106 protein-coding genes, 1 tRNA gene, 1 pseudogene and 1 riboswitch (2 of these 109 cut by a window edge) are annotated in these 115,343 nt (G+C 59.4%); of the genes and pseudogenes, 65 read left to right on the top strand and 43 right to left on the bottom strand.

Annotated elements, in window-relative coordinates; genetic code table 11:
* The 9 genes from K328_RS23155 to K328_RS0108735 form a co-directional block, all read right to left on the bottom strand.
* A protein-coding gene (locus K328_RS23155) for a cytochrome c family protein (protein WP_084608223.1) crosses the window boundary here: on the bottom strand, positions 1 to 201 show its beginning. It extends 819 nt beyond the left edge of the window; only the first 201 of its 1,020 coding nucleotides appear in the window; its start codon is at positions 199 to 201; its stop codon lies beyond the left edge, outside the window.
* A 41-nt stretch (positions 202 to 242) separates the two neighbouring features.
* Positions 243 to 1,505, bottom strand: a complete 1,263-nt coding sequence (locus tag K328_RS0108780; RefSeq protein WP_028465665.1) for a 2Fe-2S iron-sulfur cluster-binding protein — start codon at positions 1,503 to 1,505, stop codon at positions 243 to 245.
* Between the two features lie 4 nt (positions 1,506 to 1,509).
* A complete protein-coding gene (locus K328_RS25725; RefSeq protein ID WP_051284666.1) occupies positions 1,510 to 2,889 on the bottom strand; it encodes a hypothetical protein in 1,380 nt (459 codons plus the stop codon).
* Positions 2,886 to 4,862, bottom strand: coding sequence for a multiheme c-type cytochrome (locus K328_RS23145; RefSeq protein WP_051284665.1), 1,977 nt, complete (start codon positions 4,860 to 4,862; stop codon positions 2,886 to 2,888). Before K328_RS23145 ends, K328_RS25725 begins: the two co-directional genes overlap by 4 nt.
* A 242-nt stretch (positions 4,863 to 5,104) precedes the next feature.
* A complete protein-coding gene (locus tag K328_RS0108760) occupies positions 5,105 to 5,557 on the bottom strand; it encodes a potassium channel family protein (protein ID WP_036553259.1) in 453 nt (150 codons plus the stop codon).
* A 21-nt stretch (positions 5,558 to 5,578) separates the two neighbouring features.
* Complete coding sequence (locus K328_RS0108755) at positions 5,579 to 8,674, bottom strand: efflux RND transporter permease subunit (RefSeq protein ID WP_028465662.1); 3,096 nt, start codon at positions 8,672 to 8,674, stop codon at positions 5,579 to 5,581.
* A 12-nt stretch (positions 8,675 to 8,686) separates the two neighbouring features.
* A complete protein-coding gene (locus K328_RS0108750; RefSeq protein ID WP_084608176.1) occupies positions 8,687 to 9,787 on the bottom strand; it encodes an efflux RND transporter periplasmic adaptor subunit in 1,101 nt (366 codons plus the stop codon).
* 259 nt (positions 9,788 to 10,046) lie between these two features.
* Positions 10,047 to 10,385, bottom strand: a complete 339-nt coding sequence (locus K328_RS0108740; protein ID WP_028465660.1) for a hypothetical protein — start codon at positions 10,383 to 10,385, stop codon at positions 10,047 to 10,049.
* 78 nt (positions 10,386 to 10,463) lie between these two features.
* Complete coding sequence (locus K328_RS0108735) at positions 10,464 to 10,838, bottom strand: hypothetical protein (RefSeq protein WP_028465659.1); 375 nt, start codon at positions 10,836 to 10,838, stop codon at positions 10,464 to 10,466.
* Positions 10,839 to 11,257: 419 nt separating this feature from the next.
* On the opposite strand from K328_RS0108735, the gene K328_RS0108730 reads away from it, so the two are divergent.
* From K328_RS0108730 to K328_RS0108655, 18 genes and pseudogenes are all read left to right on the top strand, one after another.
* On the top strand, positions 11,258 to 11,818 hold the full coding sequence (locus K328_RS0108730) for a Pycsar system effector family protein (protein WP_028465658.1): 561 nt from the start codon (positions 11,258 to 11,260) through the stop codon (positions 11,816 to 11,818).
* Positions 11,815 to 12,765, top strand: a complete 951-nt coding sequence (locus K328_RS26320; RefSeq protein ID WP_169721192.1) for an adenylate/guanylate cyclase domain-containing protein — start codon at positions 11,815 to 11,817, stop codon at positions 12,763 to 12,765. Before K328_RS0108730 ends, K328_RS26320 begins: the two co-directional genes overlap by 4 nt.
* A gap of 282 nt (positions 12,766 to 13,047) precedes the next feature.
* The gene (locus K328_RS0108725) at positions 13,048 to 13,938 is read left to right on the top strand and encodes a hypothetical protein (RefSeq protein WP_028465657.1); all 891 of its coding nucleotides are present in this window, start codon (positions 13,048 to 13,050) and stop codon (positions 13,936 to 13,938) included.
* A 245-nt stretch (positions 13,939 to 14,183) separates the two neighbouring features.
* On the top strand, positions 14,184 to 14,579 hold the full coding sequence (locus K328_RS0108720; protein WP_156901208.1) for a hypothetical protein: 396 nt from the start codon (positions 14,184 to 14,186) through the stop codon (positions 14,577 to 14,579).
* A complete protein-coding gene (locus K328_RS25720) occupies positions 14,576 to 17,269 on the top strand; it encodes a relaxase/mobilization nuclease domain-containing protein (protein WP_051284664.1) in 2,694 nt (897 codons plus the stop codon). Before K328_RS0108720 ends, K328_RS25720 begins: the two co-directional genes overlap by 4 nt.
* A gap of 22 nt (positions 17,270 to 17,291) precedes the next feature.
* Positions 17,292 to 18,053, top strand: a complete 762-nt coding sequence (locus K328_RS0108710) for a hypothetical protein (RefSeq protein ID WP_028465655.1) — start codon at positions 17,292 to 17,294, stop codon at positions 18,051 to 18,053.
* An 88-nt stretch (positions 18,054 to 18,141) separates the two neighbouring features.
* Entirely contained in the window at positions 18,142 to 18,279 is a 138-nt protein-coding gene (locus tag K328_RS26855; protein ID WP_169721191.1) for a hypothetical protein, read from the top strand.
* A 538-nt stretch (positions 18,280 to 18,817) separates the two neighbouring features.
* Complete coding sequence (locus K328_RS23135) at positions 18,818 to 19,198, top strand: DUF7673 family protein (RefSeq protein WP_051284663.1); 381 nt, start codon at positions 18,818 to 18,820, stop codon at positions 19,196 to 19,198.
* A complete protein-coding gene (locus K328_RS0108695; protein ID WP_028465653.1) occupies positions 19,188 to 19,478 on the top strand; it encodes a hypothetical protein in 291 nt (96 codons plus the stop codon). The genes K328_RS23135 and K328_RS0108695 overlap by 11 nt, the downstream gene beginning before the upstream one ends.
* A 21-nt stretch (positions 19,479 to 19,499) precedes the next feature.
* The gene (locus K328_RS0108690; RefSeq protein ID WP_028465652.1) at positions 19,500 to 19,721 is read left to right on the top strand and encodes a hypothetical protein; all 222 of its coding nucleotides are present in this window, start codon (positions 19,500 to 19,502) and stop codon (positions 19,719 to 19,721) included.
* 367 nt (positions 19,722 to 20,088) lie between these two features.
* Positions 20,089 to 21,717 carry a replication initiation protein gene (locus K328_RS0108685; protein ID WP_169721190.1) on the top strand — a complete coding sequence of 543 codons (1,629 nt, stop codon included), beginning with the start codon at positions 20,089 to 20,091 and terminating at the stop codon, positions 21,715 to 21,717.
* Between the two features lie 196 nt (positions 21,718 to 21,913).
* A pseudogene (locus K328_RS26315) lies at positions 21,914 to 22,060 on the top strand (type II toxin-antitoxin system prevent-host-death family antitoxin); the annotation flags it as partial.
* A gap of 51 nt (positions 22,061 to 22,111) precedes the next feature.
* Positions 22,112 to 23,692: a DNA cytosine methyltransferase gene (locus K328_RS23130; RefSeq protein ID WP_051284662.1), complete on the top strand. Its 1,581-nt coding sequence runs from the start codon at positions 22,112 to 22,114 to the stop codon at positions 23,690 to 23,692.
* Positions 23,692 to 24,111, top strand: coding sequence for a very short patch repair endonuclease (locus tag K328_RS0108675; protein ID WP_028465650.1), 420 nt, complete (start codon positions 23,692 to 23,694; stop codon positions 24,109 to 24,111). Before K328_RS23130 ends, K328_RS0108675 begins: the two co-directional genes overlap by 1 nt.
* A complete protein-coding gene (locus tag K328_RS0108670; protein ID WP_028465649.1) occupies positions 24,111 to 25,586 on the top strand; it encodes an ATP-binding protein in 1,476 nt (491 codons plus the stop codon). Before K328_RS0108675 ends, K328_RS0108670 begins: the two co-directional genes overlap by 1 nt.
* Positions 25,583 to 28,264, top strand: coding sequence for a Z1 domain-containing protein (locus K328_RS0108665; RefSeq protein WP_028465648.1), 2,682 nt, complete (start codon positions 25,583 to 25,585; stop codon positions 28,262 to 28,264). The genes K328_RS0108670 and K328_RS0108665 overlap by 4 nt, the downstream gene beginning before the upstream one ends.
* On the top strand, positions 28,257 to 29,228 hold the full coding sequence (locus K328_RS0108660; RefSeq protein ID WP_028465647.1) for a PD-(D/E)XK motif protein: 972 nt from the start codon (positions 28,257 to 28,259) through the stop codon (positions 29,226 to 29,228). The genes K328_RS0108665 and K328_RS0108660 overlap by 8 nt, the downstream gene beginning before the upstream one ends.
* Positions 29,229 to 31,295 carry an AIPR family protein gene (locus K328_RS0108655; RefSeq protein WP_028465646.1) on the top strand — a complete coding sequence of 689 codons (2,067 nt, stop codon included), beginning with the start codon at positions 29,229 to 29,231 and terminating at the stop codon, positions 31,293 to 31,295.
* Between the two features lie 237 nt (positions 31,296 to 31,532).
* Here K328_RS0108655 and K328_RS0108650 read toward each other — a convergent pair whose 3' ends face one another.
* The 3 genes from K328_RS0108650 to K328_RS0108640 all read right to left on the bottom strand — a co-directional run bounded on the left by K328_RS0108650 (position 31,533) and on the right by K328_RS0108640 (position 33,518).
* Positions 31,533 to 31,817, bottom strand: a complete 285-nt coding sequence (locus tag K328_RS0108650; protein WP_028465645.1) for a hypothetical protein — start codon at positions 31,815 to 31,817, stop codon at positions 31,533 to 31,535.
* An 18-nt stretch (positions 31,818 to 31,835) separates the two neighbouring features.
* The gene (locus K328_RS25715; RefSeq protein ID WP_342665270.1) at positions 31,836 to 33,356 is read right to left on the bottom strand and encodes a DUF6538 domain-containing protein; all 1,521 of its coding nucleotides are present in this window, start codon (positions 33,354 to 33,356) and stop codon (positions 31,836 to 31,838) included.
* An 88-nt stretch (positions 33,357 to 33,444) separates the two neighbouring features.
* A tRNA-Gln gene (locus K328_RS0108640) sits at positions 33,445 to 33,518 on the bottom strand.
* A 257-nt stretch (positions 33,519 to 33,775) separates the two neighbouring features.
* On the opposite strand from K328_RS0108640, the gene K328_RS0108635 reads away from it, so the two are divergent.
* The 13 genes from K328_RS0108635 to K328_RS25710 all read left to right on the top strand — a co-directional run bounded on the left by K328_RS0108635 (position 33,776) and on the right by K328_RS25710 (position 47,246).
* Positions 33,776 to 34,753 (top strand): NAD-dependent epimerase/dehydratase family protein, encoded by a 978-nt coding sequence (locus K328_RS0108635; RefSeq protein WP_028465644.1) that lies wholly within the window; start codon positions 33,776 to 33,778, stop codon positions 34,751 to 34,753.
* 162 nt (positions 34,754 to 34,915) lie between these two features.
* On the top strand, positions 34,916 to 35,854 hold the full coding sequence (locus K328_RS0108630; RefSeq protein WP_205620598.1) for a siderophore ABC transporter substrate-binding protein: 939 nt from the start codon (positions 34,916 to 34,918) through the stop codon (positions 35,852 to 35,854).
* A 90-nt stretch (positions 35,855 to 35,944) separates the two neighbouring features.
* Positions 35,945 to 36,907 carry an ABC transporter permease gene (locus K328_RS0108625; RefSeq protein ID WP_036553258.1) on the top strand — a complete coding sequence of 321 codons (963 nt, stop codon included), beginning with the start codon at positions 35,945 to 35,947 and terminating at the stop codon, positions 36,905 to 36,907.
* On the top strand, positions 36,897 to 37,868 hold the full coding sequence (locus K328_RS0108620) for an iron chelate uptake ABC transporter family permease subunit (RefSeq protein WP_051284659.1): 972 nt from the start codon (positions 36,897 to 36,899) through the stop codon (positions 37,866 to 37,868). The genes K328_RS0108625 and K328_RS0108620 overlap by 11 nt, the downstream gene beginning before the upstream one ends.
* Positions 37,865 to 38,623, top strand: coding sequence for an iron ABC transporter ATP-binding protein (locus K328_RS0108615; protein ID WP_028465640.1), 759 nt, complete (start codon positions 37,865 to 37,867; stop codon positions 38,621 to 38,623). The genes K328_RS0108620 and K328_RS0108615 overlap by 4 nt, the downstream gene beginning before the upstream one ends.
* 347 nt (positions 38,624 to 38,970) lie before the next feature.
* The gene (locus K328_RS0108610) at positions 38,971 to 39,915 is read left to right on the top strand and encodes a Ppx/GppA phosphatase family protein (protein ID WP_245577427.1); all 945 of its coding nucleotides are present in this window, start codon (positions 38,971 to 38,973) and stop codon (positions 39,913 to 39,915) included.
* 110 nt (positions 39,916 to 40,025) lie between these two features.
* Entirely contained in the window at positions 40,026 to 40,742 is a 717-nt protein-coding gene (locus K328_RS23120; protein ID WP_342665269.1) for an RlmE family RNA methyltransferase, read from the top strand.
* Positions 40,720 to 41,136, top strand: a complete 417-nt coding sequence (locus K328_RS0108600; protein ID WP_051284657.1) for a GNAT family N-acetyltransferase — start codon at positions 40,720 to 40,722, stop codon at positions 41,134 to 41,136. The genes K328_RS23120 and K328_RS0108600 overlap by 23 nt, the downstream gene beginning before the upstream one ends.
* Before the next feature lie 72 nt (positions 41,137 to 41,208).
* A complete protein-coding gene (locus K328_RS0108595) occupies positions 41,209 to 41,775 on the top strand; it encodes an NADPH-dependent FMN reductase (RefSeq protein WP_028465637.1) in 567 nt (188 codons plus the stop codon).
* A gap of 123 nt (positions 41,776 to 41,898) precedes the next feature.
* Positions 41,899 to 43,359, top strand: coding sequence for an IMP dehydrogenase (gene guaB / locus K328_RS0108590; protein WP_028465636.1), 1,461 nt, complete (start codon positions 41,899 to 41,901; stop codon positions 43,357 to 43,359).
* Positions 43,360 to 43,411: 52 nt separating this feature from the next.
* Positions 43,412 to 44,761 (top strand): RsmB/NOP family class I SAM-dependent RNA methyltransferase, encoded by a 1,350-nt coding sequence (locus K328_RS0108585; RefSeq protein WP_028465635.1) that lies wholly within the window; start codon positions 43,412 to 43,414, stop codon positions 44,759 to 44,761.
* Positions 44,762 to 44,853: 92 nt separating this feature from the next.
* A complete protein-coding gene (locus tag K328_RS0108580) occupies positions 44,854 to 45,432 on the top strand; it encodes a GNAT family N-acetyltransferase (RefSeq protein WP_028465634.1) in 579 nt (192 codons plus the stop codon).
* Between the two features lie 272 nt (positions 45,433 to 45,704).
* Positions 45,705 to 47,246, top strand: a complete 1,542-nt coding sequence (locus K328_RS25710; RefSeq protein ID WP_156901206.1) for a glucosamine inositolphosphorylceramide transferase family protein — start codon at positions 45,705 to 45,707, stop codon at positions 47,244 to 47,246.
* A gap of 41 nt (positions 47,247 to 47,287) precedes the next feature.
* On the opposite strand, the gene K328_RS0108570 is transcribed toward K328_RS25710, so the two are convergent.
* Positions 47,288 to 47,911, bottom strand: a complete 624-nt coding sequence (locus K328_RS0108570) for a class I SAM-dependent methyltransferase (RefSeq protein WP_028465632.1) — start codon at positions 47,909 to 47,911, stop codon at positions 47,288 to 47,290.
* Between the two features lie 250 nt (positions 47,912 to 48,161).
* Between K328_RS0108570 and guaA the strand changes: the two genes are divergently transcribed.
* From guaA to K328_RS26625, 3 genes are all read left to right on the top strand, one after another.
* Entirely contained in the window at positions 48,162 to 49,712 is a 1,551-nt protein-coding gene (gene guaA, locus K328_RS0108565) for a glutamine-hydrolyzing GMP synthase (protein ID WP_028465631.1), read from the top strand.
* A gap of 188 nt (positions 49,713 to 49,900) precedes the next feature.
* Complete coding sequence (locus K328_RS26630; RefSeq protein ID WP_156901205.1) at positions 49,901 to 51,097, top strand: hypothetical protein; 1,197 nt, start codon at positions 49,901 to 49,903, stop codon at positions 51,095 to 51,097.
* A 311-nt stretch (positions 51,098 to 51,408) separates the two neighbouring features.
* The gene (locus K328_RS26625) at positions 51,409 to 51,570 is read left to right on the top strand and encodes a hypothetical protein (RefSeq protein WP_156901204.1); all 162 of its coding nucleotides are present in this window, start codon (positions 51,409 to 51,411) and stop codon (positions 51,568 to 51,570) included.
* Positions 51,571 to 51,833: 263 nt separating this feature from the next.
* On the opposite strand, the gene K328_RS0108555 is transcribed toward K328_RS26625, so the two are convergent.
* Positions 51,834 to 52,727 carry a helix-turn-helix domain-containing protein gene (locus tag K328_RS0108555; protein WP_028465630.1) on the bottom strand — a complete coding sequence of 298 codons (894 nt, stop codon included), beginning with the start codon at positions 52,725 to 52,727 and terminating at the stop codon, positions 51,834 to 51,836.
* Between the two features lie 146 nt (positions 52,728 to 52,873).
* Between K328_RS0108555 and K328_RS0108550 the strand changes: the two genes are divergently transcribed.
* From K328_RS0108550 to K328_RS0108530, 5 genes are all read left to right on the top strand, one after another.
* Positions 52,874 to 54,106, top strand: coding sequence for a flavin-dependent oxidoreductase (locus tag K328_RS0108550; RefSeq protein WP_028465629.1), 1,233 nt, complete (start codon positions 52,874 to 52,876; stop codon positions 54,104 to 54,106).
* Positions 54,103 to 54,945, top strand: a complete 843-nt coding sequence (locus tag K328_RS0108545; protein ID WP_028465628.1) for an intradiol ring-cleavage dioxygenase — start codon at positions 54,103 to 54,105, stop codon at positions 54,943 to 54,945. Before K328_RS0108550 ends, K328_RS0108545 begins: the two co-directional genes overlap by 4 nt.
* A 75-nt stretch (positions 54,946 to 55,020) precedes the next feature.
* Positions 55,021 to 55,968: a 1-phosphofructokinase family hexose kinase gene (locus K328_RS0108540; RefSeq protein ID WP_205620597.1), complete on the top strand. Its 948-nt coding sequence runs from the start codon at positions 55,021 to 55,023 to the stop codon at positions 55,966 to 55,968.
* A 72-nt stretch (positions 55,969 to 56,040) separates the two neighbouring features.
* Positions 56,041 to 56,147: riboswitch (SAM-I-IV-variant riboswitch) on the top strand.
* 49 nt (positions 56,148 to 56,196) lie between these two features.
* Entirely contained in the window at positions 56,197 to 57,129 is a 933-nt protein-coding gene (gene metA / locus K328_RS0108535) for a homoserine O-acetyltransferase MetA (RefSeq protein WP_028465626.1), read from the top strand.
* A gap of 142 nt (positions 57,130 to 57,271) precedes the next feature.
* Positions 57,272 to 58,045: an SDR family NAD(P)-dependent oxidoreductase gene (locus K328_RS0108530; RefSeq protein WP_028465625.1), complete on the top strand. Its 774-nt coding sequence runs from the start codon at positions 57,272 to 57,274 to the stop codon at positions 58,043 to 58,045.
* A gap of 681 nt (positions 58,046 to 58,726) precedes the next feature.
* On the opposite strand, the gene K328_RS23110 is transcribed toward K328_RS0108530, so the two are convergent.
* Complete coding sequence (locus tag K328_RS23110) at positions 58,727 to 59,482, bottom strand: IclR family transcriptional regulator (protein ID WP_051284656.1); 756 nt, start codon at positions 59,480 to 59,482, stop codon at positions 58,727 to 58,729.
* A gap of 143 nt (positions 59,483 to 59,625) precedes the next feature.
* On the opposite strand from K328_RS23110, the gene K328_RS0108520 reads away from it, so the two are divergent.
* The 5 genes from K328_RS0108520 (at position 59,626) to K328_RS0108500 (ending at position 66,040) form a co-directional block, all read left to right on the top strand.
* Complete coding sequence (locus K328_RS0108520; RefSeq protein ID WP_028465624.1) at positions 59,626 to 59,958, top strand: 2Fe-2S iron-sulfur cluster-binding protein; 333 nt, start codon at positions 59,626 to 59,628, stop codon at positions 59,956 to 59,958.
* Between the two features lie 57 nt (positions 59,959 to 60,015).
* On the top strand, positions 60,016 to 61,335 hold the full coding sequence (locus K328_RS0108515) for a Rieske 2Fe-2S domain-containing protein (RefSeq protein WP_028465623.1): 1,320 nt from the start codon (positions 60,016 to 60,018) through the stop codon (positions 61,333 to 61,335).
* Positions 61,332 to 62,744 (top strand): glutamine synthetase family protein, encoded by a 1,413-nt coding sequence (locus K328_RS0108510; protein WP_205620596.1) that lies wholly within the window; start codon positions 61,332 to 61,334, stop codon positions 62,742 to 62,744. The genes K328_RS0108515 and K328_RS0108510 overlap by 4 nt, the downstream gene beginning before the upstream one ends.
* 207 nt (positions 62,745 to 62,951) lie before the next feature.
* Positions 62,952 to 63,836: a helix-turn-helix domain-containing protein gene (locus K328_RS0108505; protein ID WP_028465621.1), complete on the top strand. Its 885-nt coding sequence runs from the start codon at positions 62,952 to 62,954 to the stop codon at positions 63,834 to 63,836.
* Positions 63,837 to 63,898: 62 nt separating this feature from the next.
* Entirely contained in the window at positions 63,899 to 66,040 is a 2,142-nt protein-coding gene (locus K328_RS0108500; RefSeq protein ID WP_051284655.1) for a TonB-dependent siderophore receptor, read from the top strand.
* A gap of 90 nt (positions 66,041 to 66,130) precedes the next feature.
* Here K328_RS0108500 and K328_RS0108495 read toward each other — a convergent pair whose 3' ends face one another.
* From K328_RS0108495 to K328_RS0108485, 3 genes are all read right to left on the bottom strand, one after another.
* Positions 66,131 to 67,243, bottom strand: a complete 1,113-nt coding sequence (locus K328_RS0108495) for a serine hydrolase (protein ID WP_051284654.1) — start codon at positions 67,241 to 67,243, stop codon at positions 66,131 to 66,133.
* A 113-nt stretch (positions 67,244 to 67,356) separates the two neighbouring features.
* Positions 67,357 to 67,548: a hypothetical protein gene (locus K328_RS0108490; RefSeq protein ID WP_028465618.1), complete on the bottom strand. Its 192-nt coding sequence runs from the start codon at positions 67,546 to 67,548 to the stop codon at positions 67,357 to 67,359.
* Between the two features lie 87 nt (positions 67,549 to 67,635).
* The gene (locus K328_RS0108485; RefSeq protein WP_028465617.1) at positions 67,636 to 67,845 is read right to left on the bottom strand and encodes a DUF3126 family protein; all 210 of its coding nucleotides are present in this window, start codon (positions 67,843 to 67,845) and stop codon (positions 67,636 to 67,638) included.
* Positions 67,846 to 67,923: 78 nt separating this feature from the next.
* Here K328_RS0108485 and K328_RS0108480 point away from each other — a divergent pair, with 78 nt between their 5' ends.
* The 7 genes from K328_RS0108480 to K328_RS0108450 all read left to right on the top strand — a co-directional run bounded on the left by K328_RS0108480 (position 67,924) and on the right by K328_RS0108450 (position 75,311).
* On the top strand, positions 67,924 to 68,871 hold the full coding sequence (locus tag K328_RS0108480) for a nucleoside hydrolase (protein WP_051284653.1): 948 nt from the start codon (positions 67,924 to 67,926) through the stop codon (positions 68,869 to 68,871).
* Entirely contained in the window at positions 68,871 to 69,551 is a 681-nt protein-coding gene (locus K328_RS0108475; protein ID WP_028465615.1) for a helix-turn-helix domain-containing protein, read from the top strand. Before K328_RS0108480 ends, K328_RS0108475 begins: the two co-directional genes overlap by 1 nt.
* A 99-nt stretch (positions 69,552 to 69,650) precedes the next feature.
* Positions 69,651 to 70,547: a class II glutamine amidotransferase gene (locus K328_RS26620; RefSeq protein WP_028465614.1), complete on the top strand. Its 897-nt coding sequence runs from the start codon at positions 69,651 to 69,653 to the stop codon at positions 70,545 to 70,547.
* A gap of 3 nt (positions 70,548 to 70,550) precedes the next feature.
* The gene (locus K328_RS26615; protein WP_028465613.1) at positions 70,551 to 71,237 is read left to right on the top strand and encodes a GltB/FmdC/FwdC-like GXGXG domain-containing protein; all 687 of its coding nucleotides are present in this window, start codon (positions 70,551 to 70,553) and stop codon (positions 71,235 to 71,237) included.
* A 10-nt stretch (positions 71,238 to 71,247) separates the two neighbouring features.
* The gene (locus K328_RS0108460; protein WP_028465612.1) at positions 71,248 to 72,576 is read left to right on the top strand and encodes an FMN-binding glutamate synthase family protein; all 1,329 of its coding nucleotides are present in this window, start codon (positions 71,248 to 71,250) and stop codon (positions 72,574 to 72,576) included.
* 54 nt (positions 72,577 to 72,630) lie between these two features.
* The gene (gene glnT, locus K328_RS0108455) at positions 72,631 to 73,938 is read left to right on the top strand and encodes a type III glutamate--ammonia ligase (protein ID WP_028465611.1); all 1,308 of its coding nucleotides are present in this window, start codon (positions 72,631 to 72,633) and stop codon (positions 73,936 to 73,938) included.
* A gap of 50 nt (positions 73,939 to 73,988) precedes the next feature.
* Complete coding sequence (locus tag K328_RS0108450; RefSeq protein ID WP_028465610.1) at positions 73,989 to 75,311, top strand: amidase; 1,323 nt, start codon at positions 73,989 to 73,991, stop codon at positions 75,309 to 75,311.
* Positions 75,312 to 75,321: 10 nt separating this feature from the next.
* Here K328_RS0108450 and K328_RS0108445 read toward each other — a convergent pair whose 3' ends face one another.
* The 7 genes from K328_RS0108445 to K328_RS0108415 form a co-directional block, all read right to left on the bottom strand.
* A complete protein-coding gene (locus tag K328_RS0108445) occupies positions 75,322 to 76,227 on the bottom strand; it encodes a DMT family transporter (protein WP_028465609.1) in 906 nt (301 codons plus the stop codon).
* Positions 76,228 to 76,230: 3 nt separating this feature from the next.
* On the bottom strand, positions 76,231 to 77,007 hold the full coding sequence (locus K328_RS0108440; RefSeq protein WP_028465608.1) for an SDR family oxidoreductase: 777 nt from the start codon (positions 77,005 to 77,007) through the stop codon (positions 76,231 to 76,233).
* A gap of 117 nt (positions 77,008 to 77,124) precedes the next feature.
* Positions 77,125 to 77,685 (bottom strand): hypothetical protein, encoded by a 561-nt coding sequence (locus K328_RS0108435; protein WP_028465607.1) that lies wholly within the window; start codon positions 77,683 to 77,685, stop codon positions 77,125 to 77,127.
* Positions 77,686 to 77,695: 10 nt separating this feature from the next.
* Entirely contained in the window at positions 77,696 to 78,058 is a 363-nt protein-coding gene (locus tag K328_RS0108430; RefSeq protein WP_156901203.1) for a hypothetical protein, read from the bottom strand.
* Between the two features lie 228 nt (positions 78,059 to 78,286).
* Positions 78,287 to 78,568 (bottom strand): hypothetical protein, encoded by a 282-nt coding sequence (locus K328_RS0108425; protein WP_028465605.1) that lies wholly within the window; start codon positions 78,566 to 78,568, stop codon positions 78,287 to 78,289.
* A 99-nt stretch (positions 78,569 to 78,667) separates the two neighbouring features.
* Positions 78,668 to 80,053: a CoA transferase gene (locus tag K328_RS0108420; protein ID WP_036553256.1), complete on the bottom strand. Its 1,386-nt coding sequence runs from the start codon at positions 80,051 to 80,053 to the stop codon at positions 78,668 to 78,670.
* A gap of 4 nt (positions 80,054 to 80,057) precedes the next feature.
* Positions 80,058 to 80,396 (bottom strand): DUF2794 domain-containing protein, encoded by a 339-nt coding sequence (locus K328_RS0108415; RefSeq protein ID WP_028465603.1) that lies wholly within the window; start codon positions 80,394 to 80,396, stop codon positions 80,058 to 80,060.
* A gap of 260 nt (positions 80,397 to 80,656) precedes the next feature.
* On the opposite strand from K328_RS0108415, the gene K328_RS23105 reads away from it, so the two are divergent.
* The 6 genes from K328_RS23105 (at position 80,657) to K328_RS0108385 (ending at position 87,418) form a co-directional block, all read left to right on the top strand.
* Positions 80,657 to 81,301: a tetratricopeptide repeat protein gene (locus tag K328_RS23105; RefSeq protein ID WP_051284652.1), complete on the top strand. Its 645-nt coding sequence runs from the start codon at positions 80,657 to 80,659 to the stop codon at positions 81,299 to 81,301.
* Positions 81,302 to 81,314: 13 nt separating this feature from the next.
* Positions 81,315 to 82,658 carry an outer membrane protein assembly factor BamB family protein gene (locus K328_RS0108405; RefSeq protein ID WP_051284651.1) on the top strand — a complete coding sequence of 448 codons (1,344 nt, stop codon included), beginning with the start codon at positions 81,315 to 81,317 and terminating at the stop codon, positions 82,656 to 82,658.
* 90 nt (positions 82,659 to 82,748) lie between these two features.
* Complete coding sequence (gene der / locus K328_RS0108400; protein ID WP_028465601.1) at positions 82,749 to 84,164, top strand: ribosome biogenesis GTPase Der; 1,416 nt, start codon at positions 82,749 to 82,751, stop codon at positions 84,162 to 84,164.
* An 83-nt stretch (positions 84,165 to 84,247) separates the two neighbouring features.
* Positions 84,248 to 85,687 (top strand): amidase, encoded by a 1,440-nt coding sequence (locus tag K328_RS0108395; RefSeq protein WP_036553255.1) that lies wholly within the window; start codon positions 84,248 to 84,250, stop codon positions 85,685 to 85,687.
* 86 nt (positions 85,688 to 85,773) lie between these two features.
* Entirely contained in the window at positions 85,774 to 86,088 is a 315-nt protein-coding gene (locus K328_RS0108390) for a hypothetical protein (protein ID WP_028465599.1), read from the top strand.
* 82 nt (positions 86,089 to 86,170) lie between these two features.
* Positions 86,171 to 87,418: an MFS transporter gene (locus K328_RS0108385; protein ID WP_028465598.1), complete on the top strand. Its 1,248-nt coding sequence runs from the start codon at positions 86,171 to 86,173 to the stop codon at positions 87,416 to 87,418.
* On the opposite strand, the gene K328_RS0108380 is transcribed toward K328_RS0108385, so the two are convergent.
* The 16 genes from K328_RS0108380 to rpsF form a co-directional block, all read right to left on the bottom strand.
* Positions 87,415 to 88,593 carry a BaiN/RdsA family NAD(P)/FAD-dependent oxidoreductase gene (locus K328_RS0108380; RefSeq protein ID WP_028465597.1) on the bottom strand — a complete coding sequence of 393 codons (1,179 nt, stop codon included), beginning with the start codon at positions 88,591 to 88,593 and terminating at the stop codon, positions 87,415 to 87,417. The genes K328_RS0108385 and K328_RS0108380 overlap by 4 nt on opposite strands.
* A 17-nt stretch (positions 88,594 to 88,610) precedes the next feature.
* A complete protein-coding gene (locus K328_RS25705; RefSeq protein ID WP_051284650.1) occupies positions 88,611 to 91,091 on the bottom strand; it encodes a mechanosensitive ion channel domain-containing protein in 2,481 nt (826 codons plus the stop codon).
* A gap of 26 nt (positions 91,092 to 91,117) precedes the next feature.
* Positions 91,118 to 92,107, bottom strand: a complete 990-nt coding sequence (locus tag K328_RS0108370) for a zinc transporter ZntB (RefSeq protein ID WP_051284649.1) — start codon at positions 92,105 to 92,107, stop codon at positions 91,118 to 91,120.
* Positions 92,108 to 92,188: 81 nt separating this feature from the next.
* Entirely contained in the window at positions 92,189 to 93,133 is a 945-nt protein-coding gene (locus K328_RS23095) for a glycerophosphodiester phosphodiesterase (protein ID WP_051284648.1), read from the bottom strand.
* Positions 93,126 to 93,830: an SDR family NAD(P)-dependent oxidoreductase gene (locus K328_RS0108360; RefSeq protein WP_028465595.1), complete on the bottom strand. Its 705-nt coding sequence runs from the start codon at positions 93,828 to 93,830 to the stop codon at positions 93,126 to 93,128. The genes K328_RS23095 and K328_RS0108360 overlap by 8 nt, the downstream gene beginning before the upstream one ends.
* Positions 93,831 to 93,855: 25 nt before the next feature.
* Positions 93,856 to 95,367 carry an amidophosphoribosyltransferase gene (gene purF / locus K328_RS0108355; protein WP_051284647.1) on the bottom strand — a complete coding sequence of 504 codons (1,512 nt, stop codon included), beginning with the start codon at positions 95,365 to 95,367 and terminating at the stop codon, positions 93,856 to 93,858.
* Between the two features lie 19 nt (positions 95,368 to 95,386).
* Positions 95,387 to 96,055 carry a CvpA family protein gene (locus tag K328_RS0108350; protein ID WP_028465593.1) on the bottom strand — a complete coding sequence of 223 codons (669 nt, stop codon included), beginning with the start codon at positions 96,053 to 96,055 and terminating at the stop codon, positions 95,387 to 95,389.
* Positions 96,056 to 96,058: 3 nt separating this feature from the next.
* Complete coding sequence (gene radA / locus K328_RS0108345; RefSeq protein ID WP_028465592.1) at positions 96,059 to 97,465, bottom strand: DNA repair protein RadA; 1,407 nt, start codon at positions 97,463 to 97,465, stop codon at positions 96,059 to 96,061.
* Positions 97,466 to 97,477: 12 nt separating this feature from the next.
* Positions 97,478 to 98,266, bottom strand: a complete 789-nt coding sequence (locus K328_RS0108340) for an ABC transporter ATP-binding protein (RefSeq protein WP_028465591.1) — start codon at positions 98,264 to 98,266, stop codon at positions 97,478 to 97,480.
* 16 nt (positions 98,267 to 98,282) lie between these two features.
* Positions 98,283 to 99,056 (bottom strand): MlaE family ABC transporter permease, encoded by a 774-nt coding sequence (locus tag K328_RS0108335; protein WP_028465590.1) that lies wholly within the window; start codon positions 99,054 to 99,056, stop codon positions 98,283 to 98,285.
* Between the two features lie 46 nt (positions 99,057 to 99,102).
* Positions 99,103 to 100,239: an alanine racemase gene (alr, locus tag K328_RS0108330; protein WP_028465589.1), complete on the bottom strand. Its 1,137-nt coding sequence runs from the start codon at positions 100,237 to 100,239 to the stop codon at positions 99,103 to 99,105.
* Positions 100,239 to 101,750, bottom strand: coding sequence for a replicative DNA helicase (locus K328_RS0108325; RefSeq protein ID WP_028465588.1), 1,512 nt, complete (start codon positions 101,748 to 101,750; stop codon positions 100,239 to 100,241). The genes alr and K328_RS0108325 overlap by 1 nt, the downstream gene beginning before the upstream one ends.
* 216 nt (positions 101,751 to 101,966) lie before the next feature.
* Entirely contained in the window at positions 101,967 to 102,566 is a 600-nt protein-coding gene (gene rplI / locus K328_RS0108320) for a 50S ribosomal protein L9 (protein ID WP_028465587.1), read from the bottom strand.
* Between the two features lie 73 nt (positions 102,567 to 102,639).
* Complete coding sequence (locus K328_RS0108315; RefSeq protein ID WP_084608165.1) at positions 102,640 to 103,614, bottom strand: DUF2232 domain-containing protein; 975 nt, start codon at positions 103,612 to 103,614, stop codon at positions 102,640 to 102,642.
* A 44-nt stretch (positions 103,615 to 103,658) separates the two neighbouring features.
* Positions 103,659 to 103,913, bottom strand: a complete 255-nt coding sequence (gene rpsR, locus K328_RS0108310; protein ID WP_028465585.1) for a 30S ribosomal protein S18 — start codon at positions 103,911 to 103,913, stop codon at positions 103,659 to 103,661.
* Between the two features lie 3 nt (positions 103,914 to 103,916).
* Positions 103,917 to 104,396, bottom strand: coding sequence for a 30S ribosomal protein S6 (gene rpsF, locus K328_RS0108305; RefSeq protein WP_028465584.1), 480 nt, complete (start codon positions 104,394 to 104,396; stop codon positions 103,917 to 103,919).
* 294 nt (positions 104,397 to 104,690) lie between these two features.
* On the opposite strand from rpsF, the gene fabD reads away from it, so the two are divergent.
* The 5 genes from fabD to mltG all read left to right on the top strand — a co-directional run bounded on the left by fabD (position 104,691) and on the right by mltG (position 109,216).
* Positions 104,691 to 105,641 carry an ACP S-malonyltransferase gene (gene fabD / locus K328_RS0108300; protein WP_028465583.1) on the top strand — a complete coding sequence of 317 codons (951 nt, stop codon included), beginning with the start codon at positions 104,691 to 104,693 and terminating at the stop codon, positions 105,639 to 105,641.
* A 38-nt stretch (positions 105,642 to 105,679) separates the two neighbouring features.
* Entirely contained in the window at positions 105,680 to 106,420 is a 741-nt protein-coding gene (fabG, locus tag K328_RS0108295; RefSeq protein WP_028465582.1) for a 3-oxoacyl-[acyl-carrier-protein] reductase, read from the top strand.
* 247 nt (positions 106,421 to 106,667) lie between these two features.
* Complete coding sequence (locus K328_RS0108290; protein WP_028465581.1) at positions 106,668 to 106,904, top strand: acyl carrier protein; 237 nt, start codon at positions 106,668 to 106,670, stop codon at positions 106,902 to 106,904.
* Positions 106,905 to 106,975: 71 nt separating this feature from the next.
* Complete coding sequence (gene fabF, locus K328_RS0108285; protein ID WP_028465580.1) at positions 106,976 to 108,241, top strand: beta-ketoacyl-ACP synthase II; 1,266 nt, start codon at positions 106,976 to 106,978, stop codon at positions 108,239 to 108,241.
* Positions 108,242 to 108,247: 6 nt separating this feature from the next.
* Positions 108,248 to 109,216: an endolytic transglycosylase MltG gene (mltG, locus tag K328_RS0108280; RefSeq protein ID WP_028465579.1), complete on the top strand. Its 969-nt coding sequence runs from the start codon at positions 108,248 to 108,250 to the stop codon at positions 109,214 to 109,216.
* Positions 109,217 to 109,300: 84 nt separating this feature from the next.
* On the opposite strand, the gene K328_RS0108275 is transcribed toward mltG, so the two are convergent.
* A complete protein-coding gene (locus K328_RS0108275) occupies positions 109,301 to 110,068 on the bottom strand; it encodes an SDR family NAD(P)-dependent oxidoreductase (protein ID WP_028465578.1) in 768 nt (255 codons plus the stop codon).
* Between the two features lie 83 nt (positions 110,069 to 110,151).
* Here K328_RS0108275 and K328_RS0108270 point away from each other — a divergent pair, with 83 nt between their 5' ends.
* From K328_RS0108270 to K328_RS0108260, 3 genes are all read left to right on the top strand, one after another.
* Positions 110,152 to 111,066, top strand: a complete 915-nt coding sequence (locus K328_RS0108270) for a YicC/YloC family endoribonuclease (protein ID WP_245577426.1) — start codon at positions 110,152 to 110,154, stop codon at positions 111,064 to 111,066.
* Between the two features lie 2 nt (positions 111,067 to 111,068).
* Entirely contained in the window at positions 111,069 to 111,716 is a 648-nt protein-coding gene (gene gmk, locus K328_RS0108265; protein ID WP_028465576.1) for a guanylate kinase, read from the top strand.
* Positions 111,717 to 112,549: 833 nt separating this feature from the next.
* On the top strand, positions 112,550 to 113,020 hold the full coding sequence (locus K328_RS0108260; protein ID WP_028465575.1) for a hypothetical protein: 471 nt from the start codon (positions 112,550 to 112,552) through the stop codon (positions 113,018 to 113,020).
* Between the two features lie 389 nt (positions 113,021 to 113,409).
* Here the strand turns inward: K328_RS0108260 and K328_RS25700 are convergent, their stop codons facing one another.
* Positions 113,410 to 115,343, bottom strand: the 3' portion of a protein-coding gene (locus K328_RS25700) for a glycosyltransferase (protein ID WP_051284646.1). 1,540 nt of this gene lie beyond the right edge of the window; only the last 1,934 of its 3,474 coding nucleotides appear in the window; its start codon lies beyond the right edge, outside the window — the gene reads right to left on this strand; it ends in the stop codon at positions 113,410 to 113,412.

Genomic DNA, 115,343 nt, shown 5'->3' with positions numbered 1-115,343 from the left:
CAATTCAGTGAAGGTGGAAAAGTGATGCGTCCCCTTCCAGATTTCGGTCTCGGTCTTGTGGCACTCGGCACACTTTGCAGGCCCGATCATCTTGAAATGCTCATCACTCGTTTGCGCGGATACGGAAGAGACGGAAAGGCCCGCTAGAATGACGAGCAATGACGCCGCCGCAGCAAGGTAGCGTGAAGCCCACTTACTCATGATGTTGTCCATGCTTGTGTATCCGTCTCGTTCCATTTTAATCATGCGTCGAGTGTCACCCTGCCGCGCGGCACCGCCATACAGGCGAGGCAGGTGCCCGGTTCAGGCGTCACGGCCGGCTCGGCAACGTAATCGACCTCTCCCGCCTTGATGGCGACCACGCAGGTGCCGCAATGTCCGGCCCTGCAGCCGCTTTCCAGCACCACACCGTTATTCTCGGCGAGTGCAAGAATCGAGCCCGCGGTTTCGTCCCAGGCCAGAACCTTGTCGGAGCGGTCGAACCGGATCTCGATACCGGGGTCGGAAGCTGTTGCGGGCCGCTCGCTCGGCTGGCGCTGCACGGTGGCAGCCCCGAATGCCTCGATCCGAATGTCGTCCGCCGGTACACCCCAGTCGCGCAGCTCGCCAGAGACAACCTCCATCATCGGTGCCGGTCCGCACAGGTAGAAGGCGTAGTTGGTCGATGGCAAACTGGCCTTGAGAATTTCAAGGCTGATCCGGCCCGCGTGGTCGTAATCCTGGCCTGGCACGCAGGCTTCGGTCGGATCGCTGTAGCAGGTCACGACATGCAGGTTTGGATACAGGTGCCGCAGGCCCGCGATATGTTCGGCAAATGCATGCTGCGGGCGGTTACGCACGCCGTAGAACAGCCAGATCTCTCGCTCTGTCGGAGTGCTGCACACACTGTTGAGCATGCTCAGCAGGGGAGTGATGCCGACACCTCCGGCGATCAGCACGATCGGCTGGTCTGAAGCCGGATCGCAGTGGAAAGTCCCGGCGGGCGCGCGTACGTCCAGAATATCGCCTTCGCGCACGACATCGTTCAGATAGCTCGACACCGCTCCGGAAGCGTGCTCCGTGCCGGGCGGCGGCTGAACCTTCTTGACGCTGATCCGGTAACGCCCGTCATTGCCGGGGGCGTCGGACAGGGAATAGCAGCGCACCAGCGGCTTGGTCTGGCCGGGGATGCGCACCTGAAAGGTCAGGTACTGGCCCGGAAGATACTGTGGCAAGGGCCGGCCATTATGGGCGACCAGCTCGAAGGAATGGATGTTGTCGGCCTCACGGATCTTGCGCGCCACCTTGAACTTGCGGAAGCCGCTCCAGGAATTGATGGTCAGATCCCGTTCGGCTTCGGCTCGGCTCAGTGACAGCGCGACCCGGCGTTCAAACAAGCTTGCCTCGGCTGCGAAGCTGCGGCGTTCCAGATATCCGCGCCGCCAGGTGCCGAAAAGGCCGAGTGCCATCTCGGCAGCGGTGCCAGCAACGATGACATACCCGATTGTCTCGATCACCCCGGCCATCGGCTCAGAACCTCACCAGAAGTTCGGAGCGTGCGCCGTATCCGGTGTCCTGGTTCTCCTGACGCGACACGAAGCCGTCGAGTTGCAGGACGACACGCGCGCCGAGTGCCTGCTGGAAACGCAGTCCGGCGGCCACCGCGTCGTTCTGATCCGCATCGGTCGCAAGGCGGGCGCCGATCTCGGCGACAACCTGTGTGCGTTCCTGATTGAAGAACATCTGATATCCGGTCGCGGCTGCGACGACATTCTCCGCCCGGTTGTTGAGCGCTGTCCCGTAGTCACCCAGGCCGGGGGAGGCGAACAGGATGCCGACCGGGCCGAGCGGGCCTCCGGCGATCGGATCGCGCGCCGCGGAGGTGAAACGGTCCACGGCCCAGGCGGCATTGACGTAGAGCACGTCGTCATTGCCCATCGGGTCGCCGGACAGCTCAGCCAGGAACAGGGTGCCTGTATCCACCGCCGGGGAAGTCTCGTCGAGGGCGAAAGACTGGGCGACACGGAAGGCGGTATTCACCTTGCCGATCCGCTGGGTGGTTCCGGCGCCGAGAAACAGTCCGTCGGTTTCGACACTGTCGTTTTCGCCGCCGGTCACCCAGATCGCATCCAGAGCGACCGTGGAGGTGTCGAAATCGGTCTCGGAGAACAGGCCGAACAGTCGCGCGTCGTGGTCCCGCTCGTTGTCGTCTCTGTCGATGTGACCCCAACCGAACAAGCCGGTGAGGCGGGTGTCGACCGAATGGTCGCGGATGGTGATGGTGTCGCGGGTCAGGGCGACGGCGTCGACCGTATCGTTGATCAGCAACCCTTCCTGAAAGAGAAGCTGCTGGCGGCCGATTGTGAAACCGAGATCGAGCCCTCCCGCATCGAAGGGATCCGCGTCGGGGAAGATCTCCCCGATTTCGCCTTCGAAGAAGAGGGCGGTGATCTCGCCGCTGAAATTACTGTCGAAGCCTTCCTCGGATTCGGGCCGCCGGTGATAGCCGGTGAACTCGCCTTCGTCGCGTAACGGCGACAGTCCGAACAGCACCCGCTCCGTGCCGCTGAGCCGCAGGTTGGCGAACAGGTCGAGCCGGTTTGCCCATTCCTGAACTTCCGGCGCATTGCCGTTCTTGTAGATGTCGACGCCGGTGCGGTATTGGCCGAAGACCCAGAGGGCGGGTTGCCACACGGCGCCCGTCGGCAGCTCGAAGCCGGGATCCAGCGGGCCGGTGCCGAGCAGGGCGGGGCCAATCTCCAGCAGGGGCTTCGTGCGTTCTGGCAGGGCGTTCCCCTTGTAGGGGATCGGCTCTTCGGAGAGCGTCTTTACCTCTGCGGATGCGGCGGACGCGACAAACAGCATGGCCGCCACCGGCAAAAACCGGCTCCAGGAAAGTGCCCGGCTCATTGGGAGGCCGCCTGTTTCGTGGCTTCGAGGGTCACGGTCGCCTGCCGCTCGGCGATTGTCAGCGTGCCGTCGACCACCGCATCGGCCACCTGACGCGGGCTCATGCCGTAATCGAAGCCGATATCCTGGATCGCAAGGATCAGGTTTACCGGCACCATCTGCGCCTGCAGGCGCACGGAGATCCCATAGGGTCCCGAACCGGTAAGCGCATCAGCCGGTATCGTGTAGTTGGCAGTCCGGGTGCCCAGCGGATCGATGGTCTGCTTGTGCTTTCGGGTATTCCGGGGGCGGCCGTAGATCGTTGTCGGCAATGCCTCGGGGCGGACGAAGGGCAGCACGCCCTGTGAGGTGTTGATCGGCAATACCTGTTCGCGCTCACCGCCGCGCAGCAGGCGGACCAGGAACTTGGACTGAAGATTGAACAGGTCCTCGTCGAGCGGCAGTTCGCCCGCATGGACATAGGCTGAATGACTGTCGCGCAGGTCACCGTTCGGATCGCGGTCACCTGAGCGGTAGATCACCGCCCCGTCGGCATTGGCGACCGTGACCTCCAGAAACATCAGGCGCTCGGCGTCGAAGCCGGTCGGCACCGAATGGCCGTCGGTGATATTGCGGACCGCCACCGAGAAGGAGAGTGCGCCGGGCTCGGCGGACTGGATCTGGATCTCATCGAGTGCAAGGCCGTTGCGCAGGACTTCGAGGCGCCGTTCGTCCGCTTTCTCCAGCCGCTGTATCTGTTCCTGAACGATCTTGCGCGCGTCGTAGCGGTCGTCGATCGAGCGCCAGGCTTCGGGGAAGGGGTGGTCGCGCGGCGCCGTGTCCTCGAATGCGTCTGTGCCCCAACCGGCAGCGTCGTCAAACGCCATCCATTCCCGCATGGTCTTGAAGCTTTGCGCCTTAACATTCATCGGGAACAGGCCTGGGTGGAGGATAGAGTGGTCGGGACCGGCAAAGAAATGACTGGCTAGTTTGCGGGGCTGCGTCGGCACGCCGCCGACAATTGCCGCCGGTCCTTCTTCGTAGCCGGAGGCCGTGCCCTGCTCCTTGCCCATATGGCAGTCCTGGCAGCTCACACCGGCCTGGGACGCTGGCGACTGATGGTATTCGGCAAAGGCTTCTTCCAGCCGGAAGCCGTTCACCAGGGTTACGTCGTGGCAGGTAGCGCAAAAACCGGAGGTCACCAACGGAAAGAACCGCTCGACCTCGGTGTGAATGGCCCGGCCTGGCGCGTCGCGGTCGGTCGTTACGCGATAGGTCTCCGGCTGATCCAGAACCCGCTTTAGTTCATCGTCGCCCTTGGGGCCGAAGACCGGCTCGAACAGGTCACCTTCGACGATGGCCAGACGGCCGCTGATCTTGCCGTAATTGCGGTTGACCCGATGGCAGGCGATGCATGTCACGCCTTCGCGCGATGTCGGATGCCGGTCGAAGTTGGAGACGTAGACTGATTCTTCCAGGTTCATGCCGACCGGCGTATGACAGCGAATGCAGAAGTCGCCGTTGGTGCCGCTGGTCTTGTTGTTGATCGCCGCCTGCATGGTCAGGAACACCGGGCTCAGCTGGGCGTAGGCATGCTGTGACGCCGACCATTCCCCATACTGCTTGGGATGGCAGGTGGCGCAGGTCGTGGCCGCGGGGAAGCGGTTCTCGGCGAACAGTTTCTCATGCTCGGCAGCTGCCGCCGGTGTGGTCCCGGTGGTATCCTCCGGTTCATCCGCCGGGGCAGGAGCGCCAATAGCAGGCGCTACAGATGGAGCGGCACCATCCTCCGCCGGTTGAAGCAGCAAGTCACCTGATTGTGAGGTTGGTTGAAGCAGCAGATCGTCTGCGGCGGCGAGGTGTTCTTCTATCTGCTGAAGCGAGGCTGGACTGACCGTAGTCTCCGATCGGGCCAGTCCGGCGGTTAGACATACCGCTATCGGAACAGCGGCGATGGCCGCGATCAGATCGCGCTTTATGCCGTTCCTGATCATAGACACTCTCCGGTCACGCTCTCGACTTTTTATGACGAGTTGACCGTCTCTATATCCGTGATCCTGCGATCGGTCAAACGCCCCTCCTTGCGTCGGCAAAGAGAGTTAATGAGCATCGGGTGGCGCTGAAAAGGTACTTAAATGGTTCAATCCTGGTAGTCGTGGCGGTATAAAAATGTAATCTTGAGTTGCTGTAACCTTGTGGTCAGCGCGGTTTGGTTATCCGCGTCCCGCAGCCAGTCTCAGCTTTCCAATGAGGGGGCTGTGCTTTGTGCATCCTGCCAGGCCCGCATGAGAACCGCGACGAGCATCGCTGTGGTCCATCCGAACAGCAGGATGCCGCTGGCCGCCTCGATCGCACCGAGCAGGCGCCAGTCCTGCGACAGGACGATGTCGCCATACCCGAGCGTGGAAATAGTGACCGTTGAGAAATAGAGCGCCGTCTCAAGGTCGGTAAATTCGCCCAAAACGATATAGAGCCCCGCCCATAACCAAATCTGCACAATGTGGCCGAGGAACAATAATGCAAAGGCTGTGAGGGCGACGCGTGCGAGAACTTTCGGCGCCGGATGGTGTTTTGTCCAGACAGGAAGAACCTGTCGTACCCGGTAAGCGAGGACGAGCGTGGCCGCAAGTTGCACAAGGATGGCAACGGCGACCGCTGCGGTGGCGACTGCCAGTTCAAGAAAGAGCATCGGTCCTCCCGCAACGAAGCATCAGGTGGCGGGTTGCCGGACCCGGTAGAAGATTGCATAGAGGACGGGGACCAGCACCATGGTCAGGAAGGTGCCGAATGTCAGACCGGCCATTATCGTAACCGACATGCCGACCCAGAATACGTCCTGCAGCAGCGGCACGACCCCGAGAACCGTAGTCGCCGCGGCCAGGACCACCGGCCTCAGCCGTGAGACACCGGCGCCCAGGACAGCGTCATATTGCGACATGCCGCCGGAGAGATTCAGATTGATCTCGTCAAGCAGAACGATCGCATTCTTGATCATCATGCCGGCGAGGCTCATGGCGCCGAGCAGCGCGACAAAGCCGAAGGGCGTGCCGGTGCCAAGCAATCCGGCGGTGATACCGATCATGACAAAGGGGATTGTCGCGAGAATGATCAGCGGTGGCCGGAAGGCGTTGAACAGAGCGACGATAATAAAAAGGACCGCCGCGACCGCCGGAACCACACCCGGTAGCAGTGAGGCTTGGGAATCGCGGGAGCTCTCGTATTCGCCGCCCCATTCCATGCTGTAGCCGGGCGGCAGCTCGATCTTGTCGAAAGCTTCCACCACGGACGCCCGCAAGGTCGGCAGGGTGACGCCTGCCACCGGGTTGGACTGCACCTTGATGGTCCGCTTCCTGTCGCGGCGCCAGATGATCGGGTCTTCCCATTCCGTGGCGATACCGTCCGTCACTTGCGCCAGCGGCACTGACCGGGTGGTAGAGGGAGACCTTATGGGAAGGACCTCAAGCCCGCCGACATTCTGTCGTTCCGTCTCTACCTTGCGCATAATGATCGGAACGAGCTCGTCCTGTTCGCGATAAAGCCCGATCGTGCGTCCGTCGAAAGCGAGCTTTGTCGCATCGGCGATGTCCTCGCGGGAGATTCCGGACCAGCCCGCGCGGACCTGGGCGTAGCGTGGGACGACCGTCTGGACCCTCTGGCGCCAATTGGTCTGCATCTCGCCAGCCAACGGGGAGGCGGCGAGGATCCGGAGGCCTTCGTCGGCGAGGCTGCGCAAGATGGCCGGGTCGGCCTCCGCTGGCCCGCTGAAACGGACGTCGAACTTCCAGGTGGTGCCCGGACCGACCCCGAACTTGCGCATCGGCACCAGCGCATCCGGGAACTGTTCCGCGAACCACGGGGTCAGGTCGCCGATGATCGCATTGATCTCCTTGGCGTCACGCACATTGACGATCAATTGTCCATATGAGGAGGAGAGCGCTTCGGGTTCGACCGGAAGATAGAAGCGCGGCGGCCCGCTGCCGGCAAAGGTCGTCACGGCCTCGATCCGGTCGTCCGTCGCCAGCTTCTCTTCGATCCGCTCAAGGTCCAGGGCAACATCCTGAATGCGGGTTCCCTCCGGGGCCCAGTAATCGACCATCAATTTGGTCATGGCGGAGTCAGGGAAGAACAGCTTGCTGACATTTCCGAAGCTGAGGACCGATAGCACCAACAGCGCGGCCATTCCGCCGAGGGTCAGCCAGCGCAGTCGGATGGAGCGTGCCAGGAAGGTCCGGAACAGGCGATAGAACCGGCTGTCGAATGGATCGGTGGAGCCGTCGCCTTTGGGCGCGGGAAGCATGTCTATGCATTGCAGTGGCGTCACGGTGACAGAGATCAGCCAGCTCGCCATCAGGGAGATCCCGACCACGGAGAACAGGCTGGCACAGTATTCACCGGCATTCTCGTCCGATGCGGCGATCGGGAAGAACGCCAGCACGGCGACGATGGTCGCGCCGAGCAGCGGCCATGCGGGCTGGTTGGCGGCCTCGATCGCGGCCTGTTTGCGCGGCATGCCCTTCTGCAGTCGCACCGCCATGCCGTCCGCGACGACGATGGCATTGTCGACCATCATGCCGAGCGCGATCACCAGGGCTCCAAGGGACATGCGCTGCAGATCGATCCCGAACAGATTCATGAAGATCAGCGTGGCCAGGATGGTCATGATCAGGGCGGTGCCGATGATGGCGCCCATCCGCCAGCCCATGGCAAGGGTCAGCACGACCAGTACGATGGCGACGGCTTGTGCCAGGCTGACGAAGAATCCGGACACCGCCTCGTCGATGACGTCCGACTGCCAGTGCACCCGCTGCAATTCGATCCCGATGGGAAGCTGCGCGACCAGCTCCGCGAGGCGGGCATCGACCCGCTCTCCCATGGTGACGACGTTGGTTCCCGGCTGGTTGGCGATCGCGATGCCGATTGCCGGGATGCCGTTGAATCGCATCAGTTGCCGCGGCGGATCGATATAGCCTTCCCGGATCGTCCCGATATCGCCGATCCGGACAATCTCCGTCGGAGATATCGCGGTGCCTCCGGTCGCGGCGCGCAGCAGGTCGGTCGTCGAGGGCCGGATTGCGACATTGCCGATATCTTCCGGTGTTGCAAACGACCCGCTGGGGGCGACCCGCAGACGGCGGTTCTGCAACTCGAGCGCGCCGGCATCGACCACGATGTTCTGCTCGTTCAGGGTCTGGACGATACTGCTGTCACTGAGCCCCAGTTCCGAGAGCTGCGACTCACGGACGTCGAGATAGACGACCCGGTCCTGCACGCCCCAGAGGTCGATCCGGGCGACACCCTCGACCAGACTGAGCTCCTTCTTGATGTGATCGACATACTCGCTGACTTCGGTGTGACTGAAGCCGTCCCCTGTCACCGCCATCAGCAATCCGTAGACATCTCCGAAATCGTCAATTACCTGGGGTGTACCGGCGCCCGGAGGGAGTTGCTGTGCGGTATCGCCGACCTTGCGACGGAGTTCGTCCCATATTTGCGGCATTTCCGCGGAGGAGAAGCTTGGTTTGATATTGACCCAGATCTGCGAATAACCGGCGCGCGAGAAGGATTTCACATAATCGATCTGCTTCAGTTCCTGGATCGCCAGTTCCAGACGGTCCGTGACTTCAAGCTCGACCTCTTCCGGGCTCGCGCCGGGATAGGTCGTCGCCACCACGGCCGTCTTGATGGTGAAATCCGGATCCTCGAGTTGACCTAGGTTGAAGAAGCTGGAGATCCCGCCGACCAGCAGCAGGAAAGCGGCGAAATAGGTGACCGTTTTCTTCTCGATGGCGATGGCTGCAAGATTCAACGTTCCGCTCCGTTACTGGTTGAGAATGCTGACCTTTTGGCCGTCGCGCAGATAATGCACGCCGGCCGTCGCGATCCATTCTCCGGCGGCGAGGCCCTCAACGATCTGGATCCCGGTATCTGTTAGCGCTCCGGTCACGACGGGCCTCTTCGTAACGGTCATCGCGGCCTCGTCGATGACCCAGACCATCGTCTGCGGGTCCTCTCCGGCGGTGAAGGTCGCGGAGATCGGGACCTGGACCGGTGAGGCGGCGGGACGGATGCCGTCGACCTTCCCGGTCGCGGTGCCGGCCATCCCGGGCAGGATCCGGATTCCCTCCGGCTGCGCCATCGAGAGAGTGACCGGGTAGGTCCGCGTCGTCTCCGAGGCTTCAGTGCCTATTTCCTTGATCTCAGCAACGATCTTGTGCTCCGGGAAGGCGTCGAAGACGACGATCGCGCTCTCGACCCGGGGGACCAGCGAAATGAGCGTCTCGGGAATATCGATGACGAACTCGATCATTGCGGAATCGAGCAGGCGAACGGCCGGCTGGGAGGCCCGCACATTCTCGAAATTCTCCATGTGCGTCTTGACGATAACCCCGCTGAATGGGGCACGGAGATAGGTGTAATTCAGATCCAGCTCGGACCGGCGGAGTGCGGCTTCGGCTGCGGCCACGTCAGCCTGAAGGCTTTTCATACTGGCGATGACGCTGTCCAGTTTTGCCTTGGCGACATGCCCGCGCTCAAAGAGCGTGCTCTGGCGTTTGTATTCCAACTCGGCATCCTCATAGCGCGCCTGCGCCCGCTCGAGATTTGCCGTGGCGGACTGTACCTCAGTTGCATAGGTCGCCGGATCGATCCGGCCCAGGATCTGGTCCTTCTCCACCTCCTGGCCGATTTCGAGATCAAACTCCACCAGCGGGCCGGCGACCTTGAAAGCCAGATCGGTTTCCTTTGACGCTTTTGCTTTTCCGGGAAAACTGCGCCGGGCAATGGCCTCTACGTCGCTGACCTTCATTGCGCGGACGGGCCGCACGGTCTCCGCCACTGGAGCTGCCTGTTCCTCGCATCCCGCAACAAGAAGGAGCCCGGCCAACACGCCAAATAGACAGAAGGATCGATACCGACGCATTTCCGGATCTCCGCTGTACCTGGAAACCCGGTGCACACACGTTAATGTGGTCGAGTTTCCATCTTGCAATGTTCTTCGCGAGTCTCAGCCCGATGGTTGCTGATATCCGGAGTTGGGGCAAGGCGTTCATCTTGGAAATCAGATGAAATCAATGAATTAATCGAATGTATAAAGTCGCAAAATATTTGGGTTTTACTTTCGTTCTCGACATTAGTTTGGGAGTTGAGCATCGAGGAGGCACAGAGATTCGTGGCGATCTTTAATCTACGCCGGAAACTTCACAGTCGCCTGTCGTGTAAATGCTTTGAACCGCTAACGTCCGGCCCAGCATGATTACCAGATTGCCTTTGCAATCCTTGAAAGAGATCCAGCCGGAGTAACTCGAGGCCGGACTCCGCCCGCCCTGGTGATCGGCGATCACGTCGACGGACCGGATACGGGCCCGATCAACACCGAGATCGTCGATGATCGATTCGACAAGCACGCGCGCTTCATCGCCTTGGCGTGCCTGGAGCGCATTGCTCCCAAGGGCGACAGTCGAAACGACGGCAGCGATGACGATGAATCGGTACAGATTTAAACGCGACCAGAAAGCCATTTCAGCCTCCGAGCTAATGACTGGTCCAAATCATACCCAAAATGAATAGCGGGCTGAGCCACAATTGCGAGAGGTACGTTAGTACAGGTACTTCCAACCCTCTCCCGGCACAGCGCAAACTCCATGCTTGTACCAGACCGTGTGACTGCTAAGCCCTTTCGGTGTGTTTTCCAGCTCGACCCTCCGGCACTTCATGCCGTTGTAGTCAAAGGCATCGCGCAGCGTGATCGTCCCGTAGCTCTTGGTCTTTGGGTTCGACCATTCCACAACATCGCCTTCTTTGCCTGATTTCAGGAGCTCGACACCGACTTTGTTTCGGATCTGGATATCCTCATTTGTCAGGAATTCCCCTGCCATATTCCGGCCGCCGAACAATGCCTGCGCTGCAGCTGGCACGGTGGCGGTTACCCCGGCGAGAAGCACGACGAGAGCGATGAGCCGGATAGCAACCATGGGCCGGATTCCTCCAAAAACTAGTAGTTCAAAACGCTTTTAAGGTCGCATTATCCATGACGCTTCGCAACTGCAAACGGAGCAGAAGACGCGGCCGGACGAGCGCAAGGGAGATCTTTCCAGATCGACGCTTGCTGCAAATTTTCAGGGAGTTGGCTGGGGGACCTGGATGCGTTCCCACCTATCTAGCCTGTCCTAGAAATCAGAACCTTAGCGACCGCGCCGATTCAGTTAGTGGAGTAGATCGATGGAGTATTTCCGTCAATCGAGAAATACCAACCGAGACTCAGCCTGGCGACAAAGGTCGGTCGCAGTGACAATCCCAAAAAAATTAATCTCACGTGCAAATAGCTTTGAATCCTACTCGTTCGCAATGATAGAGATGCATAGCGATAAATCAACGTAGGCACGAGAGCATAATGGAAGCCGTTGGCCGAGACTTGTTCGAAAAAATTGCTGTAGATAACCTCAGCCGCGCAATCGATTTTCTGAAATTCGCTGAGGCGAAGAACGGCGCTGTGGTTACTCTCTCGTCGGCGTGGGCATTCGCCTGCATCTCACTCCAAGCATCGAATCTCGAACTAACGTCATGGCTCAAGATCGCACTGCAAATTTCAATCCCATTTGCCCTTCTTGCAACATTAGTCTCGCTCTTCTCGTTCGATCCTCGACTTGCAATTAAATCTAAATCTAACTCAAAAAATATCCCTAATTTGTTGTTTTTCGGCGATATAAGCAGGGTTGGCTATAAAGAATTTAAGGAATTAATTAGAGATTACTATATGCCAGATCATTCTAGGAGCTATACCGACAAGTATATAGACGATTTACTAAATCAGGTTCATGAAAATAGTATAATTGCTATCAGAAAATTCCGTTTCTTTCAAATTTCTGTGACATTTCTGAGTGTATCAATATTAATTGTTTTCATCTTTCCTATTCTAGGTTTGACAGTAAGAGTGTTGGATTTAATCGATTGAAAATCTCAACACTTAAAGCGATATTAGACGATGAAGTAAGTACCATTCTGTCCACTGACTTTAGCATCAATGTCTCTCCAACAAGTGTAGTTCCGGGTTACAGCGATGGCGGCGTTACTTTCCCTAACCTTGATGCTAAGCAGCAGTCATCTAAGTTATTAGATAGCTGCGTGTTGTACGTGGATATCAGACGATCAACAGACCTGAATCTCGCACATAAGCCGGAAACAGTCGCAAAGCTGTATTCGGCTTTTGTCCGCGCGATGACGCAATGCGCGGAACGCAATAACGGACATGTCCGTGGTATCATCGGCGACCGCGTAATGGTTCTATTTGACTCAACCGATTGTTATGTAAACGCAGTTGAGACTGCGATCTCGATGAACTCGACCGCTATATATGTGATAAATAAGTATTTTAAGAGAAACGAATTCTCGTGCGGTATTGGAATAGATGCCGGAAAGATGCTGGCGACGAAAACAGGTTTTCGTAAACGCGGAGTTAATCGCGAAACTTATCGCAGCTTAGTTTGGTTAGGGCGTCCGGCAAATGTCGCATCCAAACTAACAGATTCTGCAAACAAGACGGGTTATAGTGCCAATGTTGATAGGTTTCGCGTTGGCCGACAAGACATATTTGGGGATTTTTATTGGTCGGACGAGTCTTCGAAGGTTTTTCTGGAGTCCTTAAAAACAGATTATGTTAACAATGCATTTTATCATACCGACCGGTCTGTTTTCAGTTTTTATTTTTATGATAGTTACGAGGAATTTACACCAAGCACGCCACCAATACTAATGACAAAAAAAGTATTTGATGGCTTCAAACTAGCTGCGCCGAAAGACAGTAGTATAGCAAAAAATCTATGGAAAACGGTTTCAGTTCACATACCTGGATACACCGGTGATGTTATTGGCGGGAACGTTGTTTGGACAGATTTTAAATAAAACGCATGCGCGCCCTCGCCCGCCGTGAATGCCCTGATTGCCGGTCGCCATTGAGAGAGCAACCTAGCCGCCTTGCCTGCAAAGTCTGCGGCTATTCGGCGATGGCCGCTTCATCTCGTGAGCCAGCCCGCGAGAACGTCAATTTATCGTAACGCGTTAAGCTTAAGCGTCTGACCACTGCCAAAATAATAACGTTGCGTGCCGTTTTATCGCCTATTTTATTGATTTTCGTTGCGTGCCACGATATTTTGTATCTAACGATATGAGATTTGGAGGTTTGCCATGTCGACGAGCGAGAAAGCCTATTCTCTTTGGCCTGCACATGACGGCAAAAAGGCTGATAATTACCTCAGTTTCATGCTGTCCGATCCGACCGACATGCGTGAGCTCGAAGGCGCAGTATGCGAGGCTGCATGGGAGCACGACGAGACCCATCCATTCGAAGAGCGTGAGTTCGATTTCAGCTTGGATTCGGTGCAGGAAATCTATCAAGAATACTACGATCCGGATGTCGACACCTCGCTCACATTGAGCGTTCACGACGGCATCGACATGGAGATTAAGTTCCTCCTGCGCGCTCATGAGGACGACAAGACCAGCGTCGAGCCAACACCGATTTATGCGCACATCTATTTCGATAGTGAACAGCGCAAACTGGATCCCGAAGAGCGACGGCGCGACACTTATATCGTCGTTCACAAGCGCCGGGAGGCAGTGCGGCTTAAAGCGGGCGGAACAGACGCGGAGAGTATTCTGGAAGCTGTCCAGACCGTTTTTCCGGAGAATCTCGTCGAGATTCACGAGCAGAAATCGGCGACCGAGGATGCTGAGATGCTCCTCGAGGCACCGGTCTTCGTGTTCGTGGGGCAGCCGGTCTGGGGTCGGAACAGTTTCAGGGACTATTATGCGCGCATCTACAAGCGCCCGGTCGGCCGTCCGCAGGAAGCTGATGAAGACGAGGTTCTGAAAGAGCTTCAGAGCGACGGCATCGAAAATCCGACAGAAGAGGACCGTAAACGCATTTTGACGCGCCTGCGTGGCCGGAAACGCGCTCAGGACGTCGTTAATGTCAGGATTGATCGTCAGCTATATGAGAAGATGAAGTCAAGATATTCTGGCGGTTCGGGCCGGGATCTCGTGGAAGATGCGATCAAATATTATCTGAAGCGATGATGGAATTGCAGGCCTTGTCAAATTTTTATTCTGTATAGTATCGCGTTATTTTTCGATAATTCATCAATACCTATGCCAAATACTTGAATGCTTCGAGTCGGCGGGCTATTATATTTGAGCAAGCCATAGTGATTACCACGCGCCCGGCGCGTCATCACTAACTTGCAAGGTGGCTCCGCCCCCGTTGACCCCCGAGAATTGGAGAATTTCATGCTCGTCAATGCAAGAAATATTGGGAACAAAACGTGAATATGCGCTCGGAGAAACGTCAAAAATCCGAAGCGATCACGTTTCGCCTTTGGCCTGATCTCTATCGCCTAATAGAGGCGACAGCGGACGAGCGCGAACTCAGCGTCGCGTCGTACATGCGCTCGATCGCTATGAATGCCGTCAATCTCGACGACGATTTCGAGCCGTCTCGTCCGAAGAAGATGCGGTCGTCGGCACCGGAGGACGTTGCGATCTTGAGCGAATGCCTGCTGAAGCTTGGTGCGCTGAAGCATCCGTTCTATCAGGCAGCGGCGGCCCGACGCGAAGCCGGACTTGCCGCCGACCACGAGGCGATCGAGGCGTGCATCGTCGAATACAAGCAGCTGGCGGCTCTCCTGATGGAAACCATCAGAAGGATCGATCCGAGATGATCGTCGGCGCCACCAGAGGTAGCGGCGGACGCGCTCTCGCTCGACATCTGACGGATGTCGATGAGAACGAACGCGTCCAGCTTCTGGAGGCGCGTGGGCTGGCATCCGATGATCTTGCGAACCAGCTGGGCGAGCTTGTTGCCGGTGCTGCACACGGTCGCTCCGCGAAGCCCGTGATGCAGGTCCATCTCGATCCCTCGACGGTCTACACCGAGCAGCAGTGGGAGCGCGTTCTCGAGCTCTACGAGGCCGAGTTCGGTCTTCAGGACCACACGCGCCTAGCTGTCGAGCACAAGAAGAAGGATCGCACTCACCGGCATTATGTCTACTCGCTAGTCAATGAGAATGGCCGTGTCATCGACCTCGCGCACAACTTCGCTCGGCACGAGAAAGTGGCTCGGATCGTCGAGTTCGAGTTCGGCGAGAAATTCACGTCAGGCCGGTTCGATAAGGAGGTCCTGAAGTTCCTGAAGGACGAGCGGCCCGACGTCTATGCTGCGATGATCGCTCAGGGGTGCGGACAGGGGCCTCGCACTGAGCGTGCCGTCATGAATTCCGACGAGCGCTTTCAGGCAGCCAGGCAGGGCGTCAACCTCGCCGACGTGCGGTCGGCCGCGCTGACGGCGTGGAAGGCCTCAGACAGCCCGCAGGCGTTCGAGGCGGCCCTTGCCGAACGCGGTTTCGCGCTGGCTCAGGGCACGAAGACGACGATGATCATCGACCAGGCCGGAAACGCGCAGAGCCTGTCCCGCGTCCTGAATGCCGCTTCCAAGGAAGCAGGCGAACCAAGGATCCCGGCCGCTGACGTGCAGGACCGCATTGCGGGACTTCAGATTCCACCGCTCGCTCAGCTGGGGCAGGCGCGTGTCGATGTGCGCGCTCCGGCGGCCGAGCAGGCACGGCCAGCCGAACCGGCTTCGAAATCGGCCGGGCCGAGCATCGGGACAGGTTCTGGAACCGGCGCCGGGTCTTCGGTGTCGTCGGACACTATCGCGCCGATCGACATGGAAAAGCCGGGCGACTTCGAGCGGTTTTTGCGCCAGTTCGCCGCCGATCTTGAGAAGAAGATGAATGCGGCACATCAGATTCAGATGGCCGCGATCAAGCGCGGCTCGCAAGGCAGCGCTGAGGCCGCTCAACGTTTAGCCACCGCGCTGCAACGCGCCACCACCCGTTGCATCAGAGAAGGAGAAAGATATGCCAGACAAGCAGAACGCCGAGCCCTCCACGAGGCTTCCAAGTTCGCCGCCGCCGGGCGATACGCCGACGCAATCGAGCGGTTCGAGGGCGCTTGGCAGTCTCTCTCCGAAGATTTGGTCGACGGGCGACTTGTCGGAGATCCGCGCGGCGACGATCAGCGACCCGATGTCGACAATCCGCACGCGGGATCGCCGGGGCCTGAGCCCGATGGACTACGCGGCGATCGAGGCGGCGCTGACCACCAACAGCCTATTGCCGCTTCTCAGCCTTCTAGATCCGCCGGAAGGACCGTCAGCGAACCAGCAGATCTTGGAAGCCTTAGAGAACATTCTGAACGCTCTGACCGGGATCAGCGACAGGCTATCCGCAATAGAGTCGAGGATGCCCGCCGCGACATCGAACTCGGCCGACATGACGCCACAGAGCGTCTAGAGCGACTTGTCGTTCAGTCCGCCGTTATCGCTCGCCAACAGCAGAATCCGGCCACCCCAGAGCCTGCTGAGGCCGCGCATCAGCGGCTCAAACGGGATTACGCCGCGTATCGCGATCAGCACAAGCAGCGGGAAAAAGGGCGCTGGACGACCGCATTCAGCCGCCAGCGGGAAATCGCCGGGGTCGCCCGCGCGTTGATACAGCGCGGCGACGTTCGGCTTGCGCCAGTCGCCGCCCGGCAGTTACGCGCGGCGACCTTGGCGTCGAACACGAAGCTGCGCGATGTCCTGCGCCAGACGAAGCCAGCCATCGACACCTATGCCGCGTTCGTTCAGCGCCGGGCTGAGCTCGACGACCCAGCCGCACAGCAGGTGCACCAGTTCATCGTGGGGCGCCAGAAGCAGAAACAGTCGCTCCTCCAGGAGGTCGACCGAGTTCGCGACGAACGCCTTGTCATTTTAGCATCCGATCCATGGCCCGACGCCAAATCACGCAATGCCAAGCTTCTCGCCGACGACGCCCGCCGCCAGCTTGAGAAGCCCCGCGCCGTCGCCGTCCAGAAAGTCGAGAAGCTGGAGCGGGTGGCGGACGAGGCGGAGGCGTTGATTGGTCGCGCTGATCGCATTGCTCAGTCGGTCGGCATCATCACCGAGCGGGTCCGCGACGCGGAACTCGCCCGCAACCAGGCCGACGCGGCACGGGTGAAGCTGGAACCCGCCGAGACCTACGAGTTCCGCGTAAAAGCCGCGCGAGCGACGGCCGAACACACCGCCCGGCAGCGCCAGGCCGAACACGAAAAGTGGCGGGCGACGGACGTGACAACGGCTGAGCGCGACCTTGAGATCGCGCACCGGATCGATGCCGCCATCCAGTCGCACGACCAGGAAATCTGCCGATGCCGGACCTATCAAGACGCCGTCCGCGTGGTCGGGGAGCGGCTGAAGAGAGAGCGGGAAGAACGCCGCCGCCAGCAGATCGAACAGCAGCGAGAGCTTGAGCGGCAGCAGGCCCTGAGCGAACCGGCCGCCGGGTTCTTGCTCGGACCTCGGATGCGATGACACCCACAACAAGGAGCAGCACATGAACGAAGACAAAATCCTACCCTTCACCGACGAGCAGATTTTCTCGATTTTGGGAGCGCTGACGCGCGGTGACCTCGACAGCCTCGACGGCCTCGATCTCGACCAGTTGACCCCTGAGCAGCGAGCCCGGCTCATCTGCCACTGGCTCGAAATCAGATCGCAGAAATACATCAAGCGACAGGCTGAACTGGCCGAGTGGGCGTTCCTAAAGCGGAAGAAGGGTGACGCCGCTGCGCCCGCCGATGTCGTGCGGGATTTCTTGATCAGTCAGGAATTCGCCGCTGCTATCACTGCGTTCGCTGCAATGATTGGGCTCGCAAATGCGACCGTTCAGATGGCGGTTGCGTACCGCGCCAGCCGAGCGTTCGAGATGGATCGCAGGCAGGCCAGTTACCTGCAATCGTACCTCTCAGCGAAGCTCGGCACGACAACAGATGCAGAGGAAATCGCTCGGTTGATGCCGGAGCTCAGAATTCTCGCGAACGCTATCACACCGGCTCGCGCGCAGCAGATTCTCGACATGTCCGACAGCCAGATTCAGCGCGCTATCCCCAGCCTGAAATCTGAAGGGCGGGCGATCCGCGATCACTACGAGAAGCCTTTGAGCCGGGTCGGCGTTGCCATTGCCGATATCTATCCGTCCCAACCGTGGGCGCTACCGTGGAACGAGGAAGATTTGCCGCCTCTGCCGACGAGGAAGCCGAAACCGGTGTCGCCGGAGCCGGGGCAGGAGGCGGGATATGGGTTTCCAACCCGCTGATGATCTCTTGATCTCAGATCAGGTTCACAAAATCCAGAGCGGGCGGGTTTCAACCGGTTCAGTCCGGTCGAAATTGCGACACCCGAGCATGATGTTCACGGAAGAGGGTCGGCAGCAGTTCTATTTGCCACCCGTCAAGAACAGCATGAACAGCGTGTTTCCCGCAATCTATAACGGCGATTTTGCCGCCGAGATCATGAGCCAGCGTGAAGATCTCGCCGCCTAATTACCCCCGCCAATCGATTCCGCCTCTGCCCCCGAGGGCTCCAGCGGTGCTCGCCCCTCGATCCTCGGCCTGCGCGTCCGCCGTCCATTCCCCGCGATGCGGGCAATAGCCGACAGAACAGATTTCACGTTGACCACACACATCATGACCGGAATCGCCCGATTGATGGCTCTCCGGTCATGCTGTGTGCTGCGGCCCGCCTAGCGGGCTGGACAACATGAAATCGGATGAATTTCTGATCTCCAAGGATTTTAGCGCTCTAAATTTGAGCGAGAATTGCAGTAAATATCAATAAAATCAATGCACTGAATGTTTTTTGATGGTTTTGTGAATACTTTTTGGTGTCTTTCTTGGGGTGACCAAGGCTGGGTTTTCCTTGGCGCCAAGGAAAACGATCCTGAAAAATCCTTCGGCTCAAGGATTTCGAAGGTCAAAATCCTTCGTTTTATCGTGTTAAATCAATGCTTTAGGGTGTCGTTCGCCTCCTGTATATTGGTTTCATCGACATCGGGTCGTGACACAAAATGGGAGTTCAAAAATGAATCGAAATACAAAAGCAGTCGCGCGCACTGCGCCAATGCCGAGCGCCATGCCACTGGTCGTTGCGTCGAATGATGTTAGGTCTGAGACCGCGCTCGACCGGCTCTTCTCGGTCGCAGTCAGTATGACCGGGCAGGGCAAGCGGGTAGCCGATTTTCTCCTTGCGGTATGGAATGCGGAATTCAATGGCGCATGGGATCCTGTCGATCTCTGGATGGTGGACCGGTCTATCTCCGACGACATGTTCGCCGTTCTTAAGGAGCTTAGAGACACACGCTCTTATCCCTGCAGCGAGAAATACGGCGAACGCTTCGCTGACCTTGTCGATCGTTGGCGCGCGGACCGAGGCGATGAAGAGGAGTCTCAGCATGCGCGTTGATAGAATGATGCGAGTTTTCTGGCTCGGAGCGGACGGTCAGCGGAGCGACATCACCAGAAGCCAGATCGGCGCCAAGGTTCTTCGCGCAGCGAAGGAGTGTTTGAAAACCAGCAACGACCCGGAACATCTCGCTGATCTCATTCTGCCAAACCCGGAGACGGGAGAGGTGGGAGCAATCGCTGGGCTCCGTTTTGCCGACAGCATTAACGTTTCGCGGAATTGGACCAAGATTGAGATCGAGGAGATGGACGATCCCAGTGGTTGGGCGTTGGTCAGCTGATTTGCCGGAAAGGAGGGCGAGATGTCATTTCACCTGTATCACTACGATGCGATTTACGATTCCTGTCAGAACTGGGGCGAGTATTACCATGGCGTCTTGGCAAAGGCGCTCGAATGCGGGGATGAAGAAGCTTACCTGCGCGGCGCCCACGTGGCGCTTCGCGACGGCTGGCTTGGTCCGGACGAGGTTCAAGCAGAGCTTTTCCAGGTCTTCCGGCGCGTCTACCCCGACGTCTCGGATTAGACATGGCCATTTCCTGTCCCGGTCTGGAAACCCAGACCGGGACAGGGTTCGTGACGAAGGCTGCGCAGCGAAGCGTCCGGCGGAGCCGGAGCAGAACCCCTTGAGGGGGTAGCGCGCTCGCCATTGGTGGGGTGTGATCAAGCGGAAAATAATTTGACGGGAATCAAGAAGGGAAAGGGAGTTTGTTAGAAAATCTCCCCATTGCTCATAAATATTCGTTGAATCAGTGCAAGATCCTTGTTTTCCGAAATCCCGATTCTACACAATGAAAAAAGCCCGGTTGTCAGCCGAGCCCTTTCCAAATTCTGGGAAGCCACCTGTGCGCAGGGATTGCAGTCTCTTCGCCAGCAGCCGAATGGGTCACGAAATGAATTCAGCCGCTACTTCTATTAATATTTTACCTAATGCTTATTCGGCGCGCAATATTCTTACGCGCGGGCGACGTTCTTCGTCGGTTGATGCGGCGAATGATGACTCTACGGACGATGTCGTCGTCGAGTTCCCGCGTCGCGACGTGCGGAAGCGCTGGCTCCCGTGTTCTTTCAGAAATGGGAAGCTGCACATCTCTCGTCCTAGAGGTGTCACCGTACGCGTCCTTCCAGGTCGTCTGACGAAGAAAGGCTTCTACCGATCGTCGTTGGACAGCGCGCTCGAAACTCTGTTCTTTGGCGTCTGCGAAAAGGAAATCGTCGAGCTTGGTGAGAAGATTCTTCCCCGTATTCCTGGCAAGCCTCTGGTTGCGAACGACATAAAGGGCGAGAAAAAGGAAAGTTGGGTAGAGGCCCTAAAGTACGCGGTTCACAGGCGCTATCTCGCCGTTAACACCGCTGATTATATGAATTTCTTCGTGGTCGATTGCGACCACGATGACCTCGACCGATGGCTCAAGCTTGGCCTGCCGTCTCCGACGTGGATCTCAGCCAGCCCCAAGAGTGGAAGATATCACATCGCATGGATGTTGAAGACGCCGGTCGATCGTCGGGCTGGCGCCTCGGCGAAGGCCCAGCGGTTCGCCCAGAACACCTACGATGCCCTTGTCACGGCCATGAATGGTGATTTCGGCTATGCCATCGGTGCTCTAACGAAGAATCCGCTGCACGACGCCTGGAAGACGTTTCCCCTCAATGGTAAGGCTGTCGATATCCGCCAGATCTGGAGCGTGGTGAAGCCGTTCTACAAGGCGGGCGCGCGTCGGGAGCGTCGCCTTAAGCTTGTCGAAGGCACTGTTGGCCGGAACGAGGATCTGTTTTGGACCGTCAGCTATTACGTCCGCCCGCTCGTCGAGTGGCACCGGCAAAACGGGGCGATGGAGACCTTCTGGCAGGTTGTCGAGGAGGCCGGGCTTCAGGCGAATGTCAACGGCCTACGCTGGAAGCAGGATGTCTTGCCTACCTTGCGTCAAATCTGGAAGTGGACGTGGAACCACTATTCCCCCGCGCGCGGCGGTGACATTGACCGAGGCGCCATGCGTCTCGATGAGACTCGCCTGACGACCCGGCAGAAGCAACAGATGGCCGGGCCGTGGAGCGGTAGGAAGAATAGGAGACGCACTGACGGCAAAATCGACGATGGCCTGCAGAAGCTCCTCGAGCAGGGTGGAAGCATCACCCAGCAGGCTCTGAGCGAAGCCTCAGGCGTGTCTCTGCGCACCGTCAAGGGGCGCTGGAAGGAGCTTTGCGAGCGGCTTGATCGCCATCCTGACGCCATGGTGCAAAACGGTGTCTATCAGGTAGTAGCCCCTCAGGGGGGGCTTTCGCCTAATTCTTCTGCACCGAGGGCAGAGCCGCAGGCGGAGGCAGGGCGCAAGCCCGGTCTGAGCGAGATCAAAGACCGGTCCCGTAGGGACACAGTTCCGGGCCAAACCGGCCTGACTGATCTATTCCCATCTCTCTCTGATAACCAGATCCAACGTACGACGACGAAGCTAGAACGTCACCCGGTTACGGGCGAGATACCTCACCCGATTCTCGGCTACATTGAGACGGTTCCCTTCTAACCACGCATCGACCACGTCCGATGCTGCTATCCGTCAATAGGCTCTAATTTTGGTGACATCATACTTTCCCTAGCTCAGCGAGAATCCGTTGAAGCACGTCCAGAGCGTCAATCATTCGGCCTCGTTGCGGGCGAGAGCAGAATTGCTAAAATCGCACGAAAATAATGTCTGCTCAGGACGCTAAAATAGTTTCGGACAGTTGATCGAGCAAGCGAGAGCGGAACCAGTTCAAGTTGAGAAGTACGGGCGACCAGTTGTAGTAGTTTTGAGTGTCGAAGAGTTTCAGAGGCTTTCCAGTGCCCCCAGTTATGGCAAGCACCTGCTGAACATCACAGGACAGTAGAGGGCTTAGATAAGCATGTACGTAGGGGAGCGAACCAGAACGGACTTATTGATGAGAGGGAGCGCATCCAAGAGCCAGGTCCAACAGCGATTCCACTCCTACCCGGTGGTCGATCTGTTTGCAGGGCCAGGTGGCCTAGGAGAAGGGTTCGCCTCAAGCGTTGACGAGAAAGGGCGTCCGCGCTTCACCAGTGCCGTATCGATCGAGCGGGACGATTTCGCGCATCAGACTCTTCTTCTGCGACACTTCATCAGGCAATTCCCGGAAGGCGAAGCGCCCGACCCTTATTATGCGTTTCTCGCCGGAGATATCTCCTGTGAGCAACTTTACCAGCGCTATCCAGACGCACACCGCGATGCAGCATCTTCCGCTCTGCGGATTTCGTTAGGCTTTGAATCTCATGCGAAAGTGCATGGGATTGTCCGAGAGCGGATTGGTGGGAATCGGCGATGGGCGCTTATCGGAGGCCCTCCATGTCAGGCATATTCTCTGGTCGGCCGATCGCGCATGAAGGGTGATCCCAAATTCGAGCATGACGAGAAGCACACTCTCTATCTCGAATACCTACGGATCATCGCCGACCACCGTCCGCCGGTGTTCGTGATGGAGAATGTCAAAGGCCTGCTTTCTGCGACCATAGAAGGCAGATCGGCGATCACGCGTATTGCCCGCGATCTCTCCCGTCCAAGCACAGCCATCCCAGGCGCTCCAAGCGATCTGGCTTATAGGTTATATTCCCTCACCGAAGAGGACATAGCGGATGAGGAAGTGGACCCTCGCCTGTTTGTTGTCCGCGCCGAAGAACACGGCATCCCGCAGGCTCGGCATCGCATGTTCATTGTCGGCATCCGGAGCGACCTGAAGGTCCGTCCCGGCCTGTTGAAAAAGATGACGGCACCGACCGTCCAAGAGACGATAGGATCACTCCCATCCATACGTAGCGGCCTATCAAAGGCGACTGACAGTGCGGTGGCATGGCTGGATGAATTGCGGGCCATTTCGAGCATGGATGTTCGCCGTCAATTGAACGGTGCCTCCCACGCTAGCGAAGTCGCCCAAGCATTTGATTTCCACAATCTGATCAAAGTGAAATCGCCCAGTGCAGTTTCGTCCACGCTCTATCGTATGCGCAGGCCAGTACATGATGTGTTGCGCAGTCTCTATGACGACCGGCTTTCGGTGCTAACAGCACATGAAGCGCGCAGCCATATGGGCTCTGATCTTAGGCGGTATCTCTTCGCTGCCACCTTTGCGCAGAAGGCAGGACGTAGCCCCAAATTGGCAGACTTCCCGGAGGGACTGCTGCCGGAGCATCGAAATGTCGAGCTTGGCCGTACAGGCAAGATGTTTTCAGATCGCTTCAGAGTGCAACTCGCTGATCAGGTTTCGAGCACCATTACGTCCCATATCTCCAAGGATGGTCACTATTTTATCCATTATGACCCTGCGCAGTGCCGCAGTCTCACCGTGCGGGAGGCGGCGCGCCTTCAGACCTTCCCCGACAACTACTTTTTTGCGGGGCCGCGCACGGCTCAGTATCATCAGGTCGGAAACGCTGTTCCGCCCCAGCTTGCAAAACAGATCGCGGAAATTGTGGCGGAAGTGCTCGATGCCGTCCGGCTTGACGACTGATGGCTGACACCATCACGCGCGAGCGAAGAAGCTGGAATATGTCCCGCATCAAGGGTCAGAATACTGGTCCGGAGTTGCAGTTGCGCTCACTCCTGCATCGTGCCGGTTTCCGGTTCAGGCTCCATGCGAGAGAGCTTCCCGGCAGGCCCGACATCATCCTACCGAAATACCGCGCTGCAATCTTTGTTCACGGTTGCTTTTGGCACCGGCATTCTGGGTGTCGTAACGCTACCATGCCTTCGACCAGACCGGAGTTCTGGCAGGCGAAATTCGATTCCAATGTGAGCAGGGATGAGCGCAACCGGGTTGCTCTACAGGTGGCAGGATGGACCGTCTTCACGGTCTGGGAGTGCGAGCTCAAAAGCGACGCGCCTAGTGTAGTGGAAAGACTCTCCCGCAATATTCGCGAGGCCACCTGATGGCACGAAACATTCCACTCCCGCCAAGCGCGGCGTGTCTGTCGGCATCGATGCGCGATCTGGGCTATTCTCTGGAGGCGGCGGTCGCCGACCTGATCGACAACAGCATCTCGGCCGATGCTGCCACGATCGACATTTTCTATGATACTTCGGCTGCGGAACCCGTCCTCGTAATTCTTGATGATGGTCGCGGAATGGACGCGGCTGAACTTCTCGCCGCCATGCGGCATGGTACGGTTAATCCACGCGAGGAGCGGACGCCTCACGATCTCGGGCGGTTTGGCCTCGGACTGAAAACAGCATCATTTTCCCAATGCCGTTCCCTGACAGTCGTCAGCGCGAAAAGCGGTATTCTCTCAGGGGCAGAGTGGAACCTGGATGTCATAGACGCCGCTGACGACTGGATATTAAGTGTTCTGGAGGATGACGATATCCAAGCACTCCCATACGTTAACCGTCTCGGCGAGCGCGGGACCGCTGTCATCTGGCGGGAGTTGGACCGCCTGCTGGAGGATGAAACCGGCAACCGCCGAGATGCGATTGTAAATGAGAAGCTGGATGTTCTGGAGAAGCATCTAGCGCTCGTCTTCCACCGTTTTCTGGCCGGTGAAATCCGAGGCCGGAGCCGCATCGCGATCACGGTGAACGGACATCCGGTCGAAGCCTTTGACCCATTCTGCCGTAAAAACACTCATACCAGACATCTGCCGGAAGAGATTGTGCGGATCGGATCGGCAGCGGTGCATCTGCAACCGTACATCCTTCCACACCATTCGAACCTGTCTGCCCGCGAATACGATTTCTATCAGACCCGCAGTGATTTCATCTCCAATCAGGGGGCCTACATCTACCGAAACGGCAGGCTGATGGCGTGGGGTGACTGGTTTCGGCTGATACCGAAGGGGGAAGCTACCAAGCTGGCCCGCGTCCAGATCGACTTTCCAAACAGCCTCGATGAAGCGTGGACCATTGATATCAAGAAGTCGCGATCCCGTCCGCCGCTGCCAGTAAGGGAACGGCTCCGGCAGATTATCGCGCAGGTCTCAGGTGCAAGCACGACCGTTCACCGGGGGCGCGGTCAGAAGCTCTTTCAAGAGGTTACTGCGCCGCTATGGGAGCGATATGCCGACAAGATCGGCATCCGGTATGCCCTGAACAGGACACATCCGCTGACACAACGCCTGCACCAGAAACTGGACAGCGAAGGCGTGCGTCACCTCGACTTTTTGCTGGAAGCAGTTTCAGCTTCACTGCCCATCGAGATGATCTACTCGGATTATTCGACGCAACCCCGTGACGTGAGCCAGATTCCGCAAGTCGATGACGTAAAGAACCGCCTTGATGACCTCAAACGTGCTCTGTGGGGTGACGGGCCGGGGAATGCGGATGCATTCAGGGATATTGTCAGATCGACGCGACTTTTTGACGATCACGGGGAGATCGTTGAGAAATACATTCAGGGGGGCTTCGCTTGAGTACGCAGGGTGATAAGGAGAAGATTGTTCTTGCTGCACTGATCGGCGCATTCGACGATCAGGACGGTCCGCCAGCACGCGACGAGATCACGGCCAAGGCTGCCGTCCTCGCGCCGCTGCTCGGTTACTCCGGCGACCTTCAAAACATCATCACTGAAGCCGAGACGGCAATACCGTCGCGCATGAACGCGGGCGTCTCATTAATTGATGTAGATGCCGCGCACGATGAAGACTGGATTCACAAGCGCGAAATCGACACGATCTATACAGATGCTTATGGTGGCTATCTGCGCAGCCAAGGCTGGAAGCCGACCGTTGTAAACACCCTTCTCAACGCTGACGGGTCAAAAATTCTCGGCCTGCTCCAAGACCCAACCAGCGAAGGGGAATGGAAGCGCCGTGGCCTTGTCATCGGTCATGTCCAGTCTGGCAAGACTGCCAACTACATGGGCGTGATCGCGAAGGCTGCGGATGCCGGATACAAGTTCATCGTCGTCATTGCGGGCATTCACAATAATCTGCGCAAGCAGACCCAGCAGCGCGTCGATGAGGGATTTGTCGGACGCTCCAGCGACCCGGAAAATCGCGTGAACATCGGTGTAGGACTGGACAGAAATTACCCGAACCCTGTCACGCTCACGAACATATACTCCGATTTCAACAAGCAGACCGCGAATGTCAGCGGCGCGCAACTGAACGATTTCAAGAATCCTGTCATTCTGGTCATCAAAAAGCATGTGAAGACTCTCGAAGCTCTACACACTTGGTTGCGGGAGTTGAACGCGAAAGGACGCGACCGCATTGCTGATATCCCTATGCTTGTCATCGACGACGAAGCTGACAACGCATCGATCAACACCAATAAGCCTGATATCAATCCGACCGCTACCAATGCTTGGATAAGGAAGATTCTGCGGTTGTTCAGCAAGAACTGCTACGTGGGATATACGGCCACTCCGTTCGCCAACATTTTTATCGACCCCGATGCTTTCGACAAGGACGCCTACGAAGAGCTGTTCCCGCGCGATTTCATTCACTCTCTGGATGCGCCAACCACATATTTCGGGCCGGACAAGGTTTTCCTGAACGACGAGAGCAGCAGTGTGGTCCTGCGGCAGGTCGTGGATTGCGAGGATTACCTGCCGTTCACTCATAAGAACGGCTTTCCGGTCACAGAACTCCCACCTAGCCTCTATCGTGCGCTGGATCAGTTCATTGTCGCCCGAGCCATCCGCAACCTCAGAGGTCAGGAGCGGAAACACTGCTCCATGCTGATCAACGTGTCCCGCTTCGTCTCCGTTCAGAAAGAAGTGCGGAGCTTCATCGGACTGCGTCTCGACCGGATGCGGGAAGCCGTGAAAGCCAATTACTTGATGCCGGAAGCAGCGTCATCGAAAAACGAACATATGGCACGTTTGCGCGCTACGTATGATGCCGAGTTCGCCGCCGACGAATTTGGCGGAAGGAATTACTCTTGGGATGAAGTTAAAGCGGCTCTCTGGGGCGTCTTCGAAACCCTGCGCACCTATGTGGTCAACAGCAAGAGCGACGAGGTTCTCGATTTCGCGAAGTACGAGAAGGATGACAAAGGCCTGACCGCCATCGCAATCGGCGGCCTCAGCCTGTCACGTGGCCTGACGATTGAAGGGCTGACAATCAGCTACATGTACCGCAACACCAAGATGTACGACACGCTGATGCAGATGGGACGCTGGTTCGGTTATCGACCGGGCTATGAGGATGTCTGCCGGGTCTGGCTCTCAAATGACTCGATCAACTGGTATAAGCACATTGCACTGGCATCGGAGGAACTGCGTCAGCAGATCACGCGGATGCGTCAGGCCGACATGAGTCCGCAGGATTTCGGCCTCTACGTGAAGTCTCACCCCGACAGCCTGATGGTGACTGCCGCTAACAAGATGCGCAGCGGCGAGAAGGTCGTTCTGAACCAGAATCTGACTGGCACACTTCAGGAAAGCTGGTTGCTCCCTCTCGATCCTACGATCAATCAGAACAACGAGGAACTGATCGCGGAATACTGGCGCGACGGTTTTGGCCGCACAGTGAAGCCGACTGAAAAGGGATGGTTTATTCCTGACGTTGATGTCGCGAAAGTCGATGAATTTCTGTTGCGGTTCAAGGCGCACAAATCCGCGAGAAAGCGGAAAGCCGATGCGGTTGAGTACCTCCTCAAGATTGCACCTAAATTCACCAAAGCGGATGTTCTGCTTATTTCGAAAGGGCCTGGCGACCCGGCAGCATATCGGCTTGGCGCACAGGACCGGACTGCTGAAAAGGATGCCACGCCTGATAAATGGCAGGTTTCAGGATATCGCGTCGCCAGTCGTGGCGATGAGAAGCTAGGCCTAACAGACGATCAGATTTCCGCCGCGGAGAAGCTGGCGTCTGAGGACGCCAAGTCCAAAAAGAAAAAGCCCTCTGATGTTCATTATCGCATGGTCCGTAAAAAGCCGCTGTTGATGATTCATGTTCTCGAACCGACCGAAAATTCTGCATTCGCAGGTTACAGGGTTCCCGCATGGGGGCTGAGCTTCCCTGACGGCCTGTACGGTGCCGACTTTGAGATCGAGGTGATTGCTAACAAGGTCTGGATGGAGGAGTTGTACGGCTCGATGGACGACGATCCGGACGCCGACGAGGACTATGACGATGAGTAGGTCCGCACCGTGGGACACAATTCCGATACCGACGGCTGATCTCAGTGTTCTCCGCGTCGCGGGAACGACGGGTGTTTCCATCTTCTGGGGACGAGATGCCGGAGCACAGTCCCTGCTGATTATCGAGTTGAATGGCGATCACACCGCACAGTTCCGCCGTGATGTGGTTTCGCTGCATGGTATCGACGTTGATCTCCGCAACAGCGATCGTGCCGGGCAGCAGCGGTTCATTCTCACGCTTGCTCGTCATATCGACAGCGACCTGTTTCTTGGCCTGTGTGAAACCCTCATCGGCAACCTCCGGGATGTCGCGGACCCGGCGACGGCACTGGCTGTCGCACTTGCCCACTTGCGGCGCTGGAAGGCTTTTCTTGCCGGACGCAATGCCCGCTTGCTCTCGCCCGAAGAGGTTCGCGGTCTGTTCGGCGAACTGCACGTTCTGCGGCTTCTCTATAGAGATACGTTGCCGCAGATCACCGCCGTCGATGCGTGGTGTGGACCGGACGATTCCCATCAGGACTTTATTTTTGGAAACCGGGCCATCGAGGTGAAATCGCTTTCCGGTCGCGAACGCAACACTGTCCGCATTTCGTCCGAAGATCAGTTGGAATCGCTCGTTGACGAGCTGTTTCTGCTGACACAGCGCCTGAGCAGTCAACCCGATGCTGACCAGGCATTGTCGCTGAACGACATTGTCGGGCTGATCGACGGTGAGCTTGCGGATGCCGATGCCATCGAGCAGTTCGCCGCCAAACTCGCGGGCATGGGGTACGTGCCGCTAGCGGAATATGATGCTCCGCGCTTCATTGTCGGCGGCCTTCAGGGATACCGCGTGATTGATGGTTTTCCCCGCCTGATCCGCTCAGAGCTGCCGCCCGGCGTCACCAAGGTTTCCTACGATATCATGCTGGAGACGATAACGCCGTTCTGCTGTGATGAATCTGATATGTTCCGGAGCCCCTGATTGGAAACGACTGCCGAAGAGTTCTTCCATGATTTCCGCCAGGATCTGCTTGCAGGTGCCGAAGCGAACGGCAGCTTCTTGCTCGCGGAGTTCATGGATGCTGTTTCACGCGAGCTGATCGAGACCGGATTCACGGAAGGCTTCGAATTTGCTCACTACCGTGCGCAACGTGGGTTGCGCGTGGATGGGTACTGGTTCAACGACGAAGGTGGTCTCGACCTGTTCGTAGCGGACTTTGACAGCCGCACCGAACTCGCCTCGCTCACTCGCACGGAAGCGGATGCAGCCTTCAGGCGTGTCGCGAATTTCTTTGAGGCCAGCCTACGGAAGAACCTTGCAAGTGATCTTGAGGTCACATCGCCGGAATACGGTCTCGCGCAACAGATCGCAGACAGAAAGGCGCTGATACGGCACCTCAATCTATTCCTCTTGTCTGAACGTACGCTAAGCGATCGCATCCAGGCGATGCCCGATTCCGAGATTGCCGGTGTCCCAACGACTTATCATATCTGGGATGTTTCACGCCTTCACCGGCAGCGCTCCTCGCGCAGTCACAAGGAAGCTCTCGACCTTGACTTCGAGGCCATGTTCGGCACTGGCATACCTTGCCTGCCAGCGCACCTCGGAACCGATACCTATCAATCTTACCTCGTCGTCATGCCCGGAGACATTCTCTCGAAGCTATACGAGAAATTCGGCGCGCGGCTGCTGGAACAGAACGTTCGCACATTTCTTCAGGCCAGAGGCAAAGTGAACAAGGGCATCCGGACGACAATCCTGACTGAACCGGGGATGTTCTTCGCCTATAACAACGGCATCACCGCGACGGCGCAGAGCGTCCAAATGCAGCAGGGTGATGACGGCCTCCAGATCACCCGGATCACGGACCTTCAGATCGTGAATGGCGGGCAGACCACGGCTTCGCTCTTCCATACGCGGCGACGGGACAAGGCGGACCTTACGCGCATATTCGTCCAGATGAAGCTTTCGGTGATCGACAGCGAGGAGAGCGAAAAGGTCGTTCCCCGCATTTCTGAATACGCGAACACTCAGAACCGTATTCAGGCGGCCGATTTCTTTTCCAACCATGCCTTCCACATCCGCATGGAGGAATTCTCCCGGCGCCTATGGGCTCCGGCTGGAAAGGGAGTGCAGCGGGAAACAAAGTGGTTCTATGAACGTGCCCGGGGCCAGTATGCGGACGCTCAGGCAAAGCTCACCCCCGGCGAGCAGCGCCGCTTCAAGGCTGAAAACCCCAAGCCGCAGATGTTCACCAAGACGGACCTCGCCAAATTTGAGAATGTCTGGGATGAACATCCGAGATTTGTGAACCTCGGTGCCGAAAAGAACTTCGCCCGCTATGCGTCCCGTATCGGCAAGGAATGGGAGAAGTCGTCGGACGACTTCAACGAGGCCTATTTCAAGCGCGTAGTAGCGCGCGCCATCATATTCCGGGCAACCGAGCGCTTGGTGTCGGCTCAGCCCTGGTACAATGGCGGCTATCGCGCCAACATAGTCGCATACACATTGGCTGTGCTCAGCGAACTCGTACGTCGGCAGGATAAGAGCCTCGACTTCCTACGGATCTGGAATGCGCAGGAAATAAGTCGACTGCTGGAAGAGTCGCTCGTCGCCATAACCTTCAATGTTAATGAAGAGCTGATTCGACCGCCTCAAGGTATCTCGAACATCTCGGAATGGGCAAAGCGAGATGCCTGCTGGACACGGATGCAAGAGCAGATGGATCGTTTCGCCGCCTTGTTACCCGACGATTTCGATGACGAACTATTGTCACGCGAAAAGCATCTGACAGAAAAGCGGGCGGCACGGAACACTCAGAAGCTTGACAACGGCATTGAAGCTCAGACCCGCATTCTAGCCATCCCGGCGGCTAGATGGACCGCCGTGCATGAGGCTCTTGTTGCCAAGCGTCTGCTTACGCCGAAAGAGATCGGCATCTTGAATATCGCAATGCAGATGCCGACGAAAATTCCATCCGAGAAACAATGCGTAATATTACTGGACACCATTGAGAAAGCACGAGCGGAGGGCATCAGTCTTGACTGAAAAATCCCCCAACAATGGGTCAGCCAAGAGGTATATCGCTTGGGTTTCGATGACAATATCTTAAGCGCGACAGCATGATCTGACTGTATGGCCCGAAGAATTTACTGAATAGTTGCGAGTTTTCTAATCACCTTCGGTTATCATTTCCTGCTGCCGTTCGAACACGACGGGCGGCAGCAGGAGATCAAGGACGGCAACCGAGAGGTCGTTGATTCGGCAATCCCGTGGTAGCAGTTTCTACATCCGATGCGCGGTGTTCATAATGTCCGGTATCTCGGGAAGTTCACGGCCTGCCGCAGTCTCCCGAAATTGCATGTACAAGCCGTAATCATCTATTCGTATTACATAGTAAAATTGACGCCCATCAATATCCATTAACTCAGACCAGAGTGCGTCGTCTATTTGTGGTATTGCTACAGCCAACTGTCCTGCTGCCAGTATTCTTGCTTGATCTTCGCTATCTGCATCTTTCTTTATGTATTTACGCCCGTCCGTCGGTGTCCATGTAACGATGGGGATCATGCGAAATCCTTTGTATAACTATATGTCGACTTTAATCACCTCAATGACTTCTTGAAGCCGTTCAACATCCACGCGCTTCGCGTAGACTTTCCCACCGACGCTGCGGCTGCCGTTTTCATGCCCAAAGGCAGCGTCAATCCATCTTTCCTGAAGATCGGAAGACTCTAAGACTGTTCGTGCGGTGTGCCGGAAGGAATGGAATACAGTCTTCTCACCGACGCCGATGGCTTTCTTTCTTCGGCTGAATTCTCGCGAAAATGCTTCGCTGAATGATTCGTTTGAACCGGGCGGCTTTAGATCGGGCCATAGGTACGGAAGATTTTTCCGCTGCTCGACAAGATCAACAAGGCCCAAAGCGATTAAGCGGCTGTGAATTGGTACGATGCGCGCACCGGCCTCGCTCTTTGGGCTCCATGGATCAGGTTCAAGGTGTTCTTGGATCTTGAAGCACCAAATTCCCGCGACCTGAACGACGTCGTGGCTGGGCCGTAGTCGTGCAATTTCTTCGAGCCGCATCCCGCTGTACAGGCCAATCAGAGGGAACCAACGTTCAGACGAGTTTGGCTCCCGCCCCAAATACCACTCGGATCCGAAGAAAAGCTTGAGATCCTCGCTGGACCAGTCGTCGCGCTTCTTCTTGCCGCCCTTGGTTCCCGGGAAGTTGAAGCCAGCGAATATGTTCTTGTCGACGTGCCCACGAGGCTCGAGCCATTTCCAGTATTGTGCCATAGCTGAAAAATGCCGCTTCGCGGTCTTCATGCTTAGGCGCGTGACAGGTCTATCAGCTTGATCGGCGCGATCAATGGCCTCTAAAGGCTCCAGGATATTGGAGCGGCTTTTCCCATGGCTCGCAGGCAATCGGAGAAGAAATTCTCTAAATCTGCCCGCATCTTCTCCTTTGATTTCACGAACGGGTCCGTTGCCGATCAATCCGGCCCACAAGCCGAAGGTCCCTCGTGTGTGCTTCACGGTCTTTGGCGAATAGCCGCGATGACCGTCATGTGTCCGCTGTCGATCGGCGAGATAATCCTCAACAAGTTCCGAGAATAGAGGAGAGGGTGCCAGAGCTTCGGCGGTGGCCTTTCCAGCAGCAGCGCTCGAGAGCGCCGCTAGTACTGCATCGCGTGCCTTCCTTGCCTCTGTTAAGGCTGCACCCTGCTCTATGGTTCCGTCTTTGATAGATTGTAGCTTCGCTGTCGCTGCTTGCAGTAGCTCGCCTTGGGCTTTGACCTCATAGGCCTCTCGCATCAGGCGCCGCGTTTCATCCAACTCGGTTTTTCGTTTGAACTTCTCGAGTTCGAGGCTGGCGACCTCTGCTGACAGTTTGGCAATCTCCAACTCCCAGCGGGCCGGATCCAAGCATGTGTCCGGATCAAAGATGTCTTCTGTCATTAGGTAAAGCCGCGCGGCCCTTGCTCTTGCAACTGATCTGTTCGCAGTGCGCAGAGAACACCATATTTCACGGCGACCGACAACGCTACGTATGCGCTCGGGAACCATCCGCCGGAAATGATAGATGCTGCCTTGTCTTTTGATCACGCGCCATCTCCATGGTTGGAGTAGCTTGGTGGAGTAATTACTCCACCAGCCGGATGGCGCGGTCGGAAAACCTAATGATTTCGGGAGTTGGCTGGGGGACCTGGATTCGAACCAGGACTGACGGAGTCAGAGTCCGTAGTTCTACCGTTAAACTATCCCCCAACGGGACCGACGTATCAAATACGCTCGCGGTAGCGGCGGGAAACTAGCGAGCTTGCCTGCGGATGGCAAGTGCCAAAATCACCGTTGGCGATATGCCTTGCCGGGGCAGCTTGAAACTAGCGGAAATGGGCCGTCAACGCTTTGCCCTGCCAGTTATCATTTGTACATTTTTGCATCATAGACTCTGCGTTTTGGATAATCTTCCGCCTGGCAGCTCGCCTGGCGCTTCAGGAGTCGATGAAAGTGGAAACCTCCGTATGAAACAGGTTCTCGTGCTCGGGGCAGGCGGCTTTATAGGCAGCCATCTGGTCCGCCGACTCAAAGTCGAGGGTTGCTGGGTCCGGGGCGTCGACCTGAAGCATCCGCGTTATGCCAGAACCGAGGCCGACGATTTCGTAGTTGCTGACCTGCGCGAGCCGAGCAATGTCCGGGCCGTGATCGATCGGAAGTTCGATGAGGTCTATCAGCTCGCGGCGGATATGGGTGGCGCCGGATACATCTTCACCGGCGATCACGATGCCGACGTCATGCATAATTCCGCGGCGATCAATCTGAATATTGTCGATATCTGCAACAGGCACGGCATCAAGCGGGTCTTCTATTCCTCCTCGGCCTGCATTTATCCGCAAGAGAATCAGCTTGATCCGGACACTCCGAACTGTCGCGAAGACAGTGCCTATCCGGCCAACCCGGACAGCGAATATGGCTGGGAGAAGCTTTTCAGCGAGCGTCTCTATCTCTCCTACCAGCGCAATCATGGCCTCGAATGCCGTATCGCCCGGTTCCATAACATCTTCGGCCCGGAAGGATCCTGGAACGATGGTCGGGAGAAGGCGCCGGCGGCGATCTGCCGGAAAGTGGCGGAGGCGCCGGATGGCGGCGAGATCGAAATCTGGGGCGACGGTGAGCAGACCCGCTCCTTTCTCTATATCGACGAATGCCTGGATGGCGTTCTGCGGCTGACTCGGTCCGGATTCGCGGGTCCGGTCAATATCGGCTCGGACGAAATGGTCAGCATCAATCGGTTGGTCGACATGGTCTGCGAGATTGCCGGAAAGTCCCTGACGAAACGCCATGTACCGGGTCCGCTCGGTGTGCGCGGCCGGAACTCCGACAACAGCCTGATCCGGGCGGAACTGGGATGGGCACCGAGTGCGGCCCTGCGCGAGGGCCTGGAACAAACCTATAGATGGGTGGCGGATAAGGTGGCGCGACAGGAGGCCGACCCGGTCTGAGAAGGGGGTGCCGAAACGTGTACATCCTTTGATAAATGTGGGTATACCGAATATGAACGCCGTGCTTGGTTGGCCATGGCAAAAACACTCCGGTTTCCAATTGCAGGGGCGGGTGTGGCAGTTCCTGTTCTCTCTATTGATCCGCCGCAAAGGAGATATTCCTTGTTCTCAACTATGCGCCGCAGTGCTCGCGCCTGCGCAACCATCCTGGCTGTGACATTCGGGGTTTCCGTCGCCTTTGCTCCCGCCGCGTTTGCCCAAGAGGTGGTCGTCGAGCATGCAAAGGGCACGACAACTCTTCCGGCGATCCCGGAAAAGGTCCTGGTCTTTAATCTGAGCGCATTGGATGTGCTGGACGCGATCGGCGTCCAGGTGACGGGCGTTCCCGGCGGGCCGAAGCCGGAGCATCTTTCCAAATATGCGTCCGGCAGCTACGTGAATGTTGGCTCCCTGTTTGAGCCGGACTACGAAGCTGTTGTTGCCGCGGAGCCGGACCTTGTCATCGTCGGTGGGCGTTCCTCCAGGAATTATGACGATCTGTCGAAAATTGCGCCGACAATCGATCTCTCCGCCAGTTGGGATAACCATATCGAGGATGCCAAGCGGAACGCCCTGACGCTTGGAAAGGTTTTTGGCAAGGAAGTCGAGGTGCAGGCTCTGGTGGACCGGCTCGAAACGTCCACGGTCGAATTGCAGGGGCTTGCCGGAGAGGCAGGAACCGCGCTCGCGATGATCACCACCGGCGGCAAGATGAGCGCGCATGGACGCGGCTCGCGCTTTTCGGTTCTGTACGACGTCTATGGCTTCAAGCCGGCAGTCGAGAGCCTGGGCACTGGGGTGCATGGTCAGCCGATCTCGTTCGAGTTCCTTCTCGAAACGGATCCGGATTGGCTGTTCGTGGTTGACCGGGATGCGGCGATTGGCCAGGAGGGACAGTCGGCGGCGGCGATGCTGGATAACGAGATCATTCACAAGACGAAGGCCTGGAAGGCCGGGCACATTGTCTATGTGAATGCGGGGAGCTGGTATCTTGCCGGTACAGGTCTTCAGGCCCTTCAGATGAATGTCGATGAGATTGCAGGCGCCTTGAAAGCCAAATAGTCTCTCCGAAATCTTGGTTAAATCGGGTACATAGGCCGTCCTGGGGCGGCCTATCTGCGTCCGGGACCTTTGTATCGGACGAAGAGTGCCTTGAAGTATTTTCTTTTAGCCTGCCTCGGCGTGTTTGCCCTGGGCGTCCTCAGTCTCTTTATCGGCGTTAGCGATGTGACGCCGATGACGCTGTTGGATCCCGCGACATCGACGCACGCCTTCGAGATGCTGATGGTCAGCCGGGTGCCACGAACGCTGGCGTTGGTGCTCGCCGGAGCGGCCCTTTCGGTTGCCGGGTTGATCATGCAGATGCTGGTGCGCAATCGCTTTGTCGAGCCGTCGACGGCGGGAACCGTCGAATCCGCCAGCCTCGGTCTTCTGGTGGTGATGCTGCTGGCGCCCGGATTGCCGGTTATTCTGAAGATGTTGGTGGCCGCCGCCTTCGCCATGGCCGGCACGGCCGTCTTTCTCGGTATCCTGCGTCGGGTGCCGCTGAGAAGTGAGTTCATTGTGCCGCTGATCGGGCTCATGCTGGGCGGTGTGATCGAGGCTGGAACGAACTTTTTTGCCTTCCGCTACGACCTGCTTCAATCGATCAACGCCTATATGATCGGCGACTTCTCGGCGATCTTGCGTGGGCGGTATGAGCTTCTGTGGATCTCGTTCGGCCTGACCTGCGTCGCCTATGTCGCGGCGGACAGGTTTACCGTTGCCGGCCTCGGGCAGGACTTCACGACCAATCTGGGGCTCGATTACCGGAAGGTCATGGCGCTCGGCATGGTGATCGTGTCGCTGGTGACGGCCACGGTCGTCGTCACCTGCGGCGTCATTCCATTTCTCGGCCTTGTCGTTCCAAACATCGTCCGGCTCGTCATCGGAGACCATCTGAGGCGCACATTGCCCTGGGTCGCACTCCTCGGTGCAGCGCTCGTCATTGCCTGCGACATCGTCGCCCGGCTCGTCATCGCGCCGTACGAGATTCCAATCGGCACGATCATGGGGGTGATCGGCAGTGGTCTCTTCCTCTATTTCCTGCTGCGGAGGCGCGGATATGGGGAGTGACGCCAAGCGGATCTGGACACCGGCCGTCGCGTTGACTCTCCTGGCGGGGTTGGCCTTGTTGTCAGTGGCGCTTTTCATGACCGTCGGCGTCAAGGGCAACTGGGGCTTTATCCTGCCGTTCCGCGGTTTGAAAATCGCGACCATGGCATTGGTCGGCTACGCGATCGCGGTCTCTACGGTGCTGTTCCACACGATTACCGGAAACCGCATCCTGACGCCCTCTATTATGGGCTTCGATGCTCTTTTCGTCCTGATCCAGACGAGTATCGCCTTTTTCTTCGGGGCGACCTTCCTGACCGGATTGACGCCGAGTCTTCTGTTTCTGGTCCAGACCGCGGCAATGACGGTCTTTGCCGGTCTGCTTTTCAGCTGGCTGTTCCGGGGAGGGGTGCGCGAGCTGCACCTGATGCTGTTGAGCGGGATCATCTTCGGCCTCCTGTTTCGAAGCCTCTCGTCTTTCTTCCGCCGGGTGATTGACCCTGACGAGTTTCTTATCCTCCAGGATACTTTGTTCGCGAGTTTCAACAGGGCTAATCCGGAGCTCTTGTCGGTTGCCGCGATCCTTGTGTTGCTGGTCTCTCTGGCCGCCTGGCGGCTGCGGAATGTTTTCGATGTGATGGCGCTCGGGCGCGAGACCGCAATCAATCTCGGTGTGAACCATCGCCGCATGGTGACGGTGACGCTCGCCATGGTCACCGTTCTGGTTTCAGTCTCGACGGCGCTGGTCGGCCCGGTCACTTTCTTCGGTTTGCTGGTTGCGAATCTCGCCTACATGCTGGTTCCAAGCCACCGTCATATTCTTGTCCTGCCAGGAGCGGCGTTTCTGGCGGTGACCTGCCTTGTCGGCGGGCAGTTGTTTCTGGAACGCGTCCTGTCCTATGGCAGCGCCTTGTCGATCGTGATCGAATTTGCCGGAGGGATCGTGTTCATCATGATGATCGTTATGCGGGGGGCACGATGATCGAAGTCAGCAACGTCACAAAATCCTACGGCGGCTCGGAAGTCGTCCGCGGGGTGACGTCCAGCCTTCCGGCCAATGGGGTAACCTCGATCATCGGGCCGAACGGCGCCGGGAAGTCGACCTTTCTGTCCATGATCAGCCGCCTGCTACCGATGTCTTCGGGACAGGTCACGGTCGACGGCATGGATATCCTGACGGCGGACGGCGACGCGATGGCGAAAAAGCTGTCCATCCTGCGCCAGGACAATCATCTGACGGCCCGGCTGACCGTGCGCGATCTTGTGGCCTTCGGGCGTTATCCGCACTCGAAGGGGAGGCCGACTTCGGAAGATCTCGCGCATGTCGAGCGGTCGATTTCCTATCTCGGTCTGGACAACCTCACGCATCGGTTTCTCGATGAGCTCTCCGGCGGCCAGCGTCAGCGGGCTTTCATTGCCATGGTGCTGTGCCAGGACACCAAATATGTGCTGCTCGATGAGCCGCTGAACAATCTCGACATGAAGCACGCCGTCGCGATGATGCAGCTGTTCCGGCGAGCCGCGGACGAGCTCTCCAAGAGTGTTGTTCTGGTGCTGCACGATATCAATTTCGCGTCCTGCTATTCCGATCTCATCATTGCCATGCGGGACGGAAAACTGGTCCGGCAGGGCGCACCCGCCGAGATTGTGACGACGGCCAATATCCAGGAGGTTTTTGATCTTGAAGCGCGGGTCGAGATCGTCGAAGGGCGCTCCATCGTTCACTTTTATCTTTGAGGACTGATGTCGCAGGGCTGCCTGATTGCGGAATAAGTAACCGGCGCTTGATCGTCAGCTCACAAAACGCGGAACTTATCAGCCCGTACTGTATGAAATTTTAGATAATCCTATTACACTATCCGTTGAAACAGCCTCCGGACGCCGGAGGCGCCATTTGAAATGAGTGATGCATGTCCACCGGCCGTTCGCTTTCGACGCGGCGGGGAGGACGTTCGACGGAGGGTGATCCGGAAAAGGGGCGCCAGGAGCGGCCGCGGCCGCCTGTGCGGCGCGAGGTTCCGAAATCGTCGAGCGCTGCCGTCCGCGCACCCAAAAAACCAGGCCAACCGCCGGTTCTGGCTGCTGTGGATTTGGGCACGAACAATTGCCGGTTGCTGATCGCCGTCCCGCACGGATCCGGTTTTCGCGTTGTTGATGCTTTTTCCCGTATCGTCCGCCTGGGGCAGGGACTTCAGAGCCGTCAGGAATTGTCTGCTGACGCCATGGACCGGACGCTTCAGGCTCTGAAAATTTGTGCCCGGAAGATGGCGAAGAAGAACGTCACCCTCTCCCGCGTGGTGGCGACGGAAGCTTGCCGCAAAGCACGAAATTGCGACGTCTTTCTGGAGCGGGTTTCTTCCGAGACGGATCTGGATATCGAGATCATCTCGACGGACGAGGAGGCCTCGCTGGCACTGGCTGGCTGCCTGCCCTTGCTCAACCCAAACATCCCGAACGCGCTGGTCTTCGATATTGGCGGCGGCAGTACCGAGTTGGTCTGGCACCGTGCGCAGAACCATGAAACCGAACGCAATGGCAGCGGCGCGCTCGACGCGATTTCCCTGCCGTTCGGTGTGGTCACCTTGTCGGAGCGTTATGGCGGGGACAGGTTCGACCGTGCCACCTACCGTAAAATGGTCGAGGAATCCCGAGCGGCGCTCGACGAGTTCGAAACCCGCTTCGGCATCGGTACCGCAATCAGCGATGGTCTGGTGCAGATGGTCGGAACTTCGGGGACGGTGACGACACTTGCCGGTTTGCACATGAATTTGCGCCGCTATGAGCGGAACCGGGTCGACGGTACCTATCTCGATTTTTCGGAGATGGAAGAGATTGCAGAGCACCTGGCGTCGGTCGGCTACCGGGAGCGGGCCGCAATGCCCTGCATCGGGTCGGACCGGGCAGATCTTGTTGTCGCCGGGTGCGCCATCCTGCAGGGAATTTGCGAGCGCTGGCCTGTAGGGCGGCTCCGGGTCGCCGACAGAGGGCTGCGCGAAGGCATTCTTGTCGATCTTTTGCAGCGTGTTTAGTCCGCGGAATAGGCGGGATGGGTTGACGAGACAGGCGCTTCCGGCGCACTTAAGCGGCCATGACAACCAATCGCGGCGGACGGCGCGGCGGGCGAGGCTCTGGGTCCCGGATGACCAGCGTCGAGCTCAAGAATGCGCGTCGACATAAACCTTCATCACAACGCTGGCTGCGCCGGCAACTTAACGACCCCTACGTGGTCGAGGCGCAGAAGCTCGGCTACCGGTCCCGTGCGGCTTTCAAGCTGCAACAGCTTGACGAGAAGTTTCACTTCCTGAAATCCGGCCAGAAAGTCGTCGATCTCGGCGCGGCGCCAGGCGGCTGGACCCAGATCGCGGTGGATATCGTCGGGGCAAGCAAAGGCAAAGGCACCGTTATTGGCATCGATCTTCTGGAAATGGAGCCGGTGCCGGGCGCGGATCTCTTCCAGGGCGACTTCATGAGTGATGAAGGTCTCGCCGCCCTGCGGGAGCGGATGCCGGAGCAGGTCGATGTCGTGTTGAGCGACATGGCGGCCTCGACGACCGGTCATTCACCGACGGACCATTTGCGGACCGCCGCTCTCTGCGAGGCGGCATTTGAGTTCGCGCTTGAGGTGCTGGTCGAGGGCGGGAGCTTCGTCGCGAAAGTCTTCAAAGGCGGTAGCGAGCAAGAAATGCTGCGGCGGATGAAGCTTGCCTTCCGGGTTGTGAGGCATGCGAAACCGGCGGCCAGCCGACCTGAATCGCCCGAAGCCTATGTGGTCTGCACCGGCTTCAGGGGACTGGTTGAGGATCGCCGGGATGATACCGTAATGGACGAAACCGATGATGCAGGACCTGACACTTAGGATCGAGGAGGGGGTGACCGAAGATCTCGAGGAGATCGACCGGCGGCTGGTTGCCTTCAACAAAGAACGATCCGACTGGGACAGCCGCTATTTCACGGTGGAGATCAAGGATTCCGAAGGAGCCCTGAAGGGCGGAGCCGGTGGTCGAGTAAATCTCGGCGTCGCAGAAATCAGCACCCTCTGGATCGACGAGGACCTGCGTGGAACTGGCTGGGGCAGGAGCATCGTCGAGGCGATCGCGGAAGAAGGGCGCCGATTGGGGGCGTCCAAAATTTTGCTCGATACCTACGATTTTCAGGCCCGGCCTTTCTATGAGTCGCTGGGCTTCAGCGTTTTCGGGACTTTGGACTATCCGACGGGCAACAGCCGCTACTATCTCAGCAAGGATCTTTAGGGCGGTACCTTGTCCGGAGCTCCGGTGACCCCAGTTTAAATCCCTCGACGCCTCCTTTACGGAAATCATCACATGAGCAATTCGAAGATCCTCGTTTTCGCGGGCAGTGCGCGCGCGGAGTCCCTGAACAAGAAACTGGCGGCGGCCGGTGCTGCTGCCATACGCAAGGCGGGCGGCGAGGCAACGCTGATCGATCTCAACGACTATCCGGCGCCGATTTATCATGGCGACGATGAAGACGCGCACGGCGTGCCGGAAAACATCCTCGCCCTGAAAAAGCTGATCTCCGAGCATGACGGGCTGATGATCGCGACACCGGAATATAACGGCTTCGTGCCGCCGCTTCTGGTCAACACTTTCAGCTGGGTGTCGCGTCCGTCAAAGAAAGGCGGTCCGGAAAATGTCCTGAAATCGAAACACGTCGCGGTGATGGCGGCGTCTCCCGGCCGACTCGGTGGCGTGCGCGTGGTGCCCCGGCTGCGGGATTGCCTGTGCGAGCTCGGCTGCGTTCCGGTTGAAGGTTTCGTGACGGTGCCTGGCGCAGGCAGCGCTTTCGCGGATGACGGAAACCTGGCGGACGGAGCTGGCCAGAAAGGGCTGGATGCGCTTGCTTCCCGGCTTGTTAAGGCCACCGGTTAGAGCTTTGTCTGCTGCCTCGCATGGCAGCTCTGCGGAAACGTAACAGAAGCGTTGGCACTTCGTGCTTGGCAGGTGGCATGCCTGGTGTTATAGCGCCGTGCCACCGCAGCAAACGGAGGCACCATGGATATCCGCGAAGCTTTGACCTTCGACGACGTCCTTCTTGAACCGGCTCTTTCGTCGGTTCTCCCGGCACAAGTCGATACATCTACCCAATTGACCCGGTCGATCAGACTCGGGATTCCGGTTATCTCCGCAGCTATGGATACTGTGACCGAAAGCGGTCTCGCGATCGGCATGGCGCAGCTCGGCGGCCTCGGTGTTATTCACAAGAACATGGACGCAGCGGCCCAGGCCGGCGAAGTCCGCACCGTGAAGAAATTCGAAGCAGGCATGGTGGTGAACCCGGTGACGATCGCGCCGGAGCAAAGCCTGGCCGACGCTATGTCAGTGATGATGCGCTTCAAGATAAGCGGCATCCCGGTCGTGAAAGCCAAGACCGGCAAGCTGGTCGGTATTCTGACCCACCGCGACGTGCGCTTCGCAACCGACATGAGCCAGCCGGTGAAGGACCTGATGACCAAGCGGGTCATTACGGTGCGTGAGGACGTGACACCGGAAGAGGCGCGGGCACTGCTACACAAGCACCGGATCGAAAAGCTGCTGGTGGTGGACGGCGATCACAAGTGCATCGGCCTGATCACTGTCAAGGACATGGACAAGGCCCAGACTCATCCGCACGCCTGCAAGGACGAGCAGGGCCGCCTCCGGGTCGCTGCCGCAACCGGCATTGGCAAGGACGGCACCGCCCGGGCCGAGGAATTGATTGATGCGGAGGTCGATATCATCGTGATCGATACCGCGCATGGTCACTCCCAGGGCGTACTCAGTTCCGTCGAAGAGATCCGCAATCTCAGCAACAAGACCCAGATCATTGCTGGCAACGTCGCCACGCGGGACGGGGCGCAGGCCCTGATCGATGCGGGTGCGGATGCGGTCAAGGTCGGTATCGGCCCGGGGTCGATCTGCACCACGCGCATGGTTGCCGGTGTTGGTGTGCCGCAGCTCACTGCCATTACCGGGGCGCTCGAAGCCTGCCGCAAGGCCGGTGTGCCGGTGATTTCCGATGGTGGCATCAAGTATTCCGGCGATTTGGCGAAAGCCATCGCAGCCGGCGCCGACTGCGCCATGATAGGCTCGCTCTTCGCCGGTACCGACGAAAGCCCGGGAGAAGTCTTCCTTTATCAGGGCCGTTCCTATAAGTCCTACCGCGGCATGGGCTCACTCGGTGCTATGGCGCGGGGGTCCGCTGACCGTTATTTCCAGGAAGAAGTATCGGACAACCTGAAACTGGTTCCGGAAGGGATCGAGGGTCAGGTGCCCTACAAGGGCCCGGTCTCCGCCGTCGTGCATCAACTGATTGGTGGGCTTCGGGCTGCCATGGGGTACACTGGCAATGCGACGCTGGCCGAAATGCAGAGGAACTGCAAGTTCCTGAAAATCAGCACCGCCGGTCTTCGGGAAAGCCACGTCCATGACGTGACGATCACCCGCGAGGCCCCTAATTACCGTCCGAGCATGTAAACCAGTTCGGTACAACGCCCGGGGCATACCCGGCACAACGAAAGCAACTTAGATGACCCCAGCGGCCCGCCTCCTTGCCGCAATCGAGATCATGGAAGAAGCCGACGCCGATCCGCGTCCGGTCGATCGTGTTCTTGAAGGCTATTTCCGGCAGCGGCGTTATGCGGGGTCGAAGGACCGGCATGCGGTCCGCAATCGGGTGTATGGATTGCTCCGGCGCCGGTCACGGGTCGACTGGCACCTTGGCCGGACCGGAGTCTCCGAGCATCCGACTGCACGCATGCGGGTTCTCGCGGATCTGGTCCTCGTCGACGAATTGACGAAAACCGCGATCACGGAACTCTTTTCCGGTGAGAATCACGCCCCCTACGTGATGGACGAGCTGGAACTGACGCTACTGTCGAAGCTGAAGGGGCAAATCCTCAACAGTGCTCCGGACATGCCGGCTGCCGTACGCCTGGAAACGCCCGACTGGGTATACCGGCGGCTTGAGCCGGTGTTGGGTGACGAGCGGGAAGCCGCGCTTGCCGCCATGGGAACCGAGGCGCCGTTCGACATCAGGATCAATCCGCTGCACAAGGCGGACAGGGATTCGGTCCGGGAGGCGCTTTACAAGCAGGACATCGAGTGCACCCCGACGCCCTTCTCGCCTTTCGGTCTTCGATCTGCCGAGCGGAAGCCGATTGACGGTCTGAAGCTGTTCAAGGAAGGCCTCATCGAGGTGCAGGACGAGGGCGCGCAGATTGCCGCGTTGCTGCTTGGTACGGCACCCGGCATGCAGGTTGCTGATTATTGCGCCGGGGCTGGGGGCAAGAGCCTCGTGCTTGGCGGCTTGATGGAGAACAAGGGTCGGGTGCTGGCGCTCGACACGTCCGAGGGCAGGCTGGAACGCTGCGGTGTTCGCACGCGCCGCGCGGGACTGCACAACATTGAACGGCATGTTCTGGCCGAGGGCAGTGACCGTCGGGTGAAACGGCTCGCCGGAAAGTTCGACCGGGTCATGGTCGACGCACCCTGTTCCGGGACCGGAACCTGGCGCCGCAACCCGGATGCCCGCTGGCGCTACAATGAGACGGATCTGGCGGAGTTGAACGAGTTGCAGGCCGTGATCCTGCAGCGGGCGGCTCGGCTTGTGAAGCCTGGCGGACGTCTTGCCTATGTGACCTGCTCTCTGTTGCCGGAAGAAAACGAGGCTATCGTCGACGCTTTCCTGGAAGCGCGGGAAGGCGAGTTCCAGGCACTGGATATCGCTACGGTCTGGGCCGAGACGGTGGTCCCGCTCGGCGGTGGAGACTGTCCGGGCGAAGGGACCGCTTTGCGGCTCTATCCGCACAGGCACGGGACGGACGGTTTCTTCGTGCAGATCCTGGAGCGTCGCGCGGCAGAAGAAACAGCCGAATAAGGTCCGGGCGCTTTCGTCGCGCCGTTTCGGCGTTTAAACGGCGCTGTCTCTCCATTATCATGATCCCGATGCGTTCCGATGAGAGGAAAGCAATGCCGGATCCGAGAGACATCAAGATACGTCCTGCCCTGCCAAAGGATGCGTCCGCGATTGCACGCGTTCAGGTCGAAACTTGGCAGGATGCCTATGTAGGGATCCTGCCGGACCGGGTTCTGCTGGAACTGCGCGCAGTACGGTCGGCCGGTCAGTGGTCGAACGCAATTGCCAAAAACCGGAACGCCGAGCTGTTTCAGGTGGCCGACTGGAATGGAACGGTCGTGGGCTTCTGCCAGGGCGGTATACGTCGGCAGGATATCGCCGCAGTTGGAAACGAAGCGGGCGAGATTGCCGAAATCTATGTTCTCTATGTAGACCCGAGCTTTCAGGGCCTTGGCGTCGGAACGGCGCTGCTGGGACGTGTCGTGCTCGGGCTGTCCAATGCCAGCTTTGGCGCCCTTGTCCTGACGGTGCTGAGCGAAAATCGCGGCGGTGTAGCGTTTTATGAGCAGCTGGGCGGCGCCGCCGACGCTCCCATCGAGTGCAGCGTGATGGGGGCGAAGACGGAAGAGACGGTCTATCGCTGGCCGGATATCCGCGCCCTCCAGGAGCGTCTCGCGAGCGCTGAAGGTTAGCGACGCCCATTGTTCCATGACATCTCCTTTATCCCGCGCGCTCTCACGGTGCGGTACGGCGCGAACCGGACTGTTAATCTTTCCGCGATGTCAGTGTGTTGGGACGCCTCATGGGAAAGTTGAAGGCCGCTTACATTGTCGATGATTGCGATCAGGAATGGCTTGTCTCTGATCTGATTAATCGAAGCAGGCTTTCGGACGAATATGAGATCGGTCTTCTGATTGTTCAAAGAACGTTTCGGACGGATGAGGTCTCTAAAGTTCGGAGAATATTGAACTTCATCAAAAGACGAGGCGTAAAAAATCTTGCCGAAAAAGCATTGATCGCTTTGCTGCAGCGGGCTGAATGGTGGCTCGCGAGCCTCGCATCGTCTGCTCTCGGCAACAGCCGCGCGTCATCGATCTTGTCAGGTTTCTTCGACCGCCAGTCTCTGAATGAAATCGGTCTGGAAAGGCTCCATGTCACGCCGGAGGTTTCCGGCAGCGGGCTGGTTTACCGCTACCAGGAGAGTGACGTTGAGGCGATCCGCGAACGAAATATCGATGTTCTGATCCGCGGCGGGAGCGGCATATTGAGGGGAGAGATCCTCACTGTCTGTCCCTTTGGCATTCTCTCGTTTCATCACGGGGATAACGATACCTACCGTGGCAGCCCTGCCGGCTTTTGGGAGGTGTTTCATCGCGAGCCCTCTACCGGATTTGTTATCCAGAAACTGTCGGCCGAGCTCGACGGCGGAGATGTCCTCTTCAAAGGGCAGATCGGGACGGCGCCGTTCTATGCCTTCAATCAGGCTAAGCTCTACAGGAAAGCCAACATCTTCCTGCACCGGCTGCTGGAAGGCGTGGGCAGGTCGGGCAGTTTGCCGGAAGCCTACCCGAAGGTGCCCTACGCCTATCCGCTCTATCGAACTCCCACGATCGCTCAACAACTGGCTTATATGGGGCGAACAGCCTTTCATCTGTCAGGCAAGGTCGTCCGCCGGATACGCCGGCAGTCGCAACGATGGAGTGTCTCTTACCTGTTCGGCGGGGGCTGGAGGGACGCGGTTCTCCGGCGAGCCGTAACGGTCAAAAATCCCCCGGGCCGGTTTCTGGCTGATCCTTTTGCCGTCTTCCGGGATGGCGCACATTTCTGCTTCGTTGAGGATTACGACTATGCGCGCGGGAGAGGGAAGATCTCGGTCCTGGGGCTGCGAGAGGGCGGGTATGACGATCTGGGGTGCGCACTGGAGGAAGATTTCCACCTTTCATACCCCTATCTGTTTGAGGCGGAAGGCGGACTTTACATGTGCCCGGAGACGCATGAGGCCGGGGAAATCCGGCTCTATAAATCAGTGGACTTCCCCAATAATTGGCAGCTTCACAAAGTGATCATGCGGGATGTGAGTGCGGCCGATACCAGTATTTTCAGGCACAACGGCAAATGGTGGATGCTGACGAATATCGATAGCGCGGGGATCGGCGATCATGATTCCGAGCTTCACGTTTTTCATGCCGATGCATTCGATTCCGAGAACTGGGTTCCGCACCCTCGCAATCCGGTGGTCTTCGACAGCCGCCGGGCCCGTAACGGCGGGTTCCTTGTCGATGAGGAGGGCCTGTTCCGTGTGTTCCAGGTTCAGGGCTTCGATGCCTATGGCCAGTGCATGGGGATCGCCCGGATCGATACATTGAATGAAGAGCGTTTCCGCGAGAGCGAGATCTGCACCATCCCGCCCCGGTTTTTCCGGGGGCTCGTCGGCACTCACAGCCTTTCTCACTCCAAGGGCGTGACGGTCTTCGATCTTGCCCGGGTTGAGCGAACAGACCGCTGAGTGGGCTGTTTTTCTGGATCGTCGAGCAGGCGTGCGATTTCTCAGTCCGACAGTTTTTCCAGGTAGACTTGATAGAGCACCGCCGGAATAATTCTTATTTTTTTGCCGTAGATATTCGTGAAGGCATCGATGGCCAGTTTGGGCGTGCGCAATGCGTCATGTTCCGTGGCCGATCTGTCAGTCCAGAGATAGTCGTCGAACACTATGTAGCCGCCGGGTTTGCAAAGCCTGAACCCGAGCACTGCATCGCACAGAACATCAGGTGCCTGGTGAGAGCCGTCGATATAGACGAAGTCGAAATAGCCGGCATATCCCTCCGTGAGGAGGCGGGGCAGTATCTGGTCTGACATACCTTTGTGCTTCACCAGCTTCACGTCATGGGCGACGTTTTCCATCGCGATTGCGATGTTCTGGTCGAAACGCCGCTCAACGGCGGACATGTCGCGCTCTGTTGTCTCGATGCTGCCTTCCCAAGTATCGACACAATGAACCTCGATGGGTTTCCGGTCGCCGAGTTTCTCGATAACGAAGCAGGCGCTTGCGCCTTCGTAGGATCCGATTTCTAGGACTTTGGATGGATTTGCGCGAGGGATCAGGGCTTCCCAGCGTGGTTTCGAGATTTCAAACCAATCCGTCGTAAATTCCGGTGCTGCCTGTTGAGTCATGTCGTTTACCGAGCTTCTCTCTCTGAGCGTATTTCGGAGCGAGAAAAACTCATAACGTTAGTGCGGACAAATGATTTTTGTCTTTTTCTGGGGAGATTGATGCAATGCTTGATCATTGCTGCAAGTTTGCATCCCAAAGTTTTAAGCGCGCGTTGAAGTGGGGAGCCAGGGTTTGTTCGCCGGCCTTGCCGCAGTGCAATGCATCGGGTAGTTTCCTGCGCTTCATTCCCGCCGAACCAAATGGTGCCCGATGACCGATCGTATCCTCATTCTCGATTTCGGCAGTCAGGTCACACAGCTGATCGCGCGCCGTGTCCGCGAAGCTGGTGTCTATTGCGAAATCATGCCCTTCAACACACCGGTCGAGAAGATCGAGGCGTTCGGGGCCAAGGCCTACATATTGTCGGGTGGACCGGCCTCCGTGGTCGCCGAGGAAACCCCCAGAGCACCCCAGCTCGTTTTCGATTCCGGGCTTCCGGTGCTGGGTATCTGCTACGGCCAGCAGACCATGTGCCATCAGCTCGGCGGACGGGTCGAAACCTCCGACCATCGAGAGTTCGGGCGCGCCTTCGTTGACGTGAAGGACAATTGCATCCTGTTCGACGGGGTCTGGGATATCGGCGCCAGCGAGCAGGTCTGGATGAGCCATGGCGATCGGGTGATCGAGCTTCCGGAGGGCTTCCGGGTCGTCGCTTCCAGCGAGGGCGCACCGTTTGCCGTCGTTGCAGATGATGAGCGCCGCTATTACGCCACCATGTTCCATCCCGAAGTGGTGCACACGCCGCACGGCGCCGCGCTGCTCTCCAACTTCGTGCACAAGGTCGCGGGCTGTGCCGGCGACTGGACCATGGCCTCCTTCAAGGATCAGGCGATCCAGCAGATCCGCGATCAGGTCGGTGATGGCAAGGTCATCTGCGGTCTGTCCGGCGGGGTCGACAGCTCCGTCGCTGCCGTCCTGATCCACGAGGCCATCGGCGACCAGCTCACCTGCGTCTTCGTCGATCACGGCATGCTGCGCCAGGGCGAGGCGGAAGAGGTCGTGCGGCTGTTCGGCGACAATTACAACATTCCGCTGATCCACAAGGATGCGAGCGATCTGTTCCTCGGCGCGCTGGAAGGCGAGACCGACCCGGAAAAGAAACGCAAGACCATCGGCTCGCTCTTCATCGATGTGTTCCAGGAAGAGGCGAACAAGATCGAGGGCGCCGCGTTCCTGGCCCAGGGTACGCTCTATCCTGACGTGATTGAGAGCGTCTCCTTCATCGGCGGCCCGAGCGTCACCATCAAGAGCCACCACAATGTCGGCGGACTGCCGGAGCGGATGAACCTGAAGCTGGTCGAACCGCTGCGTGAGCTGTTCAAGGACGAGGTCCGCGATCTCGGCCGCGAGCTGGGCCTGCCGGACAGCCTGGTCGGTCGCCATCCGTTCCCGGGGCCGGGCTTGGCAATCCGTATCCCCGGCAGCGATATCACCCGCGAGAAGCTGGAGATCCTGCGCAAGGCCGACGCGGTCTATCTGGAAGAGATCCGCAATGCGGGCCTGTACGACGCCATCTGGCAGGCTTTTGCCGTGCTGCTGCCGGTCCGCACCGTCGGCGTGATGGGCGACGGCCGGACCTACGATTTCGCCTGCGCCCTGCGCGCCGTCACCTCGACCGACGGCATGACGGCGGACTATTACCATTTCGACCACGACTTCCTCAGCCGGGTCTCCACCCGCATCATCAATGAGTGCAAAGGCATCAACCGGGTGACCTACGACATCACCTCGAAGCCTCCGGGGACGATTGAGTGGGAGTGAGCGACGGTACGCTGTTGCTTTGATCCGAATTCTAAGCTGAGCGGCTTCAGCCTAGACTAGACTTTGCCCAAGAATCGTTGACTCGATTTGGTGTTTTGCGGGATTCTAGTCATTAGATGGTTTGTCGAAGACTGCTCACTAAAGACTTTATAGATTCGATATCGCCTCCAGACTCAGGCGAGCTATGGGTGGCTGACACCTTGGTTCGCGGCTTTGGGCTGCGTTTGTGGAAAACATCAAACTCCAGCGGTGTCGCTTTCGCAATTCGAGTGACTGATGCTCACGGGCGTTCAGTCAGAAAGACCTATGACCCATTTAAAGACTATCTGAGTAACCCACTCCGATCATGGTATTTCTCAGAACGGTACATGAGCCCAAGCGGTAGCATTATGCTATCCGCATTTCTCGAACCTGCGCGTGAGTGGGCAAAAGTAGAGATTGGACGTCTAAAGGGACGGCTTCCCAGTGAAGAAGAGATTCGACTGGCGGAAGTTGAATACAGCTCGATGAGGGCTAAGACGCGTCGCTATATCGAGAAGAAATCTTTGGGTGAATTGTGTGAAATTATTCTTGACGAAAGAAGTCGTCGTGCCCGGGGGTGGACCGAAGAATATGCCGACCGCCTCAGGCACGCGTTTGATAAGTTCGATAGTCAAGTAAAGATCCGAGACGTAACACTTGGTGAGCTTTCAGATGGCCGCCTTACCGAACTCATTGAGAAATCAACGATATCGAACGGAAATTTACGTAATCTCAGATCCTTATTGAACGTTGTGCTTTGGAATGTTCACGAGGTTGGAGGGCCTTCAATAGGTAAGGTTTTTCCAGGAGGAAGGCGGTATGGTCTTCGGACGCAACCTTTACCATCGGTACTTGATGATTTCACAAAGGAGAACTTTCTGGAAATCATAAAAGGGGCGAGGGAGCTTTGCCTTGATTGGCGCGCCTCGACCTGTATCGAACTGTGTTTTCACTTTTGGGCGCCAATCACGAGAATTATGAGTGGGCGCTGGTCGCAAATCATCGAGAACCGCTGGTACCCATATTCTGCATCCGAACGATCTAGCTGGTACTATCGTTGGTCGAGAATAGACGGCCCTGAATTCGCCTGTCTCAAGAGAGCGGCTGACGAGGCCGAAGAAGAAGGGCTGCATTCAGACTTTTTCTTTCCCAGCCCAGTATTCCCGCATGAGCCCGTATCAAATATCGATCGTGCATGGTTTTCGCTTCTGTCCGAGTTGGAGCTTCCGAGGCTCTCATTGAAGCAGTGCGTAACTAGATATCGGCAGCGGTATCCATTCCTCACTTGGCCTGATCCCAATGAAAGTCTTCGAATTGCGGCAAAATTGTCCAAGATTGTCACAAAGAGAGACTTAAGCAATTGATTCATATGGTAGACCATCTGTTTTCTGCTAATTCCATCGCTTAAGCTATTTGGCGCTTACTGAGATAACAACTCCCGGATGGCCATCCGCTGATGTTCATTGTTGAGGAGGATGCCGTGCTGCCGAATTCATAGAAAATCAGGTCGCAAATCATGTCGAAATTGTCCAAGGACGCTCTGGATTTGGCGTTAACTTATTGGGAAATAACATAGAGCACTGCCCGTTAGCGTTTTTCATCGCTTGTCCCACACCGTTTGTGCTGACATCTGATCCACAGGACGTCCGCTTGAAATCTGAATAAGGAGCCTGGAATGAAACATCTCTCTTTGGCGGAAATTGCCGTCATCAAGGCGCGTATTCTTCGCGGCGACAAGTATCACGAGATCGCATCGGACTATCGTATCAATCAAGGCAGGATTGCGGATCTAAAGTTCGGTCGAATATTTCGTGAAGTCTCGCCTGTAAGATTGTAATACATATAGTCCAAGCACATCGTCGAATTTTAATTCGGCGATGTGCTCTAAGTGGCAGGTTTTTGTTGTGTGTTTGTTATGTGGCGGTGTGTGAATGAGTTTTTCTTTTGGAAATTTTATTTGGCGATAATTGATATGGATGAGTCGACAGTGTTCAATTTCGTCAAGTTTATGATTTCATGGCAGTCTTTACCCTTACCATAAACCCCACAGTCGATGTTTCCGCCAAGACCGACAAGGTTGTGCCGATACACAACCTGCCGCTACGGTGCCTCCGAGATAGAGCGTACACGGCGGCGGAAGCGTGCCGGCGTCTCGCCGGTCCGTGCCGTGAAGAAGCGGGAAAAGTAGGACGGTGAAGAGAAGTCCAGTGCATATGCAATTTCGGCGATCGGGTGATCGCTGAAGACCAACTGGCGCTTGGCTTCCAGCAGCATCCTGTCCTGAATGATTTCGCCCGCGGTGCATCCGGTCACGTCCTTCACGGTGCGGGAAAGATGGGTCGGAGTGACGGCCATCATGGCGGCGAATGTTGCGACCGACCTGACGGCTTGTATGTGCTGGTCCAGCAGTTCCTGAAATCGTTGGACCAGAATCTGTCGCCGGTCGGTTCTGGCCGGGGCAGCCTCAGGTTCGTCGGAAAGACCCCGGTAGACGCTGAGCAAAAGGAGCTGGAACAGGGCTTCCAGGGCCAGGCTGCGGTCCGGGCCGTAGCGCCGATGCTCCTCTTCAATTCTGCGGACCAGAAGCTGGACTTCAGTCAGGAGCTTCACGTGTTCCGGTCCCTCTAGCACCTGCGGCTTCTGGATCCGGTCCCGGAGCCAGGCTCTTCCCTCTGTTAGCCGTGTGACATCTGCACTCGGAATTGTAATCACCCATCCAAGCATCTCCGGTTCATAGTCGAAGCCGTGACGGCACAGGGCCGGCGCCCACACCAGCGCAGGGCTCTTAAAAGAGTAGTGACGATCATCGATCTGACCTGTGATGTTCCCGCGACCGAACAGAAAGAGCTGCGACAACCCGTCGTGATAGTGCGGGGCGACCTTCCAATTATGGATGTGCCGGCGCTCGGCGATCCGCTCGCAATTGAGGAGGCCGACATGGGCGGACGGAGCACCCAGGACATATTCATGCCGGTCGAGACGCGCGTCGGTCATGGCGAAGTCCGAGATGTTGAAATAGTGAAATTTATTATCACGACAGTGGCTTGATCGCACTGCTCTTCGCATCGAATCATGCGGTTCTCTGTTGCAGCGGCCGACTGGCCGAAATTGAATAATGAAAAAAGTGGCGGGAGGATAATGTGACACGCATTGCCATTGCTGGAGCCGGGATCGGCGGTCTTACAGCGGCGCTTTGTTTGCACGAGCGGGGCTTTTCCGTCCAAGTCTACGAGGCGGTCGACGACATAAGTCCCTTGGGTGTCGGCATCAATGTCATGCCACACGCATCAGCGATTTTGCGCGGGCTGGGGCTGGCGGAGGAGCTGGACGCTACCGCCATTCAAACCCGCTGTATCGAATACCGCACTAGGTACGGCCATTTGATCCAGTCAGACCCGCGCAACATGGCGGCGGGTTTCGAGGCGCCGCAATATTCTGTCCATCGCGGTGAGTTGCAGTTCCTGTTGCTGGCGGCCGTGAAAGAACGCCTGGGCAGCAATGCCGTGGTTACCGGAAAGAAGGTGACGCGGTTTGCACAGGACGAGGCACGGGTAACCGTGCATTTCGCTGACGGTGACAGTGCCGAATGCGACCTGCTGATTGGCGCCGATGGTCTGCATTCAGCGATCCGGGCACAGATACATCCGGATGAAGGACCGCTGCATTACGAGGGAACGATGATGTGGCGCGGGGCGGTGGCCACTGACATGATCGGCGATGGCCGGACCATGATGATCGCCGGGGATCATGATGTGAAGTTCGTCACCTACCCAATCAGCGAGCAGGCCCGTCGGCAGGGTAAGGCCCTTACCAATTGGGTGGCAGAGCTGCGCCGCGATCAACCGCGCCATGTTCAGGATGCGGATTGGACTCGGCAGGGAACACGGGAATTCATCGAGGCGTTCAGGGAGTTTGCACTGGAGGACATGAATGTCGTGGCGCTCATGGACGCAACCGAGCAGGTAACCGAGTTTCCGATGGTCGACCGCGATCCGGTCGATTTCTGGACTGCTGGGCGGGTTACCTTGCTGGGTGACGCAGCACATCCGATGTACCCGATCGGCGCCAACGGCGCCTCCCAGGCGATTATCGACGCGCGTACTCTCGCGGATGTTTTGGTTCAGCAGCCGGGCCCGGACGGTCTGCTTGGCTATGAAGAGCTCCGTTGTCCCGTAACCTCGAAACTGGTTCTGACCAACCGCCGCTCGGGGCCGGAGAGGGTGCTGGATATCGCTGCCGCACGGGTGACCGGCCCCAACGACAGGATCGAGGATCTGATTTCGGCGGAAGAGCTTGAGGAAGTTGCCGCGGGCTACCGAGAGGTTGCAGGCTTTCGCAAGAAGGCATCCGGATCCGGGAGGGAAGGACAATGAACCGATATTTTACGGAAGAAGCCTCCGCCGACGCGGTGAACGATCGCATGGGAGAGGATATCAGTCCCAGGCTTGCAGAGGTCATGGGCTGTCTGGTGAAGCATCTGCATGCTTTCGCAAAGGAAGTGGATCTCACGCAGGAAGAATGGGAGTTCGGCATCGACTTCCTGACGCGGACGGGCCAGCTCTGTTCCGGAGAACGGCAGGAGTTCATCCTGCTGTCCGACACGCTCGGTTTCTCGATGCTGGTCGACGCGATCAACAACCGCCGTCCGGCCGGGGCGACGGAGAGTACGGTCTTCGGGCCGTTCCATGTGGATGGTGCACCGGAGCGGCAGATGGGAGAGAGCATCTGTCTCGACGGCAAAGGGGAGCAATGCCTGTTCGAGGGGCAGGTCCTCGATCTTGAGGGGCGGCCGGTTGAAGGCGCGAAACTCGATGTCTGGTCGGACAACGCGGACGGCTTCTACGATGTGCAACAGCCGGACCAGCAACCGAAATGGAACAACAGGGGTGTTTTCATTACCGGTGAGGACGGTGCCTACAGCTTCGTCGGTATAAAGCCTGTCTCCTATCCAATCCCGGATGACGGTCCCGTCGGGAAAATGCTCGATACTTTGGGGCGACATCCTTACCGGCCCGCGCACATGCATTTTCTGGTGACGGCGCCCGGTTATCAGAAGCTGGTGACGCATACTTTCGTTGAGGGAGATCTGTATCTGTCGTCCGATGCGGTTTTCGGCGTGAAGCAGAGCCTTTTGGCATCATTTGAACGGACAGCTGGCGAAGTTCCGTGGCGCTCACGCTTTGATTTCGTACTGAACCCGTCTGGCGAGTGAATTCGAACGGCATGCCGGAACTCGCGCTATGCTGCCGGAGTAAAGTTCGTACTTGATCGGGCCGGGGGCATTTTCGTGACGGGCGGTATACTCACTCTGACCATGAATCCCGCAGTCGACGTTTCGGCTGTGACAGATCATGTGGTTCCAACCAATAAACTCCGATGCCGGGATGCCAGCCGCGATTCCGGGGGCGGCGGCATCAATGTCGCCCGTGTGATCGAGCGTTTCGGCGTTGCCTGCCGCGCGATCTATCCGGCAGGGGGCGCACTCGGGCAGCAGCTCCGCGATATACTGCAAGAGCAGGGCGTCGACAGTTTGGCCATCGACGTTGCCGCCGAAACGCGGGAGAGCTTTTCCGTAACGGAGGCGAGCAGCGGTGCGCAATACCGCTTCGTTCTCCCCGGCGAAGCTCTTGTGCAGGGGGATTGGCAGGCCTGCATAGACACCGTCGCCGCTCACGCCACGCCGCAGCACTATGTCGTCGCGAGTGGCAGCCTGCCGCCGGGAGCGCCGGACGATCTTTATGCACAGCTGGCCGAAAAGCTTGCCGAACGGGATGTCCGGCTTGTTGTCGACAGTTCGGGGCCAGCCCTGGGTGCCGCGCTGCGCCATGGCATCCATATGGCCAAGCCCAATCTGCAGGAATTGCGCGATCTGACCGGTGCGCCGCTTGAGTGCCGCGCGGACTGGGAAGAGGCTGCCACAGGACTGGTCCAGGATGGCCGGGCGGAAATCCTCTTGCTGACCCTCGGAGAGGAGGGTGCGTTCCTGGTGACCCGCGATCTTCGGGTGCGCGCGGATGCGGTGCCGGTCAAAGCCGTCAGTGCCGTGGGCGCAGGGGACAGCTTCCTTGCCGCGATGGTCTGGCGGCTGGTGTCGGGCGATGTGCCGGAGGCGGCGTTCAGATACGCCATTGCGGCCGGCTCGGCAGCGCTTCTGACACCCGGAACCGATCTCTGCCACAAGGAGGATGTGGAGCGGCTACTGGATCAGGTCCGGATGGAACGGCTGCAAGGGTGATTTCCCCGCAACATGCTTTTGACCGGATTTCCGCGACGGAATTGCAAAACATGTCCGCTTCGATTAAATATCAGTCTGCATCAAGAGTTGAGCCGACGCTCAACGCCAACCTGCTCTCCGGGCAAGGTGGCGCTCCGCTTCTGGAAGATGTGGCCGAACCGGCAACTAATCGGGTCTCGCCATAACGTCTGCTCTGCTCGATGCGCCGAAACAGCAGAGGACGTTTAAATGCCGATCAAGATTCCGAACGATCTTCCCGCCTTCGCTGCGCTTGAAGCCGAGGGCGTCATGGTCATGCGCGAGGCGGATGCCATCCGCCAGGATGTGCGGCCTCTCAAGATCGGCTTGTTGAATCTGATGCCGGACAAGATCCGTACGGAAACCCAGATAGCCCGTCTGCTCGGCGCCGGACCGCTGCAGGTTGAGCTGTCCCTGATCAAGATGACGGATCATGTATCGCGTAACGCCTCCGCGGAGCACATGATTTCCTTCTATCAGCCATGGGAGGACGTGCAGGACGAGAAGTTCGACGGGCTTGTGATCACCGGGGCTCCCGTCGAGAAGATGGAATATGAGGACGTGTCCTATTGGCCGGAGCTCAGCCGGATTTTCGATTGGACAAGGACCCATGTGCATTCGAGTTTTATGATCTGCTGGGCTGCGCAGGCCGCGCTCTATCACTTTCACGGGGTTCCGAAACACGCGCTTCCGCAGAAGGCGTTCGGCGTTTACCGGCATCGCAACATGGCGCCGGCATCGCCTTACCTGCGTGGCTTCTCAGACGATTTCTCTATACCGGTGTCCCGCTGGACCGAGATCCGCTCAGCCGATATTCCAGAGGATTCTGGCATCACGACCTTGATGGACTCCGCCGAGAAGGGACCGTGCCTGCTTGAGGACAAGGCCAGACACACGCTCTTCATGTTTAATCACATCGAGTATGATTCCGACTCGCTCAGCGACGAGTATTTCCGTGACCGTGAGCGTGGTCTCGATACGGCGCTGCCCCACGATTATTTCCCGGACAACGACCCGGAGCAGGCACCAAAGAACCATTGGCGCAGTCATGCACATCTGCTTTTCGCCAACTGGATCAACCAGATCTACCAGACCACGCCGTTCAACATGGCGCTGATCGGAAGCGGGGTGGAAGAGACCTGATCCGCCGGACTGGCGCCTGCGCATAATGATGGTGGGTGCCGGTCATCTCTTTTTGTCCGGGCCGCAATCTTCTAACGTCCGGCACAAGCAAGTCTGAAGACGCAGAAGGAAGAGGCGTCAGTATCGAAAAACGGGGTAGGAAATGACAGATTCAAAGGTTGCCATCATTACGGGGGCCGCGCGCGGTATCGGCCTGGCAGCGGCACTCAAGTTTCTGGACGAGGGCTGGCGCGTGGCGCTGCTGGACCGGGACAGGGAGACGCTGACACAGGCGATGGAAGATATCGGTCACCGCAATGGCGCAATGCCGATTTTTGCCGATGTCTCGGATCCGGATCAGGTACGCCGGGCGGTCGAGGAGACCGAGGCCGCATTCGGGCGCATCGATGCGCTGGTCAACAATGCCGGGATTGCGAATTTCAAGCCGGTACTGGAGACCAGTTTCGAGGAATGGTCCGAGATCATGGCGACCAATCTCAACGGGCCGTTTCTCTGCACCAACGCCGTCGCGCCGGTGATGTTGAAAAATGGTGGCGGGGCTGTGGTTAACATCGCCTCCATCTCCGGCTTTCGCGCAAGCACGCTCCGCGTTGCCTATGGCACCAGCAAGGCAGGGGTATTGCATCTGACCAAGCAGCAGGCGGCCGAGCTCGGTAATGTAGGTATCCGGGTTAATGCGGTTTGCCCCGGCCCGGTGGACACGGCGATGGCCCTGAAAGTCCATACACCGGAAATTCGGGCGGATTATCACGCCAACATCCCGATGAACCGTTATGGCCTGGAGACGGAATTGGCCGAAGCGATCTTTTTCCTCTCAAGCGACAAGGCGAGTTATATCAACGGTCAATACCTTGCGGTCGATGGTGGCTTCGAAGCCACTGGCATCGGGCTCTCGACACTGCGGGAAGATTATTGAGGCTACAGAATTGAGCCTTTTACCAAGGCGTTGGGAAGTGCGTCATCTTGGACGTTGCGTGCTGACTGTGGTGTGACAGATTCTGACTGCAAACAGGTCTTATTCACTGCCAATTCATGACGCTTTGTAGAACGCTGGTTTCCTGATGTTCCTGTCCGAATCGAGTTGTGGGGTATTTAGCCGCGCCGCGTTTCTCAGCTAACCCGCTTCTCATTAAGGCTGCAATCCAATCGACTTTCAGGGTTCTAGCGGTGGCGACTTGATTTTTTAACTATAAAATAATCTAGGGTTTAATTTTTCTGGTTCTTTCGAGCGTTGTTTTTTTAAGCTCAATCGTCTCACGTGTTTCCTGAAGTCTTAATATTCACACTAAAATTCTGTCATAAATCAGGTTTCCAGCCGAAAAAAAGAATGCTGACGAAGCTGGTCAATGGCTGTCGCCTCGATCTCTTTGTAAACCCTTGCGATGCGATCGAGTACTGATGTATGGTTTGCAGCAGTTTCGGAATACACATCTAAAAATTGCGACATAGAACGGGCTCTTTTCAGCAACAGCGCTCGTCGGGGTGTCTGATTTATTTTCCTGCGGCCGTTTGGGATCGGCTCAGGGCGGCGGGCCGGAGATTCGTCTCCGGCTCGCCGTGTCTACGCATTGGCATCCCATGCTGTTTGCAAGTGTCCTTAAACGAAACTTCCAAGTGTTTCCGCGCATTCCGAGAGCAGTGCGGCTTTCCCGGCGCAAATCTCCTTCTTCTCGAAGCGTGCAGCTGGTCCAACGATGCCGAGAGCGGCTTTTGCCATGGTGTCCGGCCCCAGGACCGGGACCGCGATGGAGGAGACGCCGGGCTCATATTCCCCCGTGACATGGGCGAACCCGCGTGCGCGAACCGCAGCAAGGTCTGTGCGAATATCGTTCGGGTCTGTTTTGGTTGTTGTCGTGAAGGCGGCGGACGGCTCTGCGAGGATGCCTTCAATTTCGGCAGGGTCGCTGAACGCCAGCAGCACGCGGCCAATCGCAGTCGCGGTCAGGGGGAGTCTCGAGCCGATGTTGAAGCCAGAGGTGATCAGCGCCGGATCGCCGGGTGAATAGGCAACATAGATCGCGTCCGCCCCGTCCCTGACTGCGAGCGAGATCGCATCGCCGAGGCGCTTTGAATAGGCGGCCATCACCGGCTGTACGGTGCGCCCGAATTGCCGCTCCTTTAAATAGCCGCTGGCCAGCCGGAGTACGCGCGGGCTTGGTGTATAGGCACGGTTTGTTTCCAGGAGGTAGCCGAGCTGGACCAGTGTCAGGACCAGTCGTCGCGTCACGGAGCGATTGATGCCGGTTGAGCGGGAGAGCTCGGGGATCGTGAGAGGGGTTGCGGCATGCTCGAACGCTTCAAGCACTTCCATGCCCTTCATGAAGGTGAGCGAGATATCCTTGTCGGCGATCATGGGGCTCCCGGGTCTTGACCGCATCCTCGGTTTGCGGTGTATTTTTGAATTTGATCAATAATAGACCGAATGTTCGATAATCGGTCAAATCTATATGTCAGCCTCGACCGATCCTAGGCGGGAACTGGCAGGAGAGGCATGCAGTGGGAAGCAAGATCACCGTTCATTTCGTGCGGCCGGATGGGTCTGTCGAAGCGGTTGAGGCGGAGACGGGCGAGTCCGTCATGCAGGCTGCTGTTTTTAATGACGTCGAGGGGATCGAGGCTGAGTGCGGCGGAAGCTGCATGTGCGCGACCTGCCATGTCTATTTCGACGATGCGGTCTCCAGTCTTTTGCCCGAAGCCGAAGAGGAAGAGACAGTGATGCTGGAGGATGCGGCTGCCGAAGTGCGCCCGACCAGCCGTCTTTCTTGCCAGATCAAACTCACGGCTGAAATGGACGGGATCAAGGTTCAGATCCCGGATCGTCAGTACTGAGGAAATCAATATCGCAATACCAGGTCGAAGCGCTTAGACGCGGAGGAGTTCCCAGCCATGATGAGCCAGGAAAAGAACGACGAGATCACGCTGGTCGGTGCCGATCAGCCGGCGGGACAATTGCTGCGGCATTACTGGATGCCGGCAGCACTCGCGGTCGAGCTTGGCGGCCCGCGCCCGGTCGCCCCGGTCCGGCTGATGGGTGAGGATCTCGTGCTGTTCCGCCGGGAAGACAACACGCTCGGCCTGATGAGCCGGTTCTGCCCACATCGCGGGGTCGATCTCTGCTACGGGCGGCTTGAGGGCGGCGGCATCCGTTGCTCCTTCCATGGCTGGCATTTCGACCAAACCGGGCAATGCACTGAGCAGCCGGCGGAGCCAGACGGCTCGCGGATGCATGAGCGGATCAAGATTTCCAGCTATCCGGCGGTCGAGAAGAACGGTGTGATCTGGACCTATATGGGGCCGGGCGAGCCGCCGGCCTTTCCGGCTCTCGACTGTTTCCGCGCGCCCGACACTCATGTTTTCGCCTTCAAGGGCCTCTGGGAGTGCAACTGGCTGCAGGCGCTGGAGATCGGTATCGACCCGGCGCATGCTTCCTTCCTGCATCGTTTCCTGCAGGACGAGGACCCGGCGGATGGCTACGGCAAGCAGTTCCGTGACAAGGCCGCCCAGAGCGACATGCCGATGACCAAGGTGCTGCGGGAATTCGACAATCCGGAGCTGAAGGTCGAGGAGACCGATTACGGGTTGCGGATCATCGCACTGCGCGATCTCGGCAACGGTCAGCGCCATGTCCGGGTGACCAATCAGGTTTTCCCCTGCGCCATCACCATTCCGATGTCGAACGAGATGACCATCACCCAGTGGCATGTGCCAGTGGATGATACCCATTGCTACTGGTACTCGATGTTCACCAGCTTCGGCGCACCGGTCGACAAGGAAAAGATGCGGGAGCAGCGCCTGAAAGAGCACCGGCTGCCGGACTATGCGCCGCTTCGCAACAAGTCGAACGAGTATGGCTACGACCCGGAAGAGCAGAAGACCCTGACCTATACGGGCATGGGGCTGGACATCAATGTGCATGACCAGTGGGCGGTGGAGTCCATGGGCGCGGTTCAGGACCGTACCCGTGAACATCTGGCCTCTTCCGACGCAGCCATCGTCCGCTACCGGCGCATGCTGCGCGCCGCGATCAAGAGCGTCAAGCTGGGTGAGGGTGACCTGCCTCTGGTGATCGACGAGGCCACGGCGAAGGACATCCAGGGGCCGATCTCCATCGATGCCATCGGGCCGACCGAGGAATGGGAATCCGTCTGGACCGATCGCGATGCCGGCCGGCGGGCGTCTTGCACTTGGGACGCGGCACTCTCGTGAGTGACTTGAATGTAGATCAGGCCGCCATTGACGCCGTTCTGGCGCGGGTAGCGGAAGAGGGGCTGGAGGTCGTCCGCATTTCCTTTGCCGACCAGCATGGAATCTTGCGCGGCAAGACCGTGATGGCGGCTGACCTGGAGAGCGCCTTCCGGTCTGGCGTCGCCATGACATCCACCCTGCTGCTGAAAGACACCTCGCACCGCACCGTGTTTCCGGTCTGGCAGGAGGATGCCGGGTTTGGCGCCGGGCGGTTGACTGGCGCTGCGGATGTGTTGATGCGTCCGGACCCGGCGACCTTCAAGGTGCTGCCCTGGTCGCCAGATTCCGGCTGGATGCAGGCGGATCTTACGGATACCGACGGTGCGCCGCTTGAGGTCTGCTCACGCGGCATTCTACGCAGTGCGGTCGAACGGCTGAACGCGCAGGGCTACGACCTGATCACGGGTCTCGAGGTCGAGTTCCATGTCCTGAAAGTAACCGACCCGAAGCTCGGTCACGGGGATACCGGCCAGCCGGAAGCGGCGCCGGAGACCGAGTTGCTCTCCCATGGCTATCAGTATCTGACCGAGGACCGTTACGACCGGCTGGAAGAGGTGTTCGATCTGGTTCGGCGCAATGCGGTGGCGCTCGGCTTGCCCGTGCGATCCTTCGAGGCGGAATTCGGGCCGAGCCAGTGCGAGGTAACGTTCCATCCGGCGCCCGCCATGGAACATGCGGACAACATGATCCTGTTCCGCTCCATGGTGAAACAGGTCTGTCGCCGTGCCGGCCTGCACGCGACTTTCATGTGCCGGCCAAAATTCAAGGATGCGATGGCCAGCGGCTGGCACTTGCACCAGTCTTTGGTAGATCTCAAGAGTGCCGAGAACCTCTTCATGCCTGAAGAAGGTGAGGCGCTGTCCACACTTTGCGGAAACTGGGTTGCGGGTCTGCTGGAACACGCGGCCGAGAGTTGCTTGTTGTCGACGCCGACGGTGAATGGCTACAAGCGCTATCGCCCCTTCACCCTGGCGCCGGACCGGGTGCAGTGGGGCCGGGATAACAAGGGCGCCATGATCCGCGCTCTTGCGAAGCCGGGGGACAAGGCCAGCCGGATCGAGAACCGGGTAGGCGAGCCGACGGCGAACCCCTATCTCTATATGGCATCACAGATCCTTGCAGGTCTTGACGGGATCGAGCGCGGACTTGAAGCACCGGCGCCGGTCGAGCGGCCTTACGACAGCGATGCGGACAAACTGCCATCAAGCCTGGAGCATGCGATTGCCCTGTTTCGGCAGAGCGGCTTTTTCCGGAAAACGCTCGGCGACGCATATGTGGACTATTACAGCCACATCAAACAGGCGGAGTGGGATCGCTACGCCCAGACGGTCTCCGAATGGGAAGAGCGGGAATATTTCTCCCTGTTCTAGCTTTTATTGTTGGCGCGAGTGAAAGATTGGACCGCGCCGGAAAGTAATTGCGCTCGATCCATTCCCTCCCGCGCTCGGGTACCCGTTTTGCTGTGCATATTATTGTAGTGCGCACGCCTCGGATTCATTGACAGTTGGTCTGTCATAAGTATCTTCACACGAGTTAATAAATGCGAATCATTCTTATTTTCACCCGCAGGATGTGAAATGTCATATCGGCCGCGCATGAAATCCTCCGTCAGGAGCATCGTTCCGGTCCATGACGTCAATTACTTGCAGTTCGAGCACATGGTCATCGATCACTGGCAGGTCGAGGCGAAGTCCGGCGCTACCGGAGAGTACATCTCCCCAGACCCCCGCTTCGTCGTGTTTTTTGACGGCGCGACCGTGGCTCTTGAGCATGGCGGTGCGGAATCAGGAACTGTCTGCGGCGCCTGTTATATTCCGGCGGGGCTGCCCGTTTGCAGCAAGATCCTTACGGCAGGCTACCTCGAACATATCGATATCCATATCGAGCAAGAGCAGCTTTTCCGGATCGTCGGAAAATCCGCGGATATGCAGTCGGCGGCTTTCCTCTCTGCCAGCATCGAGTTGCAGCAGCTCTCCGGACTTCTGGCGGATGAATGCCGGAAATCCCGGCGGCCGGCCGGATATGGAGAGGCGCTGGCATCCGGCGTGATCCACGAGATTTTCCATCTCAATGCCCAAAGTCGTAGGCATGACGCCGCGCCGGCCTGGTTCGACGATGTCCTGGACCATGTGATGGAAAGTCTCGACCGACGGCTGAGCATTGAGGAGCTTGCCGCGGTGGCTGGCATGTCGCGCTCTCAATTCTCGAAATGTTTCAGGGAGACGGCGGGGCAGCCGCCGCATCAGTGGGTGATGGAAACCCGGATACAGCATGCACAGCGCCTGCTCAGTGACGGGGCTCATCTCTCCCAGGTGGCGCACGATACCGGATTTGCCGATCAGGCCCATTTCAGCCGTTGTTTCCGGCGCTCAACCGGCTTGCCGCCGGGGCAATGGTGCAAGCGATACAATTCTTCAAAAAGCAGAGCGATCGTTCAAGACAGCCTGTCCCTGCAAAACTAGTAAGGATCAGTTTCTACTGGCTGCGCGCCATACAGTAGTTTTGTCAGGTTCGAGGACAGATCATGATCCGAATATTTTCACCGACGGGCTCTTATCGGCTCGTTGTTTTGCCGGCCCTTCTCAGTCTTTCTCTTGGCGGCGTTGCCGCTGCGCAGGACAGCTCCAGCGCAACGGTCCTCAAACCTATTGTCGTTCTTGAGAATCAAGAGGATACGACCGGTTCCGCGGCGGACACGAACAACCCGCCGACCGTGACCGGCTCCAAGGTTCCCGTTTTTGCGACCGAGGTTCCCCAATCGCTGTCGATCCTGGGCGAGGACGATCTGAAACGCTTCAACGCGGATCGTGTCAGCGAAACGCTGCGCTATACGGCCGGCGTCACCAGCGACGTGTTCGGCGACGATAATGATTACGACTGGCTGCGCGTTCGCGGGTTCCAGGCTGACCAAACCGGTATCTTCCTCGATAACGCACAGAACCTGGCCTTTGCCTTCGGCTCCTTCTATACGGACCCGTATGCTCTTGAGCGTATCGAAGTGTTGCGTGGCCCGTCCTCGGCGCTTTATGGCGGCTCCAATCCGGGCGGCATCCTGAACTATGTCTCGAAGCGTCCGGGCGATCGGGTCCGGGAGGTGATCCTTGGTATCGATGACGCGCCCGCCGGCTCCGTCGCATTCGATTATGGCGATCCGCTCGGCGACGGGCAGGCTTATCGCGTGGTCGGCCGCTTCAAGGGCGGTGACATGTATGACGATTTCAACTCCGGCCTGCGCGGCACACTGGCACCGTCCTACAAGTTCAGGACAACTTCCGGCACCGAAGTGACGCTGCTGGCCAATGCGCATCTCGCCGAGGAACAGCATAACGGCAGCACCTTCCTGCCCTATGCCGGCACGGTCCAGCCGACGGTGGAATTCGGCTATATCGACCCTGATGCGAACTTCTCCGACTCCGACTGGGACAAGTATTCCCGCGAGCAGTTCTCGGCCTCCGGTATCGTCGAGCATACCTTTGATAACGGCTTTACCCTGACCGGCATCGGCCGGGGCGGTGTCGCCAGTGTCGAGGAGCGCTACTGGTACCCGTTCGGATATGCCGGTTACGCGACTACACCGAGCGACTCAGATGGCACGCTCAGCATGTTGGCTTTCGAACATGACACGCTGGTCCGGACTGCCCAGACCGATATCCGTTATTACGGCATCGTGGAGACTGGCGAAGTCAGCCACGACCTGCTGTTCGGCCTTGATGCGCGGCATTACTGGCTCGACGAGACGCAGGCCGTTGGCTACGGCACCAACCAGGTGGTCAACCCGTCCAACCCGGGCACGCCGACGCTGAACCCGCCATATCAGGACTCAACCACCACCCAGGCGCAGCTCGGTCTCTATATCCAGGATCAGCTCCGTTTTGGCGACGGCTGGATCCTTACCGGCAACCTGCGTCATGATTTCGCCGATACGGAGCAGGACGGGGCCGCCGGCTTCTCCCGCAATGACAGCGAGACATCCTATCGCGGCGCGGTTGCCTATGAATTCTCCAATGGCGTGACGCCCTATGTCACCTATTCGACTTTCTTCAACCCGCTGATCACGTCGCCTGCTAACGGCGTGACGAAGCCGGAGAGCGGCGAGCAGGTCGAGCTGGGCCTGAAATGGGCTCCGCATGGCGGCAACTTCTATGTGACCGCAGCCGTGTTCCAGATCGACCAGGAAAATGTCGTGACAGGTGCGTTCCCGAACTTCGATCAATTCGGCGAAGCACGGTCGCGCGGGTTCGAGCTGGAAGGCGCCTACAGCTTTGGCAACGGTCTGTCCGTTGCTGGTGCGGCAACGCTGCTCGACGTTGAAGTCACGGAGGATGCGGATGCCTCGCTTATCGGCAAGACTCCGACACTGGTGCCGGAGAACGAAGTCGCGCTGCGGGCGGAATATGAGTTCCAGGATCTGGTCGACGGCCTGACCGTCGGTGCCGGGGTCCGGCGCCGGGGCGAAAGCTACGCGAACAGCTCCAATACCCTGAAAGTGAAGTCCTCGACGATTTTCGATCTTTATGGCGGGTATGAAATTCGCGAGGGCCTGGCTCTGAACCTCGCGGCGACGAACATCGCCGACAAGCGCTACGTCACGGGCTGTCAGACGGAATATGTCTGCTCCTACGGCTCAGGCCGGGAGATCAAACTGACACTGACCGCGAACTGGTGATATCCCGCCATCGACTATGATGGCTTGAGAATGCCTTTGAGGAATGGGCCGGGTCAGTTTCTGATCCGGCCTATTCTTTATGGAGAAGGCTTACTGGCTGCGACCGGCCAGCGCGGTGAGAATGCCGCGATAGGGAAGCAACAGGCTGTTCTCGTCGAGAGCCGAGGGATGGTTCCAGGTGGCGACCACGCAGCGTACGATCCCGTCCGCCCCGACAACCCGACTGGACAGATTGAGCACTCCGGTCTCCGAGCCGCCCTTATAGGAGAAGTCCCGCCACTGACCCGGATCGACTGGACCGGGATTGATACTCCCGCTCGGCAGCGCGGAGGTCTCCTCCAGCAACGTGCAAAGTTCCGTAGCGGTGAAGAACCACTCGACGGCTTGAAAGGTCGGCTCTGGTGCGAGTGCCTGGGCGGATGGCAGAGGCATATCCGCGACCCGCTCCAGAATAAGCCTGCGTGCTGCCTCATCCGCACCCGCCCATTCAAGGCGCAGCGCGGCATGGTCCCAACTCTTCAGGGTGAACAGCTCGCGTGTGTTCAGGAACGGGCTGTTTCGGGGCGAGACTGCCTCTACAGCATCCCGCCCGACCAGACGGATTAAGGCGTCGGTCGCGGTATTGTCGCTGATCGACATCATGAAATGCGCCAGCGAGCCGAGCGTAAGGGGCGTGCCGTCTGGCCAGTCCTGAAGCGATCCGCTGGGCAGGGATTTCCATTCGGGCCGCAGTTCCATGACGTCGGACCATTGCTTCTCGCCATTGCGGACAGCGAGAGACAGAGCTTTCAGTATCGCGAGTTTCGCCGCGGACCCGACTGCGAGAGCCGCGTCCGCGTTATGAGATATCAACGGCTTCCCGTCTTCGAGAACAAGCAGCGAGACCACACCCGGCAGGCCGGTGATGGCTGCCGCATGCTCCTCGATCGATCCAGACGGCACCGGAGCGCCGAACCAGAGACCGGCGATACGGCCTTCCTGATCGAGAACGATCCGGGCGGGGATATCCGCACCCTCGAAATCAAGCCGGTACCCGTCGCCATCCGGTTGGACCGTGCCAAGCGCACCATAGCTCTGACGCAGCTGGGAAAGAATCTGTCCGATTTTTGAGGCAGGGACCTGAGCGAGAAAAGCTGGTGAGAAGCGTGCATCGTCCAGCTGCTCAGCTTCGAACAGCGCCCTCAGGGTTGCGTCTGGTGTCATGCTTTCCGCGCCGGTGACGGATGGGATGTCAGAGGAGAGTAGCAGTAGAAATCCGGCCAGGGCAGACGCGGAAGAGAAGTGCCGGGTACGCCTGAACATCCGTGAGCGAAGAGTCATCCCGCTTTCATGGTGAATTCAAGCCCGTGCATGTTGCCGATATAGAAACCGGGCTTGGTCATCCTGAACTGGATCACCGCCGGGCCTATCATGATGTCGGCCCGGTCGCGGCCGAGACGGACCACCTTGCCTTGCTCGGTCTTGTCCGTATCGGTGCAGGTTACCGAAACAATGTCATCCAGACGCATGTCGCATCCTCCGTTCCATGTGTGGAACAGAATGACACATCCTGTGTTTCGGTTTTGTGGAGTTTTTCGCTCGCGCGAATGGACTTCTTAGTCGAGGTCCATTTCCAGGATAGTCATATGGAAATCATAGGAAACATCGCCCTCTTCATCATCCTTGAAGATGACACCGATGAATTCCCCATCGAGGCTGACCTCGGCCGAATCGTCTTTATTCGGGCGGCCTTCGATGCTGATGCCGTGGTTGCCGAAGGTCTGGCGCAGGTAGCGCTGAACTTTTTCGATTTCGCTCTTTTGCACGGGTGTTCCCCTTGTTCGTTTGAGCGGACGGGAATAACCGAACCATGCCGATGGTTCAAGGCGTTCCGGTAAAACAGCTTGCCGCAGTTTTCCGTCGCCGCCTATCTTCCGCTGATGACCAAGCGCGAGACTATCATTATTGACTGCGATCCGGGAATTGACGATGCGGTGGCTTTGCTGCTCGCTTTCGCCAGTCCGGAAGAGCTCGATATCAAGGCTGTCACCACGGTTGCGGGCAATGTGCCGCTGCACCGGACGGAGGCGAATGCCCGGCGTATCCGCGATCTTGCCGGGCGCGGTGAGGTGCCGATCCATGCCGGTTGCCCGCGCCCGCTGATCAAGGCGCTGAAGACGGCGGATGAGATCCACGGCAAGACCGGACTCGATGGCAGCGACCTTCCCGATGCAGCCTCTAACCTTGCGCCGGGACATGGTGCTGACGTGCTGCGCCGAGAGATTTCCGGCGCGCCGGGCGGTATCACGCTGCTGCCGGTGGGGCCGCTGACGAATGTCGCGCATGCCTTGGCGGCACGTCCTGAATTCGCTCAGGAAGTCTCGAATATCGTGGTGATGGGCGGCTCAACCGGACCCGGTAACGTTACGCCCCATGCTGAGTTCAATTTCCATGTGGATCCGCACGCAGCCCATATTGTGTTCGAGAGCGGGGCGCCGATTGTCATGCATGGCCTTAACGTCACCCACCAGGTGCGGGCGAAACCGGACTGGATCGAGGCATTGCGGGCGCTCGACACGACAGTCGGCCATACGACGGCAGGCATGCTGACATTCTATGATTCCGACAACGACCCGGCGCTGCATGACGTGCTGACGGTTGGCTACATGCTCTGGCCGGAACTGTTCTCTGGTGAAGCGCGCCGTGTGGATATCGTCACAGAAGGCGAGGAGGCCGGTCGCAGCATCGTCCGCGATGCGGGTGATGGCACACCGAACGCGACCGTGATGCTGGATGTCGATGCGGATGAGTTCCTCGCCCGCTTGCTCAACCGCCTCTCGCGTTATTCCTGATGTCTTCGGGAAAGCCAAAGGCCGGCAAAGGGGCGACCGCCAGCGGCAGGCCTGCACTGGCCCAGGACCCGCATGCGGTCAAGGAGCCGAAGGAAAACAATCTGGAGCAGGCGATCGGACGTGAAGTGCGGGAATTCCGAAAGGCGCTCGGCATCACCGTCGCGGATCTCGCCACTGCCACGGGTCTTTCGGTCGGCATGCTGTCGAAGATCGAGAATGGCGCTATCTCTCCGTCCCTGACCACGCTGCAGGCCGTTGCCCGCGCGCTCGGCGTGCCGATCACCGATCTGTTCAAACGGTTCGAGGAGCCGCGCAACGCGGTCTTCGTGAAAGCGGGCGAGGGGGTTCAGGTCGAGCGGCGGGGCACCCGGGCCGGGCACCAGTACAATCTGCTCGGCTATCTTGAAGGCAATACCAGCGGCGTTCTGGTCGAGCCCTACGTGATCAGCCTGACCGAGGATTCCGACATCTTCCCCGCCTTCCAGCATCAGGGCACCGAGCTGATCTACATGCTGGAGGGCGAGGTGCTGTACCGGCATGGGGACGAGACCTACCGGATGCTGCCGGGGGACAGCCTGTTCTTTGATGCGGATGCCCCGCACGGGCCGGAAGAGCTGATCACCCGGCCGATCCGCTATCTCTCGATCATTGCCTATCCCCAGCGCGGGTCGCAGGATTGAACAAATTATTCTTTAGGGGAAACTATTATTCTTCGTAATTGAGTTTCGGAAGGTGGGCTGCTAACGTCCGTCAGAACTTGATACGGAGGGTTGCCGGCCATGTGCGGCATCGTTGGATTGTTCCTGAAGGACAAGGCGCTGGAGCCACGGCTCGGCGCGCTTCTGTCGGATATGCTGATCACCATGACGGATCGCGGTCCGGACAGTGCCGGTATTGCGATCTATGGTCCGAGCGAAGCGGGTGCCGGAAAGATCACGGTGCAGTCCGCCGATCCCGCCTCGGACTTCAAAGGCCTCAAGGCTGCGCTTGCTAAGAAGCTGGGCGTTGCCGTCTCGGTGTCCGTCCGGGCGACTCATGCCGTGATAGCGGTTGATGTCGCCAAACTGGATGAGACGCGGACAGTCCTGAAGGAACTCCGCCCGGGCGTCACCGTGATGGGCAGCGGCGAGAGTGTCGAGATCTACAAGGAAGTCGGATTGCCGCAGGACGTGGCGGAACGCTTCAAGATCGGCGCAATGGGCGGCACGCACGGTATCGGCCATACGAGAATGGCGACCGAGTCCGCCGTGACGACCTTCGGCGCGCATCCGTTCTCCACCGGGCCGGACCAGTGTCTGGTCCATAACGGCTCGCTCTCCAACCACAATAATCTGCGGCGGGAGTTGGTCCGCAACGGGCTCAGCTTCGAGACCGAGAACGATACGGAGGTTGCCGCCGCCTATCTCTCCCACAAGCTGGCGACCGGTAGCAATCTGGGCGCGGCGCTGGAAAGCGGGTTGAGCGATCTCGACGGCTTCTACACTTTCGTCGTCGGCACCAAGTCCGGCTTCGGCGTGCTGCGCGATCCGATTGCCTGCAAGCCGGCGGTGATGGCCGAGACGGACGAATATGTCGCCTTCGGGTCCGAATATCGGGCGCTGGTCAACCTGCCGGGTATCGAGACTGCCCGGGTCTGGGAGCCCGAGCCCGCAACCGTCTATTTCTGGGAGCATTGAGCGATGCCGACCTTTGATCTGGCGTCGGTTCCCCTGCGGGACCTGAACCAGGCGCTCCATGCCGTCGGGGCAGGCGCGAACGAGACCGAGTTCGAAGTGATCAACCCGCGCGGCGCCCATGCCGTGGCTGTAGGGATCGATGCGCCGGTGCGCGTCGATGTGCACGGCAGTGTCGGTTACTACTGCGCCGGGATGAATGCCGAGGCGACCGTCACCGTGCATGGCAGCGTCGGCCCGGGTGTGGCGGAGAACATGATGTCCGGCACCGTCGTGGTGAAGGGCGATGCCAGCCAGTATGCCGGTGCCACGGGCCATGGCGGCCTGCTGGTGATCGAGGGCAATGCCTCCTCGCGCTGTGGCATTTCCATGAAGGGCATCGATATCGTCGTGAAGGGCAACATTGGCCACATGTCTGCCTTCATGGCGCAGGCCGGAAACCTCGTCGTGCTTGGCGATGCCGGCGATGCGCTCGGCGACTCGCTGTATGAAGCGAAGCTGTTCGTACGTGGTGAGGTGAAGAGTCTTGGCGCCGATTGCGTGAAGAAGAAGATGCGGCCGAAGCATCTTGCGCTGCTGGCGGACCTGCTGGCTAAGGCCGGTGTCACGGATGCGAAGCCGGAGGAGTTCACCCGCTATGGCTCCGCCCGCGCGCTCTATCATTTCAACATCGACAATGTCGACGCGTATTGAGGCCGGACAGATGACCTATAAAAATCCCCCGACCGCGCCGCGCCAGTCCGCCACCTTCGACGAATACACGTTGTCGGAAATCCGCCGCGCCGCCGCAACCGGCATCTACGACATCCGTGGTGCCGGTGCGAAGCGCAAGGTGCCCCATTTCGACGATCTGCTGTTCCTTGGTGCCTCGATCTCCCGCTATCCGCTGGAGGGCTATCGGGAGGCATGTGGCACCAATGTGGTGCTTGGCGCGCGGCACGCGAAGAAGCCGATCGAGCTGAAGATCCCGATCACCATCGCGGGTATGAGCTTCGGCTCGCTCTCCGGTCCCGCCAAGGAGGCATTGGGACGCGGTGCCACGCTCGCCGGGACCTCCACGACCACTGGCGATGGCGGCATGACCGAGGAGGAGCGTGGGCATTCCGAGATCCTCGTCTACCAATACCTGCCGTCCCGATATGGTATGAACCCGCACGATCTGCGCCGGGCCGACGCCATCGAGGTGGTGGTCGGGCAGGGCGCCAAGCCGGGCGGAGGCGGTATGCTGCTGGGCCAGAAAATCTCCGACCGGGTGGCGGAGATGCGCACCCTGCCGCCGGGTATCGACCAACGCTCCGCCTGCCGTCATCCGGACTGGACCGGGCCGGACGATCTGGAAATCAAGATTCAGGAATTGCGCGAGATCACCGACTGGGAAAAGCCGATCTATGTGAAAGTCGGCGGCGCGCGGCCCTATTACGACACCGCGCTGGCGGTGAAGTCCGGTGCCGACGTGGTCGTGCTGGACGGTATGCAGGGCGGCACGGCGGCGACACAGGAAGTCTTTATCGAGAATGTCGGTCTGCCGACGCTTGCCTGCATCCGGCCCGCCGTACAGGCGCTGCAGGATCTCGGCATGCACCGCAAGGTCCAGTTGGTCATTTCCGGCGGGGTGCGGAACGGCGCCGACGTCGCCAAGGCACTGGCGCTTGGTGCGGATGCGGTTTCCATAGGCACGGCCGCGCTGGTTGCCATCGGCGACAACGATCCGCGCTGGGAGAAGGAATACCAGGCCCTCGGCACGACTGCCGGTGCCTATGATGACTGGCACGAGGGCCGCGATCCGGCTGGTATCTCTACCCAGGACCCGGAGCTGATGAAGCGGGTCGACCCGGTTGCGGCCGGGCGCAGGCTGGCGAATTATCTGAAGGTGATGACGCTGGAAGCGCAGACCATCGCGCGGGCCTGCGGCAAGAACCATGTGCATAATCTTGAGCCGGAAGATCTTTGTGCGTTGAGCATCGAGGCGTCGGCCATGGCGGGGGTGCCGCTCGCCGGGACGGACTGGATACCGGGCAAGACCGGACTTTAAGACAGGGACAGACAGGGCGGTGTGCAGCACCGTTTACCGGAGACAGGAGGTTTCATGACGAAGGATCTCGCGGCTTTCGCGAAAGAGAAGGGGGTCAAGTATTTCATGATCTCCTTTACCGACCTGTTCGGTGCCCAGCGCGCCAAGCTGGTTCCGGCCCAGGCTATTGCGGACATGCAGTCAGAAGGTGCGGGCTTCGCAGGTTTCGCGGCCTGGCTGGACATGACGCCGGCCCACCCGGATTTGTTTGCGGTGCCGGACGCCTCGACGGCGATCCAGCTTCCCTGGCGGAAGGACGTGGCCTGGGTCGCGGGCGATTGCGTGATGGAGGACAAGCCGGTCGAACAGGCGCCGCGCAACACGCTGAAGCGGATGGTCGATCTGGCCGCCGGGCAGGGACTGCGCGTGAAAACCGGGATCGAGGCCGAATATTTCCTGATCCTGCCGGACGGTACGGAGATTTCCGATCCGTTCGATACCGCCGAGAAGCCCTGTTACGACCAGCAGGCGGTGATGCGCCGCTATGATGTGATCTCCGAGATTTGCGACTACATGCTGGAGCTCGGCTGGGGGCCGTACCAGAACGATCATGAGGACGCGAACGGCCAGTTCGAAATGAACTGGGAATTCGACGACGCCCTGAAGACGGCGGACAAACATTCCTTCTTCAAGTTCATGGTCAAGTCCGTGGCCGAGAAACACGGCCTGCGCGCGACCTTCATGCCGAAGCCGTTCAAGCACCTGACCGGCAATGGCTGCCATTGCCATGTCTCGGTCTGGGACAAGAAAGGCAAGGAGAACGCGTTCGCCGACAAGAAGGACGAACTCGGTCTCTCGAAAGAGGGAATGCACTTCCTCGGCGGCATCATGAAACATGCCCAGGGCATGACGGCGATCACCAATCCAACAGTGAACTCCTACAAGCGCATCAATGCGGCGGGTACGCTCTCCGGTGCGACATGGGCGCCGAACTCGGTCACCTGGTCCGGTAACAACCGCACCCATATGGTACGCGTGCCGGGGCCGGGCCGCTTCGAGTTGCGCCTGCCTGACGGAGCCACGAACCCGTATCTGTTGCAGGCGGTCGTCATCGCTGCCGGTCTCGACGGCCTGAAAACCAAAGCCGATCCGGGCAAGCGCCATGATAACGACATGTATGCCCAGCCCGAACTCTCCGCCGATGCAGCCCGCCTGCCGCTGAACATGCTGGATGCGTTGCGGACATTCGATGCGGATACAAGGCTGAAAGAGATCCTTGGCGAGGAATTCTCGGCCGCTTTCCTGAAGTTGAAATTGAGCGAATGGAATTCCTACACATCGCACCTCACCGAATGGGAGCGCGAAACCACGCTCGACATTTGAGAACCCGGGTGCCCTGATAGACGTTCGCTCAGCCGGATAGGGGACCCGCGATGACAAAATTGAACGAACTGACTGCGTCCGAAGCCGTCCGGGTTCTGGCGGCGGGGGAAGCCTCGGCCGAAGATATAATGCGCGCCTGCCTGGACCGCGTTAGCGCACGCGATGACACGGTCCGGGCCTGGGCTTTCCTCGATCCGGAGCTGGCGCTCGCCAACGCGCGCGCCGCGGACAGGCATCGCAAGGCAGGCAACGCGCTCGGCCCTCTGCACGGTGTGCCGGTGGGCATCAAGGACATCATCGAGACCGCGGACATGCCGACCGAGAACGGCTCCGACCTCTTCCGGGGACAGCGGACCGGGCGCGACGCCGATTGCGTTGCCCGGCTGCGCAATGCCGGCGCGGTGATCATGGGCAAGACGGTGACGACGGAGCTCGCGAACACCAACCCGAGCAAGACCCGCAATCCGCATAATCCGGAACACTCGCCGGGAGGGTCCTCCGCGGGCTCCGGAGCGGCGGTCGCCGATTTCCAGGTCCCATTGGCCCTCGGGACCCAGACCGGCGGTTCGGTGATCCGGCCCGGCTCGTTCAATGGCATCCATGCCCTGAAGCCGTCTCTCGGGCTGATCCAGCGCGAGGGCGTCCTTATGCAGTCGCATACGCTCGACACGGTCGGCGTCTACGGCCGTTCCGTGGAGGATCTTGCACTGATTGCGGGCAGTCTCTCCGCTTACGATGCCGCCGACTCTTTCAGCTTTGGCGGCCGACGCCCGGATCTCGTCGCGGAGTCCAGGCTCGAAACCCCGGCGCCGAGATTTGCCTTCCTCGAGACCCCGGCCTGGCCGGAGGCCGACGCGGGTGCGCGCGAGGCCATCGAGCGCGTGGTAGACGGACTGGGCGCTCGTTGCGTCCGGGAGAACCTGCCGTCTCCCTTCGATCGCATTCTCGACTTTCACGCCACGGTCATGGCCGCGGAAATGGTGCCCTATTATGGCCCCCTCATCGACGCCAGTCCTGACAAGGCCAGCGACATGGTAAAGGCACGCCTCGCCACGGCCCGCAAGGTCGCCGCCGGTGATTACGTGGAGGCGGTGCTGGCGCGCGGGCCGATAAACGACTCGCTGATCTCGCTGCTGGATCGCTACGACGCGGTGCTCTGCCTGCCGGCGACCGGTCCGGCGCCGCACGGTTTCGCCACCACAGGATCGGCCGTGTTCAACGGTCTCTGGACCTATCTCGGCGTGCCTTGCGTGACCCTGCCGAGATTGAGCGTCGACGGTTTGCCGCTCGGTGTTCAGCTCGTCGGCAAGCCGGGCGACGACGGTAAACTGCTGCGCACAGCCCGCTGGTTGGATCAGGAGCTGGCCGGTTAGTCGAAAGTTTTTACTCGACTGCCTGTGCCTTCGCCGCAAGCCGCGCCCGTCTTTGCCGGAACGCCTCGCGCTGGGCGATATAGAGTGTGCTGGCGACGATCAGACCGGCGCCGATGATTGTGCGTTCGTCCGGGACCTCCGCGAACACGATATAGCCGGCACCGGCGATGGTGATCAGGCGGAGATACTGGAACACCGAAATCGCGCTGGCTTCACCGATGGCGTAGGCCTTAATGTCGAAATAGACACGCGCCGTGGCGCCGATGCTGAGCACGATCAGCACGATCCAGAGCGACTGGTCCGGCCAGACCCAGTGAGACAGCGCGGGCGGGGCGCTGGCCAGCGTGCTCATCACCATGAAATAGATCATCAGTGTGCCGGGCGGGTCGTCCTTGGAGAGGACCTTGCCCTGGATCAGCAGAACGGCGAACAGGACGGCACTGATCAGCGCCGAGAGCATGGCGAACTCGATTGTGTCCAGGGTCGGGTTCACCACAACGACAATGCCGGCGAAGCCGACCAGGGTGGCGCCCCAGCGGTGAATGCCAACCTTCTCGCCGAGCATTGGCCCGGCCAGCGCCGTCATGAACAACGGGGTTGAGAAGAACAGAACCGAGGCCGTGGTGATCGGCAGGTTACTGAGAGCATAAAAGCCCGCATTCATCGAGATGGCGCCGATGGCGCCGCGCACCAGATGCATTTTCCATCGGCGGCTGAACAGCAGGCGCTTGCCGTAGCCGATGACGAAAGGCGCCGTCATGGCCAGCGACAGCACGCAGCGGACGAATACGATCTGCGTGGAGGAGAGACCGTCGGAGGCCATCTTGACCCCGACGGTCATCACTGTCGCCGCCAGACAGGAGGCGAGGATCCACAGCGCTCCCTGGAGATTGTTGGAGAGCGCTGCTTTTGGCATGGATCAAACGAGTCCTTCGAGGCCACCGTCGACGGCGAGCGCCTGGCCTGTGATATGGGCGCCGGCTTTCGAGCAGAGGAACAGGATCATGGAGGCGATATCGTCCGCCGTGACGAAGGTCTTGAGAGAGGCGATCGACGCCAACTCGTCCCGCATCGCATTCTCGGAGACCTTCTTTGCCGCGGCCTTCGCCTTGATCACCCGATCGATCCGGGCACCTTCGACCGCGCCCGGGTGAACGGTGTTGCAGCGGATCCGGTCGGTCCCGAGTTCGATGGCAATCGTCCGGGTGAATCCGACGATGCCCCATTTCGCGGCGGAATAGGGGCTGCGCATCGGGAAGCCGAATTTACCGGCGGCCGAGGAGAGATTGACGATGGAGCCGCCCCCCGCCTCACGCAGATAGGGCACGGCCATCTGGGTCATCAGGAAGGTGCAGGTGAGGTTGATGTCGATGCAGGACTCCCAGTCCTCCAGGTCGACATCTTCGACCGGTCCGGTCGGCCCTGCGGTGCCGGCATTGTTCACCAGGATGTCGAGCCCGCCGAGATCATCGATCGCGGCATTGAACATTTTTTTCAGCGCCTCTTTGTCGGAGACGTCCGTCAGGGTGCCGTTCAGATTCGGAACCTTGTCCCGTGCGTCTTCAAGCTGGTCCTGATCGATATCGCAGATAAACACTTTGGCGCCGGCTTCGCTGAACAGTTCGGCAGTGCGGCGGCCAATGCCCCCGGCGCCCGCCGTGATCAGTGCGCGCTTGCCCGTTAGGTCGAGCTTCATGGTTTCCCCCAATTTTCAGATTTTCGGTGGTCTGGAAAAGTGACTATAGCGGGATTGCTGCAGTGCGGCAGCAGGGAAAACGGCGCGGGATTCATTCCAGGGAGGAGAAAAACTAGACTATTTTTCGAACCGGCTCTTCGCTTTGTCGCGGGCCTGTTCCTTGTTCTCGCTGCCATAGACCAGGCCGGCGATAACGAAGGCGAGGGAAAGGCCGAGGGCGGACATCGTGGCGCCGAAGCCCCAGAGCGGGCCGTATTCGCGGCCGATGAAGACAATGCCGTACCAGAAGGAGAAAAATGAGGCGACGGCGGCCATCAAGAGGAAGCCGATGCGGATGCAGAGTCCGCCGATGCGGTTGGCCGACATCAGCTCTCGGAAGGCGGCGCTGGTTTCGGCATCACGGATTGCCTTAGTGATGTCCTTGCGGGCGCGCTTGGTCCAGTCACCGACACGCATCCCGGTCTTGCCGTCGGTCCGGCCGGGATTGAGGATCACCTCTTTCAGGTCGTCGACGATCTCTTTCGCCCGCTCTTCCGCAGGGCGCCGTTTCAGGCTGGGAAATGCCGAGTCGTTGTCGCGGTCCTTTTTGTCGTCAGAAGAGGCATCGCGTGTCAGATCGAACACGGAGGGTGTACGGTCGTCGGCCATCAGGCTGGCGGCTCCTCTGAAACTGTTCATCGCATAAACCTCACGCGCATCCCTGCGCGACCATTTCATGCAAGTAACGGTTCAGGGTCGTCGTTGCAACAGGCTCGGCAGGATCGAACAACAGGGTAAGGGCAGCCGTTTCAGGATCATAGCGCCGGACGGAGATCTTGGCGTTGAACAGCGCGCCGGGACCGGCGGTCGGCACCAGCACGCGGAGTTCCGCCCGGTCGTCCGGCTTCAGGTTGCCGTAATAGCCGACAATCTTGATTCCGTGCGCATTCCAGTCGTCGATCGTGTAGGGGGTCGATCCGACCACGGCCGTCATCGGGGCTGTTGCGCGTGGTGCACGGCGGCGCTCATTTGCCAGTGACTGCTCGGCAGGCTGGGCGGTGGACTGCGACATCTGCGGCCTCGTTTCTGTCATTCGCGGTTTTCTTGGCGGTCCCGGCCCTTCTGTTCCGGCCCGCGGTGGATGCCAGAAATGTAAGCAACCTGCGTGCCATTTTTTCGGCCGTCGCGACAATTCCTTAAAATAGTTTGAGTTTTGTTGTTTTTTGTAAGGACGGGTGCGTGGCCTGGCCCGGTTCGGCAAGTTCTGCCGGACTGAAACTGCCGGACCGGCTTCGCGTGCCTAGCTATGCCGGGCAATGACCTGATCACGGGCGGGCCAGGCTGGCCGGGTTGCGATATCTTTCGAGGCGCAGGCGCTGCAGCGCATCCGGGTGCCGATTTCCGGCACGGGATAATCCGGGCCGAGCTGCGAGATCAGCATGGCCGTGGCCGCTTCGGCATTGTGACCGCAGCGGTTGCACCAGCAGAACACGCCGATCCCCGCGCGAGCGAGATCAGCGAGAGTAGCGGGTCGGCTGCGCTGTTCGTCCCGCTGCAGGGCCCTGTCTTTGAAACGTCCCATCCGTTGTGTCCATGTTGGAAATCAGAATGAGAACATAACAAGAACATTTATGGCGAACAAGCGGATGACGAGATCTTGCAGACTACGTTCCGGTGACGATTAGCGTCGTGGCCAGGCAGGCTCCGCCGTGCCGATGGGGCCGGCCGGGATATCCCAGGAAACCGGCACGCCTGCGACCGTGACTGCGGAGGCCAGGCGGCGTGCAGGGCCCCAATGGGTCTCTTCGATAGCCGGGGCGAGGTCGGCTTCCGTTTCCGGAGCGAATTCCGGCATATCCGTGCTCTGCCTTTGGCTTTCGAGCAGAACGGCAGTGCGGGCGAGGGAGGTGCGGAAGTGACTGCCGTCTCCGCTCCTGATGCGCTCGGCAAGACCGCTCACGGCCGCTGTCGCGACGATAAAACCGGTCGCGTAATCCAGTGCCTGGACGGGAAGCGGTGTCGGCTTGTCCTTGCCGTAATGAAGCATGCCGGTCTCGGCGATGCCGCTGCTCATCTGCACGATGCTGTCGAAGCCGCGCCGCCCGGCCCACGGCCCCGTCCAGCCATAGGCACAAAGCGCGACATCAACCAGCCCGGGATTGAGAGACCGGCGTACGGACGCGCCGAGGCCGAGACCTTCGAGCGCATCCCCGCGATAGCCATGCACCATGACATCGGCTTCCGCGATCAGTTCCTTCAGGCGCTGTCTGTCCGCTTCCTTGCGCAGGTCGAGAACGGCGGACCGTTTGCCGAGGGTCATTTCCTCCGCCAGCGCCTCAACCCAGAGATCGGTCGGCGGGTCGATCCGGAGAACGTCGGCCCCGTATCCGGCAAGAAAACGCGTAGCGGTCGGCCCGGCCAGCACCCGGGTCAGGTCGAGCACCCGGATACCGTCCAGCGGGCGGGCGCGGTTTATTGCCCAATTTGCGGGGGAGGGTCCGGAGAAGGCCTCGTGATAGAGCAACGGCTCGGAGGCGACTGCCTTGCCCTGCGGATGGGCGGCCCAGGCGGCGCTGGAGCGCAACTCGCCGGCGCAGCCGCCCGCTGCGACAACAGCGTCTTCAAGTTCCGCTGCATTCCATTCTGCTACGGCCTGCGCGACGTCGGCCCGTTCGGTCTTGCTGCTGTTTGGCACCGAAAGGACTGAAAGGGCCGCCTTGCGATGGTGCGGCGCATTGGTGTGGAGACGGATCCAGCCGTCCTTCGTTGCGTAATCTCCGGCCACGGCATCCCATTGTGCGGGCAAATCCCAACCGTCTGGCCGCAGCGAGCTTTTGTACCAGAAAGAGGCGAGTCGGCGGTCCACATCGACAGCGGGGGGGTGGTCATGCCGTGCGGCGATCAGATCGGCAATGGCCTGCCCGGCGGCAGCGAAGGAAGCGGCGGCCAGGTCTGTCACGGCATAGGCGGACGGCAAGGCGCCGGCCCCGGTGACGGTTGGCGCCGAATGATCGGACAGCCGAGCGGCTTTCCGGATGTCGGAGAGAAAGGCATCAAATGGGGGCATGATTTCAACCGGTGACGAGGCGGGGCAGTTTTTCAAATTTAGAGATAACGTCTACCAAAGATGGTGAAGACGCGATCTTTTTGTAACCCGATACCAGCTCAAAGGTCGGCTGACGCTGGCCTTTGCGTTGATTCTTGGAGATCGAGAACAGCGGCAGCTCGTGGCTGTGCCGGAAAATCGAGAAGGCGGCGCCATCGTCGGAATGGTCGATTGCATAGTCGCGCCATTCGCCGGAGATAACCCGGCTTGAGTAAAGTGCGAGGAGCTGGCCGAGTTCTTTTTTTGTGAAGAAGGGACCGCGTTGCGGCGACCGGCTTTTCTTGAGCCGAATCAAATCCGCCATGAGCTGATCACCGTTGGATTTGTTGCCGTTTCATGAAAGACAGTTTTCCCGAAAAATCGCCCGGCGTAAAGGCCACGATACAGGAAAGCAGGGAGACCGTCAGAGCGGTTTGATTTCGGCGGGCGCGCCATGTAGGTTGCGCTCTTCCGCCTGATGCCGGAGGCGCTGAGTGCTGTCCGGAACCAAGGCGGTGAGACTTGTCCGCCGGCCCATTCGTTCGAGCGAGCGAGCGGAGGCGGCGCATCGCAACGGAGATACGCGTGGCAGACATTTTTCGCGAGATTGACGAAGAACTCCAGCAGGAGAAGGCGGCCAAGCTCTGGAAGCGGTATGGCCCCTATGTCATCGCGCTTGCGGTCCTGGTTATAGCGGCAGTTGCCGGATACCGTTTCTGGCAGTCCTACGAGGTAGATCAGCGCGCGGCACAGTCCGCTCGTTATGAAGCTGCTGCAAGAGCTGTCGGTGAAGATCCCTCGGCGGCGGCGGCCGGGTTCGGCGCGCTCGCCGGGGACAGCAATGCCGGTTACGCGGCTCTTGCGACCCTGCGTCAGGCTGCTGCCTCGATCGAGGCTGGCGATACCGAAGGCGGGGTGCTGATTTACAAGAAACTGATGGACGATCAGAGCGCGCCCGCGCTGCTCCGCGATCTGGCCCGTCTGCTTTCCATCTCGCATCGGATCGATAGTGGTGATCCGGCGGTCCTCTCCCGGGAAGTTTCGGCGCTCGCCAACACCACTGGCCCCTGGCGCTCGCTGGCTCGCGAGACTGAAGCGATGATTGCGCTGAAGGCTGGTGACAAGGCGAAGGCCCTTGAAATTCTGCAGACGCTCAACGCCGATGCGGCGATACCACGGCAGCAGCGGGCCCGGATAACGGAACTGATCAGCGCCATCGGCGCCGAGTGAGCGGGAGCGTTCCATGAGTGGCATGCGTTCCTGGCGGGCCCTAGGCCTGGCATTCTTTGCGGCAACTCTCCTGCAGGGCTGTAGCGCTGACTCCCTGTTCTTCGGAGAGGAAGAGGATGGTCCGCCGCTGGAAGGCGAGCGGCTGCCGATCCTCGCGCTTGAGAAGAGTCTGACCGCAGACCCGAATCTTGCGGGATTGAAGATCGTTCTGCCGCGACCGTTCGAGAACAAGGACTGGCCGCAGCCGGGCGGCAACGCAGTGCATGCCATGCAGCATCTGGCGGCCGGAGATGTCCTGAAACGCGCCTGGTCGACCAGTATCGGCAGTGGCTCGGGCGATGACACCCAGCTAATCGCGAGCCCGATCGCCGTCGATGGTCTGATTTACACGATGGATAGTGAAGGAGAAATCTCCGCGCTCTCCGTGGCGAATGGCGACCGGGTTTGGTCCGCTGAAACGCGCCCTGACGACGAGGATGAAACCATCTTCCCGGGCGCGATCTCTGCCGGTGACGGCAAGCTGGTCGCGGCGACCGGATATGGCGAGGTGATCGCTTTCGATCTGAAGGATGGATCGGAAGTTTGGCGCACACGGCTGCCTGGACCGGTTCGCGCTGCGCCGACCGTGGTTGACGGCCGGATCTTGGTCAGCATTCTCGGAAACCAGTCCTTCTCGCTCGATCTCAGGGACGGAAACCGGATCTGGTCCCATACCGGAATCTCAGAAGAGTCCGCGCTGCTTGGTATTGCCAGTCCGGCAGTGAGCGGCGGCTCGGCTATCATTCCCTATTCATCCGGCGAGATTTTCGTTCTCCGGGTCGAGAACGGCCGCCTGATCTGGAATGACAATCTAAGTTCGGCCAGGAGCCGCAACGCGGTTTCCCGGCTTTCGGACATTCGCGGTAATCCGGTTGTGGATGACGGCCTCGTTATCGCCATCAGCCAGGCTGGGCGCCTGTTGGCGACGGACTTGAAGTCCGGCCGTCGGGTCTGGGAAGCACGCGTCGGCGGCAATCAGACTCCCTGGGTTGCCGGTGACTATATCTTCGTGGTGTCGGATCTCGGTGAGGTGCTGGCCATGACCAAGCGTCGCGGCCAGATCCGCTGGATCCAGCAATTGCCGGTATTCGAGAATCCCGAAGATAAGGAAGGCATCATCACCTATGCCGGGCCGGTGCTTGTCAGCGACCGTCTGCTGGTGGGAGCTTCGACCGGGGATGTCTATGCGATTTCGCCCTATACGGGGGATATTCTGGGTAAAATTGACATCGGGTCGCCGGTTTTCCTGCCGCCTATCGTCGCGGGAGGAACTGTGTTCTTCCTGACCGATAACGGCGATCTTGAGGCTTACCGCTAGAACCTTTGCCTGGTGGGGCGGGGTTCCCGCATGGCGGCTATGCCGCAAGAATGCTTGATCTGAGGCGTGTCTGCGGACTACGGAACAGCCATGAGTTTTACAGTCGCCATCATCGGTCGGCCTAATGTCGGCAAATCGACCATCTTCAACCGGCTCATCGGCAAGCGTCTCGCTATTGTCGACGATCAGCCGGGGGTTACCCGCGACCGTCGCGAGGGCGAGGGACGGGTCGGTGACCTGACCTTCCGCCTGTTCGATACGGCAGGTCTGGAAGACGCCGATAACGAAAGCCTTGAGGGCCGTATGCGGCAACAGACGGAGGCGGCTGTTGCCGAAGCGGACGCCGTTCTGTTCGTGATCGACGCCCGTGCCGGTGTTACTCCGCTGGACGATCACTTCGCCCGCTGGCTCCGCCGCGAGAAGCAGAAGGTCATCCTTGTCGCCAATAAATGCGAGGGCAAGGCGGGTAAGCCGGGCCTTTACGAGTCCTTCGGGCTCGGTCTTGGCGATCCGGTGCCGCTTTCCGCCGAACATGGCGAGGGGCTGAGTGAGCTCTACGATGCGCTCACCGCCTTCGCGCCGGAGAGTGCGCATGACGACTACAGCGATCTCGACGATGACGGAGAGAACGCTGACGATATCGTTGAGGAAGCCCCCGACGGGGCTGTGACCTGGCGCGATGCCAAGGCTCCGGACACGATCCGGTTGGCGATTGTCGGCCGACCGAATGTCGGAAAATCGACCTTTGTGAACGCCTTGCTCGGCGAGGATCGCATGCTTACCGGCCCCGAGGCCGGGATCACCCGGGACGCCATCGAGAGCGACTGGGAGTTCGAGGGCCAGCCGTTCAAGCTGTTCGATACGGCCGGTCTGCGCCGCCGTTCGAAAGTGACCAAGCGGCTTGAATATCTCTCCGGTGAGGATACCCGCCGGGCTATCCAGTTCGCCCATGTCGTGGTGCTGATGCTAGATGCCAGCACCATGCTGGAAAAGCAGGACCTGACCATCGCCCGCATGGTGGTCGAGGAGGGCCGGGCCCTCGTCATTGCCGCCAACAAGTGGGACATTGTCGAGAATCGCGAGAAGGCCCTTGGTCAACTTCGTGACCGGCTGCAAACGTCGCTGCCGCAGGTGAAGGGTATCCCCTATATCACCATCTCCGCCGAACGTGGCCGTAACCTCGACAAGTTGCTGCATTCCATCGTTGAGACCTACGACACCTGGAACCGCCGGGTGTCGACCTCGCGCCTGAACCGCTGGCTCGCGGACATGACGGCTCAGCATTCGCCGCCGCTGGCCAAGGGGCGCCGGATCAAGCTGCGCTACATGACGCAGATCAAGACCCGTCCGCCGACCTTCGCTGCGTTTGTCAGCCAACCGACGGAGCTGCCGGAAGCCTATACGCGGTATCTGGTGAACGGCCTGCGTGAGAGCTTCCAGCTCACGGCGGTGCCGATCCGGTTCTATCTGCGCGGCAGCAAGAACCCATACGTCAACGACGACTAAGCACCTGATTCCAGAGTGGACTTGGCAATCGGTGGGGAAGGGGACATCATGGTGGTCCTGCCTTTCCCAATCGAGGTCCCGCCATGTCTGCCGCACCAAAGAAGCCCGCTCCATTTTGGCAATGGAGCGCTGTGGAGCTATCCGGAGCCATCCGGGATGCGCGTGTCAGCGCGTCTGATGCCGTAAGCTCTGTCGTCGACCGGATCCGCGCCGAGAACGGACATCTGAATGCCATCGTCGTCGATCAGACGGACGCCGCGCTGGAGCAGGCCGCGTCCTATGACGAGATCCTGAAGCAGGATGGCCCGATCGGCCCGCTGCACGGTGTCCCGGTCGCCATCAAGATCAATGTCGATCAGAAAGGCACCGCCAACAGCAATGGTGTGAGGGCTTTCAAGGACCTGATTGCCCCTGACGATGCCCCGGTTGTCCGGAACCTGAAAAAGGCCGGTGCGATCATCGTCGGACGCTCCAACACTCCGGAATTCTCTTTCCGGGCGACCACCGTGAACGAGCTGCATGGCCGAACCTACAATCCCTGGGACGACAATCATTCGCCGGGCGGCTCTTCCGGTGGTGCCTCTTCTGCTGTCGCGGCAGGTTTTTGTCCGATTGCCCATGGCAACGATATCGGCGGTTCTTTGCGGTTCCCGGCTTACCAGACCGGGACAGTCACCGTTAAGCCCGGCCAGGGCCGGGTGCCAGCCTACAATCCCTCCGGCGCCGAGGAACGCTCCCTGCTGGCGCAGTTGATGTCGGTTCAAGGCATCATCGCCCGAGAGGTGCGCGACGTGCGTCTGGCGACCCGGGTGCTGATGCAGCCTGATCCGCACGATCCGTTGCAGGTTCCGATGCCGTTCGACGGTCCGGCGGTGGACCAGCCGATCAAGGTTGCGTTCTGTCGCGAGACTAACGGCTACAAGATCCATCCGGCCGTTCAGGCTGCTCTGGAAGGCGCAGCGGCTGAGCTGGAGAAGGCCGGGTATATCGTCGAGGAGGCGAGCCCGCCGATGATCCAGGAGGCAGCGGCTGAAGCCCTGCCGGCACTCTATGCCGATTGCGAGATTTTCATCGGCGACGCCATCCAGAAATACGGCAGCGCCGACATCAAGAAAGTCTTCGACTTCTATTTCGAGAATTATCCGCCGACCGACGCTGTCGGCCTGCTGCGGACGATGTCCCGCCGGACCCGGTATCTGCGCGCGTGGAACCTGTTCCTGGAAGAGTATCCGCTGGTCCTCACCCCCTTCATGATGCGGCCTGGCTTCACCTGGAACGAGGATGCGGACAGCTCGGCGGGCGTGCGAGATATCTTCGACTCGTCCGTCTATAGCTGGCTGATCAACTTCCTCGGCCTGCCTGCCTCCATCGCGCCCGCGGGCTATCACGAGGAGCTTCCACTCTCGGTCCAGATCATCGGCCGGCGTTTCCGGGAAGACCTGACGCTGGATGCGGCCGAGTGCCTGGAACGGGTGAACGGCATCCAGGTTCACGAGCTGTGGCGCCGCAAGGGGCTGCTCTAGGTATCTGTGTCACGCCGGATCGCGAGTGCGTCAGTACCGCGATCCGGTCTTGTTCACGCGGCGGCTTAGCCGTCATACTTCGTGGTATGAGCCACCGTCGCATCACCCGTCACCAGCTTTCGGTTGACGATATCGCCGCTCTCTATGACACGCTTCTGGAGAGCCAGAAGAGGCGCTACTACCGCCGTTGGAAGGTCGAGACACCCGTGTTCAACTCCAAACGTAAACGTGAGGTGGTGCAGGACGAGGTCCGGCTGAAACGGCTGCAGGAACGGGCAGACGGCATTGAGTACGCTCTGCGCTATGAGGATCTGACGATACGTCAGCGCCGGGAGATGGAGCAGACGGCCCGCAATCTTCGGCTGGCGGCGAAGGGAATGAAGACTGATACGGACAAGTAAGGCGCGCGCCTTACTTGCGCGGATTCGGATGGAGGCCATACTGTCGTTGCGTCCTTTCTCCGTTTTCGATTGAGCCCTTCGCGTGAATCAAACCATCGACGTTGCCGCTGCAGATCCGACGCAGCACCCCTATCGCTGGGCAATGCTGTTTGGCGTCTGGCTGATTTATTTTGCCTTCGGCCTGACGATCAGCGCGCTGGCCCCGATGGTTGGGCCCATTACACATGATCTCGGGCTCAGCCATGGCGCCATGGGGACCGTGCTCGGGGCCTGGCCCTTCATCTATATTGGCGCGGCGGTGCCTTGCGGCATCCTGCTGGACCGGATCGGTGCCCGCCGGGCCCTGTTGCTTGCCGCTATGATCATGGCCGCTTCCGGCCTTTGCCGGGCGATGGCTGTCGACCACATTTCCCTGTTTCTTGCGGTCGGCATCTTCGGGTTCGGCGGGCCGCTTATTTCCATCGGAGCGCCGAAGATCATTGCCGAATGGTTCGAGGGCAAGGAGCGGGGCTTCGCCATGGGCATCTACATCACGGGCCCGGCCATCGGCGGCATCCTCTCGCTCAGTCTGACCAACGCGGTGGTGCTGCCCTTCCATGGCGGTGACTGGCGCATGGTGGTGACGGATTACGCTGCGATCACCGCAGCCGCTGGTTTTATCTGGCTGTTGATTGCCCGGCATGCGGAAGCGCGGGCGCGCGAGGTTGCCGAGAAGGCGGCTCCGAAACGACCCCAGATCGAAATCTTCCGGGAGCTGATGGCCAATCCGGTGGTGCGGGTCATCCTCGCCATGAGCGTCGGTATTTTCTTCTTCAATCACGGCACCAACAACTGGCTGCCGGAGATCCTGAAATCGACCGGCATGAGCGCCGTCGATGCGGGCTATTGGGCGGCGCTGCCGACCATGGTTGGTGTGCTCGGCTCGCTGACCATCCCGCGTCTGGCGACGCCGGAGCGGCGCGGCGCGATCCTTGGCGGGTTGTTCGTGCTGGCCGGCCTTTGCACCCTGCTGCTGCAGCTCGGGGAGGGCCCAGGGCTGATCCTGGCACTGATCTTCCAGGGGGTGGCACGCGGCTCGATGATGACCATTGCTCTGCTGTTCCTGGTCGAGGCGCGCGGTGTGGGGTCGAAGAATGCGGGTTCCGCCGGCGGGCTGTTCTTTTCAGCGGCGGAAATCGGTGGCGTCTCAGGTCCGGTCGCCATCGGGGTGATCCATGACATGACCGGCGGCTTCACCGTCAGTCTCTGGGTGCTGACGGGCGTGTGTGCGCTACTTCTGCTCGGGCTTGTGTTCGGAATCCAGAGACCCGCAGCAAAGGCGCGCGTTTAAACGGCCTGTCCGGCGCTCCAGCCGCTGGACCAGGCCCACTGGAAATTGTAGCCGCCGAGCCAGCCGGTAACATCCACGGCCTCACCGATGAAATACAGGCCGGGCTGCGCTTTCACTTCCATGGTCTTCTGGTTGAGCGCAGAAGTGTCGATGCCTCCGAGGGTGACTTCGGCGGTCCGGTAGCCTTCCGAGCCGGAGGGTGTCACGCGCCAGCGGTTTACCCGCTCTCCGAGCTGGCGGAGTGCCTTGTCGCTGGTATCGCCAAGTGGACGGGTGAGATTTTCTTCTTCCGTGATCGCCGCCGCCAGCCGTTTTGGCAAGTAGCCTGACAGCGCGGTCTGGGCCGCCTGTTTCCCGTTGGAGGATTTGTCCGCGATCAGGCGGCCTGCAATGTTCGTCCCAGGCGCAAGATCGACGCTGATTTCGCCGCCCTCTCGCCAATAGGAGGAGATCTGCAGGATCGACGGTCCGCTGAGGCCGCGATGGGTGAAAAGCAGCCCTTCGGCGAACCGGGTCTTGCCGGACGCGACGACCGCATCCACGGAGATACCGGAGAGCGGTTTGAGCCGCTCCAGCATGTTTGCGTCATAGGTGAGAGGAACGAGACCCGGGCGTGTCTCTATTTCCGAGATGCCGAATTGTTCGGCGACCGCGTAGGCGAAACCGGTGGCGCCCATCTTCGGGATCGACTTGCCGCCGGTGGCGACGACGACTGACGCGGCTTCGACTGGGCCGGAGGACAGCGCAATGAGAAAGCCGTCTCCCTGCCTCTCAATTCCGTCGACTTTCGTAGACAGTTCCATCCGGACGCCAGCCTCGCCAAGTTCGGCCAACAGCATGTCGATGATGGCTTTTGCCGAGCTGTCGCAGAACAACTGGCCGAGGGTTTTCTCGTGGTAGGCGATATTGTGCTTCTCGACGAGGGCAATGAAATCGCGCTGGGTATAGCGCCTCAGCGCGGAGATGCAGAAGCGCGGGTTTGCGGAGAGGAAGTTTTCCGGAGCGGCGCGGAGATTGGTGAAATTGCAGCGCCCACCGCCGGAAATCCGGATCTTTTCTCCCGGCGCCCCGGCGTGGTCGACAAGCAGTACTGAGCGGCCGCGCTTGCCGGCTTCGGCGGCGCACATCATGCCGGCGGCACCAGCCCCAATAATCAGACAATCAACTTTGCGCATCGTGGTGACAGCCGGGCTTAATCCGGCTTTTTCCCGGTCGGAGATGTATCATCCTTCGGGGATGTGTCGTCTTTGCCGATCAGTTCCTGTTCCGTCTCTTTGGCTTCCTCAGCGGCTTCTTCACGCTGCTTGAGGATGCGCTTGCGTTCGGCCTCCTGAGATTCTTTCTCGGCATTCCGGGCGGCTTCCGCATCGGCCATTTCGGGGTTCGCAGTCTTGAAATACTGCTGGCTTTGCGGCGCCGCGGCGCCGGCATCCTTTCCGCTGCGCTGGGGTTTGGCCTGGGTGACCATGACATTGGCTGACGGTGCGTTACCGTCTTTGTCCTCGCCGAAATAGAGTGTTTGATGCGGGAACGGAATTTCGACCCCCTCGGCGTCGAACCGCCGTTTAACGCGACGCAGGAATTCGCGCCGGATCGACCATTGCCGGCCAGGCTTGGTTTTCAGACGGGTCCTGATGTTGACACTGGAATCGGCGAGGTCCTGCAGTCCGAAGACCTCGAATGGCCCGGCGATATCCCCCTGTAAGGCTTCGTCATTTGCCAGTTCGTCGCCGATTTCCTGCAGCAGTTTCATCACCGCTTCCGTGTCTTCGCGATAGGCGATGCCGACATCGACCAGCGCATAGGCGTAGTCCTTTGTCTTGTTGGTGATGATCTCGACGGTGCCGAATGGAATGGTATGCAGATCGCCGTTGACGTCGCGCACCCGCAGGGTGCGGATGCTCAGGGCTTCGACCGTTCCGGACATGCCGCCGACATCGATAAAGTCGCCGACATTCAGTGTGTCCTCAATCAGCAGGAAAATCCCGGAGATCACATCCTTGACGAGCGATTGCGAGCCGAAACCGATGGCCAGACCGATGATACTGGCACCGGCAAGCAAAGGTGTGATGTCGACGCCGAGCTCGGACAAGATGACGAACACGGCGAGCACGCTGATGACGATGACCACGGCGCGCCGAAGTAGCGGCAGCAGGGTCCGCTCGCGCCCGCTCAGGATACCCGCACTCTCCAGCACGAGCAGCCGACGTTCGACGAAAAGGCTGACGATTTCGGAGATAGCGACGGCACCGCCACCGACGACCAAGATTGTGGCGATGGCCCGGATCAGCACCTGACCGTTCTCCGAGGCGAAGAAGGCAGAAAGCTGAATACCCCAGATTTCGAGCAGCGCACCGAAAGCTGCAACCGAGATGAGGACGCGTGCACCGGCGAGGAGATGCGGCACATAGCGGTTCGCCCGCCGCTCCAGAGAGGGATAGCGATCGGTCATCTCATGGGAGATGGAGAAGGCCCAGTGACCGGCCGTGTCGACCGCTAGCCAGGCGAGCCGCCAGACGATCACGATTATGACCATGAAGGCGGCGATCTCGCCGAGGCGCTTGAAGCCCGGATCTCCCATGGACATCAGGATCACCAGGCCCGCGGTGACATATGCAATCGCGATCAGATGCCAGACGGCAGAGAGAATGGACCAGAAGGTGCGGCCTGTCGCATTCTTGTCGGTGCCTGCGATGAACTGGGCGAAACTTGCGCGGTTTTGCAGGATGAAGGCAGTCAAGAGTGCCCAGAGAGCTCCGTAGACCACCTTTTCAAGGGACTGGAAGGTTGCCGCCGGCATGCCGAGGATATAGGCGGCCTGCAGCCCCAGAATGCCGTATATGCCAGTTGCGACCACGCGGTTGGTCCAGACCACGAGATAGGCGCCGGTTGCTTCCGTTATATTCAGCGAGCGGCTGGCCAACCCGGCGGGTTTAAGCAAGGTGCGGATCAGGGCGAGGCAGGCGAGATGGGAGGCGACTGCAAAGACGAATGCCCGGCCGGCAAGTTGGACGTTCGTACTGCTTATTGTCGTCAGAATGCCCTGCGTGACGGCGAAGAAAACCACGACCCGAATGCTGCGGAGCAGGAGCAGCGGCATCAGGGCGGCGAGATTACGCAGCAGCGTGCCGCGCATGACCCAGGCTTCCAGCCGGTCGATGGGACGGCGCAACAAATTGGTGGTCAATCGGACGGCAAGAAGCCCCAGAGCCGCGATGCCGGCAATCACCGCCATCCATTGCCCGATCCTGAAGAGTTTGTCCGGATCGGCCGCGAGGTGGGAAAGGGCCGGGACCAGGCTTTTCACGTCGGTCAGGGCTATCGCCGTATCAGAGAGCCGGCTTACAGCCCTCTGAAGAAAATCGCTGATACCCGTGACAACGTCCGACATTGCGGATGCGACGGTAGATCCGTCGTCGGGTTTTTCTTCCTCGGTCGCGGCCAGGAGCGTTTCCAGATCAGCGATCAGGGTATCGCGTTTGCCTTCGTCCTTCAGGGTGTCGAGCAGAGACTGAAGGCGCGCCGGACCGACTGTGGCAGAGTCATCGACAGCGCCGCTTTCGGCAATTTCCTGGGCACTCGCCGGTGTCGGGATCAGCCCGACAACGCCGAAAGCGCCGAGACCAAGCGCGAGAGTCAGAAGCAGCAGAATGGATTTTAAACGATATGGCATAGCTATCAGCGGTCCGGTCCTTCGGATTACTTGAACCATTTAAGGGATTTGAGAGCCCAGACTTCCAGGCCGACGATCAGTATCATGATCAGCGTCACGGCCCAGAACGCCCAAGCGGTTTCGGCTCCGGGCATGCCGGCGACGTTGATACCGAGTAATCCGGTCAGCAAGCCAAGCGGCAGGCAGATCGCCGAGATTATGGATAGAATGTACAGGCGCCGGTTAAGTTCCTCGCTGTTGCGGTTCTGTATTGTGTCCTGAATGACCATGGCGCGTTCGCGGATTTCATCCAGGCTTTCGACATAGCGGATGACCCGATCTGCCGCTTCACTGAGCCCGCTCAGCGTTTGCCGGGAAAACCACGTCGGTGGATCATTCGTGAGATGCCGCAGGGCATCGCGCTGTGGCAAGATATAGCGTCTTAGAATGATGGTCCTGAGGCGCAGGGTTTGAAGTTCCCGGGTTGGGTGCTGCGTATCGCTTGCGGTTTGCTCTTCGTCCACCGTATCGATGCGTTCTTCGAGGTCGTCGATCACCGGTTCCATGCGGCGGAAGAGGCGCTCGGCGAGATGGACCAGAAGCTCATCGGTGTCAGCGGGACGAAAGCCGTGCTCCAGCGCGGCGAGCGTGTCCTGCACGGCCAGCAGCCGGCGCAGGCGGACCGTGATCATGAAGCCGCGCTCGATCCAGATCCTGAGGCTGACCATGTCTTCAGGATTGGCGCCGGGATTGAGATTCACGCCGCGCAGCACGATCAGTACGCCATCGTCGAACCGCTGCACCCTGGGCCGGGTCTCTTCCGCGATGAGGGCGTCTGCGGCGATGTCGGGAATCCCTGCCTTCTGCTTGACCCAGCTGCGGGAAGGCTCCTCTCTTTGACTGAGGTGGACCCAGCAGAGACGCAATCCCTCGGGACGGCCTTTGGCCAGGTGTCCCCAGTCGAGCTTTTGGACTTCGGGCTCATCGCTGAAGCCAATGCCGGCGATCAATCCGTCGATGTTATCCGCTGCATCCATCTGTCGCGTGCGTCCCCGTCGCGAGAATAACAGTCTTCAGTATAGGTAGGCTGTGCAATCGGGCAATGCCGCGCTGACGGATCAGAAGCCGGTGGCCCGATCCGGATAGTCGGTAATGATGCCGTCGACGCCGAGATCGACCAAACGCCTCATGTCCTGGACATCGTTGACTGTCCAGATGATGACACTGAGGCCTTCTGCATGCGCCGCTTTCACCGCTTCTTTTGTGACGTTACGGTGATAGGGAGACCAGACCGAACAGCCTGCCGCCCTGGCGGTCTTCTGGATGGAGCCTGCGAAGTCGTCCACGTCGAGACCGCCAAGCCAGGGAGAGGCACCGTCCTTGCCCACTTCCGCCGAGTCGAGCCAGCGAGCCTCAGCACTGAGGCAAACGGTCGGAATGGCAGGATCGATGCGCTTGGTGGCGATCAGTGTCGACCAGTCAAAGCTTTGCAGGGTGATCCGGTCCAGAACGCCAGCGGTCCGGGCGGTCTCGATCAGCAGGCGGGCGAACGCTTCCGGCTCGGGAGTGTCGCTCGGCGCGAGAGGAGAGCGCTTGGTCTCGATATTGAAACGGACTGTCTCATCGCCCCGTGCCGCCACCATGGCGAAGAGGTCCGACAATTTCGGAACCCGTGTGCCGTCGACCGGCGCCTGATCCGGAAAGCGCGTGGCATAGCGGCTACCGGGACGGATTCGGCCGACATCGTATGCTTCCAGCTCGGCCGCCGTCAGCGTGTTCAGCAGGATCTCGCTGTCGATCCAGACGCCGTCCCTGCGTGTATGGTTTTTCGAGAGGGCGCGGTCATGATGGATGACGGCAACGCCGTCGGCTGTCACCACGGTGTCGAGTTCCAGCACATCGACATCGAGATCGAGGGCTTTCTCGAAGGCGGGTAGTGTGTTCTCCGGGCTGAGGCCACGGGCGCCGCGGTGACCCTGGATCTCTATTGCTCCGGCCATGCTGGAAAAAGTGGAGGCCAGAGCCGCCGCAAGGGCGAAAGACCAGCAAAGGGTGTTAGGCATTCACCAGATCGCCGTTACGACGGCATTCCGGCGAGGCCAGCTCAATGAACAGAGGCACCAAGTCTTCCGGTGGCTTGACCGATGCCTGATCCTCTCCCGGATAGGCGGTAACCCGCAGTTTCGTGCGCGTCGCGCCGGGGTTCAGCAGGTTTGCCTTGATATTACTCTTGGCGTTTTCCGCCGCGTAGCTCCGAACCATTGCTTCCAGAGCGGCCTTGCTCACCGCATAAGCGCCCCAGAACGGCTTCTCGCCGTGCGCGGCGTCGGCGGTCACAAAGATCGCCCGGCCGGCATCGGACTGGCGGAGCAGAGGGTCAAGGCTGCGTATCAGGCGCTGGTTCGCGGTGAGGTTGGTCGCGATGACCTGTTCCCAGAGCTTGGGGTCGTAATGATGCATTGGCGTCAGATTGCCGAGCATGCCGCCATTGGCTACGAGAATGTCGATCTTGCCGTAGCGCTCATGGAGGGCGGCACCAAGCCGGTCGATGGCCGGGTAGTCCGTCAGGTCCATGGGCACCAGGCTGGCGCTGCCGCCCGTCGCCTGGATCTCGTCGTCCAGTTCCTCCAGCGCGCCCACGGTGCGGGCGACAAGCACGACATGCGCGCCTTCGCGGGCAAAGGCCTTGGCAACGGCGGCGCCAATGCCGCGGGACGCGCCGGTGATTACCGCAATGCGGCCGTCAAGAATGCCGGTCATGGAACTCTCAGCAGATTGGTTTGGGTCAGGAAGCCTCGGCCAGCAGGGAGAGCTGCCGAACGTTCGATCCGTCGTTCTGGTCGATCAGCGCGATTGGATAGTCGCCGGTGAGGCAGGCGTCGCAATATTGCGGGCTTTCATTGTTGCGTGCGGCCTCGCCGACGGCCTGATAGAGGCCGTCATGGGATATGAAAGCGAGACTGTCGACGCCGATCAACTCAGCCATCTCATCCACCGACATTTTGGAAGCCAGCAGCTTTTCCCGTTCCGGCGTATCAACACCGTAGAAGCAGGAATGGGTCGTCGGCGGGCTGGCGATCCGCATATGGACTTCCTTGGCACCGGCGGCGCGCACCATTTCGACGATCTTGGTCGAGGTGGTGCCGCGGACGATGGAATCGTCCACCAGAATGACGCGTTTGCCCTTGAGCTGCGCCGTGTTTGCATTGTGTTTCAGCTTCACGCCGAGATGGCGGACATGATCCGTCGGCTCGATGAAGGTCCGTCCGACATAGTGATTGCGGATAATACCCAGATCGAAGGAGATACCAGCCGCCGCGGCATAGCCGATAGCTGCCGGAACGCCGGAATCCGGTACCGGGACGACAACATCGGCATCAACGTGACTTTCCTTGGCCAGCACCGCGCCGATTTCCTTGCGCGAGTTATAGACGCTCTTGCCTTCCATCACGCTGTCCGGCCGGGCGAAGTAGATATATTCGAAGATGCAGAAACGGCTCGGTTTGCTGGCGAAGGGCTTCAGCGACTGAACGCCTTTTTCCGTGATGTAAACAACTTCGCCAGGCTCCACGTCGCGGACGAAATCGGCGCCGATGATGTCGAGCGCGCAGGTCTCCGAAGCAAGGATATGAGCATCGCCCAGTTTGCCGAGTACCAGTGGGCGAACGCCGTACGGATCGCGGATGCCGATCAGCGAGTCGCGGGAGAGGCAGACCAGAGAGTAGGCGCCAACGATCTTCTGCATGGCGTCGACCACCCGGTCCAGCACGGTGTGCTGCGGGCTGCGGGCGACCAGATGAATGATGGTTTCGGTGTCCGAGGTGGACTGGAACAGACAGCCTTGACGAACCAGACTGTCGCGCAGGTCGATGGCGTTGGTCAGGTTGCCATTGTGGCAGAGCGCCATGCCGCCGAACTCAAAATCCGCGAAGAGCGGCTGGACGTTCCGGAGATTGGCCCCGCCGGTAGTGGCATAGCGGTTATGCCCGATGGAGGCGTGGCCCTTGAGCTGGTTGATGATCTTTGCCGACTCGTCGCCGAAATTCTCACCCACATGTCCGAGCGCCCGGTGGGCGTGAAAGTGGTTGCCGTCCCAGGAAACAATGCCGCAGGATTCCTGTCCGCGATGCTGCAGGGAGTGGAGGCCGAGAGCCGTGAGCGCGGCTGCATCAGGAGCGCCGAATACGCCGAAGACGCCGCATTCCTCATGGAGATGATCGTCGTCCCAATCGGGGGACCGGTCCAACGGTTGTTTCAGATCCGTCACGGCGACATCCTCCTGCCGGTTGCTGTCCATGGCATCTTTATCGAAAGCGTCAATCCGTGCCCTCGATAACCTTCTCCAGTCCCCGACGTTGATCGGCAGTATATCCGTCGCCGTCCTTTGGCGCATCGGATTTTGCCGGCGGGCTGATCAGACGTTCGAAAAGCAGCTTTTCTGTTTTCTCGCGGGCTTTCGCGCCGGCACTCCCGGCAGCGTTCCGAAGTTTTGGCCGCAATTTTGGCGGCACGAGGCCGACGAGGGTTTGTGCACCCTGTTCGACGAGAGGCAATGTGCGCGCTTCGGTTACCCATTGCGGATAGCCATCATCCTCGATCAGCCAATTCAGTCCGAGATAGAGCAAGCAAACCAGTACCGCGCCACGAGCGATCCCGAAAAGGAACCCGAGGGAGCGGTCAACGGCACTGAGGCCGCTGCCTTGTAACGCGGCCGCAACATAGTGGGTGACCAGCGACATTACAATGACCGAGACGACGAAAACCGCGATACCTGCCGCCAGATCCGCCATATCACCCCACCCCAGAAGCTGGCGGACATAGGGCGCGGTGACGGGGTAGAGATAAAGGGCGGCGAAAAAGGCCGCGACCCACGAGCCGATGGCCAGCACCTCGCGGAAAAATCCTCGCGCGAAGGCAAGTATTCCCGAGAGCAGGACCATGGCGATGATCGCGACGTCGGTCACATTGACCGGCAGGTTATCCATGGCTTACGCCTCTCCCGCTTTGCGGCCGATATTTGTTTCGTCCTGGAACATGGCTACCAGATCATGCAAATGCTTGATCGTGGCAAGAGCGAGGCTGCCATTACGGGGGGCTTTCTTGTCACCCGACGAGCGGCGCGGCTCCGGCATGATGGCGCGCTCGAAACCTAGCTTGGCGGCCTCTTTCAGACGCGCTTCGGCGTGAGAGACAGCACGAATTTCCGCCGAGAGGCCGATTTCTCCGAACACGACCGAATTTGACGGGACCGGCGTGCCGGTCAGAGAGGAAAGCAGGGCGGCCGCAACGGCAAGGTCGGCGGCTGGCTCGCTGACTTTCAAGCCGCCGGCGACATTGAGAAATACATCGCTGCCCGCGAGGGCGACACCACACCGCGCCTCAAGCACGGCCGTGACCATGGCGAGGCGCCCGGAATCCCAGCCGATGACGGCCCGGCGCGGTGTTCCGTAGGGCGAGGGGGCAACCAGTGCCTGGATCTCTACCAGCAGCGGCCGTGTGCCTTCCATGCCGGCAAAGACGCAGGCACCCGAGACATTGTCCTGCCTGTCGCCGAGGAACAGGGCTGACGGGTTGGTGACTTCGGCGAGACCGATTTCGGTCATTTCGAAGACGCCGATCTCGTCGGTCGGCCCGAACCGGTTCTTCACGCCGCGCAGGATTCGGAACTGATGGCCGCGCTCGCCCTCGAAATAGAGCACCGTGTCGACCATGTGCTCGAGCACCCGGGGGCCGGCGATGGTGCCTTCCTTGGTCACATGACCGACCAGCAGCAGCACGATGCCGCGCCGCTTGGCGACACGGATAAGCTCCTGTGCCGAGGCGCGGACCTGAGAGACCGTGCCGGGGGCGCTGTCGATGGCATCCACATACATGGTCTGGATCGAATCGATCACCAGGACGTCGGGCGCATCCTCGCCGTCCATCGTGGTGACGATGTCGCGCACGCTGGTGGCGGCTGCGAGTTGCACGGGCGCTTCGGCGACACCGAGGCGCTGGGCGCGCATCCGCACCTGATCCAGCGCTTCTTCACCGGAGACATAGGCGCAGCGGGAGTTTTCGGAAAGTTTGGCCGTCACCTGCAGCAACAGGGTAGATTTGCCGATACCGGGATCGCCACCGATCAGTACAACGGAGCCGGGAACGAGGCCACCACCGGCGACCCGGTCGAACTCGGCGATGTTCGTGACCCGGCGCGGCGATTTCTTGGAACTTCCGGAGAGACTGACGAAATCGATCTTCCGGCCCTTCGCCCCACCGAGGCCCTTCGGCGCGGCTTTCTCGACCACCTCTTCGATCAGGCTGTTCCAGGCGCCGCAGGCGTCGCACTTTCCTGACCATTTCGGCTGTACGCCGCCGCATTCCTGGCAGACATAGCGGGCTTGAGATTTTGCCATCGTGTGCTCCGCTCAGGCTCGGCTGGTCACGAGTTCAATCGGGCCTTCTTCGAGACCGTTGATGAACTGATGCACATAGGGATTGCCGGACGTGTCGATCTCAGCGGTCGGACCCTGCCAGATGATCTTGCCGTCGTAGAGCATGGCGATACGGTTACCGATCCGGCGGGCGCTGTCCATGTCATGGGTGATGGTGAGTGCGGTGATCTTGAACTCCTCGACGCATTTGACGATCAGCTCGTCGATTATGTCGCCCATGATCGGGTCGAGACCGGTTGTCGGCTCGTCGAAGAAGACCACTTCGGGACGTGTGGCGATGGTGCGGGCGAGGGCGGCGCGTTTGCGCATGCCGGTAGATATCTCGCCCGGATACATTGCCCCGACATCGGGCTCCAGTCCAACCTGTGCCATGAAATCCAGAGCGATCTCGTGCGCCTGCTTGCGCGGTATGCTCTGCGCCTCGACCAGGCCGAAAGCGACATTGTCCAGAACCGACAGAGAGTCGAACAGCGCGCCAGCCTGAAACAGCAGGCCGAACCTGTTCATCATGGCCCGGCGTTCGGAGGCAGGCAGCGAGAGGACGTCGGTGCCATCGATCTCGACTGCGCCACTGTCGGCATCCATCAGGCCGGTAACGGTCTTGATCAGGACAGACTTGCCAGTGCCGGACCCGCCAATCACGACCACGGATTCCGCATCGGCGATATCGAGGTCCAGTCCGCTCAGCACATGGTTGGAGCCGAAGGACTTTGTCAGGCCCCGGATCCTGATTTTCGGCAGTGCCGCCGTACGTTCGGCCATAGCGTTTCCCTGCCGCTCAGCGGGCGAAGAACAATTCGGTGATCAGATAGTTCGAAATCAGTATCAGGATCGATGCGGAGACCACAGCGTTGGTCGTTGCCCGGCCGACACCCTGGGCGCCGCGTCCCGAATGGTAACCGTGATAACAGCCCATGAGGGCGATCAGAAAACCGAAGACTGCCGCCTTTACCAGGCCGGAGACCACGTCCTGGGTTTCCAGAAAATCAAAAGTGCTCTTCAGGTAGCTGCCGGCATTGAAGCCAAGCTTGTTAACGCCGACCAGATAGCCGCCGAACACGCCGATGATATCGCCGATCAGGACCAGGAAAGGAAGGCTGATGATGCCTGCGAGCACGCGCGGCACGACAAGATACTTGTAAGGGCTGGTCGACAGGGTCGTCAGGGCGTCGACCTGTTCCGTCACCCGCATGGTGCCGATTTCCGCCGCCATCGAGGCGCCAATGCGGCCGGCGACCATGAGACCGGCCAGGACCGGTCCGAGTTCCCGGGTCATGGACAGGACGACCACGGTGGCAATCGCGCTTTCGGCATTAAAGCGGGAAAAGCCGGTATAGCTTTGCAGCGCCAGAACCATCCCGGAGAACAGGGTGGTCAGGCCGACGACCGGCAGGGAGTAGTAGCCGATATCCACCAGTTGGCGGCCGAGCAGGCGCCAATAAATCGGCGGGCGCACGCAATGACTGATCGTGATGCCGGTGAACACCGCCAGCCGTCCGGTGGCGGCGAGAAAGCCGAGAAAAGTCCGTCCGATCGCTGCAAGAAAATTCATGCGTGTTTGGTTCCTGTGCAGGAGCCGGGCATTTCGCTTGGCATGATCAGGTCTCTCCGCTCCCCGTATCAACGTAGCGTCGGGTATAGCGATGGCCGAGGCCTGTCAATATCTCATACCCGATGGTCCCGGCCGCGTCGGCCGCGTCGTTCACCGTGTAGCGCGATCCCAGCAGTTCGACAAACCCGCCGGGGTATATTTCGGCCCGGTCGGCATCGCTGACATCGACCGCGAGCATATCCATGGAAACACGGCCGACGACAGGAAGTTTGCGATCCCCGAGATAGGCCGCGCCCTGACTGGACAGAGAGCGGAGATATCCGTCCGCATATCCCACAGCAACGGTTGCGATACGTCCGTCTTTCTGAACCTTGTGTGTGCCGCCATATCCAACGGTATCGCCGGCTTTCACGGCGCGAACCTGAAGGACGCGTCCCATAAGTCTTACTACAGGAGCCATCGGACTTGGCTCGCCGTCCTTCACGCGCCCGCCATAGAGCGCGAAGCCGGGCCGGGCGAGATTGAAATGATAATCCGGCCCGAGAAAGATCCCGGCGGAATTGGCCAGGCTGGCCTGCATCCTGCGTTGCAGCCGGGGCAGCTGTTCCTTGAATCGCGTAAGCTGCGCGGCGTTGGATGGGTTGTCCGGATCATCCGCGGTGGTGAGATGGGAAAGGGCATAAAGCCAGTCCGGGCCGCCAAGCACATCCGGCTCGTCGGATATCCATTTCATATCCTCGGCGGTCAGCCCGAGCCTGCTCATGCCGGTGTCGATATGCAGCATTGCCGGCAGGGCCCGGTCGGTCCGGACGCACATCTGCCTGATCCGGGCAATCTGCTCCAGATCGTTGATCACCGGGATCAGCCCGTGTTCCGGAAAGACTTCCTCAGTGCCGGGCAGCAAACCGTTCAGTACGGCGATGCGTGCGCGGGGTAGTACATCCCGGAGGGTGATGCCTTCGTCAACTGTGGCGACGAAAAATGTCCGGCACCCGGCCTCGAACAGAGCCGGTCCAACCCGATCCACGCCGGTTCCGTAGGCATCCGCTTTCACCGCCGCGCCGCATTCGACGCCACCGAGGCGCTTTTTCAGATCGAGATAGTTTTGCTTGATCGCGCCAAGGTCGATCACGAGTTCCGATGCGGCGCCGGAGCCGTCACTCGCCGGCAGAGTGTCGAGCATTAGAAATTGTCCGGGATATGATCGTCAGCAACGAAATTGGAGAAGCGGGTGGTCGCGCCTTCGAAGTGCAGGGTCACTGTGCCGGTGGGACCGTGCCGCTGCTTGCCGATGATGACTTCGGCTTTACCGTAAGACGATTCGCATCGTTCTTTCCACTGGTCGTGACGATCGTGGAACTTCTCGTCCGACTCCTCGATACGCTGCGCGGGCTCGCCCTTTTCCAGATAGTACTGTTCACGGAACACGAACATGACCACATCCGCATCCTGCTCGATCGAGCCGGATTCACGAAGGTCGGCGAGCACCGGCCGCTTGTCGTCACGCTGCTCGACCGCGCGGGAGAGCTGGGACAGCGCGATAACTGGAACGTCGAGTTCCTTGGCGATTGCCTTCAGACCCTGGGTGATCATGGAGATTTCCTGCACCCGGTTGTCGGTCCGCTGACCGACGGAAGGGCGCATCAGCTGCAAGTAATCGACCACGATGAGGGACAAGCCCTGTTGGCGCTTCAGGCGCCGCGCTCTGGCGCGCATGGTGGCGATAGAGATCGCCGGCGTGTCGTCAATATAAAGAGGTGCGCGTTCCAGATCCTGGCTGGCGGCGACCAGTTTCTGGAAGTCTTCGGTGGTGAGTTCGCCGCGCCGGATGTGCTCCGAGGAAATCTCGGTCTGTTCGGCGAGGATACGGGTGGCGAGCTGCTCGGCCGACATTTCCAGCGAGAAGAACGCAACGACCTGCCGTTCCAGCTCCGGGTCTTTCAGGGACGCTGTTGCCACATGGAAGGCAATGTTCGTGGCCAGCGCTGTTTTACCCATCGCAGGCCGTCCAGCGAGGATCAGCAGATCCGATGGATGCAGGCCGCCGAGCTTGGCATCAAGGTCTGTGAGGCCGGACGATACACCGGCGAGGCCGCCATCGCGCTTGAAGGCTTCCTCGGCCATCCGGACCGAGTTGGTAAGGGCTTCGCCGAAGTCCTGGAAACCGCCCTGGCTGGAGCCGCGTTCGGCGAGGCCGAACAATTTCGATTCCGCCGCTTCGATCTGCTCCGATGCCGGCAGGTCGAGATCGTGCTGATAGGCCTCGTTAACGATTTCGCCGCCGAGATCGATCAGTTCGCGCCGCAGGAAGCTGTCGTAAATCGCCTGGCCGTAATCGTCGGCATTGATCACCGTGACGACGGAGGCGGCGAGGCGCACAAGATACTGGGCGCCGCCAGCTTCCTGCAGGGACTCGTCCTGATCGAACAGGGCTTTCAGGGTGACCGGGTTGGCGATCTGGCCTTTTTCGATCAGCCGTCCGCAGGCGGCGAAGATCCGGCCATGCACCGGGTCGGCGAAATGATCGGCGGAGAGATACTCACTAACGCGTTCAAAGGCGCGGTTGTTGACGAGGACGGCGCCGAGCAGGCCCTGCTCTGCTTCCAGATTATGGGGCGGCTCACGATACGCGCTGGTTTGCGGTTCGGCACGAGGGAGCGCTGCGACAGCGGAAACGGACTCTGAATTCGACATTGCCTACACATACCAAGAAGGGCTGTGGACGTCTTCCGCAATCTTATCCACAAGCCGTGAAATATCAAAGACTTATGTCTGTGGATAAAACAGGATAACGGGGATAAGCGGAATAAGGCCCATGTGATTCAACGGCTCTCGCCTGTGAAAAAGAAAACGGCCATCCTGTGAGGGACGGCCGTTTCCGAATGCGTGTATGCGGAAGAATCGAAAGGCTCAGGCCTCTTCGGTCTTCTCTTCCTCAGCGGCATCCTCGGCAACTTCTTCCGTCGCTTCGGGGGCAGCCTGGACTTCGACTTCTTCTTCGTCGTCGTTGTCATTTTCTTCGCTGCCGACGGCGCGGCCGAGAAGTTTCTGCTGTTCGGCTTCGTCCGTGCTGCGGGCGATGTTCACGGTGATGTTCACCGCGACTTCCGGGTGCAGAACGACACGGATTTGCTCAAGGCCAAGGACCTTAAGTGCGCGGTCGAGAATGACCTGACGCTTGTTGATGGTGACGCCTTCGGCGGTCGCGGATTCGGCAATGTCACGGGAGGTGACGGAGCCGTAGAGCTGACCGCTGTCGCCGGCGGCCCGGATGATCGGGACCATCAGGCCTTCGAGCTTCTTGGCAACCTTTTCGGCTTCAGCCTTACGCTCGAGGTTTTCCGCTTCGAGCTGGGCCCGCTGGCCGTCGAAGTGGGTCAGGTTGCTCTTGTTGGCACGCAGGGCTTTACCCTGGGGCAGCAGGAAGTTGCGGGCAAAACCCGGCTTGACGGTAACGACGTCGCCCATCTGGCCGAGACGTTCGATACGCTCCAGAAGAATGACTTCCATTTTTCTTACTCCTTAAAGGCCGAAGCCGTTGCCGCGTTGCCGCGGTGCAGGCCGGTTCCGGCCAGGGTCACGTTCAATTCGAATTCCGTGCGATCCGGCCCTTCAGGTCCGCCCAGTGATCGACCAGTCCCGCGAAAACAAGCAGGAGCCAGACGAACTGCAGGACAGGCAGCACGAAGGACAGGATCATCAGCGTATAGGTCACGTGCAGAAGCCAGCGCTTGCCAGTCAACGCGGAGGCCAGGGCGTGTATCAGCCCCAGTCCCGAGAGGAAGAAAGGCAGACACAGGATTGGCACCGCATTCCATCCGAGATAACCGAGCGTTCCGTCCGTGACCGCTGCCAGCAAGGCGGCAACGGCGAGCGGAAAGGGCGCCCAGTTCGGCAAGCGGATGTCCCGCATGTCGGGCGAAGGCCTGAGGTTGACGTTGAAGCGTGCGAGCACGCCCTGCGCCAACAGGCCATTGACGAGGATCATCGCCGCCCATTGCAACCCGGCAACACCGGGAAACACGGCGATGATCAGCTCCTGGAAGGCAACAAGCTGCTCCGGAGGCAGGGCCATTGGCCCTTCGAGGACTGTTCCCATAGTCTCGAAAAGTGCCTCGACTTTCATCCTGACGATGGCTTCGAGGCCTTCCCCCTGCAGGCCGGTCACCACGATCGCCGTCAGCAATCCCGTAGCGGGGATCACCGTCAGCCACATGGCCAGCATGCCGGGAGGGAACCATTCGAGATCCGTATTCTCCTGATCCTCGTTCAGCGGACGGGCCAGCAGCGCCTGCCGTGCAAGCAGGACTGCGGGCAACCCGCAGAAGATCAGGAAGAGCAGAGCGGCCAGACTGTTGGCGGCGAACAGCACTATAGCGCTCCCCGCCAGTGCTGCGGCCATCCCCGCAATCCACCCCCGCCCGAGAGCGATGGCGAACAGCGGGAGAGGCGACAGGAACGCAAGCAGAATCGCCCCAAGCGATCCGAGGATCGTAGAGAGATACATGAGCGCACTTGCGATTGCCGCCGCTCCGATGGGAAACCACCTGGACCACATCTTGCCTCGTCAAGCCCGCATCAGCGGGCATCGGCTAATCCCGTTTAGCTGAGCACGTACGGCAGCAGGGCCATGAAGCGGGCACGTTTGATGGCTCGCGCCAACTCACGCTGCTTCTTGGCAGACACGGCCGTAATGCGGCTCGGAACGATCTTGCCGCGTTCGGACAGGAAGCGCTGGAGCAGCTTGATGTCCTTGTAGTCGATTTTCGGCGCGTTGGTGCTGGCGAACGGGCACGATTTGCGACGGCGCATGAACGGCTTGCGGACAGCGGCGCGGGAAATTGTAAGAGTGCTCATGGATCAGTCTCCCTGGGCTTCGCTTGAGGCCGGCTCACGGTCGGCGCGTTCCGGGCGGTCACCACGGTCCGGACGATCGCTGCGTTCCGGACGGTCACCACGGTCGAAACGACCACCGCCACCAGGACGGCCACCACGGCCACCACGGTCGGTGCGTTCGGTCTTGGCAAGAACGATCGCGGACGGGCCTTCAGGAAGCTCTTCCATGCGCAGCGTGATGTAACGCAGCACGTCTTCATTCAGACGCATCAGGCGTTCCATCTCAGTGATGGCTTCGGCCGGGGCTTCCATGTGCAGCAGCACATAATGGCCCTTGCGGTTCTTTTTGATCTTGTAGGAGAGGGAGCGCAGACCCCAGAATTCGGTGTTCTTGATCTCACCACCCATGTTGGTGATGATCTCAGAGAATTCGGTTGTAAGCTGCTCGGCTTGGGCGGACGAGATGTCCTGGCGTGCGATAAACACGCTCTCATAGAGAGGCATTGGTGCTCCTTACGGATAATCAGAACGTTCCTCATGGAACGCTGCTAAGCCGGCATAAACCGGCAAGGAGTTATGTAAAAACCCGCCCCGGCACGAGGTGCCTTAGCGCGGGACCGGCGGAATATACACAAATCCGGCGGGCGTGCAACTCCGCTGTCGGTTCCGCTTGACAGGGCATTGGCGGGCCGTTCTTTTTGGCGCCGCTAAAAAGCATGTGTATCAGGCATTTCTCTTCACCGGCCCAGCCGTTTGGAAGAGGTTTTGGAAATGCCGTGAAAGACAAGGATGTCACATATGACAACGGTTCGCGCATTTACATTCCCGGGGCAGGGTTCCCAGGTCGTCGGAATGGGCAAGACGCTCGCTGACACCTACGGCGAGGCGCGCGCGGTTTTTGAACAGGTTGACGAGGCTCTGGGCGAGCCCCTGTCCCGGCTCATGTTTGAGGGGCCGGAAGAGGAACTCGTCCTGACCCGCAACGCGCAGCCCGCCCTGATGGCGGTCAGCCTTGCTGTCGTCCGTGTTCTGGAAGCCGAGAGCGGCAAGACGATCGGTGATATGGCGAGTTTTGTCGCGGGCCACTCGCTTGGCGAATACTCCGCGCTCGCGGCGGCGCGTGCTCTCGATCTTGCGGATGCAGCCAAGCTGCTTCGGCTGCGCGGCGAAGCCATGCAGTCGGCGGTTCCGGTCGGCGAGGGTGCCATGGCGGCGCTGCTCGGCGTGTCGCTCGATGTGGCGCGTGAGATTGCGGCGGAAGGCTGTGCCGACGGCGGTGTCTGCGATATTGCCAATGACAATGCCGACGGACAGGTCGTGATCAGCGGCGCCAAAGCTGCAGTAGAACGCGCCGTCGCGGCCGCTGCCGACAAGGGCGCGCGCAAGAGCATCATGCTGCCCGTCAGCGCCCCGTTCCATTGCGGCCTGATGGCGCCAGCCGCCGACGCGATGGCGGAAGCACTGGCGATCACAGATCTGCGGCAGCCGCTGGTGCCGCTGGTGTCGAACGTGCTGGCGGACAAATTGATCGACCCGAGTGAGATCCGCATTCGCCTGGTCGAGCAGGTCACCGGCATGGTGCGCTGGCGCGAATCCGTTCTATGGCTGGCGTCCCAGGGCGTCACCGATATCGTCGAACTCGGCGCCGGAAAGGTGCTGACTGGTATGGCCAAGCGGATTGATCGCTCTCTCAAGGGCAGCGCTATCGGCACGCCGGAAGAGATCGCGGCCTATCTCGAAACCCTTTAAGGTCCAATCGGCCCGGTCATGGGCGAGGGAGAATTCATATGTTTCGTCTGGATGGAAAATCGGCCCTGGTGACGGGTGCGAGCGGCGGCATCGGCAATGCCATTGCCAAGGCTCTGCACGCGCAGGGGGCGGAAGTCGTCCTGTCCGGTACCCGTGAGGAGGCGCTGCAGGCGCTGGCAGGGGAGCTGGGCGCGCGCGCGCACGTGGTGACGGCAAATCTCGGCGATGCCGAGTCGATCGCCACGCTTGCCAAGACGGCGGAAGACATCGCTGACGGCGGTATCGACATTTTGATCAATAATGCGGGCGTGACCCGTGACGGCCTGATGATGCGAATGAAGGACGAAGACTGGGAGGCGGTGATGAACGTCAACCTGATGTCCGGTTTCCGTCTCTCGCGCGCTCTGATGCGCGGCATGATGAAACGGCGCTGGGGGCGCGTTATCGGCATTTCCTCCATCGTTGGCGCGACCGGCAATCCGGGCCAGGCGAATTATGCTGCCTCCAAGGCCGGCATGGTCGGCTTCACCAAGTCCCTGGCCCAGGAAGTCGCGAACCGGGGCATCACCGCGAACGTGGTGGCGCCAGGCTTTATTAAAACCGCGATGACCGATGCCCTGGACGAGGCGCAGCACGAGAAACTGCTTGCCGCTGTTCCGGCTGGCCGTCTCGGTACGCCGGAGGATATTGCTGCCTCTGTGGTTTATCTCGCCTCCGAGGAAGCGGCATATGTTACAGGTGCTACCATTCATGTGAATGGCGGTATGGCGATGCTGTAGCGGCCGCCGAGCGAGTGCGGGCGGACCGAGTCGCAAGCCCGGCATTGGCTTTGATGCTGCAGACGCTTGGTGTTTCTGATGCTAGGCAAGTAAAAAAAAGTGTGGTATCCCGCCGCCGCTTACAGGTGTGTTGCCTATCTGTTTCGGACTCCATGATGAAACACGGGTTTCTTGGAGTATATTGAGGTCGGTGAACGCAGGCGTTTCGCTGACAAACCGTTGAGCTTAAGATTCGAGGAAAACAAAAATGAGTGACGTCGCCGCTAGCGTGAAGAAGATCGTGGTCGAACATCTCGGCGTTGATGAGGCCAAAGTGGTCGACTCCGCGAGCTTCATCGACGACCTCGGGGCCGACAGCCTCGACACGGTTGAACTTGTCATGGCGTTCGAAGAAGAATTTGGCGTCGAAATTCCGGACGATGCCGCCGAGAAAATTCTGACCGTGAAGGACGCGATTTCCTTCATCGAAGAATCTTCCAAGTAATTGACTGACGACTGCCCTCGGGCGGAGTTTTCCGCCCGGGGTTACGTTTGTAATCTGGAAAAGTGCAAGGCATGAGACGTGTCGTAATCACCGGCCTCGGTCTGGTTACGCCCCTCGGCGATGGGGTCGAACATAATTGGTCCCGGCTCCTGAACAGCGAGTCCGGCATCAGGGCTATCGATACATTCGATGTTTCCGATTTGCCCGCGAAAATTGCCGGTACTGTTCAGGAAGGCGAAGGCGGCGGTGGTCTCTTCAATCCGTCCGCCTATCTGGAGCCGAAAGAGCAGCGCAAGATCGACCGTTTCATTCTATTCGGTGTGGCTGCTGCCGATCAGGCGGTGCGCGATTCCGGATGGATGCCCGAAGACGAGGAAAGCCAGGATCGTACCGGCGTTCTCATCGGCTCCGGCATTGGCGGTCTGACCAGCATTTCGGAGACGGAAGATCTGATGCGGGATCGCGGTCCGCGCCGTATCAGTCCGTTCTTTATCCCGGCTGCACTGATCAATCTTATTTCCGGCCACGTTTCCATCCGTTTCAGATTTCGCGGTCCAAACCATTCCGTCGTCACGGCATGTGCGACCGGCGCCCATGCAATTGGCGACGCTGCGCGTCTGATCATGCTGGACGATGCCGATGTCATGGTGGCAGGCGGTGCCGAAGCGGCTGTCTGTCGGCTCGGTATTGCCGGTTTCTCCGCAGCCCGGGCTCTGTCGACGGGTTTCAACGAGGCTCCCGAGACGGCTTCCCGTCCCTGGGACGATGGCCGTGACGGCTTCGTCATGGGTGAAGGCGGTGGCTGTGTCGTTCTCGAAGAATACGAACACGCAAAACGCCGCGGCGCGAAGATTTACGCCGAAGTGACCGGTTACGGCATGTCCGGTGACGCGCACCACATCACGGCTCCGGCCGCAGACGGTAATGGCGGCTACCGTGCCATGAAGGCCGCTCTCAAGCGGGCCAACCTGGCGACCGATCAGATCGATTACATCAACGCACACGGCACCTCCACGCCGCTGGGAGACATGATTGAGCTGGGCGCCGTGAAGCGTCTGATGGGCGACGATCTGGGCGGTGCTTCCATGTCATCGACCAAATCCGCCGTCGGTCATTTGCTCGGTGCGGCTGGTGCGGTCGAGGCGATTTATTCGGTGCTTGCGATTCGCGACAGCATGTTGCCGCCGACGCTTAATCTCGAGTCGCCGTCCGAGAATGTCGGGCCGGTCGATCTCGTGCCGCTCAAGGCCAAGGAGCGCAAGATCAAGCATGCGCTTTCCAATTCCTTCGGGTTCGGCGGCACCAACGCGTCCCTGATCTTCTCCGCCGTGGATTAACGCAGCATGGGCCGGGCCCTGCTGCGTGCATTCCTTGGTCTGCTGATTCTGGCAATCGCCGGTGCAGTCTGCTGCGCATGGCTCTATGCCCAGTTCACCAGCCCGGGGCCGCTTCCCGTATCCACTGCAATCGTCATTCCCTCCGGAACGGGCCTGGAAGGCATTGCAGCTTCCCTTAAGAGGGCCGGCGCGATCCGGCGTGACTTCGTCTTCGTAATCGGCGCCAGAGCCTCGCGGCAGGCCCGGAGCCTGAAAGCCGGGGAGTATCTGATCCCGGCGGAGTCAAGTCCGCGCCAGGTGATGGAAATCCTTGCATCCGGCAAGACGGTCGTGCGGCGGCTGACGATCCCGGAAGGGCTGACGGCCGCTGAAGTGATGGCGCGGCTGGAACTTGCTGAAGGGCTGACCGGCGGTGCAGGCAACCCGGCCGAGGGCTCCTTGCTGCCGGAGACCTATCATTTCTCCTATGGCGACAGCCGTGAGGAACTTGTCAAACGCATGCAGGCCTCCATGGAGACCACCGTCGCCAGGCTTTGGGACATGCGGTCTCCGGATTTGCCGGTCAAGACGCCGGAAGAGGCGGTGATCCTTGCCTCAATCGTGGAACGGGAAACCGGCATACCTCAGGAGCGCGGCTTGGTCGCGGGCGTCTTCGCCAACCGGCTGAAACGTGGCATGCGCCTGCAGTCGGACCCGACCGTGGCTTACGGTATTGCTCCCGGCGGCCTCGAGCAGCCGCTCACCCGGGCGGACCTGAAGCAGCCGACGCCGTATAATACCTATGTGATCAAGGGCCTGCCGCCGACGCCGATCGCCAATCCGGGGATCGATGCGATCAGGGCGGTGATGAACCCGGTTCAGACGGATTATCTGTACTTCGTCGCCGACGGGTCTGGAGGTCATGCCTTCGCCCGGACGTTGAAGGAGCACAATCGCAACGTCCGAAAATGGCGGAAGATCCGCGACTCGAACTGAGCGCCATGCATGAAGCTCGACCAGACAGGAAACAACAGAAACCTGTCTGCCACTGTACAGCCCTGAAAACCGCGTGCGCCGGGTTCAGCCCGACTTGGTCGGCAGGCGCCCCATCAACCCGTCGATCCAGGATGGCGGGATGATCTGAAGAAGCTGGACTGTGGCGTACATCGGCCACGGAAAGGCAATCCGGGCCTTGTTCCGTTCCAGCCCGCGCCGGATCCTCTCCGCCGCGTCGTCCGCCTCCATCAGGAACGGCATCGGGAAATCGTTCACCGCCGTCATCGGCGAGCGGACATAACCAGGGCAGATAACCGACACTTCGATGCCCTCACGGGCGGCAGTCGGCCGAAGTCCTTCGCCAAACACCTTCACCGCCGCCTTGCTGCCGCAATAGGCCGGCGCCCCGGGAAACCCCCGGAAGCCGGCGAGGGAGCTGACGATCCCGATCTGCCCCTGGCCGCGCTGCTGCATCAGCGGCAGGGCCGGCAGGACGGTGTTCATCACACCATCGACATTGACCGCATAGACCCGGCGCACCTGATCGGCGGGTTCGGGCCCGCCGTCTCCGGTCCCGGCGGAGATCCCCGCATTGGCAATGACAAGGTCGAGTGGCGCGATCCTGTTTGCCGAGGCGACCCAGACCTCCATATGCGTCCGCTCGGTCACGTCGATCGTCTCGGTATGGACCTCCGCGCCCTTCGCCGTTGCGATCCGGGCGACCGCTTCCAGCCGGGCCGAATCTCGCCCGCCGAGGAACAGGGTCTTTCCCGGCGACGCATAGGCTTCGGCGAGCGCAGCGCCTAATCCGCTGGAAGCGCCGGTGATGAGAATTGCTCTGGGCGCACGCATCTGGCTGCTCCGCGTCTTGTTGCCGTAACGGGGCGCGGATATAGTGCGCCCCCTGAACCTATAGCAAAGATCTGGTGGTGCGAGTGGCGATCAACAGCATGACGGGTTACGCCCGTGTCGAGGGAACCCATGACGCTGGAGACGGCGCCGCGCAATGGCAGTGGAGCTGGGAGGTCAAATCGGTCAACGGCAAGGGCCTCGATATCCGCTTCCGCCTGCCCGGCGGCTTCGATGCGCTGGAGATCCCGGCCCGCAAGCTGATCGGCAGCAAGCTCGGCCGGGGATCGCTTTCCGTCTCCCTGATGCTCTCCCGCCAGACAACCTCCAAGGCGCTGACGGTGAACCGCGAGCTGATCGAGCAGATCCTTGAGCTTCAGACCACGCTGGAAGCCGAGGGCAAGATCTACCCGTCGCCGCCGCGTCTCGACAGCCTGCTGTCCGTACGCGGTATTCTGGAGACGGAGGAAGAGCCGGCGCAGGATGCGGCCGCGAAAGAAGCTCTCATCGCCGCGCTTCTGACCGGACTGGAACAGGCGCTGAAACCCCTCTCCGAAATGCGCGGTGAGGAGGGCGTCCATCTTGCCGCCATGCTGACGACCCATCTCGACACGCTCGCCGGGCTCTCCAGGGTCGCCAAGGATACGGCGGACCTGCAGCCGGGCCAGCAGCGGGAGCGGATGAAGCAGCAGATTGCCGAGATCCTGGAACAGTCCCCACCGGTCTCCGAGGAGCGTCTGGGACAGGAGCTGGCCCTGCTGGCGACCAAGGCTGACATCCGCGAGGAAGTCGACCGTCTGGACGCCCATGTCGCGGCCTGCCGGGATCTCGTCACAGCCGGCGGGGTGATCGGCCGGAAGCTCGATTTCATCTGTCAGGAGCTTAACCGGGAGAGCAACACGATCTGCTCGAAGGCGGCATCCCTTGCGCTCACCAATATCGGCCTTGAGCTGAAATCGACGGTCGAGCAGTTCCGCGAGCAGGTTCAGAACGTCGAATGAGCATGTCCGACGAGTTTTACCCCGATGTGCAGCGCCGCGGCCTGATGCTGGTGCTGTCTTCCCCGTCTGGTGCCGGCAAGACCTCAATCTCCCGCCGCCTTCTGGAGACCGAGGACGAGTTGACCATGTCCGTCTCGGCGACCACCCGGCCCCGGCGGCCGGGGGAGGTCGATGGCGTTGATTACCACTTCATCGACCAGACCGACTTCCAGCTGATGATTAACCGCGGCGAGTTCCTGGAATATGCCAAGGTCTTCGACAATTACTACGGCACCCCGCGCGGCCCGGTGGACGATGTCCTGAGTGGCGGCAAGGACGTGCTGTTCGATATCGACTGGCAGGGCACCCAGCAGGTCGCAGATGCGGCCCGCGAGGATCTGGTCAGCGTCTTCATCCTGCCGCCCTCGACCCAGGAGCTGGAGCGCCGCCTTATGGGCCGGGCGCAGGACAGCGCCGAGGTCGTCGCCCAGCGCATGTCAAAGGCAGCGGACGAAATCAGCCATTACCGCGAATACGATTACATCATCGTCAATCGCGATCTCGACGAGAGCGTCGAGGCAGTGCGCGCCATCCTCACCGCCGAGCGCCTGAAGCGCGACCGGCGGCTCGGGCTGACGGATTTCGTCAAGCTGCTGCGGGAAGGGCGTTAGGCCGCGCCTTCGTTCATAGATCGCAACGGTCCGCGTTCAACTGCAGGTGAACAGCGATGACGTCCGTCTGGTGCCGTGGCTGTCTGCAACGGCGGACTTGTTGACGGGGGAAAGGCGGGTGCTGGAATAAGTGCTGCAGCCGGTCTTGTGCTATGCGAGTGAAGGGATGCGAGAACGATGATCAATAGGAAATTGGAAACTTAGTAAATTGAACGTGAATTACTCCCCGAATTTTTATTCAAGCACGGGATCAGATTTTAAAATCTGGTTTTCGATTGTGGGATCTATTTTTATTCAATTTGTGTCTATTGTGTTGTTTGTTGGAAAAGTATCGGATCCGTGGATTTATTTAAATGTGTTGGCGATTTCGAATATTTTAATATTGTACAGATATGCACTACAAAATAGAAAATACAGTATATTAAATAGTTATTTCTATGTAGCTGGAGTTATAGTTGTGTTTTTAATTTTCTATTTTCAAATATTTATTATCTCAATATTGAGAAGTAATATTTATTTATTCATAATAAATGCTTTTGGGTTGATGCTTTTTGTTTTTTATAGTTTTTTTCGAATCAAGAAAGTGAGGCGAGAAAGGTTGCGGATGAGGGAAATACGTGGGAATTAAGGGGACACACACCTTTTTTCCGAACGTGCCATGCTGGTGTCGTGAGGCGGGGGGCGGAATTAAGTCGTGTGTCCCCTTAATATTAAGTCGTGTGTCCCCTTAATATTGTTCCTTAATATTAATGATTGTTAATAAATATAGTTGAATCTGGAACCCCATAGAAATAATGCTATTCGTAGTAGCGTATTCAAATGGGAATCAATTCATGAGAAAATTTTCGGTTGCGGCCGTAACCGTTGCGGCGCTGTCTCTGTCTGGCTGTGCATCCGGTTCACAAACTGTTGAGGCCGCCAAGGTTGATGCCGAAAAATATTCAGGCCTCAATTGCCAGCAGCTTGAGTTTGAGGTGACCCGTTCAGCAGACAACTTGATGGTTGCAAGCAAGGCTCAGGATGCAGAGGCATCGAAAGATGCGTTGGTCACGGGGATGGCAATCATGTTTTTCGTGCCTCTGGCAGTTGCCGCGGCGGGAGACAACGGCGAAGAAGCCGAACTTGCGCTACGCAAGGGGGAATTCAAGGCACTCGAACAGACAGTATATTCGTCCAATTGCGGTCTGGAGCAGAAATATGCTGAACGGAGTGCTGAGATCGAAGCGTATTATGAGATTCGCAGGAAGCGCGTCGCACAGGATGAGGACTATGATTCTGGACGTGGATACGCTCAGCGCTGGTAGATCTGTCGATCCCCTAATTGCGGGTACGCAATTAAGGGATGATCAAACTTTAAGAGAGTTATGACGGTAATCGCGAATTAAGGGGACACACCCTAATTCCCCAATCGTCATTCCGAACCCCGATCCGGGATCCATGGGAAGGCGAACGCCGCTCTACGAATTTATGGATCCCGGCTCTCCGGCCGGGATGACGGGTTTTTCAAGATTGGGATTAAAAGAACACACGACTAACGCGTTGCGTCGTGGGGCTCTGTTGTCCCGGTTCTAGGTCAGCTGAAAAACCAAGAGCGGCCGCATGTACCCTTCTAGCCGTCCTTGGCGCAAGTCAGCATCTTCTCTCGACCCGTCAGCGCCCTGCTACGTCGCAGCTCTAAAAGGCGCCTTACCGTTCAGTCGTCTTCCAGCTCGATATAGTCGTTCCACGGGCGCAGGGCGCGTGGCGGGTCTGCCGGTGAGGGTTGTTCGAAGTCGAGGGTGAGGTTCGGATTGTAGAACGGGTCGTGCTCGCAGACCTTGGCCCATCGCTCCTGCATATATTCGGACTCCGCGTTGAAGCGGGCCCGCTTGTCCGGGTCGGTATCCTCGCCGCGGCTGATGGACTCGTAGTGGTACAGCTCGGCATAGGGCGTCCAGATGATGCGATAGCCGGCCTCGCGGATCTTCAGGCAGAAATCGACATCGTTGAAGGCAACCGCCAGGTTCTGCTCGTCGAGGCCCTGAACCTCTTCGAAGACCTTCTTCGGTGCGAGCAGGCAGGCGGCGGTCACGGCGGAGAAGTTCTGTACCAGCATGGCGCGGCCGAAAAAGCCACGGCTATCCCGGGGCAGGCGCTTGTCGAAATGGCCGGCAACACCGCCAAGCCCGACGATCACGCCGCCATGCTGCAGCGTATCGTTCTCGTAATAGAGCTTGGCACCGACCGCGCCGACGCCCGGCTGCGTGACCTGACGCACCATCTCCGACAGCCAGTCTTCGTTGATCGGCGCAATGTCGTTATTGATCAGGCCGATGATCTCGCCTTTGGCAAGGCGTGCTGCATCGTTGTTGAGGCGGGAATAGTTGAACTCCCCGTCATCCCGGTGCACCCGGATTCGCGCGTCCTCTTCCAGGGTGCGCAGATACTCGAGTGTTTCTTCTTCATCGCTGCCATTGTCGACAATGATGATTTCCCAGTTCGGATAGTTGTTCTTTTCCCGAATACCGTCGACGGCGCCTTTCAGGATCTCGGCCCGGTTTCTGGTCGGGATGATCAGGCTCACCAGCGGCAGCGTTTCGGGGAGTTCATAGATCACCCGCTGGCTGTAGACATCCCGGCCCTGAACCACCTTGCCCTTGATCTTCGAGCGGTCGAGATGATCCTGAATGGCCCGTATCGCCGCGTCCCCGGTATAGTCCTTCTCCTCCTCGGCGAGCGCGGTGGAGCCTTCGGCCGCGCGCCAGTGATAGAGGATATGCGGGACGTGCCGGATGTTTTCCGGTTTGGTCTGCTCGATAACACGCAACGCGAGATCGTAATCCTGGCTGCCCTCGTAGCCGAGACGGAAGCCGCCGACCTTCTCGACCAGCGCTCGGCGGTAGATGCCGAGATGATTGATCAGGTTCTGGCCGAGGAACATGTCCGGCGCCCAGTCGGTCTTGAAATAGGGGGCGTAGTGATCGCCGCTCTCGTCGATCTTGTCTTCGTCCGAATAGATAATGTCAGCATCGGGATGATCCCGAACCTCGACCGCCATCATGTAAAGGGCGTGGGGCGTCAGCTCGTCATCGTGATCGAGCAGGGCGATATAATCACCCGTGGCGATCTCGAGCGCGCTGTTGGACGCCGCCGAGATATGCCCGTTCTCCTCGCGGAAGACGACTTTGATGCGGTCGTCCTCGTTGGCGAAGCGTCGGAGCAGGTCCTTCGTTTCCTGCGACGTGGAGGCGTCGTCGGCAATACAGAGCTCCCATTCGGGGTATAGCTGGTTCTGCACGGACGCGATTGCCTTGCTCAGGTACTGAGTTGGCGTGTTGTAGGTCGGCATGACCACGGAGAAGAGCGGCTTCTTCTTCATCGTGCCGATATGTCTGTTGATCGCGGCGCGGTCGTCTGCCGTCAGTGTGCCGTAAAGCTCGAACCAGCGCGTGTAGCTGCTGATCGGGTCGGGGCCGAGGCGGGCCACGCCTTCGAAGAAGCCCTTCACGTCCCGTTTCACCACGAGATCGAAGAGCCGTTTGCCGACTCTTTTTCTGGCGTCCTTGTGGTCGATAATTTCGCGGATCCGGCTCCAGAGCGTGCGCAGGGTCAGCAGCGTGCGGCTGACCTCGCGGATCCGGATATGCT

It is taken from the genome of Nisaea denitrificans DSM 18348 (assembly GCF_000426505.1).
GTDB lineage: Bacteria > Pseudomonadota > Alphaproteobacteria > Thalassobaculales > Thalassobaculaceae > Nisaea > Nisaea denitrificans.
Note: the sequence above shows the minus strand (reverse complement) of the source record. Positions and strands in the feature narration are given on the sequence as shown.

Bases quoted from the DNA above. Each gene is read 5' to 3' on its own strand.
- K328_RS0108780 (WP_028465665.1), bottom strand. From the start codon at position 1,505: ATGGCCGGGGTGATCGAGACAATCGGGTATGTCATCGTTGCTGGCACC.
- K328_RS25725 (WP_051284666.1), bottom strand. From the start codon at position 2,889: ATGAGCCGGGCACTTTCCTGGAGCCGGTTTTTGCCGGTGGCGGCCATG.
- K328_RS23145 (WP_051284665.1), bottom strand. From the start codon at position 4,862: ATGATCAGGAACGGCATAAAGCGCGATCTGATCGCGGCCATCGCCGCT.
- K328_RS0108760 (WP_036553259.1), bottom strand. From the start codon at position 5,557: ATGCTCTTTCTTGAACTGGCAGTCGCCACCGCAGCGGTCGCCGTTGCC.
- K328_RS0108750 (WP_084608176.1), bottom strand. From the start codon at position 9,787: ATGCGTCGGTATCGATCCTTCTGTCTATTTGGCGTGTTGGCCGGGCTC.
- K328_RS0108740 (WP_028465660.1), bottom strand. From the start codon at position 10,385: ATGGCTTTCTGGTCGCGTTTAAATCTGTACCGATTCATCGTCATCGCT.
- K328_RS0108735 (WP_028465659.1), bottom strand. From the start codon at position 10,838: ATGGTTGCTATCCGGCTCATCGCTCTCGTCGTGCTTCTCGCCGGGGTA.
- K328_RS0108730 (WP_028465658.1), top strand. From the start codon at position 11,258: ATGGAAGCCGTTGGCCGAGACTTGTTCGAAAAAATTGCTGTAGATAAC.
- K328_RS0108725 (WP_028465657.1), top strand. From the start codon at position 13,048: ATGTCGACGAGCGAGAAAGCCTATTCTCTTTGGCCTGCACATGACGGC.
- K328_RS25720 (WP_051284664.1), top strand. From the start codon at position 14,576: ATGATCGTCGGCGCCACCAGAGGTAGCGGCGGACGCGCTCTCGCTCGA.
- K328_RS0108710 (WP_028465655.1), top strand. From the start codon at position 17,292: ATGAACGAAGACAAAATCCTACCCTTCACCGACGAGCAGATTTTCTCG.
- K328_RS26855 (WP_169721191.1), top strand. From the start codon at position 18,142: ATGATGTTCACGGAAGAGGGTCGGCAGCAGTTCTATTTGCCACCCGTC.
- K328_RS23135 (WP_051284663.1), top strand. From the start codon at position 18,818: ATGAATCGAAATACAAAAGCAGTCGCGCGCACTGCGCCAATGCCGAGC.
- K328_RS0108695 (WP_028465653.1), top strand. From the start codon at position 19,188: ATGCGCGTTGATAGAATGATGCGAGTTTTCTGGCTCGGAGCGGACGGT.
- K328_RS0108690 (WP_028465652.1), top strand. From the start codon at position 19,500: ATGTCATTTCACCTGTATCACTACGATGCGATTTACGATTCCTGTCAG.
- K328_RS0108685 (WP_169721190.1), top strand. From the start codon at position 20,089: ATGAATTCAGCCGCTACTTCTATTAATATTTTACCTAATGCTTATTCG.
- K328_RS23130 (WP_051284662.1), top strand. From the start codon at position 22,112: ATGAGAGGGAGCGCATCCAAGAGCCAGGTCCAACAGCGATTCCACTCC.
- K328_RS0108675 (WP_028465650.1), top strand. From the start codon at position 23,692: ATGGCTGACACCATCACGCGCGAGCGAAGAAGCTGGAATATGTCCCGC.
- K328_RS0108670 (WP_028465649.1), top strand. From the start codon at position 24,111: ATGGCACGAAACATTCCACTCCCGCCAAGCGCGGCGTGTCTGTCGGCA.
- K328_RS0108660 (WP_028465647.1), top strand. From the start codon at position 28,257: ATGAGTAGGTCCGCACCGTGGGACACAATTCCGATACCGACGGCTGAT.
- K328_RS0108650 (WP_028465645.1), bottom strand. From the start codon at position 31,817: ATGATCCCCATCGTTACATGGACACCGACGGACGGGCGTAAATACATA.
- K328_RS0108635 (WP_028465644.1), top strand. From the start codon at position 33,776: ATGAAACAGGTTCTCGTGCTCGGGGCAGGCGGCTTTATAGGCAGCCAT.
- K328_RS0108620 (WP_051284659.1), top strand. From the start codon at position 36,897: ATGGGGAGTGACGCCAAGCGGATCTGGACACCGGCCGTCGCGTTGACT.
- K328_RS0108615 (WP_028465640.1), top strand. From the start codon at position 37,865: ATGATCGAAGTCAGCAACGTCACAAAATCCTACGGCGGCTCGGAAGTC.
- K328_RS23120 (WP_342665269.1), top strand. From the start codon at position 40,026: ATGACCAGCGTCGAGCTCAAGAATGCGCGTCGACATAAACCTTCATCA.
- K328_RS0108600 (WP_051284657.1), top strand. From the start codon at position 40,720: ATGATGCAGGACCTGACACTTAGGATCGAGGAGGGGGTGACCGAAGAT.
- K328_RS0108595 (WP_028465637.1), top strand. From the start codon at position 41,209: ATGAGCAATTCGAAGATCCTCGTTTTCGCGGGCAGTGCGCGCGCGGAG.
- guaB (WP_028465636.1), top strand. From the start codon at position 41,899: ATGGATATCCGCGAAGCTTTGACCTTCGACGACGTCCTTCTTGAACCG.
- K328_RS0108585 (WP_028465635.1), top strand. From the start codon at position 43,412: ATGACCCCAGCGGCCCGCCTCCTTGCCGCAATCGAGATCATGGAAGAA.
- K328_RS0108580 (WP_028465634.1), top strand. From the start codon at position 44,854: ATGCCGGATCCGAGAGACATCAAGATACGTCCTGCCCTGCCAAAGGAT.
- K328_RS0108570 (WP_028465632.1), bottom strand. From the start codon at position 47,911: ATGACTCAACAGGCAGCACCGGAATTTACGACGGATTGGTTTGAAATC.
- guaA (WP_028465631.1), top strand. From the start codon at position 48,162: ATGACCGATCGTATCCTCATTCTCGATTTCGGCAGTCAGGTCACACAG.
- K328_RS26625 (WP_156901204.1), top strand. From the start codon at position 51,409: ATGAAACATCTCTCTTTGGCGGAAATTGCCGTCATCAAGGCGCGTATT.
- K328_RS0108555 (WP_028465630.1), bottom strand. From the start codon at position 52,727: ATGACCGACGCGCGTCTCGACCGGCATGAATATGTCCTGGGTGCTCCG.
- K328_RS0108545 (WP_028465628.1), top strand. From the start codon at position 54,103: ATGAACCGATATTTTACGGAAGAAGCCTCCGCCGACGCGGTGAACGAT.
- metA (WP_028465626.1), top strand. From the start codon at position 56,197: ATGCCGATCAAGATTCCGAACGATCTTCCCGCCTTCGCTGCGCTTGAA.
- K328_RS0108530 (WP_028465625.1), top strand. From the start codon at position 57,272: ATGACAGATTCAAAGGTTGCCATCATTACGGGGGCCGCGCGCGGTATC.
- K328_RS23110 (WP_051284656.1), bottom strand. From the start codon at position 59,482: ATGATCGCCGACAAGGATATCTCGCTCACCTTCATGAAGGGCATGGAA.
- K328_RS0108515 (WP_028465623.1), top strand. From the start codon at position 60,016: ATGATGAGCCAGGAAAAGAACGACGAGATCACGCTGGTCGGTGCCGAT.
- K328_RS0108505 (WP_028465621.1), top strand. From the start codon at position 62,952: ATGTCATATCGGCCGCGCATGAAATCCTCCGTCAGGAGCATCGTTCCG.
- K328_RS0108500 (WP_051284655.1), top strand. From the start codon at position 63,899: ATGATCCGAATATTTTCACCGACGGGCTCTTATCGGCTCGTTGTTTTG.
- K328_RS0108495 (WP_051284654.1), bottom strand. From the start codon at position 67,243: ATGACACCAGACGCAACCCTGAGGGCGCTGTTCGAAGCTGAGCAGCTG.
- K328_RS0108490 (WP_028465618.1), bottom strand. From the start codon at position 67,548: ATGCGTCTGGATGACATTGTTTCGGTAACCTGCACCGATACGGACAAG.
- K328_RS0108475 (WP_028465615.1), top strand. From the start codon at position 68,871: ATGTCTTCGGGAAAGCCAAAGGCCGGCAAAGGGGCGACCGCCAGCGGC.
- K328_RS26620 (WP_028465614.1), top strand. From the start codon at position 69,651: ATGTGCGGCATCGTTGGATTGTTCCTGAAGGACAAGGCGCTGGAGCCA.
- K328_RS26615 (WP_028465613.1), top strand. From the start codon at position 70,551: ATGCCGACCTTTGATCTGGCGTCGGTTCCCCTGCGGGACCTGAACCAG.
- K328_RS0108460 (WP_028465612.1), top strand. From the start codon at position 71,248: ATGACCTATAAAAATCCCCCGACCGCGCCGCGCCAGTCCGCCACCTTC.
- glnT (WP_028465611.1), top strand. From the start codon at position 72,631: ATGACGAAGGATCTCGCGGCTTTCGCGAAAGAGAAGGGGGTCAAGTAT.
- K328_RS0108450 (WP_028465610.1), top strand. From the start codon at position 73,989: ATGACAAAATTGAACGAACTGACTGCGTCCGAAGCCGTCCGGGTTCTG.
- K328_RS0108445 (WP_028465609.1), bottom strand. From the start codon at position 76,227: ATGCCAAAAGCAGCGCTCTCCAACAATCTCCAGGGAGCGCTGTGGATC.
- K328_RS0108440 (WP_028465608.1), bottom strand. From the start codon at position 77,007: ATGAAGCTCGACCTAACGGGCAAGCGCGCACTGATCACGGCGGGCGCC.
- K328_RS0108435 (WP_028465607.1), bottom strand. From the start codon at position 77,685: ATGAACAGTTTCAGAGGAGCCGCCAGCCTGATGGCCGACGACCGTACA.
- K328_RS0108430 (WP_156901203.1), bottom strand. From the start codon at position 78,058: ATGTCGCAGTCCACCGCCCAGCCTGCCGAGCAGTCACTGGCAAATGAG.
- K328_RS0108425 (WP_028465605.1), bottom strand. From the start codon at position 78,568: ATGGGACGTTTCAAAGACAGGGCCCTGCAGCGGGACGAACAGCGCAGC.
- K328_RS0108420 (WP_036553256.1), bottom strand. From the start codon at position 80,053: ATGCCCCCATTTGATGCCTTTCTCTCCGACATCCGGAAAGCCGCTCGG.
- K328_RS0108415 (WP_028465603.1), bottom strand. From the start codon at position 80,396: ATGGCGGATTTGATTCGGCTCAAGAAAAGCCGGTCGCCGCAACGCGGT.
- K328_RS0108405 (WP_051284651.1), top strand. From the start codon at position 81,315: ATGAGTGGCATGCGTTCCTGGCGGGCCCTAGGCCTGGCATTCTTTGCG.
- der (WP_028465601.1), top strand. From the start codon at position 82,749: ATGAGTTTTACAGTCGCCATCATCGGTCGGCCTAATGTCGGCAAATCG.
- K328_RS0108395 (WP_036553255.1), top strand. From the start codon at position 84,248: ATGTCTGCCGCACCAAAGAAGCCCGCTCCATTTTGGCAATGGAGCGCT.
- K328_RS0108390 (WP_028465599.1), top strand. From the start codon at position 85,774: ATGAGCCACCGTCGCATCACCCGTCACCAGCTTTCGGTTGACGATATC.
- K328_RS0108380 (WP_028465597.1), bottom strand. From the start codon at position 88,593: ATGCGCAAAGTTGATTGTCTGATTATTGGGGCTGGTGCCGCCGGCATG.
- K328_RS25705 (WP_051284650.1), bottom strand. From the start codon at position 91,091: ATGCCATATCGTTTAAAATCCATTCTGCTGCTTCTGACTCTCGCGCTT.
- K328_RS0108370 (WP_051284649.1), bottom strand. From the start codon at position 92,107: ATGGATGCAGCGGATAACATCGACGGATTGATCGCCGGCATTGGCTTC.
- K328_RS23095 (WP_051284648.1), bottom strand. From the start codon at position 93,133: ATGCCTAACACCCTTTGCTGGTCTTTCGCCCTTGCGGCGGCTCTGGCC.
- K328_RS0108360 (WP_028465595.1), bottom strand. From the start codon at position 93,830: ATGACCGGCATTCTTGACGGCCGCATTGCGGTAATCACCGGCGCGTCC.
- purF (WP_051284647.1), bottom strand. From the start codon at position 95,367: ATGGACAGCAACCGGCAGGAGGATGTCGCCGTGACGGATCTGAAACAA.
- K328_RS0108350 (WP_028465593.1), bottom strand. From the start codon at position 96,055: ATGGATAACCTGCCGGTCAATGTGACCGACGTCGCGATCATCGCCATG.
- radA (WP_028465592.1), bottom strand. From the start codon at position 97,465: ATGGCAAAATCTCAAGCCCGCTATGTCTGCCAGGAATGCGGCGGCGTA.
- K328_RS0108340 (WP_028465591.1), bottom strand. From the start codon at position 98,266: ATGGCCGAACGTACGGCGGCACTGCCGAAAATCAGGATCCGGGGCCTG.
- K328_RS0108335 (WP_028465590.1), bottom strand. From the start codon at position 99,056: ATGAATTTTCTTGCAGCGATCGGACGGACTTTTCTCGGCTTTCTCGCC.
- alr (WP_028465589.1), bottom strand. From the start codon at position 100,239: ATGCTCGACACTCTGCCGGCGAGTGACGGCTCCGGCGCCGCATCGGAA.
- K328_RS0108325 (WP_028465588.1), bottom strand. From the start codon at position 101,750: ATGTCGAATTCAGAGTCCGTTTCCGCTGTCGCAGCGCTCCCTCGTGCC.
- rplI (WP_028465587.1), bottom strand. From the start codon at position 102,566: ATGGAAGTCATTCTTCTGGAGCGTATCGAACGTCTCGGCCAGATGGGC.
- K328_RS0108315 (WP_084608165.1), bottom strand. From the start codon at position 103,614: ATGTGGTCCAGGTGGTTTCCCATCGGAGCGGCGGCAATCGCAAGTGCG.
- rpsR (WP_028465585.1), bottom strand. From the start codon at position 103,913: ATGAGCACTCTTACAATTTCCCGCGCCGCTGTCCGCAAGCCGTTCATG.
- rpsF (WP_028465584.1), bottom strand. From the start codon at position 104,396: ATGCCTCTCTATGAGAGCGTGTTTATCGCACGCCAGGACATCTCGTCC.
- fabD (WP_028465583.1), top strand. From the start codon at position 104,691: ATGACAACGGTTCGCGCATTTACATTCCCGGGGCAGGGTTCCCAGGTC.
- fabG (WP_028465582.1), top strand. From the start codon at position 105,680: ATGTTTCGTCTGGATGGAAAATCGGCCCTGGTGACGGGTGCGAGCGGC.
- K328_RS0108290 (WP_028465581.1), top strand. From the start codon at position 106,668: ATGAGTGACGTCGCCGCTAGCGTGAAGAAGATCGTGGTCGAACATCTC.
- fabF (WP_028465580.1), top strand. From the start codon at position 106,976: ATGAGACGTGTCGTAATCACCGGCCTCGGTCTGGTTACGCCCCTCGGC.
- mltG (WP_028465579.1), top strand. From the start codon at position 108,248: ATGGGCCGGGCCCTGCTGCGTGCATTCCTTGGTCTGCTGATTCTGGCA.
- K328_RS0108275 (WP_028465578.1), bottom strand. From the start codon at position 110,068: ATGCGTGCGCCCAGAGCAATTCTCATCACCGGCGCTTCCAGCGGATTA.
- gmk (WP_028465576.1), top strand. From the start codon at position 111,069: ATGTCCGACGAGTTTTACCCCGATGTGCAGCGCCGCGGCCTGATGCTG.
- K328_RS0108260 (WP_028465575.1), top strand. From the start codon at position 112,550: ATGAGAAAATTTTCGGTTGCGGCCGTAACCGTTGCGGCGCTGTCTCTG.